Origin of the sequence: Micromonospora taraxaci, assembly GCF_007830095.1 — a bacterium.
Classification (GTDB): Bacteria; Actinomycetota; Actinomycetes; order Mycobacteriales; family Micromonosporaceae; genus Micromonospora; species Micromonospora taraxaci.
This window is the reverse complement of the sequence record NZ_VIWZ01000002.1, coordinates 56904-172246: the sequence shown is the minus strand read 5'-3', so window position 1 is coordinate 172246 and position 115343 is coordinate 56904. Positions and strand designations below refer to the sequence as shown.

Here is a 115343-nt window from a genome sequence, read left to right as displayed (position 1 = left end):
GGCCCGGTCGGCGTCGGTCACGGTCAGCGTCGGAGTGATGGTGGTTGCCGGTGCCCCGACCAGCGCCACCACCTCCAGGTAGCGGATCACCTCGTGCTGGTAGTAGACGTAGCGGAGCCACCGGTCCAGCGGCGGCGCGTCCTCGGCGCGTAGGCCGACTGTCACCCGGGCACCCAGACGACTCATCAGCGGGTTCGAGTTGGCGCCACCACCGTGGATCTGCACCGCCAGGTCGAACCCCTCACCGGAGGCAACGGCGACGAAGTCGTCCATCGACGACTCCGGCTCACCCGGGTCGGGCGTACGGATGCCGGGTGCCGGCGGCACCACCAGCACTCGGTCCACCGGGCCCGGCCGGTCGCGCCAGAGCTTCGCGTGCCACGGCGCGCCGAGCAACACGATCTCCGCCGAGGGGTACGCGGCGCGCAGCGCGTCCAGCGCCGGAAGGGCGAACACGAAGTCGCCCAGCGCGTTGGCGCGGAGCACGGCGATCCGCCGCACGTCGGGAAGGCGCTCGGCGGTCGGGCCGAGCACGGACGGGGTGACCACGCAGCCCGCTACTGCCGGTCGATCTCGCCGACGGTGTCCGGGCGGTGCAACTCCCGGTCCGCAGCGGGATCGGCAGGCATCGGCGTACCCGTGGAGAGGTCACCGGAGCGCGGGCCGGTGCGACCGACGGTGATGGTGCGCGGCGCGGGCCGGGTCGCCCGGGGCAACCGGACCCGGAGCAGGCCGTGGTCCATGACCGCGTCGATGGCGTCCGGGTCGACCCGGGACGGCAGGTTGACGCGGTACTCGAAGCCGCGGGTCTCGAACCCACCGGGGATGCCCTGGTCGGCGTTGACCTCCGCCTCGGATCGGGCCCGCACGCACAACTCGCGGTCGTCCAGCTCGACCGCCACCTCTTCCGGGGCCACGCCGGGCAGCCGGACGACGACCTCCCAGCCGTCCGAGGTCTCGGTCAGTTCGACGTCGGACGCGCCGGCCCGACCGCCGACCAGGCGGCTCAGCTCGGCGCGCAGCGACTGCAACTCGCCCATCGGGTCCCAGCCCTGCTGTCGGCCGCCTCGCCATCCCCGGCCGAAGCCGCCGGTCTGCTGCTCGCTCATCACACGTCTCCGATCCGCCGTGCGGCCGCGGGCGGCCGTAGTGAACTGGGCGCGTCCAGGTTGGCGTCGCGGTCGACGCCCACGCCGAGCCGGTCGACCAGCTCGCCGCCCAGCCAGGCGCTGATGCCGAGGATCGCCACAGCGACCACCTCGATGGCGATCAGCGCGCCGCCGGCAGCCCGCGAGTCCGCGTTGAGCCGGACCGCCCAGACGGCCGCGAAGAGCAGGATCACCGCGACGTTGGCGGCCGCGTGCAGCAGACCCACCCGCTTGGCGCGGGTGCCGGTCGGGATTGCCAGCAGGTCGAACGAGCCGGCCACCGCGGCGAGCAGACCGCCGATCAGACCGACGGTGATGTTCCAGTACGCGACCTCGGCGAGGAAGTCGGGACCGCCGACGGTGTCCACCACGTCGAACAGCACGGCTGTCACCAGCAGCGCGACCGGGAACATGACCAGCATCGGATGGACTGGGTGACCCAGCACCTTGAGTCGGCTTTCCATCTCCCGGCCTCCACTGGTCGGCATGCTGCGGACGGTTCGTGCGGCGGGTGTGTCGGCTGAGGCCGTACCCACGACAACCGGGCACAAACCTCGTGCTGGTCAGGGCGGCCTAGGCTGACGAACGGTGCTACCCGCCAACGGGTCAACGCCTGAGGGAGGAGCAACGTGACGGTGGAGATCACTTCCCACGAGGAGTTATGCGACCTGCTCGGTACGCCGAACGCACGGGCCGCCAACAAGGAACGCGCCCGCCTGCACGAACGGGACCGCGAATGGCTCGCCGTCTCACCGTTCTGCCTGGTGGCCACGGCCGGCGCGGACGGCAGCTGCGACGTCTCCCCCAAGGGCGACCCGGCGGGCTTCGCCCTGGTGCTGGACGACACGACCATCGCGCTGCCCGAGCGGCCGGGCAACAAGCGGGCCGACGGCTACCACAACATCATCGACAACCCGCACGTCGGGCTGCTCTTCATGATCCCCGGGCGGACCGACACGCTGCGGATCAACGGGCGTGCCCGCCTGGTCGGCGACGCGCCGTGGTTCGACGACATGGTGGTCAAGGGCCACCGGCCGGTGCTCGCCGTGGTGGTGGAGATCGAGCAGATCTTCTACCACTGCGCGAAGGCGTTCCTGCGGTCCGCGTTGTGGAAGCCGGACACCTGGCAGCCCGACCTGCTGCCGTCCCGCGCACGCCTGATCAAGGAGGTGGAGGCGCCGTCGGAGAGCCTCGAAGACCTGGAACGGCACTACGGCCCGGAGTACGCAAAGAAGATCTACGTCTGATCACCCGGCCAGGTCAGGCCGACCAACCGGCGGGGTTGCCGAACGACTCCCGGGAGATGCCTGAGCCGGTCTCCGGCCACGAACCGAACCGGTCGTTGTGCAGGTGGGCGAAGAAGTAACACATGCTTTCGCACTCGGCGTCCGGCAGGGCCATGGCGGGGTCGGCGCGCACCGTCTCGTAGTACGCCCGGCCGAGCGCGACGATGAAGCCGCGGCAGTAGAGGAAGCCGTCGTCCGACCCGTCGGTCACCTCGTGGATGTCCTCCCGATCGATGTCGTGAAGCTTGCGCTCCACCACACGGTCGAGGTCGGTCAACTCCGAACCGCTCAGCTCGGCGCACAGGTGCCCGAGCCGATCCAGGAACCGATCCAGCCAGTCGTCGATCGCGTAGGACGGGTCGTCATCGTCATCGTCATCGTCATCGTCGCCGTCGTCGCCGGCCGGGTCGCGTTCGACGAGGGCCTGCCGGAGCGCGGCAGGCTCCGCGCCCAACTCGGCCCATGCCGACTCGATGAGTGCCCACAGCCGGGCTTCGTCGGCGGGAGTGGGCAACGTGCCAGGGGCATCAGTGGTCACGGTCACCGATGGACCGTATCCACCACCACCGACGCTTTCAGGACCCCGAGTCGGCCGAGACCATCCACAGGTGACCGTCCGGATCGGCGAAGACTCCCGCGTACCCCCAGGGTTGTGCCGTCGGCTCGGTGACCACGTCGGCGCCGGCGGCGCGCGCCCGGTCGACGACAGCGTCCGCGTCGGCGGGTGTGGCGACGCCGAGGTTGAGCACGCACTCACTCTGCCCCTTCGGCGCGACCTCGTGTCGACCGATGACCCAGCCGAAACCCCCGGTCGGGACGAGCATCAGCCGCAACCCGTCGTTGACCACGAACTGCAACGGCTCCGGAATGCCGTCGTCGGCCACCTCGCCCACCGCGTCGAGACCGAGGCCGTCCGAGTAGAAGCGGTACGAGGTGGCCCGGTCGGCGATGGGCAGACTGACGATCACCGGCGCGAAGGTCATGGGCGGACGCCTCCGAGATGTAGAACGATCGCTGTCACAGGACGCGCCACTCTGGACGATGACCTGCCGAGCCACAATAAGCCGTGGCAGCGCGCACCGCCGCTCCTTCATGCTGTGCGGCACCAGCGCAGCAGGAAGGAGCACGCGCATGCGGAAGATCCCGACCCTGTTCCGACGCGACCCGGAGGACATGCGCCGGGTGACGTCAGATGTCCACCCGGACTGCCGGTGGGTGCTCGACGGCGAGGGAGTCGCCACCCGGAAGTACGACGGCACCTGCGTCATGTACGACGGCGAACGCTGGTGGGCCCGGCGTGAGGTCAAGCCGGGCAGGACCACGCCGCCGGGGTACCAGCCGGTCATGACCGACGACGTGACCGGCAAGACCGTCGGCTGGGAGCCGATCGAGCAGTCCGCCTTCGCCACGTTCCACGCTGAGGCTCTCGGCGCGATCGTCGACCAGTTCAGCGGCCCACAGCCTGGCGCCACCTACGAACTGGTCGGGCCGAAGGTGAACGGCAACCCGGAGAAGGCCACCGGCCATCAGCTCGTCCGCCACGGCTTCTGCGCCCCCGGGGACGACGAGGAACTGCGCAGGGCACCGCTGGACCACGACGGGCTGCGTGAATGGCTGCTGGGCCACCCGGGCTGGGAGGGCGTGGTCTGGCACCACCCGGACGGCCGGATGGCGAAGCTCAAGCGTCGCGACTTCCCGGCGACCCTGCCAACCCCTCGCTGATCGGGCGGTGCCAGGCATGAGCGTCGACGCCGACTGGCTGTCCGACACCCGCGCGTCCTACGACACGGTAGCCGTCAGTTACGCGCACCTGGTGCGCGACCTCCTGGCGCAGTCACCGTACGAACGGGCGGCTCTGGCGTTGTTCGCCGAACTCGTCGACGCGGCCGGAGGCGGGTCGGTCGCCGACGTGGGCTGCGGAACCGGGCGCATCACCGCCCACCTGCACACGCTCGGCGTCGACGCCTTCGGGATCGACCTCTCACCCGGGATGATCGCGGTGGCCCGCCGTGATCATCCCGGCCTGAGGTTCGAGGTCGGCTCGATGACCGACCTCGACCTGGCCGACGGTTCGGTCGCCGGCCTGATCGCCTGGTACTCACTCATCCACATCCCGGACGACCAGCTCGGCGCGGTGCTCGCGCACTTCCGAAGGGTGGTGCGACCCGGTGGCCCGCTGCTGCTCGGCTTCCACGTGGGCGACGAGACGACCCGCAAGACGGAGGGCTACGGCGGCCATCCGATGACGGTCGACGTGCACCGCCGCCAGCCCGACCAGGTGGCGGCCCGGCTGCGGACGAGTGGCTTCCGGGTCGAGTCGCAGACGACCCTCACCTCGCCCGAGAGCAAGCTCGGAGGGATCATCTTCGGAAGGCGCGAACCCTGACCCGGGACGGGGCGCCTCGTGCAGCGCCGTCACGGTGCGCCCGCCGCGCCGCTCACTCGATGGCAGCGATCACTTATCGGCACTGGTCAACTATTGGCAGGGGTTTTCGGGGGTAAACGGGGGGCGACAACCAGGCGCGGAACGCACTCGCGCCAAGGACAGAAACGGTCACTCAACGCATCACCGAGAGGGTCGCAACAGCCAAGATCTCTAGTATTCCGGCAGGAGATCCGTTCGGACCTGCTGGAGCGGTGTGGCTTTGTGCGTAGGCATGGAGCAGCCACCGCTGAGTCTCGTGGTTGTATGGACCAAAGATACGGCGGTGGCTGCCGCCTACTGAGTAGACGCCCAGCGATGGTCTGGGCTGTTTGACGAGCCGATGGACGTGATCGGGTCGTGCTTCGGTCGGCCTGGCGGGTGCGGGACTTCATGGCCCGGCTGCTGGCGCCGTTGCCGACCAAGAACTGCTGGACGATCGATGGCCCCGGGGTAGATCAGGTGGGGCGCCCCCGGACCAACTCGTCGATGAGACGGACCTCTCGGCCGACCGCCAGCTCCCGCTCCGACCCGCCTTCGGCGGCGGTATCGATGCCGTGCACGACCGCGAGTTCCGCGCTCGACAGTGTGTCGCCGGGCCGGGCCTCCAGGAAGGACCGCAGGGTTTTGAGGTCCCACCAGCGCAGTCGCCGGTCCCGGAGCGAGTGGCCACCGAGCCGTCGCAGGATCGCCGCGCGCGTCTTGCTCCAGCCCTGGCCGCCATCGACGAACGTGTGCAGATCACCGTGCACATCACCGAAGTACACCATCTGCACCGAACGATTGAGGCTGGCCTCGCCCGGATCGTCGAGCAGCGCCATGTACTCGATCTCCGCGTCGTCGTCGCCGTGCAGGATCGCGCCGAGCGCCGCGGAGCGCCGGAGCAGCGGAGAACTCTCGGTGGTGAACGCCCGCACCAGCATCGGTGGCGCCTCGTCCACCGGGAGCCTACCGACGTAATAGATGATCTGCTCTCGTAGTCGTTCACTCCGGTCCGTGTCACGACCGGCACTATCGGCCTCCAGCTCGTCGTACCGAGCCGCGAGATTCTGCTGAATCACCGACACCCGAGCCGCGCCCAGATCCGTAAGGCCGCTTCGTACGAAACTGTTGACATCATCGCCGACGGTAACGGTCAACGCAGCGTCGATCGCCGGACCGCCGGCGAGGAACGCATCCAGGACGGACTGCGCGATCAGAAACTCACCGATGGTCTCGTGCCGGAATCCCCGGATGCTCTCGGATTCATCACCCCACCCGGCAGCGGTGTCCAGCAGCTCCGTGAAGGCGCTGTCCGTCCGCAGCGCCATCCACACATCGGCACCGATGCTCTCTTCCGGACGTGCCCGCTCCCCGCGATTGGTGTAGAACCAACGGGCCAGGGCAGTGTGCGATTTCTGGACCAGCGACGAGTCGATCCCCCCGGTCCCCCGGTGCCGTTCCCGGGTCAGCCACTCCCGGTAGAACATGGTGTAAAGGGCGTAGGGCTCACTGAGGCGGACGACATCGATGGCCGCGCCCGATGCGAGGAGATAAAGCAAAAGCGTGAGCCGCATCGGGTTGGAAGACATCTGTGCAGCACCCGGGACATCGTCGATGATGCTCTCGGCTCTGGCCGAGACCGACGGGTCGCTGATCCGCTGCGCGTATCCGCTCGCGAAGTCGAGGACGTCTTCTCTGGTCCACGACTTGACCTCCAACACCTCCCGCGGCATGCCCAGGGTGCGCTTCAGGATGTCGCTCTGGCGGTCGAAGAAGTCGGTCCGGGCTGCGAAGAATATGGTCGCGCCCGCGGCTGCGAGCTGGCCCAGGTGGCTACTCACCGTCTCCACCAAACCTTCTCCGGCCTCGTCGAGCCCGTCCACCAACAGGGCCAACCGCGCCATCCGCCGCGAGCGGGTGGCCAGTTCGCTGGCACGCGCCGGCAGGTCGCGTGCGTGCACAAAGACGCGCTGGGACGGGAGGTCGCCGCCTCCGGAGAGCATCAGCGAACGCAGAGCCGTGGTCTTTCCGGCCCCGGCGACCCCTACGACAGCAAAGCACGCCGCCTCGGTGCGCGCCGACGTGAGCCAGTTCGACAGGCGAGCGTCGCTACCCGGATGCCGAAGCGGAGAGACGCTCGGGTCGATAATCATTTCGGGCCACACAAAGTCGAAGCTAGGGCCTCCGAACCCCAGCCAGGGGAGAATCGGGGCCGCGAGAACGTCCCGCCGTTCTGCTGCCGCCTGGCTTCGCTCCTCTGCCTCGGCGGCAGACCATCGAATGGCCGCGATGAGGTCGGGCATGATTTCCTCAAGGTCTCTACCCTCCCGAACATCCAGGTACTTGATGCGGCTGAGCAGCGTGGGCATGGCCGTCGTCTTGAGCAGCAGTGGCAGGAGAAGCCGATGATTGGCGGCCGGGTCACGCCAGACGGCGACGTCCGACTCCAACCGGCTCCATTCGGAAGCGAGCCACGCCGGAGTGACGACGGCGACCAGACAGCCAGAGCGGTCCAGAGCCTGCGAGATCGCCGCCGGGATCGACTCACCGACAGTGATCGCCGCTGGCGCGAAGAACACCCGGAGACGCCGGCGGCGGAACTTGCTGCGGCGGAGGGCGTCGTACAACCGATGGGCGAAATCACGGTCGGCATCGCTGTAGCTGACGAAGACGTCGTAGGGTGCGTCAGTTCTCGCCACGGTCACCGCTGGTCGAACGCTGGCTGTAACCCAACTCCCAGTACGGCTTGTTGCCGAGGTAGTCGCCCAGCCGGCGTTTGATCACCTCAGCGACCGCCGCAGCCGGAGTTATGCCGAGAGGATCGTACTTGTCGACGTCGCGTCGGTATTCGCTCATGTCGCCACGGTTCTCCTTCGCGTAGTACATCGCGGCGGCGATGATCTGCAATTCCTCGGCAGCCTCGACGAGCCTCGCCTCAATCGTCTCCAGCGCGTGCATCTCGTCCAGGAGCGGAAGAACGGACTCGGCGACGCCACCGAGAACATCCTTCACGGCCTGCCGCTCGGCTTCGCGCTTGAAATTCTTCACGTACGGCGAGGATCGCCGCGGCAGATCGGTAAGCCGCACCTCGCCGGTCTCGTGGAACAGCGCCATCGCGAGGACCTTGCCCATGTCCACGGGCTCGTCGATCTGTTGGGCGAGCAGGTAGGCGATCACCGCGGTCTCGTAGCAGTGGTCGGACACCGACTCCGGGTCTGGGACGCCGGCCATGACCCAGCCGATCCGCGGCAGTCTTGTCAGCGTGTGCATTTCTGCCATGCTCTCAAGCATCCGTTCCGGGTCCATCACATACCTTTCGATTATTCGAATCATGCGGTCAACAGGGCGTCGACGTTTCGGGCGGCCACCAGGGCCCGCCCGATGACCGGATGCGCGTCCGGCCCTTCGCGGCGCGCCAGGGCACGGACGACGGCATCCGCAAGGCGGCGGGCCGTCGCTTCGATATCGAGATCGAAGGGCGTCCGGAAATCCCTGCCCACTCTGGCGTGGCGGATCGCCGACAAGATGGCGTCACAGGTTTCATCCCGGAAGAGATTGGTGGCGGTTCTCAGCTCCTGCACCGACTCTCCCAGGGCGCCTGTGGCGCCGAAGCGCGACAGGCTCTTCGACGGGTAGTACAGCGGATGCAGCCGACGGTTCCACAACTGCACGGAGTCGTAGAGCCGCTGCACCTCCTGATCCGCGAACCGGTACGAGTGCATCAGCGTGTCCGGGTCGAACACCGGGTCGTGGAGGGCCACGTCCCGAGCGCGCTCGTACTTCCGCAACACGTCCAGGTAGTGCGAGGAGGTCTGTAACCGCAACTCACTGCTGATCCCGGAGGCGACCGACGCGAGATTGTGCTGACGCATGAACTGGAGGCTGTCCTCGATCTCGTCGAGTGTGCACAGCGGATCGAAGAGTATGACCCCGATCTCGACGCGGACGCCGAGAGAGCGCAGCAGTTCGGCCGCCGCGACCGCCTCATTCCGGGTGTGCCCCTTCGCGTACCGCTTCAACTGTGTTGGGGAACACGACTCGATGCCCAGGAAGACCTTCTGGAGCCCGGCACGCGCCAACGCCTCGACAAGGGCCTTTCGTCTGCCGGCCGCACCCGGCGTGTCCCTCCGCGAGAAGATCGAGTGGATGGTCGCGCTGGCATCGAAGCGGAACTGCGGGAGTGGCATTGCCAGCAGTTGGTAGACGAACTCCTCGGTCTGACCCAGATCACCGCCAAGGAAGTCCTCGTCTGCGATGGTGACCTCTCGGATACCGCGGGCGGCGAGTTCGGTGAGGTCCCGGGCAACCGCCTCTGCGGACTTCCGCCTGAACTCGAACCCGCGCCCGTGAACGTCGGTCAGACCCCGGAGGCAGAACGTGCACGCGGCCCAGGAACAACCGCGGCTGGTCTCCACGAAGATCTCGCCACCCAGCGCCGCGATCCGGTTCAGATGCAGACGGCTCGGCGGCGGTACGGCTTTCAGGTCGACAAGCCTTCGTGGTGTGGCTATGTCGACACCACGCACCCGATCTCTGTACCGCAGGCCAGCCACGCTCGACCAGTCCGAACGACCACTCACCCAGGCTCGCACCAGCTCGGGGAGCGCCTCGTCCGCCTCTCCGAGGATCACCACGGCGTCGCCGGCTATCTCGTTGATCAGCCGATCGCTCAGATAGGTGGCGAGCGGCCCACCAAAGACGACAAGCGCGTCGGGGCGTCGTACGGCAGCCCGCAGGTTCGCGTAGTTCTTCTGCAGAAATGAGAACGTCCCGTATTGCAGGCCAATCGCGAGGATGTCGGGTTGGAACTCGCTGACAACGTGTGCGAGCCGGCTCGCGTTCTCCTCGCCCCACTCGACCATATCCACGAGCGCGACCTGCAGCTCCGCTTCACCGAACGCCCCGCGCAGTGACCCCGCGATCGCGGAAAGCCCGTGGCTTTCGCCAATTGCCGGATAGCGCTCGGAATAGAGGGAGACAGCCATCAGCCGAACTGGGCCTACCGCCGACTCCTGCGCCGCGAAGCTGCGAGACACGGCCCTCCCGCCCCGGTCGCTCGTGTGGAGCCGACGGTACCGGGGAGTATGTCGCTTGTCAGTCCCCCGCGCCTCCAGCGAGGCGGATGTTGAACGGTGCGTGAGCGCGTGTGCAGGGAATACCGTACCGCGGACACCCGCGGCGGCCGTTCGACGCAAAAAACATGAATGACGGCCGCACAGGCGTCGCCGACAGTGGGCCGGCGGCCCTTCCTCCATTCCGACCATACGTCTACCGCTTCACGAGCAAGTTCGACCTCAAGGAGATACGGGAGTTCGGTGGGCGGCTCACCGCCCGGCCCCTCGATCACGACAGCCGCGTCTGACTCGGATGACCACGGACGAGCCCGTCGTGCCCGCCCGTGACCGTTGGGTGCCACGGTTACTGGCCCGTGGATGGCCCGGCACGCTCGGCTGTCGCCACTCTGCCCCCGTCTCCCGATAGGTGCCAGATCCTCGGCTCTCGGTCGGGGTCAAGGGTGGCCGTAGGCCATCGGCGTAGCCGACGCGAAGCGCCCTTGACGCCAGGCGAGAGGCGTGGAGAGTCGAGCACCGGGGACGAGACCCCGAACCAAACCGTGCTCGACGCAACCGCCGACAGCCGGCGCTCTGTGAAAGCGGCTCGGGGAAGCCGCTCAGTGCCTGTATCGGAGCCGGCCGGTCCCCGAGCTGTCAGGTCATGGCGCAGAAGTCCCGGCGGCGGTGACCTGGACGTGACAACCGCAGCCGGCGCCCGCCGGACCGGTGACTAGAGAATGAGGGCTATGCCCTTGACCGACTCCGTCCGTCGAATCGCCGCGGTCCTTGGGCGGCTTGCGCCGCCGTACGGGCCGCTGGAGCTGCCACCGCCGGTCTCGCTAGACGAGTCATTCGACGACATCGCCCCCGGTTACGCCGAGTTCCTCCGCCTCGCCGACGGGGCTACATGTGGAAGCAGGGGCGATATCCGCCTGTGGTCCGCAGCCTCCGTGCGCCAGACGCCATGGATGGCCGATGACCTGCCGGGCGGTGATGCGCGGTGGTGCGCTGTCGCAGACGTCCTGCAGAATCCCGTCCTCGTCGAGCGTGCGACAGGCGAGGTGTGGTGGTTCTCCGACCTGAACATCGTCTGGTACACCGACGCCGAGCTTGTCAGTTTCGCCAAGCTGGCTGACGACGTTGCCGGGTTCATCGACTACCTCATCCTCGGTCCTGGATACGTTCAGCACCTTTCGAGCGGGCGAGACGATCCGTGGCTTCAGGCGCTGTCAAGCAGCGAGGTAGGCCAGCACGGCTGACTCTGGCAGGCCTAGAGTCTGGCGATCATGGCACGTATGCGGGCAGGCGCAGCTTCCTCGCTCGTGTCCTGCCATTCGTCCATGCCTTGGATGCGGACCGCCAGGTGAAGGCACTCTAGGCATCGACGGAACTCACGGACCGGCGGAAGTTCGTCAGTTTCATCGGGGCCGGCAGCTGTGGCAGCCCAAAGGGACAGGGGTGCGCCGCAGGTCGGACACTGGTAAGTCGCGTGCGGACGCCGCTTCGGCCCGTGCCGTTCCACCTCGTTGTCCTTCCACTCACGGACGCACACTAGACCTCGCTCGTGACCTTCGGGATGCTCTGTTCTCCCGCAGCGTGGCCGGCCGGCCCGGCCGATGCCGGCCGGAGGTCGCCAGCAGGCAGGGGCCGAGCCGGCGCGGCCCGCTTGCGGGATGCGGGCTATTTGCGGACTGGCACGGCCGGCGGCGCTCTTGTCGACCTTGAGAAAAGGCGAAGCCCAGGCCGATGACCTGGGCTTCCATGCCGAGCCGCCTGACGGAATCGAACCGTCGACCTACGCATTACGAGTGCGTCGCTCTAGCCGACTGAGCTAAGGCGGCAACGATCAGCAAGTGTACGGCACCCCGACGCCGCCAGCCGAACGGGATACCCCCACACCGTCCGCGAGCACCAACCGGACATCAACCGCCATCTGGACGTTTACCGGACAGCGGATGATCAGGACCGGGACTACGCTGCGGCGGGTGAGCGACGAACGCGACCACCCCGGCCACCCGAACGACGCCACCGAACGCCCCGATCCGGTACCGGCCGAACGCGCCGCCCACCGGCCGAGCAGCACCGACCCGCTCGAGCTGGGCTTCACGCCCCGCAAGCCGGTGCCGTGGCTGGCACCGTTCCTGCTGATCAGCACCGGCATCCGTACGCTGCTGGCGGTGCTGTTCGGGGCGTACCTGGACAAGCGCGAGTTGCAGAACGCCTTCGACGACGGCGTCTTCCGCCAGGTCGGGCCGGACGGCGGGCTGTGGCTGGACTACGTGGCGGACCTGGGCGACGGCTTCAACGCCACCTACTCGGTGGCGTACCTGCTGGCGCAGCCCGAGCTGACGGTCGACGGGCACCGGCTACCCCGGGCGCAGACCCTGGTGATGGGTGGCGACCAGGTGTACCCGTCGGCGGCCTACGCCTCGTACGAGGACCGGTGCAAGGGCCCCTACCAGGCCGCCCTGCCCGTGCCGCCGCCCGAGAAGCCCACGCTCTTCGCGGTGCCGGGCAACCACGACTGGTACGACGGCCTGACCGCGTTCCTGCGGTTGTTCGTCCGCTCCCGGGACCGGAACTTCGCCGGGTGGGGCACCGGCCAGTCCCGGTCGTACTTCGCCGTGGAACTGCCGGCGGGCTGGTGGCTTCTCGGTGTGGACGACCAGTCCGGCTCGTACCTGGACGACCCGCAGTTGGCCTACTTCGACGAGGTGGCCCGGCGGCTCGGCCCGGAGTCCAAGGTGATCATCGCAGCGCCGGCTCCGACCTGGGTCAAGGCGGCCGACAGCCCGACGGCGTACGACTCGATCGACTACTTCATCCGGACGATCATCGATCCGACCGGGGCGCGGGTGCGGCTGCTGATCTCCGGCGACCTGCACCACTACGCCCGTTACTCCGGGCCGGACCGGCAGCTGATCACGTGCGGCGGAGGCGGCGCCTACCTCTACCCCACCCACAAACTGCCGGAGCGCATCGAGGTGCCGCCGCGGGACACCCTGGCTCGCCGGGCCAGCTCGACCCAGCCGTACGACCTGGTGGCCCGCTATCCGGACGCGGCCCGCTCCCGTCGCTACGGCTGGGGCATCTTCCCGAGGCTGCCGTTCCGCAATCCGGGCTTCACCACGCTGCTCGGCATCCTGCACACCCTGCTGATGCTGGCCATGGCGGGCGCGACGGCGAACTGGGCGGACAGCACGGATCAGCGGCTGTTCAGCGTCCCGCTGGTGTTGATGGTGCTCGTGACGGTGCTGGCGGCGATCCTCTTCGCCAAACCGCCGAGCGCGAGCGGCAAGCGGCACGTACGGCACGGGATTCTCGGCGTCAGCCACGGCGTGGCGCAGGTGGCCCTCGCGGCGGCCGGTACGTGGGCGTGGTTGGCCCTGCCGTTCTACGACTGGCCGTGGCCGCTGCCGGCGGTCGCCGCGGCGGTGCTCTACGGCCCGGTGATCGGGCTGGTGGCCAGCCAGTTGGTGGCCGCGTACCTGCTGGTGGCGGGCTCGTTCGGGGTGAACGTCAACGAACTCTTCGCCGGTCAGGGCATCGAGGACTCGAAGGTGTTCCTGCGGTTGCGCATCGACCCGGACGGCACGCTGACGATCTTCCCGATCGCTCTGGACCGGGTCTCCCGGGACTGGCAGGTGAACCCGGACCAGTCCCCCACCGCAAGCTGGCTGACCCCGAAGACCGACCTGACCCCCCGCCTAGCGGAACCCCCCACAGTCCTGCCCTGACCCCAACCCACCCGCAGAGCACAGTTGATCACGAAGTTATTGTCCCGACACGCCGGTCGGAGTGGCAATAACTTCATGATCAACGGGGAGGGAACGCGGGCGCGGCGGGCAGGCGCAGGCGGTGGGGGGTTAGGCCGGGTAGTGCTGGTCGTGGGCTTGGCGGGAGCCGCAGACGTCAGCGCGGGAGCACATGGAGCGGGAGCCGTCGGCGTCCAGGCGTACGGTCACCGCGTCTCTCGGGACGCTGTGCCCGACCACGCGACCGTCACCCTCGGGCGTGGAGACCCGACTGCCGACCGCCGGAGCCGTCTCTTGGAAGCGCTGGTACAGCGGATGTTCGTACTTGAGGCAGCACATCAGCCGGCCGCACGCGCCGGAGATGCGCAGCGGGTTCAGCGGAAGGTCCTGGTCCTTCGCCATCCGGATGGTCACCGGCTCGAAGTCGGTGAGGAAGGTGGCGCAGCACAGGTCCCGACCGCAGGAGCCGATGCCGCCCTGCACGCGCGCCGAGTCGCGGGCGGAGAGCTGACGCAGCTCGACACGGCAGTGCAGGGTGGCGCCCAGGTCGCGGACCAGGGAGCGGAAGTCCACCCGGTGCGGTGCGGTGAAGTAGACAGTGCTGCGCTCGCCGCCGCCCTCGGCGGAGCCGAGCACGTGGTCGACGGCAACCACCTTCATCGGCAGGCCGTGCGAGCGGATGAGCCGTTTGGCGGCCACCTTGGCCTCGGCCTTGCGGCGACGCAGTGCCTCGTCCCGCCGCAGGTCGTCGTCGGCGGCCAGCCCCAGTAACCGGGGGAAACCGTCGGTCTCCTCGGTCACCCACTGCGCGGCCCACACGCACTCCGCCACCTCGGGCCCGTCGTCGGTGGGCACCAGCACCTTGTCGCCGACCTGCGGGCGCAACTCACCGGGATCGAGATAGTAGAGGCGCCCGTACCGGTTGAAGCTGACCGCGCAGAGCATGCCCATCCCCCCACCCTACGACGCCTTCGTGTCGGAGAGCACCTCGGTCGATGACGCCCACTCGCATCCATGACCGTCGAATCGACCTATTGCCGGGCAGCCCGTCGTGCCGTTGCTCCTCGCCCGGACGGTTGAATCCGGGCCCGGGCAGGAGACAAGACCGCCCCGACAGCGTTGAGTGAAGGCATACCTGCGGGGGGTGCAGGGGGAAGACCACGGCGTCGCCGGGGAGCCGACTCAGGTCGGGCGCCCCTGAGCGACGCCGTGGTCTGTCCGGGACCTGTGCGGCGACGGCCGGAGGACCGGGAGCCGGCTACCAGCCGACCCGGGTGGGCTGGTCGTAGCGGGGTCGCCCCTCCATCGGCGGCCGCCACGTCGCCTCGGCGAGGCTCGGTGCCCACTGGCGCAGCAGCGTCTCCGCACCGTCGTACGCCACGCAGAGCACCGCCAGCACCCGTGCGGCGATCTCGGCCGCGTCGGCAACGCCGGGACCGATCGGCCCGGGCCTCGTCGACACACCGGTGGCGGTGGCGGCGACCACGGCTACCGCTTCCGCCGAGCGCAGCACGTCGGCCAGTGTCCGGGCCAGCGCGAGTCGGCTGCCCTCCACCCAGTCGGCGAGTGCGTCCGCGTAGCCGGCTGTGGATTCGAGCCGCCCGACCAGGCTGTCCGGCCCCTCGTCGAGGTGGTGCAGCAGTGCCGCCCGCTGCTGCCCGTACGCCGTGGCGGCCGGGCCGGACCAGAGCACCGCGTCGGTGAGTGCGGCGGAGACGTCGTCGTACCCCCGGACGAGCCGGCGCACCGCGTGCCCGGCGCCGGCGAGCGGCGCGGGGTGGAGGTCGAGGAAGCCGCGCACCGCGTCACCCGGCAGCACCTGCATCCGACGCAGCAGCGGCCAGACCCGGTGGCCCTCCGGGACTCCCGCGGCGATGAGGGAGTCCACCCGACGAAGCAGGTCGAGGCCGGGTTCGGCGAGCCGGTCGAGCGCGTCCATCACGGCTCTCCGGCGAGCCTGCGGCGGGCCGCCCGGTCGACGTCGGCATAGCGGTCGGCGGCCTCCCGCACCGCCGCGGCGGCGGTGGCCAGTCGACCGGCGGCGGCGCGCGCCTCGCGGGCCCGGTCGTCGGTGGCGGTGGTCCACTGCCGGTGCAACGCGCGACCGATCTCGCCCGGCCGACCCGGGGCATCGGCGCCGAACGCGGCCTGGGACGGATCGGTGGCGGTGACGGTGTGCGAGACGGCGGTGAGCGTGGCGCTCGCCTCGTCGAGTCGGGCGGAGAGCGCGCGCAGTGTGTCCATCTCAGGCTCCCGCGAGCGGTCGGTAGGCGGCGAACGTCTCGTTGTGCAGCTTTTCCCGGGCCCATTCGGCGGCGTCCGCCGCTGCGGTGACCGCAGCCTGCACGGAGCCGGCCACGTCCCGAGGGCTGCGGGTGTGCAGCGGCCCGAGGAACCGGACGTCGGTGATCCGCCCACCGGCGGTGACCACCACCTCGACCAGACCGTCCGGGGACCGGACGGTCACCTCGACGGTCGACACCGCCTGTCGAACTCGGCCTGTAGCGACTCGATGCGGCGGTAGCGCCGCACCGCCTCCTCGATCCAGGCTTCGTCGATCTCCCCCCGCGGCATCGGCCGACTCCTCCCGGGTGATCCCTCACTCAGCGTGCTCTCACCGTCACCACGGCACACGGACCGTACCGCACAGCAATCGGACCTGTCGATGCCTGTGGACAACGGTCGAAGGGGTGCGGGTCAGCCCTTCCAGAGGGCGAGCATCATCGCCTCGACCGCGATCCGCGGTTTCACGTTCGACTCGATGGCCGCCCGGCAGGCGAGCACGGCCTCCAGCCGGCGCAGCGCCCCTTCGGCGTCCCACTTCTGCGCGCCGGCACCGGCCAACGCGGCGGTGTCGGTGTGCACCGGGGCGACGGGCGCACGCAGCGCCATCGTGAGCGCGTCCCGGTAGAAGCCGGCCAGGTCGACGAGCGCACGGTCCAGCGCGTCCCGCTGGGCCCTGGTGGCCCGGGACTTCTGCCGCTTCTCCAACTCCTTGAGCTGACCGGCGGCACCCCGGATCGCGCCCGACGCGCCCCGGCCGGTGCCACCCGCGCCGAGCGCGGTCTCCAGCGCCGCCCGCTCGGCCGCGTCGGCCTCGGTGACCGACGCCTCGGCCTCCGCCTCGGCCGCCTCGATCAGCGCGGACGCCGCGTCGAACGCCGCGCCGACACCTGTCAACCGGCGCGGCACCGCGAGCACCGCCTCGCGCCGCTTGCGTGCCTCCGGGTCGCGGGCCAGGCGGCGGGCCCGACCCACGTGCCCCTGCGCGGCCGCCGCCGCCCACTGCGCCACGTCGGGCGCGACGCCGTCCCGGCGGACCAGCACCTCGGCCACCGCGGTGGCCGGCGGCTGCCGCAGGGGTACGACCCGACAGCGCGACCGGATGGTCACCGAGATGTCGTCCGGGTGGGTGGACGGGGCACAGAGCAGGAAGACCGTACGCGGCGGGGGTTCCTCGATCGCCTTGAGCAGCGCGTTGCCGGCGGCCTCGGTGAGCCGGTCGGCGTCCTCGATGACCACCACCTGCCAGCGCCCGCCGGAGGGGGTGCTGGCCGCGCGCAGCACCAGCGCGCGCATCTCGTTGACGCCGATGGACAGCCCTTCCGGCACCACCAGCCGGACGTCGGCGTGGGTGCCGCCCATCGTGGTGCGGCAGCCGGGGCACTCACCGCAGCCGGTGCCGTGCACGCACTGGAGAGCGGCGGCGAACGCCCGGGCGGCGACCGAGCGGCCGGAGCCGGGAGGGCCGGTGAAGATCCAGGCGTGCGTCATCCCGGCGGCCGGGTCCACCCCGCCGGCCGGGGCATCGCCGGTAAGCGCGGAGTCGGCGTCGCCGGCGGCGATCAACGCGGGCGCCCGGTCGACCGCGCCCGCGCGCAGCACGGCGGCCGCAGCGGCGGCGGCCCGGCGCAGTTCGGCCACCGCGTCGTCCTGACCGACCAGGTCGGCGAAGACGTCCGGCATCAGGTCTTGTGCTCCATCGTCACCAGCTCCGCGTCGGATAACTCGGGCTGCACCGAGGTGTCCGGGCCCTGCGCCGGCCGGGGGTGCACGATGCCGCCCGGGCTGCCGAGCATCTCCTCGACACGGCGGACCACCCGCCCGGTGATCTCGTCGGCCGGTCGGGACGCGTCGAGGACCAGGTAGCGCTTCGGGTCGGCGGCGGCGAGGTCGAGGAAGGCGTAGCGGACGCGCTCGTGGAAGGCGACCGACTCGGCCTCCAGCCGGTCGGTGCCGGCGTTGCGCGAGACGACCCGGGACAGGCCGGTGTGCGGTTCGACGTCCAGCAGCACCACCAGGTCGGGCTTGAGCCCACCGGTGGCCCAGGAGGAGAGCCAGGAGACCTCGTCGACGGGCAGCGTCCGGCCAGCACCCTGGTACGCCAGGGACGAGTCGACGTACCGGTCACTGATCACCACACCGCCCCGGACCAGCGCGGGCCGGACCACTGTGGCCACGTGGTGCGCGCGGTCGGCGGCGTAGAGCAGCGCCTCGGCCCGCGGCGAGGGGGCCTCGTCGCCGGAGGTGTCCAGCACCAGCGACCGGATCCGCTGACCGACAGCTGTCGCTCCCGGTTCCCGGGTGACCACCACGTCACGCCCCTGGCCGCGCAGCCGCTCGGCGAGCGCGGCGAGCTGGGTGGACTTGCCGGCGCCCTCGCCGCCCTCGAACACCACGAACAGCCCGGTGGAGACGAACGGCTCGGAGGGCATCAGCGGACGGCCCCGGATCGAGCCCCAGAGGTCGGCGAGGACGGGGACGCCCTTCTTGTCGTCCATCTGGCCGAACGCGCTGATCCCGGCGAAGATGCCGGCCGCACCGGCGGCGAGCAGCAGCAACCGGGTCGAGGAGATGGACACGCCCAGGTCGGCGATCTCCAGCTTGCGGGAGCCGCCGACGCCGACCAACACGCTGCTCAGCCCGATGGCCAGGATCAGCACCAGCCGGGTGCCGATCTGCACCACGGCGAAGACCCGGCCGCGCACCTCGTCGGCCACCTCGCCGCCCAGCAGCGTCGTGCCGGCCAGGAACGCCATCCCGGCACCGGCGCCGACCAGCACCGCGCCGACGATCGCCATGGACAGGTGGATGGCGAAGGCGAGGGTCATCACGGCGGCGCTGGCGAGCACGATGCTCATGCCGAACCAGCGACGCCTGGACATCTCCTTGACGATCATCGGGCCGAGCCCGATGCCGAGCGCCAGACCGACGAAGATGGCACCGAAGAGCAGTGAGAACGCGGCGTCGCCAGCGCCCAGCGAGTTGGCGAAGAACTTGGCCGTGCCGACCACGATGCCGCCACCGGCGAACGCGCCGAAGATGCCCAGGACCAGGCCACGGACGAGCGGGGTCTGGCCGATGTACTTCCAGCCCTCGGAGAACTGCCGGAACATGCTCTGCTCGGCACGTTCGGCCTCACCGCGTTGCGCGTCACTGATCTCCTTGATCCCGAACGCCACCACAAGTGCCGTGGCGAGCCGGGAGAAGGAGTTGATCCAGAGCGCAAGCTGGGCCGGCTCGGCCCAGGAGGGTAGGTCGCCACCGACGGCACCACGGACGCCACGGTCGAGCACGGCGAGGCCGATGGCGGCGGCGACCGGGGTGAGGCCGTACGTGGTGATCAGGGTGAGCTGGTTGGCCGCCTCCAGCCGGGCGCGCGGGATCAGGTTGGGGACCGCGGCCTCCTTGGCCGGGATCCAGAGCAGGGTGAGCGACTCGATCAGGAACGTGGCGATCAGCGCCCAGCCGACCACCAGGCCGCCTGCGGCGCCGGTGAGGGCGTAGAGCGGAATGGAGGCGAAGAGCACGAAGCGCAGCAGGTCACAGATGACCATCGTCCAGCGCCTGTCGAACCGGTCGGCGAAGACGCCGGCCACCGGGCCGAGCACCAGCGCGGGCAGCAGCCGGATCGCGGTGACTCCACCGAACGCGGCACCCTGGGCGGTGCTGCCCTGCACCTGTGAGGCGGCGAAGAGAGCGGTGGCCAGCAGGCCGAGCCAGTCGCCGAAGGAGGCCGCGCCGAGCACGATCCAGAGCCGGCGGAACGGCTGGATGCGCAGAACTGACCGGATGGCGGCATATCCGGACGGATCGACCTGACCGCCGCTGGGCTGATTGGCAGCGGCGTCGGACCGACCGCCGGAGCGCGACACGCCGGGCGACTCGCCGCTGTTCTGGCTTTCGATGGCCGTACCTCCACGTGCCGGCCCATCGCTGGGCGCCTCCGGTGGAACACTCTAGACCCGGTGGGGGGCCACCCCATCGGCGACATTCTCCTGCTCGCTGAGCCTAGGCCGCCGGAGCCACCGACCGCAGCCCGGACGTACGCGAGGGTATTTCGCATTCACCGTCGGACAGTTAGCGTGCACACGTGGCCATCGAAAGCGACAAACTTCGCGAGCGCCTTGATCGGGCGACCGCCCACCTCGACCCGCCCTACGCCGTGGTCGACCTCACCGCCTTCGACGCCAACTCGGCCGCCCTGGCCGAGTTGGCCGGCGGCAAACCGGTCCGCCTGGCCAGCAAGTCGGTGCGCAGCCGGGAGTTGATCAGTCGGGCCCTCTCCCGGCCCGGCTGGCAGGGCATCATGGCGTTCACAGTGCCGGAGGCGATCTGGCTGGTTCGTGCCGGTGTGAGCGACGACGTCCTGGTCGCGTACCCGAGCGCCGACCGGGCCGCGCTCGCCGAACTGGCCGCCGACCCGACCCTGGCCGCCGCGATCACCCTGATGATCGACGGCACCGGACAACTCGACCTGATCGACGCCGTCCGGGCCCCCGGGCAGCGCGCCGAGCTACGACTCTGCCTCGACCTGGACGCCTCCTGGCGGCCGATACGGGGGCGGGTGCACGTCGGCGTCCGCCGCTCACCGGTGCACAGCGCACGGGCGGCCGGCGCGCTCGCCGCCACCGTCGCCGGCCGCGCTGGCTTCCGGCTGGTCGGGCTCATGTCGTACGAAGCGCAGATCGCCGGCCTGGGCGACGCGCCGCCGGGGCAGACGCTGCTGGCCGGCGCGATCAGGCTGGCCCAGCGCGGGTCGTACCGCGAGTTGCTGGCCCGCCGAGGTGCGGCGGTGGCCGCGGTACGCGAGCACGCCGACCTGGAGTTCGTCAACGGCGGCGGCACCGGCAGCGTGGCCGCGACCAGCGCCGATCCCGCGGTAACCGAGATCACCGCGGGATCGGGTCTGTACGGGCCGACGCTGTTCGACGCGTACCGCGCCTGGCGCCCCACCCCGGCGGCCTTCTTCGCCTGCGCGGTGGTCCGCCGGCCGACGCCGGAGCTGGCGACGGTGCTCGGTGGCGGCTGGATCGCCTCCGGTCCGGCCGCCGACAGCCGGCTACCTCGGCCATGGCTGCCGGCCGGGCTCAAGCTGGTCGGCACCGAGGGTGCTGGTGAGGTGCAGACCCCGCTGTCCGGTGCGGCAGCGGCCACCCTGCGCGTCGGCGACCGGGTGTGGTTCCGGCACGCCAAGGCCGGCGAGTTGTGTGAACGGGTCAACGACCTGCACCTGGTCGAGGGGGACACGGTAGTGGCGAGCGTGCCCACCTACCGGGGGGAGGGGCAGGCGTTCCTCTGAGCCGACGCCCGCCCCCGGGCCACGAGCACGGATCAGGCGGGCTGGGCCTGCTGGCCGACAGCGGGCCGACCGCTGTCCTCGCCGTCGACCTGCCGATGCAGGTACTCCCGGATCAGCGCCTTCGCCTCGAGCAGCACCCGCTCGTCACCGTCGGACCTGCGCCGGAACGCGAGCTTGATCAGCGCGTCCGCCGCCTCGACCGCGATCTCCAGGACGAAGCGCAGCTTCGGTACGTCGGTGAGCCCGAAACGCTCGGTGAGCACCCGGGCCAGCTGGTCGGCGATCACGCCGTTGTTGTCCCGCTGCTCGTCGAGCAGGTGCAGGTCGACCACGTCACCGAAGTGCAGGGTACGGAAGCCGGGGACGGTGCGGTGCATGGTGATGTACTCGTCGATCCCGGCGTCGACGCCGTCCCACCAGTGGGTCATCTCGTCGGAGGCGAACCGCTCGTCGAGGCGCTGGAGGTAGGACTCCATCGTGCGCAGGGTCAACGCCTGCACGATCGCCCGCTTGTCCGGGAAGAACTGGTACACCGACCCGATCGCCACCTCGGCCCGCTCGGCGAGCAGGGTCGTGGTCAGCCCCTCGTACCCCACCTCGTCAACGAGTTCGGCGCAGGCATCCAACATGCGCTGTACCCGCGCGACACTTCGACCCTGCACCGGTACGCGGCGCAGCGGACCGGTCGTGGCGGCTGGTGTGGACACTCTGCGCCACCCCCCTTCGACGGATGAACATATCTCCACGTCACGAGTCCGTGACTACCGGTACAACGAGCGGATCGCAATTGCGGTATTTACCAGGTACAACGTTCCTGATATGAAGTCAGTTCATATTCATGAATGAGGAGCGCGCATGGTCGGCACCGCATCGCTCACCGCCGCATGGTCCAACTGGGCCGGCAACCAGCGTGGCAGCGCCACCGCGATCCTGCGCCCCGGCTCGCCGACCGACGTCACAGAAGCCGTCCGGGACGCCGTCGCCACCGGTGGTCGGATCCGCGTGACGGGCAGCGGCCACTCGTTCACCGCCGTCGCACTCGCCGACGACCGCCGGATGGAACTGTCCGAGCTGGACACCCCCGTCAGCGTCGACGTCGCCCGCCGGCTGGTCACCGTACCGGCGGGAATGACACTGCACACGCTCAACAGCCTGCTCGCCCGGCACGGCCTCGCGCTGCCCAACCTCGGCGACATCGACGCGCAGACCGTCGCCGGGGCGATCTCCACGGGCACCCACGGCACCGGCGCCGGCTACGGGTGCCTCTCCACCTTCGTCGAGGCGATCACACTGGTCACCGGCACCGGCGAGGTGCTGCACTGCTCAGCCGACGAGAATCCCGACGTCCTCACCGCCGCCCGGGTGTCGCTCGGCGCGATCGGCGTACTGGTCGAGGTGACCCTGCGCTGCGTGGACGCCTTCGTCCTGCACGCCCACGAACGCCCGGCCGAGATGGCGGATGTGCTCGGCGAGCTGCCCGCGCTGATCGGCCGCCACGACCACGTCGAGTTCTACTGGTTCCCGTACACCTCTCGGGTCCAGGTCAAGGCCAACGACCGGGTACCCGCCAACGACCGGCCGCTGTCCCGTTGGCGCGGCTGGCTGGACGACGACTTCCTGTCCAACCGGGTCTTCGCCGGGGCCTGCCGCCTCGGCCGGGCCGTGCCCGCCCTCGCGCCGGGGATCAGCGCGGTCTCCGCCCGTGCCCTCACCGAACGCCGGTACACCGGCCGCTCCGACCGGGTGTTCTGCACCCCGCGCCGGGTCCGCTTCATGGAGATGGAGTACGGCCTGCCCCGCGAAGCACTGCCCGAGGCGCTCGCGGCGCTCCGGCGGATCGTCGACGGACTGCCGTTCAAGGTGCTCTTCCCGGTCGAGGTGCGCTTCACCGCCGCCGACGACATCTGGCTCTCCCACGGCTACGGGCGGGACAACGCCTACATCGCCGTGCACCAGTACGTCGGCATGCCGTACGAGCCGTACTTCCGGGCCTTCGAGCAGGTGGCCGCCGGGCTGGGCGGCCGACCGCACTGGGGCAAGATGCACTACCGCGACGCCGCGTCGCTGGCCACGGCCTACCCCCGCTTCGCCGACTTCCAGGCCGTCCGCGATCGCCTGGACCCGAACCGCGTCTTCACCAACCCCCACCTGACCCACGTCCTCGGCGCGTAACGGGTTGCCCGGCTAGAGCGCGAGGTCGTCCAGGTTGAGGGCACCGGCCATGGCCTCGGCACCCCTGTCGTTCAGGTGCATGCCGTCGCCGCTGTCCAGCGCCGGGTGGATGTGGTCGAGGGCGTGCGGGTTCGCGACGGCCCGCGCCACGTCGAAGACGGCGTCGAAGGTGTCGGTGGTGCGGATCCACTCGTTCACCTCGCGTCGGGCGGCGAGGCCCTCCGGCGTGCTGATCTCGGGGCCGGCACCCGCGAACGGACCGATGGTGGCGGCGAGGATCTTCAGGCCGGCGCCGTGGGCGCGGTCGGCCAGCGCACGGAAACCGGCGACCAGGTCACCCGCGGTGACCGGGGGTTCACCCAGCATGCCGGGTAGACCCAGGTCGTTGATGCCGAAGTGGACCAGAACGTGGGTCACCGCCGGTATCGAGAGGACGTCGCGGTCGAAGCGTGCCAACCCGTGTTCGCCGACCGTGTCGCGCAGGAGCCGGTTGCCGGCGATGCCCTGGTTGACGACCCACCCGCGCTTCAACCGCCGGTTGAGGACGTCGACCGAGCGGCGGTTGGCGCTCGTCGTGGTGCCGACTCCTTCGAACCAGGAGTCACCGAAGGCCACGCCGACGGCGGTGTCAGGCGGGGCGAGCACGTCGACGCCCGAGATGTAGAACCGTGCTTCGACCTGCTCCGTCCACGCCGGTTGAGGAGTCGTGACCTGGTTGCCGTCGGCTATCCGGGTGAGTTCCGCAGGCTTGTGGGAGTGGGTGGCCAGGTCGGTCCGCTCCGGGAGGTAGAGGCTCACGACCAGGTCCGCGCCGGCGGCCACGGGAGTGCTGACCGGGTCCGTGACGGCCTCCCCGCCCGCCGGGATGACACGGCGCGCGGCACCGTCGAAGGTCAGTGCCACGGGCCGGTCACCGACCACGACCGTGGCGGCACCAATGGTCAACGGGGTACGCCCGTAGCGGTTCGTCAGGCGTACGCGGAAGGCATCCCCACCGCCGGCCAGGTGCAGCACCTGACGGACGGTCTGGTCGGCGAAGCTACGGGGTTCGCTGAACTGGAGCCGCTCGTACGGGCTGATCACGGCGGTGCGGAATCCGGCTGTCCAGATCATGGTCGTTCCGTTCTCCGGTCGTGCGACGCCGCGCGCATCAGGCACCCGTCGCTTCGGTTGTGGTGCCCTCCTCGACGCTGATCACCGACTCGATCAGGGAGAAGAAGGTCTGGATACCCGACCGGTCCGCGCCCCGGCGTCGCGATTCGGCGAAGTCTTCGGAGGAACCCCAGAAGACGATGTCGAGCCATTCGTCGGCCGACAACCGGACCAGTCGCGCTTCGAGGAAGCCTGCGCGGTCGGCCTCGAAGTCGCGCAGCATCGCCGGCCGTGCGGCCAGAAGAGCCTCGGCGCGCTCGGCGGGCACACGGAAACGGGTGATCTCGACGGTGGTCATCGTTCCTCAACTCTCGGTGCGGGGCTCTTCGCCGTTGACGCCCAGCATCAGCCTGAGCTGGGCCAGGAGGACTGTCCGGAAATCAGTGGGTGTCGGCGCGGGATGGTGCTGGACGCGGGAGACGATCAGACCGGCCAGAGCCGAGAGCAGGAGATCGGTCACCGCTTCGGCGTCGTGGGCCAACGTGAAGTCACCCCGGCTCACGCCCTCCCGCACGGCGGCCAGGAATGGTGCCCGGTAGCGGGCCCACACCTGGGCGCTGTGGTCGCGAAGCTCGTCGTCACGCATCGCGGCCCGCCAGAACTCGACGAGGATCTGCCGGGTGCTCTCCGAGTTGTGCAGACTCCGGTCCACGAGCGCGACGAGCCGTCGCCACGGATCGGCTTCGGCGGCGGACACCGCTCGCAGGGCGTCCACCTCCCGGTCGGTGAATACCTGCATCGCCTCGATGACCATGTCCTCGCGCGATCCGAAGTAGGTCTGCAAGGTGCTGATCGCGACGCCGCCGGCCGAGGACACGTCAGCGAAGCGGGTGTTCTCGTAGCCGCGTGTGGCGAGCACGTCGGCCACCGCGTCGAGGACTGCGGCCCGCTTCTCCCCGCCCGCACGCCTCTTCCGAATTGACGGCATGGACATACGGTACGGCGGTACCGGTGAAACAGCGAAAGTCTCCACGGCGACCGTGACACGGAACACCGGATGACGCAGATCTTGGACAGTTTCCGTCTCGGCGGAACGGAAACTGTCCAAGATCTACAGCGAACCAGGGTGGCGCCGACCTACTCGGTGCTGGTCGCAGCCTTACGCGGGGCGGCCTTCTTGGCCGGGGCCTTCTTGGCCGTCGTCGCCTTCGCGGTGGTGGTCTTCTTCGCGGCGGTCGACTTGCTGGCGGCGGCCGTCTTCTTCGTGGCCGCCGTCTTCTTCGCCGCGGTGGCCTTCTTCGCCGGGGCCTTCTTCGCCGCCGCCTTCTTCCGCGGCGCCGGACCCTTGGCCCGCTTCTCGGCGAGCATCTCGGAGGCTTCCTCGAGGGTCAGCGCCTCCGGCGTCTGCCCGCGTCGCAGCGACGCGTTGAACTCCCCGTCGGTAACGTACGGACCGAAGCGACCGTCCTTGATCACCAGCGGCTTCTCTGTCGCCGGGTCGACGCCCATCTCACGCAGCGGCGGCGCGGCGGCCCGCCGGCCACGGGTCTTCGGAGCGGCCAGCAGGGCCAGCGCCTCGTCCAGGCTGACCGTGAACATCTGCTCTTCGGACTCCAGCGAACGGAACTCCTCGCCCCGCTTGACGTACGGGCCGTAGCGACCGTTGTTGGCGAAGACCTCGACGCCGTCCGGCGCGACACCGATCAACCGGGGCAGGCTGAGCAGCTTGAGTGCCTGCTCCAGGGTCAGCGAGTCCGGTGTCTGCGTACGCAGCAGGGACGACTTGCGCTCGCCGCTGGACACGTACGGGCCGAACCGGCCGGACTTGAGCACGATCGGCTCCCCGGTGGCCGGGTCGTCGCCGAGCTTGCGCTCGCCGCCGCCGCCGAGGAACAGCTCGTGGACCTTCTCCGGGGTCAGCTCGTCCGGGGCGAGGCCCTCGGGGATCGGCGCCCGGTCGCCCTGGGCACCGCCCTCCTCACCCTCGGCGGCCGGTGCCGGCTGCTCGCCGCCGGGCAGTTCCCGTTGCAGGTACGGCCCGTACCGGCCGACCCGGACGACGACCTCACGGCCGTCGTCGTCGGTGAAGAGCGGGATGGAGTTGACGCTGCGGGCGTCGATGTCGCTGAGGTTCTCGGTGACCAGCTTCTTGAGCCCACCGGAGCGGGCGATGTCCTGGTCACCGGCACCGTTGGAGCTGCCGAAGTAGAACGCGGTGAGGAAGTCGACAGCGGCGTGGTCGCCGCCGGCGATCTCGTCGAGCTCGTTCTCCATCGAGGCGGTGAAGTCGTAGTCGATGAGGCGGGGGTAGTGCCGCTCCATCAACCCGATCACCGCGAAGGCCAGGAAGGTCGGGATCATCGCCTGGCCGCGCTTGGTGACGTACCCCCGGTCCTGGATCGTCTGCATGATCGACGCGTAGGTGGACGGGCGGCCGATGCCCAGCTCTTCCAGGGCCTTGACCAGCGACGCCTCCGTGTAGCGCGACGGCGGCTGGGTGTGGTGACCCTGCGCGGCCAACTGGTCGGCGGTCAGCGGCTGGTCCTTGACCAGGTTGGGCAGGCGGCGCTCGGCGTCCTCGGCCTCGGCGTTCTCGTCGTCACTGGACTCGACGTACGCGCGCAGGAAGCCCGGGTCGGTGATCGTCTTACCGGTCGCCCCGAAGTCGGCTTCCTCCTGGGAGGTGGAGACCGCCCGGATGCGCACCGAGACACTGGAACCGACAGCGTCGGTCATCTGCGAGGCGATCGTCCGCCGCCAGATCAGCTCGTAGAGCTTGAACTCCTCGGCCGACAACTCCTTGGCGACCTCGCCCGGGGTGCGGAAGTTGTCCCCCGCCGGGCGGATCGCCTCGTGCGCCTCCTGCGCGTTCTTCACCTTGCCGGTGTAGCGACGCGGCTCCGGCGGCACGCTGCGCTCGCCGTACAGCTCGACGATCTGCCGGCGGGCCGCCGAGATGGCGGTCTCCGACAGGTTCACCGAGTCGGTACGCATATAGGTGATGTAGCCGTTCTCGTACAGCCGCTGGGCGGTGCGCATCGTCTGCTGCGACGACAGGCGCAGCTTGCGGGCCGCCTCCTGCTGGAGGGTCGAGGTGATGAACGGCGCGTACGGGCGGCGACGGTAGGGCTTCTCCTCGACCCGGGTGACGGTGAACGGCCGCCCCTCCAGTCGGGCCGCCAGCCCACGAGCGCCGCCCTCGTCGAGGTGCACGACGCCCGCGCCGGGCTTCACCTTGCCGGTGGTCGGCTCGAAGTCCTTACCGGTGGCGATCCGGTCGCCGTTCAACGCGATCAGGGTGGCGTTGAAGGCGCGCGGGCCCTCGCCGGCGTCGGCCACGGCGAGGGTGGCCAGGATGTCCCAGTATTCGGCGGTGCGGAACGCCATCCGCTGCCGCTCCCGCTCGACCACGATGCGGGTCGCCACGGACTGCACCCGGCCGGCCGAGAGCTTCGGCATGACCTTCTTCCACAGCACCGGGGAGACCTCGTAGCCGTAGAGCCGGTCGAGGATCCGCCGTGCCTCCTGGGCGTCGACCAGGTCGCGGTCGATCTCCCGGGGGTTGGCGACGGCCGCCTGGATCGCCGGCTTGGTGATCTCGTGGAAGACCATCCGCTTGACCGGGACCTTGGGCTTGAGCGTCTCGACCAGGTGCCAGGCGATCGCCTCGCCCTCGCGGTCCTCATCCGTCGCCAGGAAGATCTCGTCGACCTCCTTGGCCAGCTTCACCAGCTTGCTGATCTGCTGCTTGCGGTCGGCGGAGACGACGTAGAGCGCGTGGAAGCCGTTGTCCACGTCCACCCCGAGCCGGGCCCAGGGCTCACCCTTGTACTTGGCCGGCACGTCGGCGGCGTTACGCGGCAGGTCGCGGACGTGACCGAAGCTGGCCTCCACGACGTACCCCGGGCCAAGGTAGCCCGAGATCGTCTTGGCCTTCGCCGGTGACTCGACGATGACCAGACGGGTGGTTCCAGCGTTGCTAGGCACGTCTCTCCCCGACCTCACTCCTGCTCGTGGCCTGCCGGCGCCCGGGCAGCGACCGCTTTCGACCCCGCCGTCGCACCGACGGTCCGGATGTCCAACGTAACGCGCCGCCCACGTTTCGGGTTTCGGGGGCGGTAAACCGCTTCGGCACTGCCGGACGGCGCCACCGTACACCGTGGGTAGGGCTCCGAGAGGGTCACCGTGACGATCCCGGGCCCTCAGGCAAGGTCCAACCCGCCCGTTCCCGCCCGGATTCCCCGGCCCAATGTCCAACACCAGACACCCGGCCGCCGCCCCGAACCGTGGTCGATCATGGACTTGTGGTGGGCGTTTTAGCCCTCAACGAGCAGTAGGTCCCCACCACAACTCCATGATCGACGCGTTGAGGGGGGTGCGGGGGTGGTTAGGGGCGCGTGGGGGGCCAGGCGGTGGGGGGCGCTGCGCGCGGTGGCGCGCCGACCAACTCGGCTAGCCGGGCCAACCGGCGGCGGCCGGTGATCCGGTACGCCGGGCCGCCCTCCCCCGGGCCGAGCAGCTTCCCCGCCAGCCCCGCCGCGGCGAGCGCGACGCCGATCGGCTCCCAGCACTCCTGCTCGTCGGCGCCCAGCCACAACAGGAAGCCATCGGGAGGCTCCGGCGTACCGGCGGCGGCGAGCCACAGCCGCAACCTCCGCCCGGTCAGGTGGAAGGTGGCCGGCGGGCGCTTCGTCGAACCGTGCAGCCAGGCGACCGCGAGCGGCTTCAGGACCCGGGTGTACGACGTACGGACGGCGTGCCGCTCGCCCTCGGTCGGCTCCCAGCTCGCCGCCAACCCCCGTGCCGCTAACTCGGCGACGAGCACGTGCACCCGCCACGCGGCGTCCACCTGCACCGAGAGACGGGCGGTACCACCCATCCGGACCACCTCGCCCGGCCCGGCGAGCAACCCGGCCAGGTCGGCGACCGCAGGTTCGGCTGCCTCAGCGCCGAAGAAGACAAGTTGCCGGCCGGCTTCGTCACCCTGGGAGGAAGGACCGTTGCGGGCCGGGCCGCCGCGCCGTCGTGCGGGTGTGGGCGCGTCCGCCTCGGGCGCGGGGAACAGCGCCGGGGGCGGTTCCGCCTTCGGAGTGTCACCGAACCCGCTCAGCGACACTCCGGCACCTCGTCGAAGGCCTGTTTCAACTCCTCGGAGTTGAGCTTGCTGGTGTCCAGCGCGCTGGCGTCGTACTCCTTGTTGAGGGTCTCCACCGCGGCCCGCACGCCGTCGTAGAAGACGGTCGGCTCGCCGGTGCCCAGCCCGTCGATGGTGTCCCGGGCGCGGCCGTAGGCGTCCCGCATCTTCCCCAGCGAGCTGCGGAAACCCGCCGAGATCGCCTCGCCGTTGTCGGTCTCCGGGATGCCCGCCTGCTCCACCTTGCGGCGTGCGGCCTCGCTGGCCTGCGCCGCCCCGCCGAAGAGCCGCACCAGGTTCTCCTTGGCCTGTGCCGGTGTGGTCTGCGCGGTCATCTGCTCGTCCGTGCTGCTGGTCAGCTTGCTGATCTCGGACCGCCACGGGGTGAGCGCACCGCAGACCGATGCCGCCCACGCACGTGGGCTGGGCCCGCCGCCGCAACCGGCGAGTACGACGACGATCGTGGCCAGGACCACCGTGAACCTTCCGGCGGCAGACGCCCGGCACGTACGCATGCGTTGCAGCGTACGGCCTTCGGCGAGGTGTGGCACCGGGCCGGACGGCCGGGGTCCCCGGTCGACGCGTACGTCGACCGGGGACCCCTCGCCCATGCCAGGTCAGGCGTTGACCGTCTCCGGCCGGTGGTCGGTGCTGCCCGCGCCGGTGTTGCCGTCGGCGTCGGAGTCGGACATCGCGATGCCCTTGCGCTTGCTGAACACCACCGACGCCACGATGATCAGCGTCGCCACCAAGGCGATGCCGATCCGCAGGCCGACGTTGCGGTCGTCGCCGACGCTCCAGGCCACCACGGCGGGTGCGATCAGCAGCGAGACCAGGTTCATCACCTTGATCAGCGGGTTGATCGCCGGGCCGGCGGTGTCCTTGAACGGGTCACCGACGGTGTCGCCGATGACCGTGGCGGCGTGCGACTCGGAGCCCTTGCCGCCGTACGCGCCGTCCTCGACCAGCTTCTTGGCGTTGTCCCAGGCCCCACCGGAGTTGGACAGGAACACCGCCATCAGCGTGCCGGCACCGATCGCACCGGCCAGGTACGCCGCGAGCGCGCCCGGCCCGAGGCCGAAGCCGACAGCGATCGGCGCCAGGATGGCGAGCAGACCGGGGGTCATCAGCTCGCGCTGCGCGTCCCGGGTGCAGATGTCGACGACCTTGCCGTACTCCGGGCGCTGGGTGCGGTCCATGATGCCGGGCAGCTCACGGAACTGCCGGCGGACCTCCATCACCACGGCACCGGCCGAGCGGGACACCGCGTTGATGGCCAGACCGGAGAAGAGGAAGACCACCGCCGCACCGATGATCAGGCCGACCAGGTTGCGCGGGTTCGCCACGTTCAGCGCGTTGAGGATCTCGTTGCCGACGTCGTTCACACCGGCGGTCGCGTACGCGCTGCTGAGCGTGTCGGTGTACGAGCCAAACAGCGCGGTCGCGGCGAGCACGGCCGTGGCGATCGCGATGCCCTTGGTGATCGCCTTGGTGGTGTTGCCGACCGCGTCCAGCTCGGTCAGCGTGCGCGCGCCGTGCTCGTCGATGTCACCGGACATCTCGGCGATGCCCTGGGCGTTGTCGGAGATCGGCCCGAAGGTGTCCATCGCCACGATCACGCCGACAGTGGTGAGCAGGCCGGTGCCGGCCAGCGCCACCGCGAACAGCGACAGCGTGATGGAGCTGCCGCCGAGCAGGAAGGCGCCGAAGACGCCTGCGCCGATGAGCAGCGCCGAGTAGACCGCCGACTCCAGGCCGATGCTGATGCCGGCCAGGATGACGGTGGCGGCGCCGGTCTGCGAGCTCTTGCCGATGTCCTGCACCGGTCGCCTGTTGGTCTCGGTGAAGTAGCCGGTCAACGCCTGGATCGCGGCGGCCAGCACGATACCGATCACGACCGCGCCGATGGCCACCAGTCGCGGGTTGCCGGGCGCGTCGGTCAGTCCACTGTCGAACTCGCCGAAGGTCGCCGGGAGGTACGCGTAGGCGGCGATCGCCACCAGCACCGCGGAGAGCACCGCCGACAGGTAGAAGGCACGGTTGATGGCGGTCAGACCACTGCGGTCGGACGCCCGCAGCCGGGTGATGAAGACGCCGACGATCGCGATCAGCACGCCGATGGTGGAGATGATCAGCGGGAAGACCAGGCCCTCCTCGCCGAACGCGGCCCGGCCGAGGATCAGCGCGGCGACAAGCGTCACCGCGTACGACTCGAACAGGTCGGCGGCCATGCCGGCGCAGTCACCGACGTTGTCGCCGACGTTGTCGGCGATGGTGGCGGCGTTGCGCGGGTCGTCCTCGGGGATGCCCTGCTCGACCTTTCCGACCAGGTCGGCGCCGACGTCGGCGGCCTTGGTGAAGATGCCGCCGCCGACCCGCATGAACATCGCGAGCAGCGCGGCACCGAAGCCGAAGCCTTCCAGCACGGTCGGCGCGTCACCCCGGTAGACGAGGACGACGAGCGCGGCGCCGAAGAGGCCGAGGCCGACGGTGAGGAAGCCGACGACACCACCGGTCCGGAACGCGATCTTCATGGCGGCCTCGCGGCCACCTTCGCGCTCTCTCGCGGCGGCGGCAACCCGCAGGTTGGCGCGGGTGGCCAACCACATGCCGGCACCACCGATGAACGCGCTGAACAGCGCGCCAACCACGAAGAACGCCGACCGGCCGATCTTCACTGCCAACTCACTGCCGTCGGTGTCGTGCACCGGCAGCAGGAAGAGCAGCACCACCGCGACGACCACGAAGATCGCCAGGGTACGGAACTGGCGGAGCAGGTAGGCCGAGGCGCCCTCCTGGACGGCCCCCGAGATCTCCTGCATTTTCTCGGTGCCCTTACCAGCGGCCAGCACCGTTTTCGTCAGGGCGGCAGCGAAACCGAGCGCCACCAGCGCGACAACCGCGGCGATGACGACGTAGGTGACATTGCTTCCGGTAAGGGAAAGCCCGCCGCCGTCGGCGGCCAAGGTCTCGGACATCTGTGTCCTCCTGTTACCGAACAATCGCGCCGGTGAGTGGAGACGCACTGACCGACGCCTGGATGCGGACTCGCAAGCGCGCGCCAACCCACCAGCGGACCAGCGATGAACACCCATACCCGCTGGCTGCGGGATGGGTCACTTGCTGACAACCCGGGTACTGTAGCCCTCCGCAGTGTTGGAGGTCACACCCAGGTGGCACCGTGTCGCGATGATCTTCGTCGCTGTGTTATGAAACGAAATCTGATATAGGGCCCGATCCATGCAAAGAAGGCCGCATCCCCAGCAGGGGACGCGGCCTACGCAGCGGAACTGGGTCAGCGGCCGACCGGCCACACCATCCGCACCTCGGTGCCGATGCCCTCGTCGACCGGGCGCACCTGAAGGTCCTCGACGAACCCGGCGAGCAGCGCGAAGCCGACGCCGGTGGTCAGCGCCTCGTCGGTGAGCGACTCGTTGGCCAGCTCGTCCGGCGGCAACGCGGTCAGACCGATGCCCGCCTCGATCGGCGCCCGGTCCACCACCCGCACCGCGTACGAGCCACCGTCGGACATCTCCACCAGCACCGGGTCGGCGAGGCCGTACTGCCGGTGCAGGGCCACCGCCCGGGTGCACGCCTCGCCGATGGCCAGGCGCACCTCGTCCAGCAGGTCCTCCCGGACCCCGGCACGCCGGGCGACGGCGACGCCGACCAACCGGGCGGTGCGCACGTGCACCGGGGCGGGCGAGAACGAGAGCTTGACTGTCGCCATCACGCGCCGGCGCCCGCCGGGTCGGCGCTGATCGCCGCGTCGACCGTCGGGTGCAGCGGGAACACCTGGTCCAGTGCGGTGATCCGGAAGATCTTGAGCAACGGCTCCTTGTCACAGACCAGCGCGAACGAACCGCCGGCCGACCGGAGCCGCTTGAGCGCGCCGACCAGCACGCCCAGCCCGGTGGAGTCGAGGAAGTCCACCCGACCGAGGTCGACCACCACGTGACGGGCGCCACCGTCGATCAACTCGAGGAGTCGTTCGCGGAGTCGGGGCGCGGTGTAGACGTCCACCTCACCACCGACCTCGAGCACCGTGTGCTCACCCACGGTGCGCGTCGCCAGCGACAGCTCCATCGGTCCTCCTCGCCAGAGCCGTAAACTCTCGTGGGCATCTAACCACTACCGCCGGCACGGCCTGCGAACGCCAGCGGAAGCTTCCCCTTACCCCGGTGTCCGACTTTTCATCTCCGAACACCAGTGCGAGAGTGCAGGGCGTGACCACCAACGACTTCAGCGCTGCGCGTCCCACGCCGCGCCACGACCTGGAGTCGTCGTCGCCGGCCACCGTATCCGCTGGTCACGGCCCGGGGCCAGCGCCGGCCGACCTGCTGCGCCGGCTACGCGCCCGAGGCGCCGGAGACCCGGTCACCCACGTGGAACGGGTGCCGGCACGCGCCGGGGTGCCCGCGCCCTGGCCGTCCTGGGCACCAGCGGAGCTCCGCGCCGCGTTCACCCGGCGTGGCGTGGTCGCGCCGTGGCAGCACCAGGCCCAGGCGGCCACCCTGGCGTACGAGGGCGACCATGTGGTGGTCGCCACCGGCACCGCATCCGGCAAGTCGCTGGCGTACCAGCTCCCGGCCCTGGCCACCCTGCTCGCCGACCCCCGGGCCACGGTGCTCTACCTGGCACCGACCAAGGCCCTCGCCGCCGACCAGCTGCGGGCCGTCGCCGCGCTGGAGCTGGAGGGGGTACGCCCCGCCTGCTACGACGGGGACACTCCGCGCGCCGAGCGGGAGTGGATCCGCCGGCACTCCCGGTTCGTGCTGACCAACCCGGACATGCTGCACCACGGCATCCTGCCGGGGCATGCCCAGTGGTCCGGTTTCCTTCGCCGACTCGCGTACGTGGTGATCGACGAATGCCACACCTACCGTGGGGTGTTCGGCTCGCACGTGGCGCACGTGCTGCGTCGGCTTCGCCGGCAGTGCGCCCGGTTCGGGGCCACCCCGGTCTTCGTGCTCGCCTCCGCGACCTCCGGTGACCCGGCCACCGCAGCCGGACGGCTGACCGGGCTGCCGGTGACGGCTGTCACCGAGGACGCGTCGCCGCGCGGCGGGGTGACCTTCGCACTCTGGGAGCCGCCGCTGCTTCCCCCCGACTCCGGCGCCGCTCCCCCCGACTCTTCCTCGGTGCCCGGCCAGGCAGCCGGCGACCACGACGACCTTCGGCAGGTCCGCCGGTCGGCGCTGCGCGAAACCGCGGACCTGCTCGCCGACACGGTCGCCGAGGGGGTACGCACACTCGCGTTCGTCCGCTCCCGCAAGGGTGCCGAGGTCGTGGCGGCCAACGCCCGTCGGTCGCTGGACGACGCGGTCCCGGGGCTCGGTGGCCGGGTGGCCGCCTACCGGGGTGGCTACCTGCGCGAGGAGCGGCGTGAGCTGGAACGGGCGCTGCTGCACGGTGACCTGCTCGGCCTGGCCTCCACCAACGCACTTGAGTTGGGCGTGGACCTGGTCGGGTTGGACGCGGTGCTGATCTGCGGCTACCCGGGCACCCGGGCGTCGCTGTGGCAGCAGGCGGGCCGCGCCGGGCGTTCCGGGCAGGAGGCCCTCGCGGTACTGGTAGCCCGGGACGACCCACTGGACACCTACCTGGTGCACCACCCGGAGGCGATCTTCGGGGCGCCGGTAGAGGCGACGGTCCTCGACCCGGCCAACCGGTACGTGCTGGCACCACAGCTCGCCTGCGCCGCTGTCGAGGCCCCGCTCACCCCAGCCGACCTGGTGCTCTTCGGGGACGGGGCGAAGGAGGCAGTTGACGAGCTGGTGGCGGCCGGCGCGCTACGGCAGCGGCCCACCGGCTGGTACTGGCGGCACCGGGAACGCCCCGAGGTGGACCTACGCGGCGAGGGCGGCGCACCGATCGCCGTGGTGGAGTCGTCGACCGGGCGGCTGCTGGGCACGGTCGACGGCGGCTCCTCGCACTTCCTGCTGCACCCCGGCGCGGTCTACCTGCACCAGGGCGTCTCGTACGTGGTGGACGAGCTGGACCTGGCCGACGGCTGCGCGTTGGTGCACGTCGAGGAGCCGGACTGGTCCACCCACGCACGCGACGTCACCGACCTGTCGGTCGTGTCGGTGCGCTCGTACGTGGACGCCGGACCGGTCGGCATGTTCCTCGGCGAGGTGGACGTGACCAGTCAGGTCGTGTCGTACCAGCGGCGGCGGATCGCCACCGGCGAAGTGATCGACACCCGGCCGCTCGACCTGCCCGCCCGGGAACTGCGCACGGTGGCGGTCTGGTTCACCCTCTCACCGCAGTCGTTGGCTCTTGCCGGAGTCCAGTCGGCCGACGTACCGGGTGCGCTGCACGCCGCCGAACACGCCGCGATCGGCCTGCTACCGCTGATGGCGACCTGCGACAGGTGGGACATCGGCGGGCTCTCCACCGCCGTGCACGCGGACACCGAGGCACCGACCGTCTTCGTCTACGACGGGCACCCGGGTGGCGCCGGGTTCGCCGAGCGGGCGTACGGAACGGCGTCGGCGTGGCTGCGGGCGACACGGGACGCGATCGCGGAATGCGGTTGCGAGACCGGCTGCCCGTCCTGCGTACAGTCACCGAAGTGCGGAAACGGCAACAATCCGCTCTCCAAACCGGACGCGATCCGGGTGCTCGACGTGGTGTTGGCGAACCTGCCCGAGTAGCCGGTTGCATGAATCGGCTCGGCACTGGGCACAATGACATGGGAGCGCTTCCATCGATGTCCATGCTGTTGATTTCCCCGTGCCCGAGGAGAAGCCGTGGCCGACACGATTGCCGAAACCGTCGACCTGCTCTACACCATCGACCAGGACCATCTCACCCTCGACCAGCAGATCGCGCTCGGGTCGGCGATGGCCGCCCTGGCTCAGGCGGAACGGCTGGAGCTGATCAACGAGCGGCTGCGGGTGATCCACCAGGTCCTCAACACCTGGGCGGTGCGCGCCGCGACCACCCCTGACGGCCGCTGAGACTCCCCGGCTCCCCGACACGGGCAGCGGGGTGCCGGGTAGCTCATCGACCGCCCGACATCCGGTGTTCGTCGATGGCGGGGAGCGCGACGTTTGTCGAGCTGTGCGAGACTCCGGCGCACAGTCCCCCTGAGGAGATCAGATGCAGCTCGACAACTTGCAAGGTCAGCACCAGTTCCACGTTCGCCAGCGACTGCGCATGATGGTCAACCAGTACGAGGTCCGGGCCGTCGCCGCGGACGGCACCGAGGGTGAGCTGCTGGCGTTCGCGCAGCAGAAGCGCCTCGCCTTCAAGGAGCAGGTGACGATCTACACCGACGACTCCAAGCAGCAGCCCCTGCTCGGCTTCAAGGCTCGCCAGCGCCTCGACCTCGGCGCCACGTACGACGTCACCGACGCCGCCGGCAACCCGATCGGGCTGTTCCGCAAGGACTTCGCCCAGTCGTTGCTCCGTTCCACCTGGCACGTCGAGCAGGCCGGCCTTCCGCAGGTGACCGGCCAGGAGCGCAGCATGCCGGTGGCACTGCTGCGCCGCTTCGTCGACTCGCTGTCCTGGTTGCCGTACCACTTCGACTTCACCGCCGGCGGCCAGCCGGTCTTCACCGTGGTCAAGAAGTGGGGCCTGCGCGACAAGTACGTCGTCGAGGTGCAGAACCCCCAGATCGACCGCCGTCTGGTCATCGCGATGGCCGTCGCCCTCGACGCGCTCCAGGCCCGCTGACCGACCGGGCCTCACATCTCTCGGGCTGCTGGCCGGGGCACGGCCCCTGCCCCTGATCCCCGGCCAGCGGGCCCGCGCGGCGGCACGCCCCCCGAACGCCCCGGTGTCCCGCGCACCCACCGCCCCTGTCGCTGGCGCTGGCGTTCCCTCAATCGGCGGCCGTCACGGGCTCGGTCACCGGTTGGGGTCGGGCGGGGTAGCACCCCCCTTTAGAGCTGATGTCGTAAACGCATCGCGCCTGATGTCGTATGCGGTTCAGCTCCAAAGCGGTACCCAAGCTGATCGGGGCCCGAGTGCACGGGCGGAGTTGCCCCGGCGGCTTCCGCAGCAGCACTGCCTGCGCGTTCAGGCGCGTACCGGGCCGGCTCGGGCCGTCGATGTGGCGACCCGGGTCAGTCCGGGAAGTGGTGTGAACGCCACCTCGACGGTCACCAGCACATCGAGCCCGTCGAGGTGACAGCCGACCATCCGGCCAGCATTGCGGGCGACGATGTCGGCAGCGGACGCGCAGGCCGCCACATCCCCGTCGAGCGCCATGGCGGCTCCGGCCAGCGCGCCGAGATCGGCTGCCACCATCGCCCGCTGATCGGCCATTCCGGCGACGGCGATGGCAGCGCCGAACGTCCCGAACAGCACGAGGACCAACCCCATCGCCAGCAGCAGGACAGTCGCACCGCCCCGCTGCCCGTCCTGGCTGCCCTGGTCGACCCGCTCGGTGTCGGCTCCACGCCCGACGCGGACTGACCTGCACATTACGAGTGCCCTTCGGCGACGCCTGGTTCCACGGCGGCGACGGCGGTCGCGACGACGGTGATCCGTGGTAGCCGACCGCCCAGCGTGCGGACGGGCGCGCGCACCGTCGCCCGCACCCGGCCGCCGTCGACGGACACCGACACCTCCGCCGCTGGCGGTGCCGCGCGCCCCGCCGCAGCGCTGCCGTCCTCACCGCGGGCGGCGGCCAACGCAGCCTCCCGGGCCGCGTGGAGGCAGCTCGCCTGTGCGCTGACGGCGTTGACCGAGGTCAGGCCAGCCAGCAGGAGCAGGAGAAGCGCCGGCAGGCCGGCCGCCAGTTCGGCGGTGAACGACCCTCGGTCCCCGCGAGCGGCCGATTGAACGGTTCCCCACCCGCCGCGGCCAGCCCGCCCCGAGGTGCCAGGCCGTGGACGGCGGCCGGCCTGCCGGCGCCTGCTCACTTCAGTGCCCGGTCGATGACTGCGGTCAACGCCGACTGGACGTTGCCGGAGGTCAGCACCTTCAACAGGATGCCGGCGAAGGCGACCGCCGCGAGCGTGCCGACCGCGTACTCGGCCGTGTTCATCCCGGCGTCCCCGCGCAGGCGGGCGAGCATTTTGCGCATGACTGTTTCCTTTCTCGTTGTGGTCAGAGCACGTCGCCGAGGACAGCGACGATCACCGGCACCAGGCCGGCGAGAATGAACGCCGGCAGGAAGCAGAGCCCCAGCGGCAGGACGATGAGCACCCCTGCCCGGCGTGCGGACGCCTCGGCGGCGGTGGCCCGGTCGGCACGCAGGTCGTCGGCGAGCCGGGTCATCGCCCCGGCCAGGGCAGCACCGCTGTTGGCCGAACGCAACGCCGCTGCCGTCATGCGGTCCGCACCGGGTATTCCGTCCAACGCGGACCACGCCTCCGCCGGGCCACCGCCGAGCAGGAGCGTGCGGCCGACACGGGACAGGCGACCGGCGAGCGGCCCGTCCAGCGTCTCGGCTACGGCCAGAATCGAGCGGTCGACCGGGGCACCCGCGCGCATTGCCGCAGCGAGAAGATCAGCAGCGAGCGGCAGGTCGGCCGCCTCCTGGAGCCGCCGCTTGCGGGCACTAGGGGACTCGATCCGCCGCAGGAGACGATCCAGCAGGAATGCGGTCGGGACCCCGCCCAGCAACCCGAACCAGCCACCGACGACGACTGCCACGGCAAGCCCACCCAGCGCTGCCGCGAGTCGGATCGTGTCCGGCCGCAGCATCGAGGATGCGCTGCGCTTGCCAGTCGAGCTGCGTCGACTCGCTGTGCCGCGTTGGCTCGTCGGGCTCCTGGGCGTCATCCGGTCCGCCCCGGTGTCGCGCTCAGTCGTTCTGCCCAGAGAAGGCCCACGACCTGCAGGGCGACGGCGAGAACCGCACAGGCCCCACCGACCCTGCTGTGCAGGAGCACCGCCACCGGGTCGACGCCGATGCCGTACCCGAGCCCGATCCCTCCGACCGGCAGCGCCGCCAGTAACCAGGCCGTGGCTCGGGCGCCGGCCGCCTGTGCCGCTGCGGCGGCCAGACCTCGGTCGGTCGCCCGAGCGTCCGCCTCGATCCGCTCGACGAGCTCCGCGAGCGGAGCGCCGGTCCGGTCCGCCAGTCGTACCGCTGCTGAAATCAGCTGACGCAGCCGGTCCGGCCCGTCGGCGGCGACGTCGAGCACGTGTGGGACTGGCAGGCCGGCCCGGAGGTCCGCCGCGAGGCCGCAGAGTTGGTCCAGCCCGCGTCGTCGGACCTGTTCGGTGCTTCGGTTCGTTCGCCAACGCAGCGCGGCACGTACTGCCAACGTGCCGTAGCTGGCCAACGCGACCGCGGTCACCGGGCCACCGACCACGGCGCCGACGCCACCGCCCAGGAGGCCGGCCAACGGCAACACACGTGCCGTCGGCCGCATGGTCCGCGCTCCCGCGATGACGCTCGGCCCGCTGATCATCGTGTCGGCCATCCGCTGGTCACCGGGCTCAACATCGCCGCTCCCCTCGGCCCCGGGCGAGCTGAACAAGGCGCTCCGGGAGCCCGCTGCCACGTCTTGCCGCTCGACGGATGACGCTGGGCCCTCGACGTCGACCACGTCTACGGCGTCGATCGCAATGGCTGCCACCGTCGCGCCGCCCCCACGTCCTGCGTCTGAGGTCGTGGCCTCCGGTCGGGGGGTGCCGGCTGGCCGCCGAGGGTCCCGGCGGGTCGGCGGACGTGTCGGGCCCGCCGGACCAGTCGACCTCACGGACCCGCCCGGTCCGGCCGGCCCGCCCAGCTCCCCGGGCCAGCCTGGTCTCCCGGTGGCATCCCGGGCCGGCCAGCCGAGGGCTGCCGATGTCACGCTGGGCTGTGGCTGGTAGGCGATGCCGACCGGACGGCCCACGGTCGGCGAGTCGCCAGCTCCGTCCGGTGTACGACCGAGTTCCCGGATCCACTCCACCAGTGCCTCGTCCGGGTCGGCCCCGGCCTTCCCGCGTCCCGTCTCCAACACGCGACGTCGGCGGGCTCGGACGCTCTGCACCGGCCACGCCACCAGGGCAGCGGCCACCAGGAGCAGCGCCGCCACCACCAGCGCCCCGCTGGTCATGCCGGGCCTGCCGATCCGGGCCACGGCTCGCTGAGGATCGGCGGCACCGCCACCCCGCGCTCCCGCAGCAGCGCCCCGAGCGCGCGGGCGGCCAACCCGAGGCCGCTGCCACGCACCCAGGCGGGCACCACGGTCACCAGGCGCTCAGGCCCCTCCGGCAGCAGCAGGCAGACCGACTCCAGGACACGCCCCCGGTCGCCTCGTCGCACCTGAAACAGCACCTGCAGGGCAGCAGTGACCTGGGCGTGCAGCGCGGCGCGGGGCAGGCCGCCCAGCATGCCCAGGGCCTCCAACCGGGCCGGCACGTCGGACGGGGTGTTGGCGTGCAGCGTGCCCGCGCCTCCGTCGTGGCCGGTGTTGAGGGCACCCAGCAGGTCGACCACCTCACCACCCCGGCACTCCCCGACCACCAGGCGGTCCGGCCGCATCCGCAGGGCCTGCCGGACCAGGTCGCCCAGGCCGACGACACCCGATCCCTCCACATTGGCGGTACGCGCCTGGAGCCCCACCACGTGCGGATGACCTGGCCGCAGCTCGGCGGCGTCCTCCACCAGCACGATGCGCTCGGTGGCGGGCACCATGCCCAGCAGCGTGTTGAGCAGCGTCGTCTTACCGGACCCCGTCCCACCTGTCACCAGGTACGCCAGTCGGGCAGCGACGACGGCGGCGAGCAGCGGTGCCACAGGTCGAGGCACCGTCCCCTGACGTACCAGCTCGTCGAGGGTGAACGGTCGGTGCCGAAAGGTCCGCAGGGACAGGTACGGACCTTCGGTCGCCACCGGCGGCAGCACGGCGTGCAGCCGAGTGCCGTCGGGAAGCCGCGCATCCGCGTACGGAGATCCGTCGTCCAGCCTCCGGCCGGCGCTGGCAATCAACCGCTGCGCCAGCCGGCGTACGTCCTCGACCGAGCCCACCGGCACCGCGACCTGTTGCAGCCCCGAACCACGGTCGACCCACACCCGCGTCCCGTTGACCAGGACGTCGGTCACCTCCGGGTCGGCGAGCAGCGGAGCCAGCGGCCCGGCGCCCACGAGGTCGTCGCGCACCCGGTCGGCGATCCGCAGCACTGCGGTGTCGCCGAGTACCGCGGCGTTGGGCTCGGCCCGTACCGCGGACACGATCGCCGCCGGCGTCACGGGAGTGGTGGCGGCGGCGATGCGCTGTCGTACGCGGGCGGCGAGGTTGCCGTCCTCCGGCCGGCCGGTCATGCCGCACCTGCCGACGGCACGCCGGTGAGGTCGGCGACGATCCGTTGGCAGAGTGCGGCAAGAGGTCCTTTGCCCGCGGCAGCGGGTGCCTCACCTCGTTCCAGCCCTCGGCACAGCCCCGGCTCGGGACGCAGCGTGCCCGCCAGTGGAAGACCAAGAGCCCGTGCGACCTCGGCCGCGCGTAGCCGACCGGGGGCGGGCCCGCGCACCACCACCGAGAGCGCCGCGCAGTGCGGGGCGGCGGCGGCCACTACTCGCGCCGCCGCAGCGGTGGCCCGCAGCTCGGCCGGGACGACGACGAACGCCTGGTCGGTCGACTGCAACGCCACCACTGCCGCGTCGTCCAACTGTCGAGGCAGGTCGACCACAACGAAGTCCCGCCCGCGCCGGGCGGCGTCCACTGTCGCCGCCATCGCCGCCGCCGGCAGGGCCAGCATCTCGCCGCGATCCCAGGAGAGCACCACCAGGTCACCTCGACTGGGCAGGGCCTGCACCAGCGCCGGGGCGTCCACCCGCCCGTCCGCGCCGGTGAGCGACGGCCACCGCAGCCCTTCCAACTGTTCCCAGCCCAGCACGAGGTCGAGGCCACCACCGAGGGGATCGGCGTCGACCAGCAGAGTGCGTAACCGGGCCCGCGCGGCGGTCACGGCCAGGCCACCGGCCAGGACGCTCGCACCGGCACCGCCCCGACCGCCGAAGACCGCGACGACCCGGGCCCCCACGCCGTCCGGACCGTCCGAGCCCTGTTCGGCGAACCGGTCCACCAGCCACGATTCCGCGGCGGGCAGCATGGCGACGTACTCGGCCCCTATCAGCTCGGCGATCTGCCAATCGGGGTCGAGCTGACCGGCCCGACCGACCAGCACCAGCCGGGGTCGCTGCGGCAACCGGGCACGCAGACATGCCTGCGCCTGGTCGATGCCGAGCATCACCAGCGGCGCGGGAACCCATCGGGTACGCGCGGCCGCCGGGTCGCGGGCGAGTTCCACCTCGGTCCCGCCTGCGGCGGCGAGCCGGAGCACGTCATCGAGCAGATCGTCGTCGCCGGTGATGACCAGCGGAAGCCGGCGGATCGGCGGGACGGAGGTACGGGATGGCATCGCGGCCTCCAGCGGTCGGGCTCTGGTATGCCGCCGACCCTGCTCGGAATCCGCCCCACGAACCTCCCCGACCGTGTCGCTTGTGGACAACCGGGCGGGCTGTGGACAACACCCATGACAGCAATTGATCTGCTACGGGTGCGCACGTTTGTGCAGCTGAAGCGGTTGTCGACATCGACAGCGGGACCGCTCCCGAAAGAGCGGTCCCGGAAATCGCCAGCCCTGCCTTCGGCGGTCAGCCGAGCCGATCGGTCCAGGCAGTTTCGAGGATCACCTGGTACGAGCTGATCCGCACCGGCGACATCGTCAGCCGTTCGTTGGCGAGCAACTCACCTGTCGTGGAATCGAAGACCAGGAGAGACTGCGCGTCGTGTTCGCGGTCGTCGAAGGTGACGGCAACCCCGCCCCGGCCGGCGCGGTCGGTGACCTCCCCGCGCCAGCGGAAGCCGGGCACGTCGGCGAGGACGCGCAGGATCTCCGCCCGGGTGGCGCGTGGCACGACGTATCGCCCATAGAGGGTTGCGACCTCCTTGCTCGCGGCCCCGGCGCCGTACTTGACCTTCAGCAGCTCACGCAGCTCGATCGGGTCAGCCGACGGAGGCGTGAGCTCCCGGGGCGGGAGCGGGATGACGGACGGAGCGGGGGTCACGCCGACCGCCGGGCCCAGACCGGGTCTGCGCTGCCAGTAGTCCCGAGACTCCGGGTCGGGGTACTGCGGCTCCAGGTGGACGATGGTCTGCTGCCCGGTGCCGTCGGCGGCCCGCCAGATCTTCCTCTCGTCGGCAAAGGCCACGTGGTGGCGGCCGTCGGCGGACGTCATCACCGGGTCGCCCCACACCTTGGTGTGGTGGTACATGTAACGCCCGCCGCGGCCGTCGTACCCCGCATTCTTGATCTTGTCGGCGAGCGCGCGCAGCCGCGGGCCTGCCGCCGGCGGATCCGCGTCGAACTGGTACGCCACCGGCACGAGTACCAAACCCGCTGCCGCCGCCGGTCCCCCCGGAGTGTCCGGTGCGTCCCCGCCGAGCGGCTGGAGCACCGCCACGGCACCGACCGCGACCGCCAGCGTCCCGGCCGTCAGGACCAGCCGGCGGGTCGGGCGTACGCGCCGACGCCCGGCCACCAGCTCGGTAGCACCGGCGCGGTCGATCAGCTCGCGCGCCGAGACCAGCGGTGGCCCGACGTTGGCGTTCCGGGCCGGGTCGGCGGGGCCGAGAAGAGTACGGGTTCGCTCTGCTCCGAACATCACAGATCCTCTCGAATGGTCACCAACACCGGACGACGCCGGGACTGAGCGGGCCGGTCCGACATCGCCTCGACGAGACGTCGGCGGGCGCGGTGCAGGCGCACCGCAGCGGTTGCCCGGGTACAGCCCAGGACCTTGGCTGCCTCGGACACCGTCAACTCCTCCCAACCGACCAACCGGAGGATCTCCTGGTCGATCTCACCGAGGGTGGCCAGGGCGGCCCGGAGGTCGGCGACCCCGACGGTGGTGTCCGCACCGGACGAACCGCCCAGCCGAGCCAGCTCGACGTCGCTGATCGGCAGGAGGTCCGGGGCGGTACGTCGCGTCCGCCACTGGTTGGCCAGGAGGCACCGGGCCACCCCGTACAGCCAGGGCAGGCTGCGGTCGGGCACCTCGACGCGACGACGCCAGGCGACGACGAAGACCTCCTGTGCCAGTTCCGCCGCGGCGTCCCCGTCGGCGAGCCGGCGCAGGCCGTATCGGACGATGTGCGCGTACTCGGCGGCGTAGAGGCTGGTGAACCAGCCCTCGTCGCGCCCTGCTGGTGGACCCACCCGAACCCCCACTGCCTCGGCGTCTCTCACAGTGACTTGTGTCGCAGAGGGCCCGAGGATTACCGCGTTGCCGATGACCAGTGGTCGAGTGGTCAGCCGACCTCGCGGACCAGGCGGTACAGGTCGTGGCGGACGGTCGGCCAGTCATCGCCAACCGCGTGTCGAGCGGCACTCACCGCGTCGAGCGCTGCCAACCCACTGCCCGTCGCCGAGTGCAGGGCGTGGACGGCGGAGGAAAAATCGTGCACGTCGGCGCCCTGCACCTTGAGGCGGTGGATGATCCTCGAACGGGCTTCCTCGTCCAGGGTCACGCCCCGCTCGACGGCGTCCACCACCTGCTGCACGAGCTCGCCGTCGCTGAACCTGAACCGCGTGGTGACCGCCCGCACGGCAAGCGTCAGCGCCGAACGCCGCACCTGCTCCGACGAGGCGCGCAGCCGCGCGTCGAGGTCGGGCTCGTAGTGGCCGAAGTTCGAGGGCGGCCTCGGATCAGGCGGGATCGAGCCGAGCCGTACCGTCACCCATGGTCCGGCCTGCGGATCGGCGCCCTCGTCGCCGACCCACTCGGCGGGCAGCCGTACGCCGGTCCGCCGCTCGACGAACGCCATCGCCGCGGCAGTCACCTGGCCGGTGCCGCGCGCCGCGCGCACGTCGGCCAGGTCGTCGTCGAACGCCGCCGGGTCATCGCCGTACCGTCGGTCGGGATCGTTCATGTCCATCCAGGCGAGCACCTTGCCGTACACCGCGTAGGTGAGGCCGCCATTGCCGTTGATGGTCCAGTCGACCGTGTGAACCCGCAGGCCGTCGCTGGCCCAACGCAGCACCTCAGGTCGGCTCAGCGCACAGCCGTTGTCCTGGAACACCACCACGTTCGGGCCAATCTGCGCCAGGTCGGCGAGCTCGCCCGACTGGCTGTCACCCGGCTCCACACGCCTGGCCCGAAGGCGCTCGATGACGCCGTCGACGGTGGCCTCGGCACTCGCCGGCTGCACCACGGCCCAGCTCAACCCTTCGGCGAGCCAATCCCGATCGGCCAGGAAGTCGTCGTAGTAACGCACCATGTCCGACACCATCCGAACACGCTACGACGATCGCGGCTCCCTCTGGGTCCCCCGGAGCTAGCGGGCCGGTGTCCGGTCCGTCAGCCGGGGCAGACCAAGAACGCTGGTGGTCTGAGAATCAGCAGAAGGTCCCGGACGGCTGGTCGGCGTTGTCCGATGGCGTCGGCGGGCGGGTTCGGCTGTACGACAGGCCGACGCGCTCTGATGCGGAGCGACTCTAGGCTGACGCCCATGTCGTGGAGCATGCAGTGATCGACCTGGACAAGCGCGATCATCAGCCGACGGAGTCGAATACCACTGCCCATGACGACCCCGTACCCAAACAAAAAATGGTTCTGGGGCTCGTCGCCGTCTTCGTCGTCGGCGTTCTGCTCGGCGGCTTCGCTGTCCAACGGCGAGCGTCGCACGAGGAGCGGGAGCGGAACTCGATGGTCGCGCTCGTGGCCTTCCCTCAATCGGCCAGTTTGGGAAGCTCGAACTTGCAAACGGTCACCCTGGACGGAGGCAGCGGTGCCGCCCAGATCAAAATGACCGGGCATTTGATGGTGATCAACGCCGGCCCCGCGCCGATCATCGTTAGACGGGTTGCCGTGGAAAGGTCGGGCATGGTGTCAGCCAGCACTGGGGCACCCCGACTGTCACCCCTTGGCGGCACCGGTGAGCTCGTGGTCGAGCTGTTGTTCGAGTGCTCGGTCGCGTTTTTCCAGGAGCCGCTGCCCCTGGGTTTCGAGGTCGAGACCGAGGACAAGCACGTTCGAGAAATCAGCTACCCGGTCACCCTCGCAGGAAGCGACTGGCAGCGCATCGCCCCGACCAATTGCAAGCATGCATAGGCGCCGCGGCTCCGAACCCGGCGAGATATACGACGACGACCCGGTGGACGAGCAGCCCGTCTTTACCGACCCGTGGTGGGACCTACGCCGAGGTGGCCCAACCGAACATCAACAACGTGAATCACTGCACGCCGAACTTCTGACCGAGGTGGCCGCCGGGCATCCCCTACACGACCGGACCGTCCGAGTCATCGGCAGGTCCACAGCATCAGACGACATCGTCGTGGAGTTGGCCTCTGGTGGCTGGGCCCAGGTGCACCTCACCTGGAAGTGCTCGCCCGAGAGACCACCCTGGCCCAGCGTCACCTTCTACGGCACGGTCGAGGCCCTCGAAGAGGACATCCACGAGCCAGACTGGTGAGGACACCGAAGATCATCTGGCCGGGATACAGGACGAAATTTCCGCACGCCGTTGCGTCACGGACGGACGGGATCCCGATCTCGGCGGCAGCCGGTGTCCGGTTTCAAGACGTGCGTAAAGACTCGACGCAGACGGAGGCGTCCTGTGAGCTGCGGCGGAGTAGCGCTCCCAGAAAGGGACGACCCCCGTCGGGGGGAGACGGGGGTCGTCGAAGGTTCGGCTCCGGGGGGGTCGAGCCGAACCACTCAGCGGTCACGGGGGGTGCAACCGCCGAGCGTCTGCCTGTTGTCGGGTATGTGAAAGCTCGTCGTACGGACAAGTTTGCCTGAGCGCGCCCGTCACGTCGAGTGGTGCTTGCTCCACTCACCGCGAAAATCTCCTCGCAGAGTGTGAGCGCGATCACGCGGAGCGGAGATGGTGGTGCCTGCCCGCAGGTGTGAGGGGTGGCCTGACCCCGGGCACCCGCCGACGATAGACCATCCGGCTAGACTTTCGCGCCGTGGGCCGAAGTGCCGCTTTCTTCGATCTGGACAAGACCGTCATCGCCAAGTCGAGCGCCCTGGCGTTTGGTCGGCCGTTCTACCGGGACGGCTTGATCACCCGGCGTGACGTGGTCAAGTCGGCGTACGCGCAGCTGATGTTCCGGCTGGGCGGCACCGACGAGCAGACCATGGCCCGAACACGGGACTACCTGGCTGCGCTTTGCAAGGGCTGGCAGGTGGAGCAGGTCCGCCAGATCGTCGCGGAGACACTCCACGAGCTGATCAACCCTTACGTGTACGCCGAGGCAGCCGTCCTGATCGCGGAGCACCAGGCGGCGGGGCGGGACGTGGTGCTGGTGTCGGCGTCGGGCGAGGAGATGGTCCGGCCGATCGGCGAGTTGCTCGGGGTCACCGACGTGATCGCCACCCGGATGACGGTCCGCGACGGCCGGTACAGCGGTGAGGTCGAGTTCTACGCGGCCGGCCCGAGCAAGGTCGAGGCGGTCAGCGAGCTGGCGGCAGCCCGGGACTACGACCTGGCCGACTCGTACGCCTACTCCGATTCGTACAGCGACCGTCCCCTGCTGGAGTGCGTCGGCCACCCGAGTGTGGTCAACCCGGACCGGCAGTTGCGCAAGCTGGCTTCGGAGAACGCGTGGCCGGTGCTGGAGTTCCGGCACCCGATCCCGCTGGGCCGCCGCCTGCGGGAGCGACCCGCGGTGCCGGTGGCCGCGGCGGCGCTCGGCGTCGGCGTGGGCGTGGCCATCGGCATCGCCTGGTACGGCCGGCACCGTCGCACTCGCGCGGCCACCACCGCCTGACGAGGCCCGCCCAGCCGCGCACGATCACCGTCACTGCCTGACAAAGCCCGCCCGGTGGTGCGTGCGTCGCTACCCAGGCTCCTCGGCAGCACTCCCCGCAACGTCGAGTGTCATCTATCCGATACAACGCGTCGCCCCCGCTCGTACACGGGATTGAGCGAGCGCTCAAGTAGTCGTACCCTCGTTTTGAGCGAACGCTCAAGACGGGGGAGATCGCATGACTGTTGACGACGAGCCGACACAACGCACGGTCAGTGCACGCTGGATCCTGGCCGGCCTGATCACGCTCCTCGGGGCGGTCCTCTTCGTCGGGGTGGTCAACCAGGGCCGCGCGGACAGCGCGATGCTCTTCGTGGCGCTTCCGGTGCTGCTGGCCGCCGGCCTCACGCTCGCACCTCACCGAACAGCCCACGGCCAGGTCTTCGCGGCCACGACGATCGCCCTGTTGCTGGCTGCGGTGGCACTGCACGAGGGCGCGATCTGCGTCCTCCTGGCCGCGCCGTTGGTCTACGCGGTGGCACACGGCACCACCGCGCTGATCCGCGTCCTGCGGGACGCCAACCGCCCGTACGTCATGGTGGCCGTGCCTCTGCTGCTCCTGCCCGGCCTGGAGGGCAGCGGCATCGCTCCCCGGGTCGCCCCGGAACAGACGGTCGAGGTGACCCGGGTCGTCGGGCTTCCGGTGGACCGGGTGGCCGAGCGTCTCGCCACCGGCCCCCGCCCGACCGCTGTCCAATCGGTGCCGCTGCGGCTCCTGGGCGTGCCCACACCCGGGCAGGTCACCGGCGACGGGCTCGACGTCGGCGACAGGTGGATGTTCGGCTACCACGGCAGCGCGCACGGGCCGGGCGGCCACCTGCTCGCCGAGGTGGAGAGCGCCGCCCCGGGGCAGGTCGGTTTCCGTTTCGTCGAGGACAGCTCCATCACCGCGCGCTGGTTCACCTGGCGGCACGCGCAGCTGAGCTGGCGGGCTGTCGACAGCGGGCACACCGAGGTCCGGGTCCGGGTCGACTACACGCGGGGCCTGGACCCGTCCTGGTACTTCGGCCCGCTGCAGCAGGTGCTGCTCGGCGCCGGGGTCGGGCACCTTCTCGACATGCTGGCGTTGGAGTGACCGTCGCCCGCTGGCTGAGCCTGGCACTGCCGCTGGCCGCCGTGCTGGCCGTCGGCGCTCGGGAGCGGGACCGGTCGGTCCGGGCCGCGGGGCTGCTGGCGTTCCTGACCGCCGGGATCGGCATCGCCGCGCTGCACGAGGTCGCTCGCCTGGCCGGCTGGTACGCCTTCGCTCCGGCCGACGGCGCGTACCGGGGGATGCCGGTCGACCTGTGGATCGGCTGGGCGGCCCTCTGGGGCCCGCTGCCGGTGCTGCTGCGCCGGGTGCTGCCGCTGCCGATCGCGCTGGGTCTGCTGCTCTGGGTCGACGCGGTGGCGATGCCGGCGCTGCACCCGCTGGTCAGCCTCGGACCGCACTGGCTCGTCGGGGAGGTGGTAGGCCTGCTCGTGGTGGCGCTGCCTGCCCAACTGCTCGGGCGGTTCAGCGCCGACCGCCGGCACCTGGGCGCGCGGACGTCACTTCAGGTGGGAGTCTTCGCCGCCCTGCTGCTCTGGTTCGTCCCCAGCCTGGCCTTCGAGGTGGGCTACGGGTCGTGGGCCGGGCTGACCGAGCTGGACCGCACCGGGATGCTCGTCGTCGCGCAGCTGGCCCTGCTGGTGGCCGCGCCTGCCCTGGCCGCCGTCGCGGAGTTCGCCGTGCGGGGTGGCGGCACGCCGTACCCGTGGGATCCGCCGCGTCGTCTGGTCACCACCGGCCCGTACGCGTACCTGGCCAACCCGATGCAGCTCGCCGCCGTGGTGCTGCTGCTGTTCACCGCAGCGGTCACCCGGAGCGTCGCAGTGGTTCTGGCGGCGGTGTCGGCGACGGCGTTCGGCGCGGCGGTGGCCGGGCCACACGAGCACCATGACCTGCGGACGCGGTACGGCGACTCCTGGCGGTCCTACCGGCGGCAGGTACGCGACTGGTGGCCCCGCTGGCGGCCGTACCCCTCCGAGCCGTCGGCGGTGCTCTGGCTGGACGACGACTGCGGGCCGTGCGCGGCCCTCTGGCGGATGTTGGCCCGGCGGCACCCGGTCGGCTTGCGGATCCGGCCGGCCCGGGAGCACGAGCACGTGCTGTGGCGGGCGGAGTACGTGGGCGGCGACGGTCACACGGAACGGGGGGTGGCCGCCGTCGCCCGCGGACTCGAACATGTCCACCTCGGTTGGGCGTTCGTCGGTTGGACGCTACGACTGCCCGGGGCCACCTGGCTGGCCCAGCTGGTGACCGATGCGATGATCGCAGCGCCGCATCCGGCCCGCCCGAGAGGAGAGCCATGTCCGACACCAAGCAGCGTCTCCTCGACGGCGCCATCGCCGCCATCCGCGAGCACGGCATCGCCGGTGTGTCCGCCCGGACCATCGGCGCCGCAGCCGGAGTGAACCAGGCCCTGGTCTTCTACCACTTCGGCACGGTGGACGACCTGCTCACGGCGGCCTGCCGGGCCAGCACAGCGGAGCGGGTCGAGCGATGGTCGGAGCGGTTGGCCTCGGCCGGGTCGCTGCGCGAACTACTCGCGGTCGGGCGGGAACTGCACGAGGAGGAACGCCAGCTCGGCAACGTCACCTTCCTGGCCCAGATGCTGGCGGGGGCACAGGCGGACCAACGCCTGGCCGCCCCCACCGCCGGCGCGCTCCAGCTGTGGGTGGACGAGATCGAGATGGTCCTGCGGAGGCTGCTCGCCGGCTCTCCGTTCGCCGAGGTCGCCGACGTGCCCGGCCTGGCCCGCGCGGTCTCCGCCGCGTTCATCGGGCTGGAACTCTACGACGGGGTGGACCCGGCGGGCGCCGACCAGGCGATGGCGGCGCTCGACCAGCTCGCGCTCCTCATGGAGATCGTCGACGATCTCGGGCCGATCGCCCGCCGGGCACTGCAAGCGAAGGTCAGCCGGGCGACGCGGCGGGACTGATCGCCGCTCAGGCGGCGGCGAGGACCTCGTCGCCGATGGCGGTGAGCTGGTCGGCGCCCACCTCGACGGCCGCCATGTAGTGGCGTAGCCAGGAGCGCAGCCCGTCCGGGGTGCCGGTGGCGAACGCCCCCGCCGAGCCGACGTACTCGGGCTCCCGCTCGCGATGCCCGACGTCGACGGCGAGCAGGCCACGCGGGTCGAGGCCGCTGGCGAGCAGAACCAGCCGGGCGGCGCCCCGGGCCACCACACCGGACGGCCCGGCGAACGGGCGCAGGTTCAACAACTCCCCGTGTACGACGGCGGCGAGCACCAGTGGGGAGACCTTCGTTCCGCCGGCGACCAGCCCGGCCAGCCCGTCCAGCCGGGTGGCGACCACGGGGTCGGCCACCGGGCGGCCCAGTTCGGCTTCCGGCACCAGATCCCGGGCGGCGAGGACGTGCAGCTTCGCGAGAGCCTGCCGGGGTGCCTTGGGCCAGAGTTCGCTCAGGCCGGGTAGCGCTCCGGCGACCCGCAGCGCCCCCTGGAGCACCGGGTCGGTGACGGTGCCGGCGCGGACCGCCTCCCGTTCGTGCACGGCCCCTTCGAGGGCGGCGCTGGCCACCGCGGAGCGGAGGCTGACCTCGGCCGCGACCTGGCCACCGTGTCGGCGCAGCGCGCGGTGTCCGAGCGCCTGGTCGAACCGCGCGCGGGCCTGCTCGACGGCGGCGGCGATGTCGGCGAGCGCGAGCAGCGGGGCGAGCGGGTCGGTGGTCACCCCGTCACGCTAGCGACCCGTCCCGGCCCGGCGAGCCACACCCGGCCGCAACGCGAGCCGCGCCACCCGCGCCAGCCCGTCTGCGCGGCTCTCGCCCTTCCCGGCGCGCGCCCCCCAGATCCACTCGGCCCGGCCCACCGGCCCACCGCGTCATGGTCAACACGGCATCGCCGATGTTGCGGTGTCCTAGCGTCGCGATACCCCGATATCGGCGAACTCGTGTCGATCATGGGCATACCCACCGCATGCGGCGTGTGACCGCGCCGGCCAGGCCCACCCCGTGCCGGGATGTGACCGCACGGGCGGGCTGCGGGCGGGGTGGGACCGCGCGGGCGGGCTGCGGGCGGGACGCGTCCCGCCGTCGGGCGCGTGGCGAGGGCCGCTCGGCGCGACGAGCCGGGCAGCCCTCGCTGGCCGAGGGCCCGCCGACTACCCTCGTGGCCAGCGAGACCCAGGTCACCCGAGCGACGAGGAGTCACGGCATGAGCGAGGCATTGGCAAATCTGCTGAACGAGACGCGCCAGTTCCCCCCGCCGGCCGAACTCGCCGCGCACGCCAACGTCACCATCGACGCGTACGCCGAGGCGGAGGCCGACCGGCTCGCCTTCTGGGCGAAGCAGGCGGATCGCCTGGCCTGGTCGAAGAAGTGGGACGAGGTTCTCGACTGGTCGAACCCGCCGTTCGCGAAGTGGTTCGTGGGTGGCCAGCTCAACGTGGCGTACAACTGTCTCGACCGGCACGTCGAGGCCGGGCTCGGCGACAAGGTCGCCATCCACTGGGAGGGCGAGCCGGGCGACACCCGCACCATCACGTACGCCGAGCTGCACGAGTTGACCTGCCGGGCGGCGAACGCGCTCACCGACCTGGGGGTCACCGCCGGCGACCGGGTGGCCATCTACCTGCCGATGATCCCGGAGGCGGCGGTGGCGATGCTGGCGTGCGCCCGGGTCGGCGCCGCGCACAGCGTGGTCTTCGGTGGCTTCTCGGCCGACTCGCTGAGCAACCGGATCCAGGACGCCAGCGCCAAGGTGGTCATCACCGCGGACGGTGGTTACCGGCGGGGCAAGCCGTCGGCGCTGAAGCCGACTGTGGACGAGGCCGTCGCGAGCTGTCCGTCGGTGGAGCACGTGCTGGTCGTCCGCCGGACCGGCGAGGACGTGGCGTGGTCGGACAAGGACCACTGGTGGCACGAGACGGTGGAGACCGCGTCGGCCGAGCACACCGCGCAGCCGTTCGACTCCGAGCACCCGCTGTTCATCCTCTACACGAGCGGCACCACGGCCCGGCCGAAGGGCATCCTGCACACCACCGGGGGTTACCTCACGCAGGCGTCGTACACGACGCACGCGGTCTTCGACCTGAAGCCGGAGACGGACGTCTACTGGTGCACCGCGGACATCGGCTGGGTCACCGGGCACTCCTACATCGTCTACGGCCCGCTCTCCAACGGCGCGACCCAGGTGATGTACGAGGGCACCCCGGACACCCCGCACAAGGGTCGGTTCTGGGAGATCGTCGACAAGTACAAGGTGAGCATCCTGTACACCGCTCCCACCCTGATCCGAACGATGATGAAGTGGGGCGAGGACATCCCGGCCGGCTTCGACCTGTCGTCGTTGCGCCTGCTGGGCAGCGTCGGTGAGCCGATCAACCCGGAGGCGTGGATCTGGTACAGGCAGCACGTCGGTCGGGGTGAGCTGCCGGTCGTGGACACCTGGTGGCAGACCGAGACGGGCGCCATCATGATCTCCCCGCTGCCGGGGGTCACCGCGGCGAAGCCGGGTTCGGCGATGACCCCGCTGCCGGGCATCGTGGCCGACGTGGTGGACGACCAGGGCCAGTCGGTGCCGAACGGTGGTGGCGGCTACCTGGTGCTGCGTGAGCCGTGGCCGTCGATGCTGCGCACCATCTGGGGTGACGACGACCGGTTCATCGAGACGTACTGGTCGCGGTTCCAGGGCATGTACTTCGCCGGGGACGGGGCGAAGAAGGACGACGACGGGCACATCTGGCTGCTCGGCCGGGTGGACGACGTGATGCTGGTGTCCGGGCACAACATCTCGACGACCGAGGTGGAGTCGGCGTTGGTGTCGCACCCGTCGGTGGCCGAGGCGGCGGTCGTCGGCGCGACCGACCCGACGACCGGTCAGGCGATCGTCGCGTTCGCCATTCCGCGCGGCAGCACGGACATCAGTGGCGACGCGGGTGAGCAGCTCATCGCGGACCTGCGCAACCACGTGTCGAAGACGCTCGGGCCGATCGCCAAGCCGCGCCAGATCATGCTGGTGCCGGAGCTGCCGAAGACCCGCTCCGGCAAGATCATGCGCCGGTTGCTGCGGGACGTGGCGGAGAACCGGTCGCTGGGCGACGTGACGACGTTGCAGGACTCCTCGGTGATGGACCTGATCTCCTCCGGGATGAGCGGCGCGAAGTCCGACGAGGACTGACGAGTAGACGTACCCCTGCGGTGGGTGGCGGTCCGGACGGACCGTCACCCACCGTTGTCTTTTGTGGAGGTACGACCAGCAGCGCTCCCACCGAACGGGTAACGCATCGATCACGATCCTGTCGTACGGCTTGTTCGTCATTTAGTTTCACGCTCGTCGGCCGGTCTCGACGCGCCCCGGCGCACGGGTCCCACCGACGTCCTCTGCCCGAGAAACGGAGTGGCATGAACAGAAACTCCCGTCCGGGGTCGCGCCGACGACTACTCGTCGCGTTGCCCGTCATCGCCCTCGCGGCCACGTCACTGACCGTGACCGGCAGCGCGGCCGCCCAGTCGTCGTCCCCCACCCCCAGGGCGGTGATCGGGGCCGACGAGCACTACATCAACTACGCCGAGCCCGAGGTGCAGCCGGACACCAACGGTCGTGAGGTCAAGGGCAAGGGCGGCGTCTACACCCCTGCTGCCGAGTCGGCGCGTGCGTTCGACCAGAAGCACGCCCGGGGCAACCCGGTGGCGGCCCGGCAGTTGGCCAAGGCCGAAGCCCAGTCGCTCAAGACTGGCCAGAACCCCCGCAAGTTCAAGAAGGCGCCGACCACACAGACGGCGAAGCTGCTGACGCTGCTTGTCGAGTTCAACGACAAGGCCAACGACGACTTCACCGGCGTGATGGTGCCGAAGACGGTGTTCGAGGACCGGACCTGCGTCCCCGGCACCGTCCAGAACGGCCCGAAGCACAACAAGATCCCGGACCCGGCGCGACTGCCGCACGAGGACAACAACTCGATGTGGGTGCCGGACTTCTCGCCGCAGCACTACAACAAGATGCTCTACAGCAAGAAGGGCATCACCGAGCGGGTCCGCACCGACCTGAAGGGCCCGGACGGCAAGAAGGGCATCGACCTGTCCGGTCGCACGATGCACAACATGTACCTGGAGATGTCCAAGAACGCGTACACGGTGGACGGGCAGGCCAGCCCGTGGATCACCGTGCCGCACTCGGAGGGCTGGTACGCCGCCAACCGCTGCTTCCAGGACGAGACGGGCGCCTGGGTCCCCGGCCGTGAGCAGTCGATGAACGGCCACCCGGACAACCCGGCCGGCGCGGGCCGCCTGGCGACCGACGCCATCGACGCGCTCGTCGCGAAGGACCCGACCTTCCCGTGGGCCGACTACGACATCGAGGACCAGGCCGACCGCGACGGTGACGGCAACCTCTTCGAGCCAGACGGCGTGATCGACCACCTCGTGCTGGTGCACGCCGGTCAGGGCAAGTCGCGCGGCGGCGGCGCCGAGGGCGTGTACGCCGTCTGGGCGCACTCCTCCACGGTTGCCGGCGGCTACACCATCCCGGGCACCAACATCAAGGCGTCGAACTACATCGTGCAGCCGGAGGACGCCGGTGTCGGTGTCTTCGCCCACGAGTTCGGTCACGACCTGGGCCTGCCGGACCTCTACGACACGTCCGGCAACGCCGACTCCGATGTGGACTTCTGGGACCTGATGGCCTCGGGCTCGCACTCGGGTGAGATCTTCCAGGCGCTGCCGACGCACATGGGTATCTGGGACAAGTGGGTGCTCGGTTGGGCCGACCCGCTGACCATCCGTCCCGGCTCGAACCCCCGCGAGGTCAAGCTCGGCCAGACGTCGCGTACCCCGATCGACTCCGAGGACGGCATCAAGGTCGACCTGCCGGACAAGGTGACGACGCTGGCCACGCCGCACAGCGGCACGAAGATGTGGCACAGCAACAACGACCAGGAGTGGGCCGACGTCAAGCTGAGCCGCTCGGTCGACGTGCCGGCGGCGGCCGACTCGAAGTTCTGGATGTGGAACAACTACATCATCGAGGAGGACTGGGACTACGGCTTCGTCGAGCTCTCGACGGACGGCGGTACGACCTGGACCGAGCAGAAGGTGTACGACGAGTCCGGCACCGTGGTCACCACCCCGGACGGCTACGCCGACCCGAACGGCCGGATGAACGACTTCGGTGGCAAGAAGTACGGCCTGACCGGCAGCACCGACGGCTGGCGGCACGACTACGTCGACCTGTCGGCGTACGCCGGCACGACGGTCCAGGTGCGGCTGCGCCTGGCCACCGACGAGGCGTTCGAGGAGCGCAACTGGTTCGTCGACGACTTCTCGGTCACCGGCGGCGGCGCCACCACCTGGAGTGACGACGTCGAGGGCGGCGCCAACGGCTGGACGGCCACCGGCGGCACCTTCGTCGACACCACCGGTGGCGGCTGGAAGGTCTCCAGCGGCACCGAGGTGCACGCCCAGTACTACCTGGCGGAGTGGCGCAACTTCGACGGCTTCGACAAGGGCCTCCAGTACGCCTACGACACCATCTACTCGCACGAGGCGTGGAAGGTCGACCGGATCTCCTACAACGCCCCGGGCATGCTGGTCTGGTACCGGGACACCGCGCTCGGCGACGTCAACCACGTCACCGGGCAGATGACCGCCCTGCCCAGCTACGGCGCGAAGGGCGGGTTGCTCATCGTCGACTCGCACTTCGACCCGCTGCGCCGCACCGGCGAGGCGGCCGTGAAGGACCCGTCGGTGACGGACAACCTGCCGAGCCGTCCGCAGTCGTCGAACGCGGCGTTCTCGCTGAACCGGACGTACCCCTTCACGGAGTGCCTGGAGGCGGCGGACGAGCCGTACAGCGCGTACTGCACGAAGTTCAAGGGGTTGCCGCCGGTGAAGTCGTTCACCGACGCCAAGGGCTGGTACCCGGGCATCGAGATGCGCGACGGTGCCGCGTACGCCCGGGACAACGACGCGTCGGTGGTCCTGCCGTCGCGTGGCAACGCGCCGTACACCACCCGGGTCACCAACCCGGACGGCAGCCCGGCGCCGGAGTTCTACGGCGTCACCCTGGGCGGCGGGGCGATCGTGCTGGGCACCGGTAACCCGGGCGACCAGGGCGTGAACTACGGCGTCTCGCTCACCATCAAGAAGGCGGCGAACGACAACTCGTCGGCCCAGATCTTCGTCACCCCGGCGAAGAAGTAACGGTTTTCCAGTTCGACAACTGACTGTGGGGCCGGTGACGGAGACGTCACCGGCCCCACTGTCGTACATCGATCAAATTGATCGAAATGGGTCGCTGTATACGGGACCGGGCCAATCATCGCTGGTCAGCGTGGCTGATGAAGCCCTGGTGTGTGACGGTGAAAAGCATTCCCAACAAAATCTTGCAACAAATCGACGCGTCCGTCTTCCCACCCGTCCCAGCAGTGTCTATGTTCACCATTGGTCCCACTAGTGGGATCGATCTCCCACCGGCCCGTACCCCCGTTGGGCCGGTTCCCTCACACCGGAGGTACCACGTGCGCAAAGTCGCAGTGGGTCTGCTCGGGCTTTCACTGACGGCGACAGGCCTGGCGTTCGGCCCGTCCGCCTCGGCGGCCCCGCAGCCCAAACTGCCGGCAGCAGCACCGGCCGCTGCCGAACCACAGGCGCTGAAGGATGAGCTCCCCGACAAGCTCGAGGAGAAGCGCCGCGCGCTGCGTCAGCAGGGTCTCGCCGACGTGCTGACCGGTCGCAGCAAGCCGATCGAGCGCAACGGAAGCACGGTTGTCAAGGTCGGCGAGGTCGGCAAGGCGGGCACCAACGCCCGCGCCCGCACCGCCGGCGGCGGCCAGGAGACCAGGGATCAGTACGTCGAGCTCAAGCGTGAGCGGACCGACAAGATCTTCGTGATCCTGGCCGAGTTCGGTGACGAGCGGCACCCGTCCTACCCGGACAAGGACATGAACCCGGACATCGCCGGACCGGCGACGTTCGACGGCCCGCTGCACAACAAGATCCCCGAGCCCAACCGGGCAGTGGACAACTCCACCATCTGGCAGCCGGACTTCAGCCCGGAGCACTTCCGCCAGCTGTACTTCGGCACCAACCCGGGCGACGAGTCGCTCAAGCAGTACTACGAGGCGCAGTCCTCGGGTCGCTACACCGTCGAGGGTGAGGTGACCGACTGGGTCAAGGTCCGGTACAACGAGGCCCGCTACGGTCGCTCCGACGACCCGAAGGCCGACGACGACCCGACCGGCGACCCCGCCGTCTGCGGCGACAACGTCTGCTCGAACACCTGGGCGCTGATCCGCGACGCCGCCAACCAGTGGGTCGCCGACCAGAAGGCCAAGGGCCGGACGGACGCGCAGATCGCCGCCGAGATGAAGTCCTTCGACCAGTGGGACCGCTTCGACTACGACGGTGACGGCGACTTCAACGAGTCGGACGGCTACATCGACCACTTCCAGATCGTCCACTCCGGCGGCGACCAGGCCGACGGTGACCCGCAGCAGGGTGAGGACGCGATCTGGAGCCACCGCTGGTCGGCCTTCAACAGCTCGCCCGTGGGCCCGCCGAACTTCCCGATCGGCGGCACCCAGATCGGCAACACCGGCGTCTGGATCCGCGACTACACGATCCAGCCGGAAAACGGCGGTCGTAGCGTCTTCTACCACGAGTACGGCCACGACCTCGGTCTGCCGGACGACTACGGCCCCGCCGACAACAGCAACGAGCACTGGACCCTGATGGCCCAGAGCCGGCTCGGTGCCAAGAACGACGTCGGCATCGGCGACCGGGGCGGCGACCTCGGCGCCTGGAACAAGTTCCAGCTCGGCTGGCTCGACTACGAGGTCGTCGTGGCGGGGCAGAAGCAGACCCTGGAGCTCGGCCCGCAGGAGTACAACTCCAAGAAGGCGCAGGCCGTCGTGGTGGTGCTGCCCAAGAGGGAGTACACCTTCAACTACGGCGCACCGTTCGAGGGCTCGAAGCAGTACTTCTCCGGTAACAAGGACAACCTCGACGGCACCATGACGAGGACGTTCGATCTGACCGGCAAGTCCGCGGCGGCGCTGTCACTCAAGGGCAAGTACGCCATCGAAGCGGGCTACGACTACCTCTACTTCGAGGCGTCGACGGACGGCGGCCAGACCTGGACCGACCTGGACGGCACTGTCAACGGCCAGCCGATCGGCGTCGACGGTGCCGGTCGCCCGGCCCTCGCCGGCACCAGCAACGGCGCGTGGGCGGACATCAACATCCCGCTGACCTCGGTCGCCGGCAAGACGGCGCAGGTTCGCCTGCACTACGTCACCGACGGCGGTGTGTCCGAGGGCGGCTTCTTCGGTGACGCGATCACCGTGACCGCCGACGGCCAGACCGTGCTCAGCGACGGTGCCGAGACCGACGCGGGTTGGGCGCTCGACGAGTGGGAGGTCGTCGGTGCCACCTACACCGACGAGTTCGACAACTTCTACATCGCCGGCAACCGGTCGTACGTCTCGTACGACAAGTACCTGAAGACCGGCCCGTACTTCTTCGGCTACGCGAACACCCGCCCGGACTGGGTGGACCACTACGCGTACCAGGAGGGCCTGCTCATCTCGTACTGGAACACCCGCTGGGAGGACAACAACACCGCCCCGGCCTCGCCGACCAACCCGGGTGGTCACCCGGGTGAGGGTCGCAACCTGTACATCGACGCGCACCCGCGCCCGATCTACAACCTGACCGGTGCCCCGTGGCGCGCCCGCGTCCAGATGTACGACGCGCCGTTCAGCCTGAACAAGGCCGACTCGTTCACCCTGCACCTCAACAGCCAGCCGCAGTACATCCGTGGCCAGGCTGCCGAGCCGCTGTTCGACGACACCAAGAAGTACTTCTACGAGGAGCTGCCGAACCACGGCGTCAAGCTCCCCGCCACCGGTGTCAAGATCAAGGTTCTGGAGCAGGACGGCACCTCGATGAAGATCCGGATCAGCTGACCACTGGTCAACCAGCACCAAGCGACGCCCGGGCAGGCCACCTGCCCGGGCGTCGCCCTTTGTCCGGCCGAGGCCCCTGGCACCGCTCCGGGTCAACCCGGGCTTTCCCCTGTTCAAAGCGACCACCGGGGTCGTCGGCGGTAGCCGGGTCCTAGGCTGTCTGCCATGACCGACCAGCGCGGCGGAGCCGTCGACGAGTCCTGTGTCCTCACCGAAGGGCCGTGGACGCACCGCTTCGTCGGCGCCAACGGCACCCGATTCCACGTGGTCGAGGCCGGCACCGGGCCGATGGTGCTCTTCCTGCACGGCTTCCCGGAGCACTGGTGGGCATGGCACCAGATGCTGCCGGCCGTCGCCGACGCCGGGTTCCGGGCGGTCGCCGTCGACCTGCGCGGTTACGGTGCCAGCGACAAACCACCCCGGGGGTACGACGGCTACACCCTCGCCGCCGACATCGCCGGACTGATCCGTGCACTCGGCGAACGGTCGGCGACGATCGTCGGCAGTGGCCTCGGCGGCATGGTGGCCTGGACGGTGGCCTCGTTCCACCCGTCGCTGGTCCGTCGGCTCGTGGTGCTGGGTGCGCCGCACCCGCTGCGACTGCGCGCCGCCATCTTCGCCGACCCGCGTGGGCAGTTCGCCGCGTCCACACCGGCGTTGAAGTTCCAGCTGCCCCGATACGAACACGTGCTGACCCGGGACGGCGCGGCGGGCGTCGCGGAGATCCTGCGCCGCTGGGGCGGGCCGCGCTGGGTGGCGGGGCCGGAATTCGCGGAGTACGCCGAGCGGTGCCGGGAGGCGATGCGCATCCCGCAGGCCGCGTTCTGCGCCCTGGAGGGCTATCGGTGGGCGTTCCGTTCGCTGTTGCGGCTGCACGGCTACCGGTTCGTCCGCCTGATGCAGAAGCCGCTGTCCACCCCGACCCTGCAACTGCACGGTGCGCTGGATGTCGCCTCGCTGCCGCGTACCGCCCTGGGCTCCGGCCGCTACGTCGTCGCGCCCTACGAGTGGCGGCTGCTCGACGGGGTGGGGCACTTCCCGCATCTGGAAACGCCCGATCTGGTGCTCGGCGAGATCCTGCGGTGGGCCAAGAGCTGACCGGTCAGACCCGCTGCTCCCGTAGGTCGGTGACCTCGGCGGCCGGCGCCCACCCCTGGTAGACGCCGAAGTCGAAGACCTCCAGCCGCATCGCCTCCGCCACCGGCCAGCGACCACCCGTGTATTCCACCCGCAGCCAGGCGTCGTGCTCGCCGAGCACGATGAACGGCTGCCCCTGCCAGGTGCACGTGGTCCGGACGTACGCCAGGTCCTCGATCTCACTCGCCGGCAGCACCCGGACGTACCGGCCCGCGCGGACCTCGTCGAAGCCCTCGCCCGGCTCCGGCTGGTAGAGGCGGATGTTGTCACCGTCCGGGCTGGCCTGGTATTCCCGGCCCTGCCAACGGGCCACGTAACCGTCGCGCTTCACGCCTCACCGACCCGTCGCCAGACCACCGTGTCGGTGTCGAGTTCCGCCACCACCCGCTCGGTGCCGTCCGCGCCGATCCGCCACAGCTGCGCGCCGTGCGGGAGGCGTGCGCTGTCCACCTTGAACTCCGCCACCACGTCGCTGCTCTCGCCCGGGGCGAAACCGTTGCCCCGGAACGGGGGACGCTCGATGACCCAGCCCTCCATGGCTCGCATCGCCGGCTCGTTCTGACCGCCGTACGGGATCCGGTAGAGGCTCGGCCGGTGCGCCGGCCAGCGCAGTACGTAAATCTCCTCGGCGTCCCGGGAGAACGGCGAGCCGGGGTAGCTGAGGCCGAGCGCGTCGTGCACCTGCGCAGGCGTGGTCAGGTGCGCCAACTCACCGGCCCGGTGCACGAAGCCGGAGACCCGGTCGTACCCCCGGTCGAGGTAGTAGGCGAGCTGAGAGGGCGCGATCGCCTTCTGCATGACAGTCGGTCGCGTCGGGTCGACCGCCGCCGGGGCGTACCGGGGGCGGGTAGTGGGCTCCGCCGCGACCGGGGCTTCTTCCGGATCGACCTCCAGGTCGTCACCGAGCCCCACCTCGGCGGCCCAGTTGGCCAACGCGACGATCTGCTCCCCGGGCAGCTTGGCACCGACAGGGGTGCCCGGGTTGACAGCGAACGACCAGTCCTCGTCCGGCCAACGCCGGATCAGTTGGGCGAACTTCACCCGGACCGTGTCGACGTCACCCTCGAAGTGGTCGGCGAGACGCTCCGGGGACGTGTAGACCACCACGTACGTCTCGCCGTCGAGTTGCGCCGTACGCCAGACGAAGCCCGCATCCCCGGGGCGGCTTCCGCGCAGCGACTCCGGTGCCGCCGGCAGCAGGACCCGGGCCAGCAGCAGGGTGGACAGGAACGTGTCGGTGCTGCCGGAGCCGGCGGCGCCGAGCAGGTCCTCCTCGACCGTGTTGGCCGGGTCGAAGTCGGCCGCCGCCGGATCGTCGGCCGGCGGGCCCTGCCCATCGCCGTCTCCGGTGCGGCTCTCGCCACCGACGGGCAGATCGGTGCTCGGCACGCCGACCGACGAGCTGCCGAGGTCGGACGGACCGCCACCGAGCGGGCTGTCGACGCGGTCGGCTGTGGTCTCCGTCGGAACTGTGGGACGCGCAACGGACGGGCTCGACACCGGCTGAGTCGGGCTGAACGACGACGGGCCGAACATGCTCGGCTCGGAGGACGCCGAGCCGAACGGCGGCGGGGCGGCGTCGGCAGGGTTGCGGGGCCATTGGGCGGCGTGGGCCGGACCGCTGGTCTCGACCGGGGCGGTGAGATCGCGGGACTCGATGATCGTGCCCTCGATGACGATGGGCGTGAAGCCGCGGCGCGGCGCAGGCGGGCCGGACACCGGCTCGGCAGCCGACGTCGACAACTCCTCCACAGGCGGGTACGGGCTCGGCCGGTCGCGGAAAATCGCCTGGGTCTCCTCCGCCGGAGGGCTGGGCCGCTCCGACCCCCGGGTCAGCGGCGGCTCGCCGGTCATCCGGAAGGCGCGGGTGGGCTCCTCGGCCAGCAGGTCGGGCCGGCGCGGAGGCAGCGGCTGGGTGACCTCCTCGGCGGGTGCCGGTGCGCGTACCTCTCGGGGTGCGCCGAGGTCGGCCACCGGCTGCCGGAATGGCCGGGTGGCATCCGGATCGCCCATCGGGAAGGCCCGGGTGGCGGTCTCGTCGGCCGGAGCGTCGGCCGGGCGGCGGCGTGGGAAGGGTTGACTGCCGCGCCCGAATCGCGTCGGCGGGGCAGCCCGGTCACCTGGACGGCCTCCGCTCGTGCTCGGGTCGGGTCCGCGATCCCGGGTGGTGCTGGGTTCGAAGAAGGAGCGACGGGCGGCGGCCTGCGGCCCACCGTTGCCGTTACCCCCGAGCGGACCATCGTCGCCCGGCCGGTCCGCCGCGGGCCAGCCCGCGCCGGGCCTCGGCTGGTCGGCACCGGCGTGGTCGGCGGGCGTCAACGGTGCGAACCGGGACGGCCGACCGGTACGGGGCAGGGCGCTCGGTCGGGGCGGCTCGGTCGGTGGGCGCTGACCGGCGGGCAGGTCCTCCGCGCCGCTTCGGCGCGACGGCTCGGCGGGGGTGGGCGTGCGGGACGCCGGGCCCGGCACCGAGGGGGCACCCACCCGGGCCTGCGCGTCCCACGCGGGCCCGCGAGGAGGAACCGGGGCAGGCGGGACCGGGGCGAGCGGAACGGGGGGAGGCGGAACCGGGGCAGGGGGAACGGGGGCGGGCGGAACCGGCGGCGGAGTCGAAGCGAGCACTGTCGCGTCCGAGCCGAACGACGACGCACCAGTCGCCGACTGTCGACCAGCGGCCGGCGTCGCGTCCCGACCGGAAGGCCCGGTCCGGGTGCGCGCGAGGGTCTCCGCCCGTTCCAGGCGGGCGCGGGCACCCATGGCACGGCCGGGCAGACGAACGTCGCCCCGAGAGAGTTGAGCAACAAACCAGGCCGGCAGGTAACCCTCGACCGGCAGGCCAGGGTTGACGGCCAGCCACCACTCCTGATTGGGCCAGCCGACCGCGAGGTCCGCGAAGGGGACGCGCCGGTTGCTGCCCGGATGCTCACCGAGGCATGCCCGCAGTGCGGCGGCGGAGGTGAAGGCCAGGACGTGCGTCCGACCGCCGGTGGTCCAGGTGCCCCAGCCAGCGGGTGGTTGGCCGGGTTGCGTCGGGGCGGAGACCGGCAACAGCAGGTCGGTGCGGGACAGAAGCCGGAAGTAGAGCTCCTGGTCGTTGGCGTGCAGCGCGTCGCGCATCGCCACCTCGGCCTCCGTGGCCGGCTCCCATTCGGTCACGGCCACCTCCCCTTCCGAGAACAGGCCACAGGTATCGCGTACAACCTACAAGGTGGTATCAAGATCACAATGGCTGGCCGTCGGCGGTCTGCCGGGGCGTGGGTGAGGCGATAACATCCCGTCCCGGAGCCGACACGATACGGAGGCCGTCGATGTCTCGATCGATCACGCGCCCGGTCGTCGCAGGTCTGGCAGCCGGCCTCCTGACCGTACCGGCACTCCCGACCGTCGCCGCCACCTCCGGGCTGCGCGTGGTGCCGGCCTGCACGACCTCCCTCACCACGGCCCGGCCGGTCACCGCCGCACCCTGGCCACAGCGGCGGTACGACCCGACCCGGCTGGCGCCCCTGGCCACCGGCGCCGGAGTGACCGTGGCGGTGGTCGACTCCGGGGTGGATCGGGCGCACCCCCAACTGGCCGAGCGGGTGCTGACCGGCACCGACCTGCTCGACCTCGGCGGGGACGGCAGTCGGGACTGCGCCGGGCACGGCACCGGTGTGGCGAGCATCATCGCGGCGGCACCCCGCCCCGGAGTCGCCTTCCACGGCCTCGCACCTGATGCCCGGATCCTGCCGGTGCGGGTGAGTGAACAGCAGGTGGTGCAGGGTCGGGAGTCGGGGCGTACGGTCACCGCCGACGAGTTCGCCCGGGCGATCCGCTGGGCCGTCGACCACGACGCCGACGTGATCAACCTGTCCGTGGTGTTGTACGCGGACGACCCGGAGGTGCGCTCGGCGGTGCGGTACGCGGTCGACCGGGACGTGGTGCTGGTGGCCGCCGCCGGCAACCTGCACGACAGTGGCGACCCGCAACCCTTCCCCGCCGGCTACGACGGGGTGATCGGCGTGGGGGCGATCGGGGCGGACGGGGTGCGGGCCACCTTCTCCCAGACCGGCCCGTACGTCGACCTGGTGGCGCCCGGCAGCGAGGTGCTGACCGCCGCACCCGGCGCCGGCCACCACCAGGTCGAGGGCACCAGTTACGCGGCGCCCTTCGTGGCCGCCACCGCCGCGCTGCTGCGCGGGTATCGGCCGGAGCTGACCGCTGCCCAGGTGGCCGAGCGGATCATCGCCACCGCCGACCCGGCTCCGGGAGTCGGCCAGGGCGGCGGGTACGGCGCCGGTGTGCTGAACCCTTACCGGGCGGTCACCGAGACCGGCGGCAGCCGTGCGGCCGGCCCGCGGCAGGTCACCGCGCTCGCCGACGACCGAGCCGACCCGGCGACGCTCGCCCGCCAGGCCCGGCGGGAGTCGGCACGGGACCGGGCCCTGCTGGTGGGCGTGGTGGTCGGCATGACGGCGGCCACCGTGGTGCTGCTCGCCCTGGTGCTGCCCCGCGGCGCCCGTCGACGCTGGCGTCCGGCCGGCGAGGCCTGACCCGGTCATCCCAGCGCCCGCACCCGGCTCGGTCAGCTCACTGCCCTGGCCGCTGCGGCGCAGCGGCCGGGGCACCGACCTGGACATGGTCAGCGCTCCCGGCTCACCGCGCTCACTGGAACAGCCCGGTGTTCTTCTTCTCGGTGTCCAGATAGTCGGAGGCGGAGTCGCCCACCGCCACCTTGATGTCCCGCAGCATCGCCTGGAGGTCCTGCGAGGCGGACCGCCACCGCGACTGCCGCTGCTCGTAGGCCTGGCGGGCCTCGCCCGTCCAGCTCGCCACCAGCGGAGCGGCGTCGCGTTCGAGTTGACCGAGCTGCGAGTCGAGCCTGTTCAACGCTTTCTGGATGTCCGCGCCGGCCTGCTGAAGCGCGGCGAAGTTGACGACCAGCACACCTTGGTCCATCGGATTTCCTCCCCGGGCGGGATCAGAGCGGCAGTTGGATGCCGCCGCGGTTGGTGCCGGCTACCCGGCTGGCGGCCTCGTCGTCGGAGACGTCGTACTGCCGGCCGGCGGTGCGGATCGCGCCGGCGGTCTCCCGCAGCGCCCGGTGCAGCGCCGCCTGGTCCTGGGACCACTGCTGCTTGACCTGCTCGAACGATCGACCACCGGCGCCACGCCAGGCCTGCTGCAACACCTCCAACTCGGCCAGCAGGCCGGTCAGCATGGATTGCAACGACTGGTCCACCTGCTCGAACTTCGCGGCTGTCTGCTGCATCACCGCGGCTTCTGCCTGCGTCTGGGACACCCGGACGTCACCTCGTCTCTCCGCTCGCACCTGGCTCTCGACGCGCCCACTCTGGGGGCGCGTCGGCCGCTCGGCCCGGCCGTCGAGCACTGAGACACGGGTCAGCGACGAACTTCGTGGCTGACGGTAGCGACCTCGTAGCAGTTCTGCTACCCCCTGCGGCTCCCCTGTGGACAACTACGGCAGCCATCGGTCACTTACGATGTGCTGCAGCCACGTCGCGGCGCGTGACGGCCGGTCGGCCGCCGGCCCGACACGGTCCCCACAGGTCGAGGAGGCGCCGTGCCGGCGATCACCACCGGAGGACCGCACCGGGCGACACCGGCCCGGTCCGGGCCGACGACCGTGCCACCGACGGTCGACCCGCCCACCGACCGCGGGCCGAGCCTCGCCGATCAGCAGGCACCACCTCGCCGGTCGCCGTTCGCGCGGGGCACCGATGTCCGAGTGCGGGCCGGTCAACTGGTCACCGCGCAGGTCGCGGCGGCGCTCGTTCTCACCGCCCTTGGCCGACCGGCACCGGTCACCGCGGCGGCGACGCTCGTCGCCGTGCTGCTGGTGGCGGTGGCCGTGGTCCGGATCCGGGGCCGGTGGCTCTTCGAGTGGCTGGGCACGGCCGCCGAGCACCTGACCCGTCGCCGGGAGTTGCCCGGGCCGGCCGGCGCGGCCGAGCTGCTCGAACTGGTCGCTCCGGGCACCGTCGTCCAGTCCACCGAGCTGACCGGTGGGCCTGCGGCGGTGCTGGAGGACACCGTGGGCATGGTGGTGCTGCTGGAGCTCGGCGACCCCGGCGACCTGATCGGCGACGCGTCCCGGGCCGTCCCCGCGCCGTCCGCGTTGCTGCCACCGGCCGGGCCGGATGTTCCCCCGCTGCGGGTCCAACTGCTGCTCACCGGGGCGCCGGCACCGGTGCCGGCGGCGGCCGGCACGGTCGGCACGTCGTACCGGCAGCTCACCGACGGGCGGCTCGCCGGTCGGGAACGGGCGGTGGTGGCGGTGCGGGTGCTGCGGGTGGACGGCTGGACCGGAGAGGATCTGCGCCGGGTGCTCGCCGGCACGGTACGCCGGATCGTCCGCCGGCTCGGGCCGCTGACCGCACGGCCGCTGGGCGTGCCCGCGGCGCTGCGCGTGCTGGGCGAGTTGGCCCACCACGACGGGCATCCGGTACGGGAGTCCTGGCTCGCGCTTCGGTCCGGCACCCTGCACCAGGCCACCTTCCGGCTGGCCCGCTGGCCCGACGGCGCAGGTGGACGGCGACTGGTGCCCCGGCTGCTCGCGCTACCGGTGACAGCGACGACCGTGTCGATCTCCACAGGCCCGACCCCGGCCGCTTCCGCCCTCGGTGTGCCGACCGAGCTGACCGTACGCCTGGCCGCCGGCACGGCGACCGAGCTGGCCGCAGCAGCCGAGGCGTTGACGCGCCTGGTGGCCGACCTGGGAGGGGAGCTGCGGCGGCTCGACGGCGCGCACCTGAGCGGGCTCGGCGCGACACTGCCGTTGGCGCTGACGACCAACGAAACGCCTGCCCGCCCCCCGTTGGACGACTGGGAGCTCACAGTGGGCGACGCGGGAATGATGGTGGGCACGAACCGGCACGGCGGAGCCGTCACCGTACGACTGTTCCGGCCGGAGAGCACAAGGGTGTTGCTGGTCGGCGGGGTGCGCGCGGCCCAGTTGGTGGCCCTGCGCGCCCTGGCCCTCGGTGCGCTGGTGGTGGTGCAGACGTCCCGGCCGCGCGCCTGGGAACCGTTCGTCCGGGGTGTGGGTGCGCCGGGCGGGACGATCCCGTTGATCCCGCCCGGTCGACCGGTGGCCGAGGGGGTGGGCAGCGCGCTGCGCCCGTTGTTGCTGGTCGTCGACGCGGGGCCGGTGCTGGCCGACGCCGAGCCGCGCCCGCCGTGGCGGGCCACACTGGTGGTACGCGACGAGTTGACTCCGGCGGACGTGGACACGTTGAGCCGCGCCGACCTGGCGTTGCTGCAACCGCTGAACGCCGCCGAGGCCGCCCTGGCCGACACCGCGCTGGGGCTCGGTGGGTCGGCCGAGTGGTTGACCCGGATCCGGGACGACATGGTGGCCGTGGTCAATCGCAGGGCGCTGCGCTGGGCGCTGCTCTCCCCCACTCCGATCGAGTCGCAACTGATCGGGCGACCGGCGCGCGGTTGATCCAGCGGGATGGTCAACTGCCGGGTTACGTAGGTGCGTGGTCCGTGGCACGATCCCCGCCATGGGTTTTCTGAAGGGTCTGCTGATTCGGCTGGCCAGCACAGCGCTGGCTTTCTGGCTGGCCACACTCCTCATTCCAGGCATCTCTCTGGAGTCGACCTCGGCTGTCGAGACGGTGACCACGCTGCTCCTGGTGGCGGTGATCTTCGGCGTGGTCAACGCGGTTCTCCAGCCGATCATCAAGACGGTCGGCTGCGGCTTCTACCTGCTGACCCTGGGTCTCATCGCGCTGGTGGTGAACGGGCTGCTGTTCCTGCTCACCAGTTGGATCGCCGACCAGGCCGGGCTGCCGTTCGATGTGGACGGTTTCTGGCCGGCCGCCGTTCTCGGCGCCCTCTTCGTGAGCATCGTGACCTGGATCCTGGGCGCCGTCCTCGACCGGGACTGACCACCGACCAGATCGGCCCGCCCTGGTTTCCCGCCGGGGCGGGCCGCTGACCACCTTTCGGGAATTGGCCGCCGTGGGTGCCCACCTCGGCGGTTAGCGTCACGTGGTGTTCTCACTGACCCGCGCCGACGGCCACCTGATCAGCACCGACCCCGCCCGGCTCGATCTGGAGCTGGTGCACCACTGGTTGTCGACAGACGCGTACTGGGCACTCGGGCGGGACCGGGCCGTCACCGACCGGGCGTTCGCCGGCTCGCTGCCGTTCGGCGTCTACCGGCCCGAGGACGGCCGCCAGGTGGCGGTGGCCCGGGTGGTCACCGACGGCGCCACCTTCGCCTGGCTCTGCGACGTGTACGTCGACAGGGCCACCCGGGGTCGCGGGCTGGGTGGGTGGTTGGTCGGAGCAGCCCGTGACCACCTGGCCGAGCTGGGCGTACTCCGGATCCTGTTGATCACGAACGACGCACACCAGGTGTACGCGAGGGAGGGCTTCACGCCGTTGGACGTCCCGGAGCGGTGGATGATCCTCGACCGCCGTCCGCCGGTGACCCCGGTCACCGGAAAGGAACAAAGCGGCGGTACGCCCCTTACGGTGGAGGCGTGACGCCTCTCCGCCTGGGATACCTCTACGGCCTCGGCGCGTACCTGCTCTGGGGTTTCTTCCCGCTCTACCTCAAGCTGCTGCGGCCCGCCGGCCCGCTGGAGATCCTGGCCCACCGGGTCGTCTGGTCGGTGGTGTTCGTGGCGCTGCTGCTGGGCGCGCTGCGCAATGTCGGCTTCCTGCGGGCGCTGCTGCGCCGCCCCTGGGCGATGGCCGGAATGGTCGCCGCCGCCGCGCTGATCGCTGTCAACTGGGGCACCTACATCTACGGGGTCAACTCCGGTCGGGTGGTGGAGACCGCGCTGGGCTACTTCATCAACCCGCTGGTCGTGGTGCTGCTCGGTGTGACGGTGCTGCGGGAGCGGCTACGCCCGGCGCAGTGGGTGGCGCTGGGGATCGGCGCGTCGGCGGTCGTGGTGCTCACCGTCGACTACGGCCGGCTGCCCTGGCTGGCGTTGACCCTGGCGTTCAGCTTCGCCGGCTACGGGCTGGTCAAGAAGCGGCTGGGGCTGCCACCGGCGGAAGGACTCTTCGTCGAGTCCGCGGTGCTGGCGCTGCCGGCGCTGGGTTACCTCGCCTGGCTGACCGCGAGGGCCGACTCGACCTTCGGGCACGTCTCGGCCGGGCACACCGCGCTGCTGGTGTTGGCAGGAGCGGCCACGGCGATCCCGCTGCTGATGTTCGCCGGGGCGGCCAACCGGCTGCCGCTGAGCAGCCTCGGCATGGTCCAGTACCTGGCGCCGATCCTGCAGCTCGGCTGCGGTGTGCTGATCTTCCACGAGCCGATGCCGCCGGCCCGCCTCGCCGGCTTCGGGCTGGTCTGGCTGGCCCTGATCGTCTTCACCACCGACGCTGTCCGGACCTCCCGCAGAACCCGGTCCCGCCAACCCGAACCCTCCGTCGATCATGGAGTGGTGGTGCCCGCCCGGCCCTAGTTCGGGCGATTTGGCACCCACCACAACTCCATGATCGACGCGGCCGGGCCGGGGGCCGGCGGGACTACGGGACGGCGTAGGTGAGCAGGGGGGTGCCGTCGGCTTTCTGCAGCTCCACGCTGGCCAGCTCGGCGTCGGTGAACCTCGTGTTGCCGGTGAAGCTGAGGTCGTCACCGGGGGCCGCGAGCCAGGAGCCGATCTGCTCGGTGGCGCCGTTCGGGCCGTGCGCCACCAGCCGGAACGGGTACGCCTTGCCGTAGCTCGTCCGCGCGTCGTACCCGCACCGCATGGTCACCCGTGTGCCCCACTTGGTGCCGACCAGACCGATGTCGGCGTGCACCGGCCCGGCGGCGGCCACCGGCCGCATCGCGACCATCGACACCTGTGGGCCAGGAGTGCCCTGCGCCTTCGGCGGCGGGGTGACCGGTCGGGGCAGCACCACTGCCGTACCGACACCCACGACCAGGGCCAGCCCGGCGGCGGCCAGGGTGGTCAGCGCGTACCGTCGCCGGTCCGCGGAGCGTTGCCGACGCCGGCGACGCCGGGCCTCGTCGAGCAGCGCGGGCACCCGGGGCGGGGCCGGCGGGGGCAGGATCTGCTCCAGTCCCGCCGGGTCGAGGCGCCCGAGCAGCCCGGGCAGCACGGCGATCTCGGCGACCGACTCCCGGCAGGAGGCGCAGCCGGACAGGTGCCGTTCGTACGCCGCCCGTTCGGCGGGGGCCAGGGCACCCAGCACGTACGCGCCGTCGTCGTACGCGAACTCGCACCGGGTCATCCCGTCACCCCCATCTCGGCCAGGACCAAACGTAGAGACCGCAACGCGTAGTGGGTGCGGGACTTCACGGTCCCCGGCGGTACGCCCAGGCGGGACGCCGCCTCGGCCACCGACCGCCCCTGGTAGAAGCATTCGACGAGCACTTCCCGGTGGGTCGGGCTGAGTCGGTTCAGCGCCTCGGCGACGGTCCACGCCTCCACCGCCCGCTCCGCCTCGTCGATCACCTCCGGCGGCTCGGGAAGGTCGTCGGTGAACACCTCGCCCACCCGGGTGGACCGTCGCCGCCAGGCGTCGATGGCCAGGTTGCGGGCAGTGGTGAACAGCCACGACCGCACCGAGCCGCGTTTCGGGTCGAGGGACTCCGGGTGTCGCCAGGCCCGCAGCAGCGTTTCCTGCACCAGGTCCTCGGCGCGCTGCCGGTCCCCGTTGACCAGCCGCAGGGCATGGGCGTACAGCGCCTCCGCGTGCTCGTCGTGCAGCGCGCGCAGCAGTTGGGCGTCGTGGTCGCTGATGGCGGTCTCCTCGCTTCCTGCGCGCGTCCGGCGGTGCGTCCGCCCGTGAATACGTGCGGTCACGCCGAACGGTTCAGCCCGAGGTCAGGCGGTTGCCGCCCGGAGAGGTGTTCATGCCTGGTTCACATCGCGGCCGACGAGCGCTCACCACGTCCTCCTAGCGTCCGGCGGGTACGCCGCCTGTCGTGCCACCGACTCCCTGGAGGCTTCCCCCATGAGCGACCGCCCCCGGCTGCTCCCCCTGTTGACCGGCAACCGCCATGGCACCCGTGACGCCATGACCTGTCTGTACCGGTGCGGAAACGCCTGCGACCACCCGGTCCCGAACACCTCCGACAACGCGTACTTCGGTGACGTGGTGAACGCGGAGGTCTCGCGGCGCGGCGTGGTCCGGGCCGGCGCTGTCGGCGCCCTGGTTCTCGGGTTCGGCGGCGCGGCGGCCGGCGCGCTCGCCGGCGCGGCGCCCGCCCTGGCTGCCCCCACCACCCCGGACGTCCCGGAAGCCTTCGGCTTCGGCCGTCCCAGCACCGGTGTCGGCAACGGCGCGCTGACCTTCAAGCCGATCCCGCCGAACAAGCTGGACACCCTCGTCGTGCCGAACGGCTACGACCACGCTGTCGTGATCAAGTGGGGTGACCCGGTGCTGCCGGGCGCGCCCGAGTTCAACCTGCACCACCAGACGGCCGCGGCGCAGTCCAAGCAGTTCGGTTACAACAACGACTTCGTAGGCGTGCTGCCGCTGGACAAGCAGGGCAAGCGGGCGCTGCTCGTGGTCAACCACGAGTACACCAACGAGGATCTGATGTTCCCGGGCTTCCCCGGCCTGGACGGGCTCTCCGTGGAGCAGTTGCGCACCGCCATGGCCGCGCACGGCATGTCGGTGGTGGAGTTGGAGCGGGTCGCGGGCACCGGGCAGTGGAAGCCGGTCGGCAAGGGCCCCCGCGCGTACAACCGGCGGGTCACCGCGTTGAGCACCAAGTTCGACCTGACCGGGCCGGCCGCCGGCTCCGCCTGGCTGAAGACCGCCGCCGACCCCAAGGGTCGTACTGTCGTCGGCACCCTGAACAACTGCGCCGGCGGCGTGACCCCGTGGGGCACCGTGCTCTCCGGTGAGGAGAACTTCAACCAGTACTTCGTGGGCGCCGACGCCGCCCCGGCCGAGCTGAAGCCGAAGCTGGACCGCTACGGCATCAGCACCGCCAGCCGCTACCCCAGCGGCAGTCGCAAGTGGGAGCGCGCCGACGAGCGCTTCGACCTGGCGAAGCACCCCAACGAGGCGCACCGGTTCGGCTGGATCGTCGAGATCGACCCGTTCGACCCGGAGAGCCGCCCGCGCAAGCACACCGCGATGGGCCGGTTCAAGCACGAGGGCGCGAACGTGATCGTCGCCAAGGACGGCCACGTGGTCGCGTACATGGGTGACGACGAGCGGTTCGACTACCTCTACAAGTTCGTCTCGGACCAGAAGTTCATGAAGGGCAACTCCTGGGCTGCGCGCAAGCACAACCTGACCCTGCTGGAGTCCGGCACGCTCTACGTGGCGCAGCTCGACCAGACCAGCGCGGCCGAGATCGACGGCTCGGGCAAGCTGCCCACCGACGGCGCGTTCAACGGCCGGGGTCGCTGGATCAAGCTGGTCAGCGGCAACCGGTCGTTCGTCGACGGGATGACCGCAGCGGACGTGCTCACCTTCACCCGGCTCGCCGGTGACAAGGTCGGCGCGACCAAGATGGACCGGCCCGAGGACGTCGAGCCGAGCCTGCTCACCGGCAAGGTGTACGTGGCGCTGACCAACAACACCAACCGTGGGGTCGGCAGCAACCCGAAGCCGGACGAGGCCAACCCGCGCAACGCCAACAAGCACGGGCAGATCCTGGAGTTGGTGGAGGACCGCGGCGACAACACCTCGGAGACCTTCGCCTGGTCGTTGCCGATCGTCTGTGGCGACCCGGCCGACGCGTCGACGTTCTTCGCGGGGTACGACAAGACCAAGGTCTCCCCGATCTCCTGCCCGGACAACGTCGCCTTCGACGCCACCGGCAACCTGTGGATCTCCACCGACGGCAACGCTCTGGGCAGCAACGACGGCCTGTTCGCCACGGCCGTCGAGGGTCCGGAGCGGGGGCACCTGAAGCAGTTCCTGACCGTGCCGCTCGGCGCGGAGACCTGCGGTCCGTTCATCACCGGTGACAACCGTTCGGTGTTCGTCGCGGTGCAGCACCCCGGTGAGATCACCGGTGCCTCGGTGGAGAACCCGGCCTCGAACTGGCCGGACGGCGACTACGCCAAGCCGGGCGTGGTGGTCACCTGGCGCCTGGACGGCGGCCCGGTCGGCAGCTGACGTTGCTCAGGCGGTCCGGGGCTGGACCGCCCCCGGAGGCCCTCTCCCAGCCGGGGAGAGGGCCTCTGGCGTTGCGGGTCAGTTGTCGGACGCGATGCCGTCGGCGACGCTGCGGGCCACGGTGAGCAGCTTGGCGCGGACCACCCGGGCGGAGGTCATCATCTCGCTGGCCGGCAACGCGCACGCCAGCACGACGCGGCGTTCCATGTCCTTGTCAGGCGCGACGAGCACCGCCGCGCAGGCCACCCCCTGGCGGAACTGCCCCATCTCCAGCTGCATGCCGCGCCGGTCGCCGGCGGCCAGGTCGGCCTCGAACGTCTCGGTGGTGGTCAGCGTGGCGGTGGTGAACGGGCGCATGCCGTACTCGCGCAGGTAGCGGTGGCGCTGGTCGACGCTGAGGGTGGCGAGCAGTGCCTTGCCGAGGGCTGTCGCGTGCGCCCCCTCGTCGAAGCCGGGGACCAGGTCCTCCAGGTAGGGCGAGCGGTGCCCCTCGGCGACCGCTGTGAGGGCCACCTGACCGCCGACGAAGCGGCCGAGGTAGTGGCTGTAGCCGGTGTCCAGGGCGGCCCGCCGCAGGGTCTCACCGACCGCTGGCGGGCCCCGGAACGCGGTTACCAGCTCCCGGTACCGGTCGGCCACCTCCAACCCCACGATGTACGTGCCGTCCTCGCGACGGATCACGTAGCCCTCGTAGGCGAGTGTGCGGACCAGGTGGTAGGTGGTGGCCACGGTCAGCTCGCACCGTCGGGCGATCTGCTTGACGGTCAGGCCCTTGGGGGCGCGACCGACCGACTCCAGCACCCGCAGTGCTCGGGACACACTGCGGATCAGGTCCGAAGGTTCTGCCAAGGGGTCGCGCACAACCACCTCCGCCGCCGGGGACTTACACCATATGAAAAACAGGCCCGGTGCGAAATGCCTGTTCGGGTCGAGGATGCCAGATCACCATCCACAGCTCGTGGCCCGACCGTCACGGCGAGTGGTCTGAGACGGATTCACGTAGGTTTGCCGGACGATGACCAACAACGCCATCACCCACGAGCCGACCGCCGCCCGATCCCACCCGATCCGGGCCAGCGCCGGCGCAGTCGCCACCACAGTGGCCTGCGTACTGCCCGTGTTCCTGCTCGGTGGTCTCGCTGTGCAGATGGGCAGCGACCTCGACTTCTCCCCGGCTGGCCTCGGTCTGGCCGTATCCGTCTACTTCGGCGTCAGCGCGCTGGCGTCGGTGCCCTCCGGCCGCCTGGTGGAGCGGTACGGCCCGGCCCGGGTGGCCCGCTGCGGCATCGTGCTGGCCGCCGTGTCGATGCTGGCCGTGGCGGCACTCGCCCGGTCGTACCCGGTGCTGGTCGGGTTGCTGGCCCTCAGCGCCGCCGCGAACGCCCTCGGCCAGCTGGCCAGCAACACGGCGCTGGCCCAGCACGTGCCGGCTCGACGGCAGGGGCTGTCGTTCGGTGTGAAGCAGGCCGCCATCCCGATCTCGACCCTGCTGGCCGGCGCGGCGGTGCCCGTCATCGCGCTCACGGTCGGCTGGCGGTGGGCGTTCGTGGCGGCGGCGGTGGCCGCGATGACGACGCTGCCCGCCGTACCCCGGGAAATACCCGGTCCGCCGCGAAGGGCCGGCGCGACGCGCGCCGGCCGCGCGACGGCGGCGCTGGTGGTTGTCGGCGCGGCAGCGACGTTGGCAGCGGTGGCAGCCAACGCGCTGGGCACCTTCCTGGTGGACTCCGCCGCAGCCCGGGGCATGTCGCCGGGCCTGGCCGGCCTGACGCTGACGTTGGGCAGCGCGGTCTGCGTCGCGGCCCGGGTGGGTGCCGGCTGGCTGGCCGATCGCCGCGCCACCGGCCACGTCGCCCTCATCGCCGCGATGCTCGTCGTCGGCGCGGTCGGGCTGGGCCTACTGGCGCTGACCGGCCCGGTGCCGCTGGTGGTCGGCGTGGTGTTCGGCTTCGGTCTGGGTTGGGCGTGGCCCGGCCTGATGACCTTCGCGGTGGTCCGGCTCCACCCACAGTCACCGGCCGCCGCCACCTCGATCACCCAGACCGGGGTGTACGCGGGCGGTTGTCTCGGCCCGCTGAGTCTGGGCCCGCTCGCCGCCCACCTCGGTTACCCGGCCATGTGGACCACCGCAGCGGCGTCCATGCTGCTGGCAGCCGTCCTCATGCTCGGCGGCGGCCGCCTGCTGGGCCGTGCCGCCGCCGCTGGGAGCCGGGGCGAAGGTCAGCTGGTGCGGTCGGCGATGTAGTCGCAGAGCGATTCGAGCGCGTGCCGCGACGGGCCCTCCGGAAGGGGGGCCAGGCGGGCGCGGGCGTCCTCGGCGTAACTGCGCACGGTCTCCCGGGCGCGCTTGAGCGCCGGGCTCTCCCGGAGCAGCCCCAACGCCTCGGCGTGCAGCGCGTCGTCGGTCAGCGGGCCGGTCGCGAGGATCTCCCGCAGACGCACCGAGGCGGCGTCCGAGTCGTCCGACGCGCGCGCGTAGAGCACCGGCAGCGTCGGGACACCCTCGCGCAGGTCCGTGCCGGGCGTCTTGCCCGACTGCACCGACTCGGAGGCGATGTCGAGCAGGTCGTCGGTGAGCTGGAAGGCGACGCCGATCGTCTCGCCGTAACCAGCGAGGGCCTCCACGTGCTCCGGGGCGGCGCCACCGAACATGCCGCCGAACCGGATCGACGTGGCGATCAGCGAACCCGTCTTGTCGGCGATCACGTTCAGGTAGTGGGTCACCGGGTCGTCGTCCGCGCGCGGCCCCACGGTCTCCGCGATCTGGCCGTGCACCAGCCGGGCGAAGGTGCGCGCCTGCAACCGGACCGCCTCCGGGCCCAGGTCGGCGGCGATGTCCGCCGCGCGGGCGAAGAGGTAGTCACCGACCAGGATGGCGAGCGAGTTGGTCCAACGGGAGTTCGCGCTCGCCGCGCCCCGGCGGACGACAGCCTCGTCCATCACGTCGTCGTGGTAGAGGGTGGCCAGGTGGGTGAGCTCCATCACCACGGCGGCCGGGACCACCTGCGGACCGGTGGGGTCACCGAACTGTGCGCCGAGCGCCACCAGAAGCGGTCGGAACCGCTTCCCACCTGCCTCGAGAAGGTGCCGGGCGGCCTCGGTGACGAACGGGTCCGCGCTGGACACACTGGCCCGCAACTCGACCTCGACCGTGTCCAGAACCGCCAGCACCGACGCCTCGACCCGCGGATCGGCAAGGTTGAGGCCGATCGCGCCGAACTGACTCGTGCTCGCCCGACCCCGCCGACCGCCGGAGCCGGAGGCACCTGAACGCTCACCCGCCGGATTCACCACGCTATCAACCATGCCACACCCGTTCGACCTGCTCCGGCCCGGGGATACGCACCGGGGGCCGGCACGTGAACACGCGCCGACCCCCGGTGATCGATCTTTCCGTCATCGAACGAATTCGGCGGCTCCCGTGGCCAGATCGAGCAGCGGCGCCGGCGCGACACCCAGCACCAGAGTGGCCAGCACACCGATCATCAGCGCTGCGGCGGTGAGCCCGCCGGGCACCGTGACGGTCGGGGTGGACTCACCCGGCTCGGAGAGCCACATCATCACCACGACCCGCAGGTACGGGAACGCCAGCACCATGCTGGTCAGCACACCGGCGATCACCAGCCAGGCCTGACCACCGTCGAGCGCCGGCCCGAAGATGGCGAACTTGCTGGTGAAACCGCTGGTCAGTGGGATACCGGCGAAGGCCAGCAGGATGAAGGTGAACAGCGCGGCGAAGAACGGCGACCGCCGACCCAACCCGGCCCAGCGGGACAGGTGGGTCGCCTCCCCGTCGGAGTCCCGCACCAGGGTCACCACAGCGAACGCGGCCAGCACCGAGAAGCCGTACGCGACCAGGTAGAACATCGTGCCGGAGAGCCCGTCGCGGCTCGGCGCCAGCACACCGACCAGCAGGTAGCCGGCGTTGGCGATCGAGGAGTACGCGAGCAGCCTCTTGATGTCGGTCTGGGTGACCGCGAGTACCGCGCCGACCAGCATGGTCAGCACCGCCACCGCGCCGAGGACCGGGGTGAAGTCCCAGCTGGCGTCCGCGAACGCGACGTGGAAGACCCGCAGCAGGGCACCGAACGCGGCGACCTTGGTGCAGGCCGCCATGAAGCCGGTGACCGGGGTCGGCGCACCCTGGTAGACGTCCGGGGTCCAGACGTGGAACGGTGCCGCCGCCGCCTTGAAGAGCAGGCCGATCGAGAGCAACGCCATGCCGGCGAAGAGAAGCACCGGGCTGGCCGGGGACTCGCCCACCGCCGCGTCGATCGTGGCGAAGTCGACGCCGGCCGACCGGCCCGGGACGCCGGACGTGAAGCCGTAGATCAGCGCCACCCCGAACAAGAAGAACGCGGAGGCGTACGCGCCGAGCAGGAAGTACTTCATCGCCGCCTCCTGGCTCAGCAGCCGCCGGCGACGGGCCAGCGCGCAGAGCAGGTAGAGCGGCAGGGAGAAGACCTCCAGCGCGATGAACATGGTCAGCAGGTCGTTCGCCGCCACGAAGATCAGCATGCCGCCGATCGCGAACGTGGTCAGCGGGTAGACCTCGGTGAGGCCGTTGCGCCCCTCGGCCTGCCGCCGGTCGTCGGCCGACTCGGCGGTCACCGCGGCCTGGGCGACGAACGCCCCGCCCCGCTCGACCGAGCGGTCACCGATCAGCAGCAGCGCCATCGCGGCCAGCACCAGGATCGCGCCCTGCAGGAACAGCGTCGGTCCGTCGATCGCGAGGGCCCGGCCGGCGGTGATGATCCGCTCGTCGGCGTTGAAGACCACCATGGTCAGCGCCGCGAGCACGGCCAGCAGCGCCACCGTCAGCTGCACCACGTGCCGCCAGCGCCGGGGCACGAGAGCCTCGACCAGCACGCCGAGCAACGCGGTGCCCAGCATGATCAGGATCGGGGAGAGCGCCGCGTAGTCGATCGACGGCAGTTTCAACTCGGTCACTTTGCCGCCTCCTGGACGGTGCCGACCGACGGGGCCGGGTCGGTTCTGCCGATGTCGTCCATGGTCGCCTGGACGGCCGGGTTGATCACGTCAGTGACCGGCTTGGGGAAGAAGCCGAGCAGCACGATCAGTGCGATCAGTGGGGCGACCACGACCTTCTCGCGCAGGTTGAGGTCCCGGCGCATTCCATCCACCTCGGTCAGCGCCGGGTTGAGGGTGCCCTGGGTGGTGCGCTGCACCATCCACAGCACGTACGCGGCGGCCAGGATGATGCCGAGCGTGGCGATGATCGCGACCGGCTTGTTCACCGTGAAGGTGCCGATCAGCACCAGGAACTCGGAGATGAACGGCGCCGTGCCCGGCAGCGCGAGCGAGGCGAGACCGGCGAAGAAGAGCACCCCGGCGAGCACCGGGACCAGCTTGCCGGCACCACCGAAGTCGCTGATCAACGCCGAACCACGCCGGGAGATCAGCATGCCCACCACCAGGAACAGCAGGCCGGTGGCCAACCCGTGGTTGAGCATGTAGAGCACCGCGCCGGTGCCGGCCTGGGTGGTGAAGGCGAAGATGCCCACGCCGATGAAGCCGAAGTGCGCGATCGAGGTGTACGACACCAGCCGCTTGAGGTCGTTCTGGCCGACCGCCAGCAGCGCGGCGTAGACGATGCCGATCACGCCCAGCGCCAGCGCCCACGGCGCGAACCACTTCGACGCCTCCGGGAAGAGCGGGAGGCAGTAGCGCAGGATGCCGAACGTGCCGACCTTGTCCAGCACACCGACGAGCAGCGCCGCGGCACCCGCAGGGGCCGCGCCACCGGCGTCCGGCAGCCAGGTGTGGAACGGGAAGAACGGCGCCTTGATCGCGAACGCGAGGAAGAAGCCGAGGAACAGCCACCGCTCGGTGCCGGTGCTGATGTCGACCTGCGACAGCGCCTGCCAGTCGAAGGTCTTGCCGCCGACCACCCACAGGCCGATCACGGCGGCCAGCATGAACAGACCGCCGACGAGCGAGTAGAGGAAGAACTTCACCGCCGCGTACTGCCGCTGGTGGCCGCCGTAGCTGCCGATGAGGAAGTACATCGGGACGAGCATGACCTCGAAGAACACGTAGAACAGGAAGACGTCGGCGGCCGCGAAGACACCGATCATCGTGCACTCGAGGACCAGCAGCAGCGCGAAGTAGACAGGCACCGACCGCTTCGACGACTCGGCGTCGTGCCAGGACGCCAGGATCACCAGCGGCACCAGCACCGCGATCAGCATCAGCATCACCAGCGCGATGCCGTCGGCCGCGAAGGTGAAGCTGACACCCCAGTTCGGGATCCACGAGTACGACTCGCGGAACTGGAAGCGGTCACCGCCGGTCTTGAAGCTGACCCACATCACCACCGAGAGCACCAGCACGAGCAGCGACCAGGCGAACGCCACCTGCTTGGCCAGCTCCGGCCGGTGGCGCGGCAGGAAGGCCACCACCAGGGCGCCCACCAGCGGCGCCACGGTGAGCACCGAGAGGAACGGGAAGTTGGACATTATGCGGCCTTACCTCCGTCGTCACTGCGTGGTCCGCCGGCGGGGGCGGCCGGAAAGAGGTCGATCACGCCAACCACCCGGCCTGCACCGCCAGGAACGCCGCCATCACCAGCAGCGCACCGGCCAGGATCGAGGTGGCGTACGAGCGGACGAAGCCGGTCTGCATCCGCCGGAGGCGACCCGAACCACCGCCGACCGCGGCGGCGAGCCCGTTGACGAGCCCGTCGATGCCCCGGTTGTCGAGGTATACCAGCGCCCGGGTGAGGAAGATGCCCGGCTTCTCGAAGACCGCCTCGTTGAAGGCGTCGGTGTAGAGGTTGCGCCGGGCGGCGGTGACCAGCACGCCGGCCGGCTGCGGCGCGGTGGCCGTACCGGCCCGGAACAGGAACCAGGCCAGGCCGGCGCCGAGCACGGTGACCAGCAGCGACAGGATCGTGATCACCGTGTGGGAGAGCACGCCGTGGGCCTCACCGGCGGCCTCCTCGCCGAGCACCGGCGACAGCCAGGAGGCGACCCCGTCGTTCCAGGCCATCAGGCCACCGGCCACCACCGAACCGGCAGCCAGCAGGATCAGCGGGATGGTCATCAGCTTGGGCGACTCGTGCGGGTGCTCGATGTCCTCGGTCCAGCGCTTCGGGCCGTGGAACGTGAGCACGAACAGCCGCGTCATGTAGAACGCGGTCAGCCCGGCGCCGAGCAGTGCCGCGCCGCCGAAGAGCCAGGCGGTCCAGTCCTCCCGCTCGAAGGCGCTCGCGATGATCGGCTCCTTGGAGAAGTAGCCGGAGAGCGGCGGGAGGCCGATGATGGCCAGCCAGCCCATCATGAAGGTCAACCAGGTGATCTTCATGTGCTTCGAGAGGCCACCGAAGCGGCGGATGTCGACCTGGTCCTTCATGCCGTGCATCACCGAGCCGGCGCCCAGGAACATGTTGGCCTTGAAGAAGCCGTGCGCCAGCAGGTGGATGATCGCCAGCGCGTACGCGCCACCGCCCAGGCCGACGCCGACGAACATGTAGCCGATCTGGCTCACCGTCGACCAGGCGAGCACCCGCTTGATGTCGTCCTTGGCCGCGCCGATGATGCAGCCGATCAGCAGGGTGAGCGCACCGACACTGACCACGACGACCTGGAGGGTCGAGTTCGCGGAGAAGATCGGGTTGGACCGGGCGATCAGGTAGACGCCCGCGGTGACCATGGTGGCCGCGTGGATGAGCGCCGACACCGGAGTCGGGCCCTCCATCGCGTCCGGCAACCAGGCCTGGAGCGGGAACTGGCCCGACTTGCCGGCCGCGCCGAGCAGCAGCAGCAGACCGAGGACCAGCACCGTCGCGCCGGTCAGCGAGCCGACACCGTTGAACACCTCGTCGTACTGGGTGGTGCCCAGGGTGGCGAACATGATGAAGATGCCGATGGCCAGGCCGGCGTCGCCGACCCGGTTCATCAGGAACGCCTTCTTACCGGCGGTGGCCGCGCTCGGCCGCTCGGTCCAGAAGGAGATCAGCAGGTACGACGCCAGGCCGACGCCCTCCCAGCCGAAGTACAGCATCACGTAGTTGTTGCCGAGCACCAGCAGCAGCATCGCCGCGACGAACAGGTTGAAGTACGCGAAGAACCGGCGACGGCCCGCGTCGTGCGCCATGTACTCCACCGCGTACAGGTGGATCAGGAAGCCCACCCCGGTGATCAGCAGCACGAAGACCGCGGCCAGCGGGTCGAACAGCAGGCCGAAGTCGACGCGCAGGTCACCGACAGCGATGAAGTCCCAGAGGCTCAGCTCGACCGACTTGTTCTCCAGGCCACGCAGCTGGAAGAAGAAGCTCAGGCCGAGCACGAACGCGGCGCCGATGGCGGCGACGCCCAACCAGTGCCCCCAGCGGTCGGCCCGGCGGCCGAGCAGCAGCAGGACGGCCGCGCTCAGCAGCGGGATCGCCACCAGCAGCCAGACGCCCCCGAGCAGCCCCGTGGTCTGGGCGTATTCCACAGTCTCTTCCACCGGTGGACCCCTCAGTACTTCAGCAGGTTGGCGTCGTCGACGCTCGCCGAGCGTCGCGTCCGGAAGATGGACATGATGATCGCGAGCCCGACCACGACCTCGGCCGCCGCCACCACCATCACGAAGAACGCCATGATCTGGCCGTTGAGGTCACCGTTGATCCGACTGAAGGTGACCAGCGTCAGGTTGGCCGCGTTGAGCATCAGCTCCACGCACATGAACAGCACGATCGCGTTGCGCCGGATCAGCACCCCGGCGGCGCCGATGGTGAACAGCACCGCGGCGAGGACGAGGTAGTAGTTCGGCTCGACCGAGAGAAAACTGCCCATTACCGGGCCTGCCTTTCGTTCGCGACTGCGGGGCTCCGCTTCGCTGCACTCCTCGCGCTCACCGGTCCGTCCCCTTCAGCGAGGTCTCCTCGGCGGTCAGCTCGCGCTGCGGAAGGATCGCCGGGGTGCTCCGGTCGGTCAGGCGGCCGTCGGGCAGCCGGGCCGGGGTGGCCACCGAGGAGGAGGTCGCGAAGACACCGGGACCGGGCTTCGGACCGGGGTAGTTGCCCGGGGCGAAGCGCGCCCGCATGGTCGACACCTGGTCGACCTTGTCCTGCTTACGCCGCTCCACGTGGGCCAGCACCATCGCGCCGACCGCCGCGGTGATCAGCAGCGCCGAGGTCAGCTCGAACGCGAAGACGTACTTGGTGAACAGCAGCCGGGCGATGCCCTGCACGTTGCCCTCGGCGTTGGCCTGGTCCAAGCCGACCGCGGTGGTCCTGTCCAGCGCCTGGTAGACGCCGGTGCCGACCAGGCCGGCGAAGCCCACACCGAGCACGATCGCGGCGACCCGCTGACCGCGTAGCGTCTCGATCAGCGAGTCCGTGGAGTCCCGACCGACGAGCATCAGGACGAACAGGAACAGCATCATGATCGCGCCGGTGTAGACGATGATCTGCACCATGCCGATGAACGGGCCGGCCTGGAGCACGTAGAACACGCCCAGACAGAGCATGGTCAGCACCAGCCACAGCGCCGAGTGCACGGCGTTGCGCGCGGCCACCATCCCGATCCCGCCGACCAGCGCGAGCGGGGCGAGGATCCAGAAGGTGACCGCCTCGCCGCCGGAGACCGAGCCCGCCGCGGCGAGCACCGTAGACGTGGTCATGCCTTCTCTCCCTTGCCGGCCGCCACGCGCTGGGCGGCCTGCTCGGCACCCGGGAACGTCACGCCGGGGTGTTCCTCGACCTGGTAGCGGCCGGGGCCCATCGGGGACGTCTCGGCACCGGCGGACGTGCCCGGGTTGTCCAGCGCGCCGACGTAGTAGTCCTTCTCGCTGTCACCAAGCCGCATCGGGTGCGGCGGCTGCTCCATGCCCTCGAGCAGCGGAGCGAGCAACTGCTCCTTGGTGAAGATGAGGTCCTGCCGGTTGTCCCGGGCCAGCTCGTACTCGTTGCTCATCGTCAGCGACCGGGTCGGGCAGGCCTCGATGCACAGCCCGCAGAAGATGCACCGGGCGTAGTTGATCTGGTAGATGCTGGCGTACCGCTCACCCGGCGAGAAGCGCTGCTCGTCGGTGTTGTCGCCACCCTCGACGTAGATGGCGTCCGCCGGGCAGGCCCAGGCGCACAGCTCGCAGCCGATGCACTTCTCCAGGCCGTCCGGGTGCCGGTTGAGGATGTGCCGCCCGTGGTAGCGCGGCGCCGACACCGGCGGCTTGAACGGGTAGTCGGTGGTGACGACCTTCCTGAACATGTGCGAGAAGGTGACACCGAATCCCTTGAACGTTCCGGTGATCGAGCCCACGTCACACCTCCCTGGAGTCCGAGCCGGCGACGATGTTGGCCGGCTCCCGCTCGGCGACCACGCGCGTGATACGCGGGCTCGGTGGTACCTGTAGATCCATCGGCGGCAGCGGGAAGCTGCCGTACGGCCGGTTGTCGACCTGTTCCTGGGTCGTCGGTTTCGGCTGCGGCTTGCGGCTGGGCCAGAAGAGCGTGGCGATCAGCAGGATGCCGGCCGGGATGCTGACGGCGATGACCTTGCCGCGCGTGTCCCAGTCCTCGATGGAGCGCAGGCCCGACAGGACCAGGATCCAGACCAGGTTGATCGGCAGCAGCACCTTCCACCCGAGGCGCATGAACTGGTCGTAGCGCAGCCGGGGCAGCGTGCCGCGCAGCCACACGAACACGAAGACCAGCGCGATCACCTTGCCGAAGAACCAGAGCATCGGCCACCAACCGGAGTTGGCGCCCTCCCAGAGGGTGATCGGCCAGGGTGCCCGCCAACCGCCGAGGAACAGCGTGGTGGTGACCGCGGACATGGTCACCATCGCGACGTACTCGCTGAGCATGAAGAGCGCGAACTTCAGCGAGCTGTATTCCGTCATGAAGCCGGCGACCAGCTCGGACTCGGCCTCAGGGAGGTCGAACGGCGCCCGGTTGGTCTCGCCGACCGTGGCGATGAAGAAGATGATGAAGCTGGGCAGTAGCAGGATCGCGTACCAGCCCGGTGCGGGGATCTCGGTGCCGAAGATGGTCAGCCGGGTGGCGTCGCCCTGGGCGGCGACGATCCCGCTGGTGCTCATCGTGCCGGCGGTCATGAAGACCGCCACGATGGAGAGCCCCATGGCGACCTCGTAGGAGATCATCTGGGCGCTCGACCGCAGACCACCGAGGAGCGGGTACGTCGAGCCGGAGGCCCAACCGCCCAGCACGATGCCGTAGACGCCCATCGACGAGCAGGCGAGCAGCAGCAGCACCGCCACCGGCACATCGGTGACCTGCAACGGCGTCTGGTGACCGAAGATGCTCACCATCGGGCCGAACGGGATCACCGACAGGGCGGTGACCGCGCAGATCACCGAGATCGTCGGAGCGAAGAAGTAGACGACCTTGTCGGCCGCCTTCGGGAGGATGTCCTCCTTGAAGGCCATCTTCAGACCGTCGGCGAGCGTCTGGAGCAGGCCGAACGGGCCGACCTGGTTGGGGCCGGGCCGCACCTGCATGTAGCCCACGACGCGCCGCTCGAACCAGACACCGAGCAGGGTCGCCAGCAGACCGAATGCGAACGCAAAGACGATCTTGCCGAGGACCAGCCACCACGGATCCCGGCCGAAGTCGGCCAGCGTCGGGTCCTGGGCGAGGAGGACTCTCACTGTGCCCACCTTTCGTTCGCGACTGCGGGGCTCACTCGCTGCGCTCGTTCACTCCTCGCGCTCACTGGTTACCCCCAGCGTTGAGGAGCGGACCCGGGAGACCGGTCTCGTCGGCCGCCAGACGCCCGGCCGGAACGGCCGCGCTCGGTGCGGGGACGGAGATCCGGACGACCGCGCCGGACGTCGCCCCGAGGCTGCGCCGCACTGTCGAACCGGGTGAGTTGGTCGGCAACCAGACCACGCCGTCCGGCATCTCGGTGAGCTCGGCCGGCAGGGTCAGCGCGCCCCGGTCGGTGCCGACAGTGACCGCGTCGCCGTCGACCACACCGAGCGCCTCGGCGGTGCCCTTGCCCAGCCGGACGACCGGCGGGCGGGCGGTGCCGGCGAGGTGCTCGTCGCCGTCGGTCAGGGTGCCCAGGTCGACCAGCTGGTGCCAGGTCGCCAGCACGGCCTCCCCGGCGCCCGGGTGCGGCACTCGGCCCGGCGCCACCGACGGGGCGGCCGGCCGGGACGTCCGGGTCGCCGGCAGCGAGCCCAGCTCACGGCGGATGCTCGGCACGTCGGCCGTGCCCAGCCGCACGTCGAGCAGCGCGGCCAGGGCGTCGAGCACCCGGCCGTCGGTCATCGCGGCGGTGTTCAGCACCGCCTCGAACGGACGCAGCCGGCCCTCCCAGTCGAGGAAGCTGCCGGACTTCTCGACCACCGGGGCGACCGGCAGCACCACGTTCGCCCGTCGGGTGACCGCGCTGGCACGCAGCTCCAGACTGACCAGGAACGGCACCGCGTCCAGGGCGGCGTCGGCCAGCCGGGGGTCGGCCAGGTCAGCCGGGTCGACACCACCGACGACCAGGGCGCCGAGCTGCCCGTTGGCGGCAGCGTTGAGGATGCCGTCGGTGTCCCGACCAGCCTGGCTCGGGATCACGCCGGCCGGGATGTCCCACGCCTCACCCAGCTCGGCCCGCGCGGCCGGCTCGGTCACCAGGCGTCCACCGGGGAGCAGGTTGGGCAGGCAGCCCGCGTCGACAGCGCCGCGGTCACCCGCGCGCCGCGGCACCCACACCAGCTTCGCTCCGGTACGCCGGGCCACGTCCGCAGCCGCGGAGAGCCCACCCGGCACACTGGCCAGCCGCTCACCCACGATCAGGATCGCGCCCGGCGCGCTCAGCGCCTCGGCGACAGTGGCGTGCTCGGCGAGCACGCTGGCCTCCTCGCCCGGCACCACCCGGGCCAGCTTGGCACCGAGCTTCTCCAAGCCGCGGGTCGCGAACGGCGCCAACGCGTACACCGTCAGGGTCTTCTTCAGGTACGCCTTGCGCAGTCGCAGGAAGAGGATGGGGCACTCCTCCTCCGGCTCCAGGCCGACCAGCACCACCGCCGGCGCGTTCTCCACGTCGGTGTAGGTCACGTCGGTGACGCCGGCGACCGAGCTGGCCAGGAAGTCGGCCTCCTCGCGGGAGACCGGTCGGGCCCGGAAGTCGATGTCGTTGGTGTTCAGCGCGACCCGGGCGAACTTCGCGTACGCGTAGGCGTCCTCGACGGTCAGCCGGCCGCCGGTGAGCACCGCCGTGCCCTGTCCGCTCTCCCGAGCGGTGTGCAGCCCTTCGGCGGCCACGGTGAGCGCCTCACTCCAGGACGCCTCCCGCAGCTCACCGGTGCGCTCGTCACGGACCAGCGGGGTGGTCAACCGGTCGGTGGCGCGGGTGTACTGGAAGCCCCAGCGGCCCTTGTCGCAGTTCCACTCCTCGTTGACCTCCGGCTCGTCGCCGGCCAGCCGGCGCAGCACCTTGCCGCGCCGCCAGTCGGTGCGCTGCCCGCAGCCGGCCGAGCAGTGCTCGCAGACGCTCGGGCTGGACACCAGGTCGAACGGGCGGGCCCGGAAGCGGTACTGGGCACCGGTCAGCGCACCCACCGGGCAGATCTGCACGGTGTTGCCGGAGAAGTAGGAGTTGAACGGGACGTCACCGGCGTCGCCTTCCTCGCCGTACGCGTCGTCCCGGTAGATGTTGATCTCCTCGGCGGACGACCGGCCCATCAGGTCGATGAACTTGTCGCCGGCGATCTCCTCGGAGAACCGGGTGCACCGCTGGCAGAGCACGCAACGCTCGCGGTCCAGCAGCACCTGGCTGCTGATCGCCATCGGCTTCTCGTACTCCCGCTTGTGCTCGTGGAAGCGCGAGTCGGTGCGGCCGGTGGACATGGCCTGGTTCTGGAGCGGGCACTCACCGCCCTTGTCACACATCGGGCAGTCCAGCGGGTGGTTGAGCAGCAGCAGCTCCATCACCCCCTCCTGCGCCTTCTTGGCCACCGGCGAGGTGATCTGGGTACGCACGACCATGCCGTCGGCGACGGCCTGGGTGCAGGAGGCCACCGGCTTGCGCTGGCCCTCCACCTCGACCAGGCACTGCCGGCACGCGCCGGCCGGGGCCAGCAGCGGGTGGTCGCAGAACCGGGGGATCTCGGTACCCATCTGCTCGGCGACCCGGATCAGCAGCGTCCCCTTGGGGGCGGTGACCTCGACGCCGTCGATGGTGAGGGTGACCATGTCGGTCTGCTTGGCTACGTCCGTCATCAGTGAGCTCCAACCAGCTGCTTGTCGGAGAGCTTCGGCGCGGTCCGTCCCTCGATGTAGTCGAGGTAGTCCTGCTTGAAGTACTGCAGCGACGAGGTCACCGAACTGGTCGCGCCGTCACCCAGGCCGCAGAACGAACGGCCGAGGATGTTGTCGCAGGTGTCCAGAAGGGTTTCCAGGTCCTCGTGGGTGCCCTGACCGGCGAGGATCCGCCGGTAGACCCGGACCATCCAGTAGTTGCCCTCGCGGCACGGGGTGCACTTGCCGCACGACTCGTGGTGGTAGAACTCCAGCCACCGGTACGTCGCGTAGACCGGGCAGTCCTGGTCGGAGAAGATCTGCGTGGCGGTGGTGCCGAGGATCGAGCCGGCCGCCGCCACCCCCTCGAAGTCCAGGGGCACGTCCAGGTGCTCGGCGGCGAGCAGCGGCGTGGACGAGCCGCCCGGGGTCCAGAACCGCAGGTTGTGGCCGGGCCGCATGCCGCCCGCCAACTCCAGCAGCTCGCGCAGGGTGACACCCATCGAGCACTCGTACTGGCCCGGGTTGGCCACCCGGCCGGACAGCGAGTAGATCATCGGCCCGGAGGACTTCTCGGTGCCCATGCTCTTCCACCAGTCGGCACCGCCGAGCACGATCGGCGGCACGCTGGCGATGGTGCCGACGTTGTTCACCACCGTCGGGCTCGCGTACAGGCCGTGGGTCGCCGGGAACGGCGGGCGCAGCCGGGGCTGACCCCGGAACCCCTCCAGGGAGTCCAGCAGCGCCGTCTCCTCGCCGCAGATGTACGCCCCGGCGCCGGAGTGCACCACCAGCTCCAGGTCGTAGCCGCTGCGCAGAATGTTGCGGCCGAGGTAGCCCTTGTCGTACGCCTCCTGGACCGCGTTGCGCAGCCGACGCGCGGCGTGCACCGCCTCGCCCCGGATGTAGATGTAGGCGCGGCTGGCCCGGATCGCGTACGACGCGATGATCACGCCCTCGACCAGCGCGTGCGGGTCGTGGGTCATGAGCGGCAGGTCCTTGCAGGTGCCCGGCTCGCCCTCATCGGCGTTGACCACCAGGTAGTGCGGCTTTCCGTCGCCCTGCGGGATGAAGCCCCACTTGAGACCGGTCGGGAAGCCCGCGCCACCCCGGCCCCGCAACCCCGAGTCCTTGATCAGCTGGATCAGGTCGTCCGGGTGTGCCTTGAGTGCCTTGCGTAGTGCGGCGTAACCGTCGAGCTGCTCGTACGTGCCGATGCGCCAGGCGTCCGGCGACAGCCAGCGCTTGGTCAGCACCGGCGTCAGCTTGGCCAGCGTCTCCGGGCGGGGAGTGGTCACTTCTGGGCCCCCGTTTCGCTCGCGTCCGCCGGTCCGGCGCCGTCGGCGTCAGTGCCAGCCTTCGCTTCGGTGAGGTTGCGCTCCTGCGCCCCGGCCTCGTCGCCGGCGGGCTTACCGTCGCCGGCCGGCGCGTTGGCGGCCACGCCGGCGGCCTCGGCCGACCGCGCGTCACCAGCCGCCGGCGCGGTGCCGGTGCCGTCCGTCGGGACCTTCGTGCCAGGGGCGTCCGGCGCTGCCGTGCTCGCGTCCGGCTGCCGGGTCTCGGCGGTACGCACCTGCGGCGACTTGTCGTCCGGTGCCTTCACGTCCGGTGCGGTGCTGCCGGTGGCGGCCTCGGGCTTCACCGGCTCGGCGACCCCGGCCGCTCCCGTCGGGGCGGACGCGCCGTCGCCACCCTTGACCGGGGCCGTGGTGGCCTCGACGGGCGCCGGCTTGGCGGCCTCCGCCTTCGCCTTCGCCTCGGCGGCGGCCTTGTCCGCCTCCGCCTTGCTGCGGATCGGGGTGTTCGGGTCGAAGCCCGGCACCGAGACGCCGTGCTGCTGCGCCAGCCGCAACCCGCGCAGGGTGGGCTCGCCCGGTCCGCCGTCGGCGACCGCGCCGTCACGCTCGTCGGCGAAGCCGGCGAGCTGCACAGCCATTTCCTTGAGGGTGCAGAGCCGGGCGCCGCGGGTCGGCATCGGCCGCCCGCCCGCCCGCAGCTCGTCCACGACACCGACCGCTGTGGACGCGTCCACGCCGTCGAAGAAGTCGTAGTTGACGGTCATCACCGGGCCGTAGTCGCACGCCGCCAGGCACTCGGCGTGCTCCAGCGTGATCGTGCCGTCGGCGGTCGTCTCGTCGTGCCCCACGCCCAGGTGCTCGGAGAGGGTGTCGTAGACCTCCTGGCCACCGAGCACGTTGCACATGGTGTTGGTGCAGACGCTGACCAGGAAGTCACCGGTCGGCTTGCGCTTGTACATCGTGTAGAAGGTGGCCACCGCGCCGACCTGGGCCTTGTTCAGCCCCAACACCTCGGCGCAGAAGGCGACCCCGGCCGGCGAGACGTACCCCTCTTCGGCCTGCACCAGGTGCAGCAGGGGCAGCAGCGCCGAGCGGGACCGGTCCGCCGGGTAACGGGCGATGATCTCGCGCGCCCGCTCCCGGGTCTCGTCAGTGAAAGTCGTCGTCATCGGTCACACCCACCCATCACCGGGTCCAACGAGGCGCCGCCGGCGATCACGTCGGCGATCAGGCCGCCCTCGGCCATCGCCGGGAGGGCCTGGAGGTTGACGAAGCTGGGCTCCCGGTAGTGCACCCGGTACGGCCGGGTGCCACCGTCGGACACCGCGTGCACGCCCAGCTCGCCGCGGGGTGCCTCGATGGCGACGTACACCTGGCCGGGCGGAACCCGGAAGCCCTCGGTCACCAGCTTGAAGTGGTGGATCAGCGACTCCATCGACTGACCCATGATCTTCGCGACGTGCTCCAGGGAGTTGCCCATGCCGTCCACGCCGATGGCCAACTGCGCCGGCCAGGCAATCTTGCGGTCGGCGACCATCACCGGGCCCGGACGGAGCCGGTCCAGGGCCTGCTCGACCAGCTTCATCGACTCCCGGATCTCGGCGAGCCGGACCTGGTAGCGGCCCCACACGTCGCCGTCGGGGTGGGTCGGCACGTCGAACTCGTACGTCTCGTAGCCGCAGTACGGCATGGTCTTGCGCAGGTCCCAGGCGAGGCCGGCGGAGCGCAGCACCGGGCCGGTGATGCCGAGCGCCACACAGCCGGTCACGTCCAGCACCGCGACGTTCTTCGTCCGCTCGGTCCAGATCGGCTGGCCGGAGAGCAGGTCCTCGTACTCCTTGAGCTTCTTCGGCATCATCTTGAGGAACTCGCGGATCTTGCGGACCGCGTCGTCCGGCACGTCCTGCGCGACCCCACCCGGCCGGACGTACGCGTGGTTCATGCGCAGACCGGTGATGGTCTCGAAGATGTCGAGGATGTACTCCCGCTCGCGGAAGCCGTACAGCATGATCGAGATCGCGCCCAGCTCCATGCCGGTGGTGGCCAGCCAGACCAGGTGCGACGAGATCCGGTTGAGCTCCATCATCAGCACGCGGATGGTGGTGGCCCGCTCGGTGATGTCGTCGGTGATGCCCAGCAGCTTCTCGACCGCGAGGGCGTACGCCGTCTCGTTGAAGATCGGGGCGAGGTAGTCCATCCGGGTCACGAACGTCGAGCCCTGAACCCAGTTGCGGTATTCGAGGTTCTTCTCGATGCCGGTGTGCAGGTAGCCGACGACGGATCGGGCCTCGCGGACCGTCTCGCCCTCCAGCTCCAGGATCAGCCGCAGCACCCCGTGCGTGGACGGGTGCTGCGGACCCATGTTGACGACGATCCGCTCGTCGTTGATCGGGTCGGTGCCCGAGACGATCGTGTCCCAGTCCCCACCGGTGACGGTGAAGACCCGACCCTCGTCGGTCTCGTGCTCGCTGGCGTAGTTCGACGTCGTCACTGGTACGACCTCCGCTCGTTCGGCGGCTGGATCTCCGCACCCTTGTACTCGACGGGCACGCCGCCGAGCGGGTAGTCCTTGCGCTGCGGGTGACCCTCCCAGTCGTCCGGCATGAGGATCCGGGTCAGGTTGGGGTGGCCGTCGAAGACGATGCCGAACATGTCGTACGCCTCCCGCTCCTGCCAGTCAGCGGTCGGGTAGACGGCGGTCACGCTGGGCAGGTGCGGCGCCTCGACGGAGACCGCGGCCTCCAGCCGGACCCGCCGCCGGTACGTCATCGAGGTGAGCAGGTAGACCACGTGCAGCCGACGCTCGTCCGCGCCCAGGTAGTCCACGCCGGACACCGACGAGCACAGCTCGAACCGCAGGGCCAGGTCGTCCCGCATCACCTGGCAGACCTCGGCGATCCGCTCCGGGCGTACGTGCAGGGTCAGCTCACCCCGGTCGACAACGACCTTCTCGATCGCGTCGCCGAAGGCCGGGTACGCCTCCTCCAACGCGTCGCGGACCTCGTCGAAGTAGCCCCCGTACGGCCGGGACGCCTCCTCGATGGGCTGGCGCTGGCGGACCAGGCCGCCGTAGCCGGACACGTCGCCGGTGCCCTGGTTGCCGAACATGCCGCGCCCCGCCGGACTGGCCGGCGGGTACTCGGCCGGGGCGGTGCTGCTGGCGCCGACCGGCGTGACCGGTACCGGCACCCCGCCGTCGTTGGGCTTGTCCGTGGGTGACGTCATTTCGGGCCTACCTGCGGGTGGAGGTGGTTCTGAGCGTTCATCCAGTTCTCGATCCGCAGCTGCTCCTCGCGTCCCTCGCGGACCGCCCTGGTCCACTCGGCACGCCGGGCCTTGTCGTTGCGGTACGAGGAGGGCATGGAGCCGTAGGGCACGACGGGGACGTCGCCGCGCTCCTGGCGGGCCGCCAGCATCTTGCGGCCGTTCGGGCCCAGCGGCTCATACATGATCTTCTCGCGGAGCTTGAGGATCGCGTCGATGAGCATCTCCGGCCGCGGCGGGCAGCCGGGCAGGTACATGTCGACCGGCACCACGTGGTCGACGCCCTGCACGATCGCGTAGTTGTTGAACATGCCGCCACTGCTCGCGCAGACGCCCATGGAGAGCACCCAGCGCGGCTCGGCCATCTGGTCGTAGATCTGGCGCAGCACCGGGGCCATCTTCTGACTCACCCGGCCGGCGACGATCATCAGGTCGGCCTGCCGGGGCGACGCCCGGAAGACCTCCATGCCCCAGCGGCCCATGTCGTAGTGCGGACCACCGGCGGCCATCATCTCGATGGCGCAGCAGGCCAGGCCGAAGGTCGCGCCCCACACGGACGACTTCCGGGACCAGTTGACCAGCTTCTCCACCGAGGTGAGCAGGACGCCGGCGGGAAGCTTCTCCTCGATGCCCATCTGACGTTCCTTCCTCAGTCCCAGTCCAGGCCGCCGCGCCGCCACACGTAGGCGTACGCAACGAAGACCGCGACGATGAACAGGACCATCTCCACGAAGCCGAAGATCGGCAGAGCGTCGAACGAGACCGCCCAGGGGTAGAGGAAGATGATCTCGATGTCGAAGACGATGAAGAGCATCGCCGTCAGGTAGAACTTGATCGGGAACCGGCCGCCGCCGACCGGCTGCGGGCTGGGCTCGATGCCGCACTCGTAAGCCTCGAGTTTGGCCTTGTTGTATCGACGGGGACCGGCGAAGCGGGCGGCGCCGACGGAAAACAGCGAGAACGCCGCGGCGAGGGCGAACAGCCCGATGATCGGTGCGTAAGGCGAGAGCGACATCGTTTTCTCCTGCTCGTCCTTCCCTGCCCTCGGTGCTTGACGAAAATCACACTATTCACGTCCCTCGCAGTGGCAGTCGGCGGGGGTCGATCTTTGTCGGCGTCGGGGCCGTGACCAGCACCGATGCCGTCCTACTTACACAGCCGGCGCGGCCTTCGTCATCGCGTTGATGACCCGGTCCATCGCATCCCCACCACGGGGATCGGTCAGGTTGGCCAACAGCTTGAGCACGAAACGCATCAGCGTCGGGTGCGGCATGCCGTGTTTGGTGGCGATGCGCATGATCTCCGGGCGGCCGATCAGTTTCACGAAGATGCCGCCCAGCCGGTAGTAGCCGCCGAGCCGTGCCTTCAGCTCGTTCGGGTACGCCATCAGCGCCCGTTCCCGCTCCGGACCGGCCGGCCGCGCGAGAGCCTGGACCACGACCTCCGCCGCCAGCTCGCCGGACTCCATCGCGTACGCGATGCCCTCGCCGTTGAACGGGTTGACCATGCCGCCCGAGTCACCGACCAGCAGCACGCCACGGGTGTAGTGCGGGACCCGGTTGAAGCCCATCGGCAGCGCGGCACCCAGGATCGGGCCGTCGGCGTTGGCCTCGTCGGTCATCCCCCAGTCTTCGGGGGTGTTGGCGAGCCAGTCGGTGAGCAGCCGGCGGTAGTTGGTCTTGCCGAACGCGGAGGACGAGTTGAGCACGCCGAGGCCGACGTTGACCCGACCGTCACCGAGGCCGAAGATCCAGCCGTAGCCGGGCAGCAGGTTGTCGCCGCTGTCCTTGCTGCGCAGCTCCAACCAGGATTCGAGGTAGTTGTCCTCGTGCTTGGCCGGCGAGCGGTAGTAGCGGCGGACGGCCACGCCGATCGGCCGGTCCTCCCGCTTGGCCAGCCCGAGCGCGAGCGGGAAGCGGCCGGAGACCCCGTCCGCCGCGACGACCAGCGGGGCGTGGAAGGTGGCGGGCTCCTTGCCCGGGCCGACCTCCGCCTCGACGCCGGTGACGCGGCCGTCACCGTCGAGCACCGGGCCCAGCACGTTGACGTTGGTACGCAGTTTGGCGCCGGCAGCCACCGCCCGCTGGGCGAGCAGGTCGTCGAAGTCCAGCCTCGTACGCACCAGGCCGTAGTTGGGGAAGCTGGCGAGCTCCGGCCAGTCCAGTTCGAGGCGTACGCCGCCACCGATGACACGCAGACCGCGGTTGTGCAGCCAGCCCGCCTCGGGCGAGGTGTCCACACCCATCCTGATGAGCTGGCGCACGGCGCGCGGGGTCAACCCGTCGCCGCAGACCTTCTCGCGCGGGAACTCGGTCTTCTCCAGCAACAGCACCCGTACGCCGTGCCGGGCCAGGTGGTACGCAGTCGCTGACCCACCGGGACCGGCGCCCACGACGATGACATCGGCATCGTGTTCCACCGCGGTCATTCGCGCCTCCTCCCGCACGCTCGTGAAATGCTTCACAAGCCAGACGGGACGAGTGTATGACCGGCGTCATACCAGCGCAGGATCAGGGGTACCTAACTCGCCGATGTGACAGTCCACGACCGTCCACAGCAGGCAGGTGTCAGGCCGGACTGGGGGCGTCCAGCCCCGCATCGACCCGGATGGTCTCCGGCAGATGCTCACGGAGCGCTCCACCCGCTGCCCGGTCGAGTGCCGCCAACACCTCGGCGACCACCTGCCGGACCTCCACCGGATCGGCGCCGGCCAACGCACGTAACTGCGCGATGAGTTCCGCCGCGTCGTCGTCGGTGGCGGCCACCGGGTCCGCCGGGTCTGCTCCGGTCATACGATCCAGCGTACGGGGCAAAGTGGACTATAGACTGATATTCACGGAACCTGAATAATGTCCGTACCGTTCCGTACGGTGCCAGCCGCTACTCGCGGATGCCCCGGTGCAGAGCCACCACGCCACCGGTCAGGTTGCGCCACGCCACCCGTCCCCACCCGGCCGAGGCGACCCGCCCGGCCAGTGCGGCCTGGTCCGGCCAGGCCCGGACCGACTCGGCGAGGTAGACGTACGCCTCGGGGTTGCTCGACACCGCACGGGCGACCGCCGGCAGCGACCGCATCAGGTACGACAGGTAGACGGTCCGGAAGACGGGGTTGACCGGGGTGCTGAACTCGCACACCGTCAGCCGCCCACCCGGCCGGGTCACCCGCGCCAACTCCCGCAGGGCCGCGTCGGTGTCGTTGACGTTGCGCAACGCGAAGGAGATGGTCACCGCGTCGAAGCTGGCATCGGCGAACGGCAGTCGCAGCGCGTCTCCGGCCAGCAGCGGCACCTCGGGGCGGGACCGCTTGCCGGCGTACAGCATGCCCAGCGACAGGTCGACCCCGACCGCGTACGCCCCCGACTGGGCCAGCTCACGGGTTGAGACGCCGGTGCCGGCGCCCACGTCCAGCACGCGCTCGCCCGGACGCAACCCGAGCGCCGCCCGGGTGGACCGGCGCCAGGAGCGGTCCTGACCCAGGGAGATCACCGTGTTGGTCAGGTCGTAGCGCTCGGCCACACCGTCGAACATCGCGGCGACCTCGTGCGGCTGCTTGTCCAGGCTGGCTCGCTGGCCCTGCGGATTACGGCTCACCCCACCACTCTGCCAGCCGTCCATCGACCGACGCTCGGAGGGTGGCGTGGCCCGCGCCGGGCATGCGAAAGGGCGGGGTGGTCGCCACCCCGCCCTCGCGTCGTGCCCGCCTGCCGCCGCTCTCACCCATGCGGCCTGGAAGCGGATTCGTCAGTCGGTCGACTTCTCGTCGCCGGGGGCGACCAGGACGACCTTGCGCCGGCGGGAGAGCACCAGCAGGGCGCCGCCCGCGAGCAGGATGAGCACACCGATGCCACCGATCAGGCCGGCCTGCACACCGGTCACCGGCAACCCACCGCCGCCGCCGGCAGCCGGCGAGGTGGTGGTGCCCGGGGTGGACGTACCGGACGGAGTGGACGTGCCGGTCGGCGTCGCCGTGGGCGTGGGAGTGGCGGTCGGCGTGGGAGTCGCGGTCGGCGTCGGCGTCGGCGAGGCGGTCAGGTCCACGAACGCCTCGAAGGTGGTGTGGTTGTCCATCACGTCGACCTCGGTGAACGCCTTGCGCTGCGCCTGGCTCGCCACCTCCGGCTCCTCCTCGGGCTGCCCAGCGGCACCGTCCAGCCCGTACGCGAAGAGGTCACCCTCGTGCAGCACCGGCTCGGTCACGTCGTCGCCGACTGTCACCCGGACGTCGGAGGTGTAGTACTCCCCCGGCTCGACGACCGCACCGGCGTCCTCACAGAACAGCTGCTGCTTGCCCTGGAACACCTGCTCGAGGCAGCCCTCCGGCTTCTGCGCGAAGGTGACGCCCACCGGCAGGGTCAGGCCGTAGAAGATGCCCGTCGCCTTCTGACTGCCGTCGTTGTAGACCGCCCAGTCCAGTGGCACCGTCTCGCCGCGCCGTACCGGACGGAGGTTGGGATCGTCGCCCTTGACGCCGTTCACCACCACGTTGGCCTGGACGTCCTGCACCCAACTGGTCAGGTCGTAGCCGGGCTTGGCGACGGTGATGGCGTGCTCGACCTTGTTGTCGCCGCGCTTGGGGTCGACGGTGGTCGACTTGATGGTGACCACCAGCGTGCCGGCGTCGCCACGACCACCGGTGGAGAACAGCGGGATGCCGAATTCCTCGCTGGTGCCGGCCGGCAGATCGCCGAGCGCGCAGGTGAACGTCTTGCCCTTCACCTGGCAACCGTCGGGCACCACGAAGCCGATCTTGTTCTTCTTCAACTGGCTGACGTTGGCGGTGTAGCTGACGCCCTTGGCGGCAACCGTGCTCCGGCTGTTGTCGACCCGGAACTTGAACGGCTTGGCCTTGGCCTGCGTGACGCCCTTGGCCAGCTCGTAGCTGAGCGGCACCAGGGCCAGGTCGGCCTGGCCGGCGGCCTGCGCGGGGGCGGCCACGGTGGACAGGCCACCGGCCGCGAGCAGAGCCACGACACCGGCGCGGGCCAGGGCCGAGCGGTGGAACGCTGTCATCAGTCCCCCGGGGGTAGGGAAGAAGGAGTTGCGGAACGAGCGGACGGTATCGGAGGCCGATCTCCCACGCCAGCGGGCGCACCCGATTTCATCCGTCCGGCCCGACCTGCGCAGACGGTACGGGCGGGATGGTCACCCATCCCGCCCGTACCGCCGTGCGTTATATGAACGACCCGCAACGGGCCGATGGAGGACGAACTCACGACGAGGACCGCCGGACCATCCGCCACCAGCACGATCACACCGATCTCGGCAACCGACGGTGGCAATGGATACGAGCGGCGACGCTAGCCGTCGGCGATCATCTCCACCAGCCCCACGCCGGGCAGCCTGACGAAGCGGCGACGGGGACCACCCGTACCGCCGGGGCGTTCCGGCGGGAGCATGAGCGGTGGTCAGCCGAACGGCCGGGCGTCGAGAGGCGTCAGTTGACCTCGACCAGCGGCAGGGACTTGCCCGCGCCGCCGCCGGGCAGCGCGATCGAGGAGAAGTGCGAGACCACCCGCTCGTCGGTCGGGTCGTCGGCGGGCGTCTGGTGCACGGCGAGCCGGTTGTAGAGGGTGTCCCGTTGCGCGGGGATCCGGTCCGCCGAGCGGATCATGCCGATCAGCTCGTGCAGGTTGGAACGGTGCCGCGCACCGGCGGAGGAGATGACGTTCTCCTCCAGCATGATCGAGCCGAGGTCGTCCACGCCCATGTGCAACGCGAGCTGGCCGACGTCCTTGCCGGTGGTCAGCCAGGACGCCTGCAGGTGCGGAACGGTCTCGAAGAAGAGCCGGGCCACCGCGACCAGCCGCAGGTATTCCAGCGTGGTCGCCTGGGTGCGGCCCTTGAGGTGGTTGTTCTCCGGCTGGTACGTCCACGGGATGAAGGACCGGAAACCGAGGGTGCGGTCCTGCACGTCCCGGATCATGCGCAGGTGCTCGATCCGCTCGGCGTGCGTCTCGCCGGTGCCCATCATCATGGTGGCGGTCGACTCGATGCCCTGCCGGTGGGCCAGCTCCATGACCTCCAGCCAGCGCTCGCCCGACTCCTTGAGCGGCGCGATGGCCTTCCGCGGCCGCTCGGGCAGCATCTCCGCACCGGCGCCGGCGATCGAGTCCAGGCCGGCGGTCTTGATCCGGGCGATGGCCTCGTCCAGGCTCACCCCGGACACCTTCGCCATGTGCAGGATCTCGCTCGGGCCGATCGAGTGGATGACCAACTGCGGGTAGGCCTGCTTGACCGAGGAGAACAGCTCCTCGTAGTACTCCACGCCGTAGTCCGGGTGGTGCCCGCCCTGGAGCATCACCTGGGTCGCGCCCAGCTCGACCGCCTCGCCGCACCGGCGCAGGATCTCCTCGGTCGGGTGGGTCCACCCTTCCTTGTGCTTGGGCGCGCGGTAGAACGCGCAGAACTTGCACGCCGTCACGCAGACGTTCGTGTAGTTGATGTTGCGGTCGATCAGGTAGGTGACGACGTTGTCCGGGTAGCGCCGCCGGCGCACCGCGTCCGCCGCCTCGCCCAACGCGTGGAAGGGCGCCTCGGTGTAGAGCAGCAACGCCTCCTCGGGCGTGATCCGCCCGCCGTCCGCACCGCGCTGCAGGATGTCGTCGATCTCCCGGCTCACCGTCACAGTCCGAGCCTACGTCGCCTCACCCGACTCGACCGCCTGGCCCCGTCGAGGTGCGGCACGTCCCACAGCCGCAGCCGGTCAGCTCTCGCGCACCTCGATGCGTATGTCGTAGGTGTCCCGCAGCTCGGCGGCGAGCACCGGGCCCGCCCATGCCGGCACGTACGCCTCCCACCACGGCATCTCACGTCGCGCCGGTATTCGCTGCTCGGAGAGCACCGCCCGGAACCGCTCGTCCGCCGCCGCGACCCGCTCCCGGACCCACCCCATCTGCGGAAAGCCGGACAACCGTTCATCGGTCAGCATCCTGTCGATGGTGTGCCGGATGCTGAGGTCGAACCAGTACTCGTCGAGGTTGTCGTCGTAGCCCTCCTCGCAGAACCCGACGACCTGTTCCCACCCCTCCACGAGGCCGGTCGGTCGCCGGCCCCCGGTCACCTCCGCGAACCGTTCCACGAACTGCCGGTCGTCGGTCATGCGTCGTAGTCGACAGTGAGCTTGTCGGTGGTCGGGCTGGACTGGCAGGTCAGCACGTAGCCGGCGGCCAGCTCGTCCGGCTCCAGCGCGTAGTTGCGGGCCATCGTGACCGCGCCGTCCACGACCTTCGCCTTGCAGGTCGAGCAGACGCCACCCTTGCAGGCGTACGGCAGCTCCCCGCGCACCTTGAGCGCGGCGTCCAGCACCCGCTCCTCGCGACCCATCGTGAAACTGGACGACCGACCGTCCAGCACGATTGTCACCTCGGCTCCGGCGCCGGCCTGGTCGACGGGACGGCGGACCGGCTCCGGCGGGGCGTCGACATGGAACAGCTCGGTATGCACCGCCGACTCGGGCAGCCCTCGACCGGTCAACACGTCCCGGACGTCGACCACCATGCCGTACGGGCCGCAGAGGAACCACTCCTCGATCAGGTCGCCCGGCACGATGCTGCCGAGCAACCGACCCAACCGCTCCGCGTCGATCCGACCGGAAAGCAGCGGAGACTCGCCCTGCTCCCGGGACAGCACGTGCACCAGGTGCAGCCGGGTGGGATAGCGGTCCTTCAGGTCGGCCAGCTCCTCGGCGAACATCACGGTGTTCGCCGTGCGGTTGCCGTACACCAGTGTGAAGGTGCTGGCCGGCTCGACGGCCAGGGCGGTCGCGACCAGCCCGAGCACCGGCGTGATGCCGGAGCCGGCGACGACCGCGCCGTAGTGCCGCACCCGGTCCGGCGCGAACGCCGTGGTGAACGTGCCCAGCGGCGGCAGCACCTCGACAGTGTCGCCACTGCGCAGCGCGCCGCAGGCGAACGCCGAGAACGCCCCGCCGGGAACCTCCCGCACCCCGATCCGCAACCGGCCGCGCCGGGCCAGGTCGTCGGGGGTCGAGCAGATCGAGTACGACCGGCGCACGTCCGTGCCGTCCTCGGCCACGCGACGGACGGTGAGGTGCTGGCCCGCGCGGAACGCGAAGATCTCCCGCAATTCCTCGGGTACGGCGAAGGTCACCGCGACCGAGTCGTCGGTGAGCCGGTCGACAGCGGCGACCGACAACGGGTGAAAGACCGGCCGCCGGCGGACCGGGCGGGTGATGGTGACAGTCACAGCGCCTTCAGGTGGTCGAAGGGTTCGGAGCAGGAGCGGCACCGCCACAGCGCCTTGCACGCGGTGGAGCCGAACCGGCTGACCTGCTCGGTCTCCGGTGACCCGCACTGCGGGCAGCGGACCGCGAGGGTCAGCGCCACGACGCCGGCGGCCGGCGTCACCGGGGCCGGGGGTGCGATCCCGGCGGCGGCGAGCTTCGCCCGCCCCTCAGCGGAGATCCAGTCGGTGCTCCACGGTGGGCTGAAGACGGTACGGATCTCGGCCTCCGGGTGACCCGCGACCGCGAGCGCACGGCGGATGTCAGCCCGGATGACGTCCATCGCCGGGCAGCCGGTGTAGGTCGGGGTGATGGTGACGGTGACCCGACCAGTGGCCGGATCCTCCTCGACGGCCCGCAGGATGCCCAGCTCGTCGATGGTGATGACCCGGATCTCCGGGTCCACCACACTCGCCGCTGCCGTCCTCGCGTCGGTGCCGGCCTGCGTGGTGATGCTTCGCGACGGCGCGCTCACCGAGCCGTCTTCGTTCGCGGCTGCGGGGCTCCGCTGCGCTGCACTCCTCGCGCTCACCACGTCGCCCCGGGATGGGCGCGGTGCAGCACCTGCATCTCGGCGAGCAGGTAGGCCAGGTGCTCGGTGTGCACACCGGTTCGTCCACCGCCCGGCGCCCAGCGACTCTCCGGCCGGGTGAGCGTCGCCTCGGCCAGGACCACACCGACGGTCTCGTCGAACGCCGGCCGCAGTGTGGCCGGGTCGACCGGCGCCGCCGGGTCCGCGACGAACAGCTCATGGGTGTACGGCCACACCTGGTCGACCGCCGCCTGCATCCGACGGTGCGACTCCTCGGTGCCGTCGCCGAGCCGCTTCACCCACAGCGCGCCGTGGTCCAGGTGGTACGCCGACTCCTTGCGCGCCTTCGCGCCGATCGCGGCCAGCCGCTCGTCCGCGCAGTCGACCAGCGCGGTGTACAGCGGCAACTGGTACGCCGCCAGGAAGAACAGTTTCGCCATCGTCACCGCGAAGTCGCCGTTGGGCAGCTCGACCAGCAGCGCGTTGCGGAACTCACGGTCGTCGCGCAGGTACGCCAGGGCGTCCTCGTCACGGCCGGCGCCCTCCAACTCACCCGCGTACGACAACAGCAGTCGGGCCGCGCCGAGCTGGTCGAGGGCGATGTTGGCCAGCGCGATGTCCTCTTCCATCTCCGGCGCGCGGGTGGTCCACTCGGCCAACCGCTGCGCCGCGATCAACGCGTCGTCGGCGAGCGCGACTGTGAAGTCGAACGGCTTGCCGCTCACGCCGTCGCCTCGCTGCGCTCGGCGGCGGCGCGAAGCGCCCCGCTGCTGAGCCGGCTGGTTCGCTCGCTCCGCTCGCTCACAGGTGAGCCACCCCGTCCGGCACCTCGTAGAAGGTGGGGTGGCGGTAGACCTTGTCGGCGGCCGGGTCGAAGAAGGCGTCCTTCTCGTCCGGGCTGGACGCGGTGATCGCGCTGGCCGGCACCACCCAGATCGAGACACCCTCCTGGCGGCGGGTGTAGAGGTCCCGGGCGTTACGCAGGGCCAGCTCGGCGTCGGGGGCGTGCAGGCTGCCGACGTGGGTGTGCGACAGCCCGCGTCGGGCCCGCACGAAGACCTCCCAGAGAGGGGTGTGTTGCGTCATGCTGCGACCGTCTCCTTCTGTCCCGCCCGCTTCGCGGCGTACGCCGCGGCGGCCTCGCGTACCCATGCGCCGTCGGCGTGCGCGGCCCGGCGGTGGGCGATCCGTTCCCGGTTGCACGGCCCGTCGCCGGAGATGACCCGCATCAGCTCGTCGTAGTCCGGCTGGGTGTAGTCGTACGCCTGCCGTTCCTCGTTCCAGCGCAGGTCCGCGTCGGGGATGCGGAGCCCGAGGATCTCGGCCTGCTGGACGCACATGTCGACGAAACGCTGCCGCAGGTCGTCGTTGGAGAAGCGCTTGATCTTCCAGGCCATCGACTGGGCGGAGTGGGTGGAGTCGCCGTCCGGCGGGCCGAACATGGCCAGCGACGGGTACCACCAGCGGTCCACCGCTTCCTGGGCCATCGCCTGCTGCCCCGGGGTGCCGTGCGCCAGGGTGTGCAGGATCTCGTAGCCCTGCCGCTGGTGGAAGGACTCCTCCTTGCAGACCCGGATCATCGCGCGGGCGTACGGGCCGTACGAGCAGCGGCACAGCGGCACCTGGTTGACGATCGCCGCGCCGTCCACCAGCCACCCGATCGCGCCCACGTCGGCCCAGCTCAGAGTGGGGTAGTTGAAGATCGAACTGTATTTCTGCTTACCGTCGAGAAGTAGCCGGACCAACTCGTCGCGGCTGATGCCGAGGGTCTCGGCGGCGGCGTAGAGGTAGAGGCCGTGGCCCGCCTCGTCCTGCACCTTGGCCAGCAGGATGGCCTTGCGCTTGAGCGACGGGGCGCGGCTGATCCAGTTGCCCTCCGGCTGCATTCCGATGATCTCGGAGTGGGCGTGCTGGGCGATCTGCCGGATCAACGTCCGCCGGTACGCGTCGGGCATCCAGTCCCGGGGCTCGATCTTCTGCTCCGCGCCGACGACGTCGGCGAAGTACGAGGCGAGGTCGTCGTCGGGCGTGGGGCCGCCGCGTCGACCACGCGCTGCCGCCGCGCGCAGCTCGGCCTCGGCGGCCTCGACCTCGCCCAGCAGGCCGCTGCCGGGCCCCTCGTCCGGGGTGGCGTCCGGGGCGGAGAAGTCGTTGCCATACATGAGGCTAAGTGTTACAGCTTGCACCACGATGCGCCAGGGGGTGTAACAGGAATACGAGGGTCCCATCCGTAACGGAATGAGCGCTTTACGTCACCTCGGCCTGCTGAACGCGCAGTGACTTAGGCCACGGAACAAAGATGAATCCCCGCAATAGGCGCATAGCGGTCCCATATCCCGCCTTTATCGCAGGTTGCCTAGTGTCGAGGTCTGGCGGGTCCGGCAACCGGACGTAGACTTTCGCCGTCACACCGATCGGCTTCAGACGATTGCCGCGAACGACAGAGGCCACCTCCCCCGGCCTCGGTGATCAGCCGATCCCCAGACAACAGCCGGTCCCCCCGGCCCTGACACCTGGAGCTCACCCACTCATGCGATCTCGCGTGACCATGGTGCTCGCCATAACGGCGGTCCTGCTCGGCGGCGTCCTCCTGGTCCCCGCCGCGTACGCCCGGCTCTCCGACGGCGACAGCAGCGGAGGCGGAGGCGGCGCCGCCTCGACCGTCGCTGCGCCCGCGCCCGCCCCACCGCCGCCGCCCACGCTGGCGGCCGGCCCGGTGTCGGTGAGCTTCAAGGGCGAATTCTTCTCGTGGGCGCTGCTCGACCGGAAGACCGGCAAGATCTCCGGATCGTCGAACATGAGCGCGACCAGCTCCACCGAATCGATGATCAAGGCGTGGATCGTCTCCGACTACCTGCGCCAGCTCAAGGACCGGGAGCCGCCGGCCGCGCTGAAGCAGGCGGCCAGCCTCGCCATCATCGACAGCAACGACGGCGCGGCCAACAAGGTCCACGCCGCGGCGGGCGGATCGTACAAACCGTCGAAGAGCAGCACCCCCGACCCCGTGATCCAGCGAGCGATCAAGATCTGCGGCCTGACCGACACCAAGCGCGGCAACGTCGAGCCCTACACCGGCTACTGGAGCTACACCCGGATGTCGCCGCGCGACGCTGTCCGGCTCGGCGACTGCATTGCCGACGGCAAGGCCGCCGGCCCGAAGTGGACCACGTGGGTGCTGGATCAGATGAGCAAGGTCCGCGGCACCACCGCCAAGAAGGACCAGCAGCCCAGCTACGGCGGTGGCCGCTGGGGGATCATCGACGGCCTACCCAAGTCGATCACCGCACAGGGCCCGGTCAGCATCAAGAACGGTTGGACGCCGATCAACGGCGACGGAAACTGGCACGTCAACTGCCTGGCCGTCAACGACAAGTGGAGCCTCGCGGTGATGCTGCGTTACCCGATCAGGAGCGGTCTGGACTACGGGGCGAAGGTCTGCGCGAGCGTGGCCACCCAGTTGGTCACCCCGCAGCCCGGTGCCGCGCTCAAGGTGCCGCAGCAGCCTGTCGGGAAGCTCTGATGGCCGGCAATCGTCGGTCCGGTCGGCGCCAGGGCGCTGACGCGTCCCCGCTTCGGCTGGTCGCGATCGCGGTCATCCTGATCGGGTTGGTACTGGTCTCCCTGCGGCTGCTGCCCGGGTCGCCGTTCGAGTCCGCCGCCGCCGCCAAGTGGGGCGACGCCGGCACGTCGACCAGCGACCGGTCCACGGGTTCGGCCACCGACCGCAGCGCCCGCCAGCCGGCCCCACCCTCACCGAGCCCCAGCCCCTCGCTGGAGCCGCTGCCGTTCGTGGCCAAGAACCTCGACCTGGACATCCAGGGTTGGTATTCCTGGAGCGTGCTGGACCGCCGGACCGGGCAGATCATCGGTTCCAAGAACATGGGCGAGACCAGCACGACCGCCTCGTTGATCAAGTCTTGGATCGTCGCCGACTACCTGCGACGTACGGCCGACGCCGGGCAGACGCCGAGCGACGCGAAGCTCGCCGACGCGACGCGGATCATCCGCGACAGCGACAACACCCGGGCCGAGCAGTTCTACAACCAGGTCGGCCGGGACGCCTCGATCAAGCGACTGATCTCCATGTGCAAGCTGACCGACAGCAGCGTCGCCCCCGACAAGGGCTGGTCCCGGACGGCACTCTCCCCCCGGGACACCGCCCGACTGGGCAACTGCATAGCCACCGGCACCGCCGCCGGGCCGAAGTGGACCAAGTGGCTGCTCAACGAGATGAAGCTGGTGCGCGGCGCCGGTGACTTCGGCATCCGCAAGGCCTTCCCGGCCGCCGAGCAGAAGCAGATCGCCATCAAGAACGGGTGGATCGACCGGACCAAGGAGCAGGAGATGCACATCAATTGCCTGGCCATCGGCGACACCTGGACGATGGGCGTGATGGTCAGGTACCCGATCGACCTGGGCTACGACTACGGCATGAAGAACTGCGAGAAGATCACCGAGGCGTTGCTGCGCCCCGGCGTCTGAGCCGCGCTTCCCGTCGCGCCGCCCGACCAGACTGCTGGTCGGGCGGTTCGCGTCCCGGTCCCTCGCGCCCGCGGCCCCGGCTTGTCGGTCAGCCGGCGAAGAACTCCGGGCCGCCGTCCGGTAGCGCCGGGGCCTCGCCGATCGCGGTGGCCCGCCGGGCCCACTCGCGCAGGCCGGCGACCTGGCGTTCACCGAGGGAGAAGTCCAGGGCCCGGAAGTACGTGGCCAGCGTCGCCGCGTCGAACGTCTCCCAGCGGGCCGCCGCTTCGGCGACCTGGTCCAACTCGGCCAGGCAGAGATCCCGAGAACGCAGGAACGCCTCGTGCACCTCCTTGACCATGCCCGGGTGGGCGGAGGCGAAGTCGCGGCGGACCGCCCAGACCGCGAAGACCATCGGCAGCCCGGTCCAGTCGCGCCACGCCTGCCCGAGGTCGGTGACGGTGAGGCCCCGCTGCGGCGCCTCGTAGTACGCCCGCAGCGCCACGTCCCCGATCAGCACTGCGGCGTCGGCCTCCAGCAGCATCTGGGTCAGGTCCGGCGGGCAGCGGAAGTAGTCGGGTCGGACGCCGTACTGCTCGGCGAGCAGCAGCTGCGCCGTCATCACCCCGGTCCGCGAGGTCGAGCCGAGCGCCACCCGGGCGCCGTCCAGCTCGCCCAGGGGTCGGGTGGAGACCATGTTGACCGAGAGCACCGGCCCGTCACTGCCCACCGCAAGATCCGGCAGGAGCAGCAGCTCGTCGGCGTGCTTCAGGTACTCCAGCAGCGTGATCGGGCCGATGTCGAGGTCACCGGCGACCAGTGCCGCGCTCAGCCGGTCCGGCGAATCCTTGTGCAGGTCGACGTCGAGCAGGGCACCGGAGCGCATCAGACCCCAGTAGATCGGCAGGCAGTTCAGGAACTGGATGTGCCCGACCCGCGGGCGTGCGATGCGCTCAGCCATGACCCGACCGTATCCCCGGCCTCGGGTTCCGGCTCGGCGGGCCGGCTCGGAGTGGCCAACCCCGCACTGCGGTGTCGGCCGTCGGCCTCGCCCGACGACGGCCGGCGTACCGCGCGGGCGACGACCGGCACGAAGGCCACCACCACCAGGAGACCGGCCAGGCCCGCTCCGGCGATCAGTGGGCGGGGCGAAACAGCCGTGAGCAGCACACCGCCGACCAGATAGCCGGCCATCGAGCCGCCCTGCACCGCAGCGCCGTAGCTGGCGTACGCCCGACCGCGCATCGCCTCCGGCACCCGGCGGGTGATGAGTAGGTTGGCGAAGACGTTCTCGCCGCCGTTCGCCGCGCCGGCCACCAGCCAGAGCGGCACCAGCAGGCCAGCCGTGGGCACCCCTGCGGCGAGCAGCACCAGCAGGCTGCACACGGCCAGGCTCGCCAACACCCCACGGATGAGAGCCGCGTCGTCGTCGAACCGGCTGGCGAGTCGTGCGGCGAGCCAACTGCCGGGCAGCATGCCGGCCATCCAGGCCGCGCCCACCAGGCCGTAGGTGGTCGCCGAACCATGCAGCGTCTCCCGGATGAAGAAGACCTCGATCACGTTAATGCCGCCGATCGCCGCGATCACCACCGCGGTGCTCACCACCATGACCAGCATCAGCGGATCACGGCGCAGCCGCCAGCCCAGGTCCGTACCCCGGTGGTCTTCTCCGCGCGCGGACCCCGGCGCTGCGGCGGCGGGTTGGCGGCCGCCACGCCGGGTCTTTAGCAGCAGGCCCGCGACCACCAGCGCCAGGTAGGTCACGGCATCGAGAAGCAGGGGTACGCGAGTGCCGAACTGCCCCACCAGCAGGCCGGCCAGCACCGGCCCGCCGAGCGCGCCGATGGAGACGGCGTTCTGACTGATCGCACTGGCCCGTGGCAGGTCAGCGGGGCGGACCATCGCCGGCAACAGCGCGGCCAGGCAGGGCTGGGTCACCGCGAGCCCGCAGGCGAGCAGCGCGACGAGCCCCACGACCACTATCGGATGCTCGGCGACGGCGAGCAGCGTGCAGATCACCGCCTGCGCCAGGCCGACGGTCACCAGCAGGGCGCGGCTGTCCACCCGGTCGACGAGCCGACCGGTGAGCGGGGCGAGCACCACCAGAGGCAGTGTGGCCGCGAGCAGGAGCCCCGAGACGGCAAGTCCTCCCGCACCGGCACCCTGCAACGCCAGCGCGAGCGCGGTGGCGGCGAGGAAGTCTCCGCAGATCGTGGTGCCCCGTGCGGTAGCGGCGAGCCAGACGTCCGGCCAGCGCGACGAACCAGTTGTGAAGGACATACTTCGAAAATAATCCTTCACAACTGGAACGCGCAAGGGGTGTTACGCCAGCGGCACCGTCCGGTACTGCACAGCGACCGAACGCGCCCCCGGCGGCGGGTCGGCCTGACGCCGCCGCGCCTGGTACGGCCGAAGCAGCGCCATGACCGCGTCGTTCAACCCGCTCAACTCCTCGGCGGTCAGCAGCAGCAACGTGTCGGTGAACAGCGCCGTGTCGTACCACTCCGCAGGCTCGTCCCCGGCGCGCCGCAACCAGTCCCGGGTCCGCTCCATGCCCCGGACCGCATGCGCCTCCACCAGCGCCTGCTCCGCCGCACGCGCCTCAGGCCCGGCATCACGACCGGCCTCCACCAACACACTCGAACTCGACACCCGCCACAGCCGTTCGCGCGCATCCCCACGGCTCGGCGCCTGCTCGACCAGACCGAACTTCGCCAACGCCCGCAGGTGATAACTGGTAGCGCTCGGCGACAGCCCGACGATCTCGGCGCACTCGGTGGCAGTCCCGCCGCTCTCGCGGCTGTTCAGGTACTCCATGATCGCGATCCGGGCCGGATGCGCCATCGCCCGCATCACCTGCGGGTCACTGATCGTCATCCGACGCGAATCGGGGCGGGCTTCGGTCATGACCCCATGATCCCGGCCGGCCTCCCGACCCGCCAACATCCCCGCTTCGACCAACCTCGGCCCCTTCGGCTGGCGCCCAGCTTCGCCAGAGGCCTGGGCTGCGTGCGCGGCGCGGACGGCGGACGGACAATGCATTAGCCCGGCATTGATCAACACGGATCGAAAGTGTCGTACGTACGTTCTATTCTGTTGTCATGTTGAGGGCGTTGGCGCAGGCAGGAGATGCCGTCGACGACTGCGCCCAAGCGTCACTGTGGGCGCTCTCCGACAGCGAGTTGGTCGCGTCTCTCGACGCGGCGCATGTGTTGGTCCAGCGGCTTGCCGCCGTCCAGCTCGGCCTGGTGCGTGAATTGGACAGCCGTGGCCTGGCAACCGCCCAGGGCGCCTCGTCCACCGCCATCTGGCTGCGGGAGCGACTCCGCCTCACCAGCCGTTCCGCCCGCCAACTGGTCCAGCTCGCCAGCACCATCGACGCCGCGCCACCGGCGGTGCGTGACGCGATGTTCAGCGGCGCGATGTCCGTCGAGCAGGGCCGGGTGGTGGCAGAAACCATCGCCACCCTTCCGCTGGAGGCCGGCCCGGAGGTGGCGGACAAGGCCACTCAACTGCTGGTCGACTGGGCCGACCGCTTCGATCCGACCGTCCTGAGCCGGCTCGGGGAGCGCGTCCTCACGCATGTCGCACCGGACCTGGCCGACCAGGCTGAGCTGGCCGCCCTCAAGCGGGCCACCGAGCGCGCCGAGGCCCGCCGGCACGTCACGCTCTCCGAACAGCAGAACGGGGAGGTACGCCTCAGCGGCAACCTCGACACCGAAACCGCGAGCCTGCTGCGGGAGGCGATCGATCCGCTCTGCGCTCCGGCCGGTGAGCACGACGACCGCAGCCCCGGTCAGCGGCGAGCCGACGCACTGGGCGAGGTCTGCCGGCTCGCGCTACGCACCGGCGAGCTGCCTGACAACGGTGGCGACCGGCCGCAGCTCGTGGTGACCGTCTCGTTGGACGAGTTGGTCAACGGCGTACGCGCCGGCGCCCTGGAGACCGGAGAGCCTCTCACCCCCGGCGCGATCCGGCGTCTCGCCTGTGACGCGGGCGTGCTGCCCGCGGTGCTGGGCGGCAACAGTCAGGTCCTGGACGTCGGACGCCAGCGTCGGCTCTTCAACGGCCCGTTGCGCCGCGCGCTGGTGCTGCGCGACGGCGGTTGCGCCTTCCCTGGCTGTGATCGGCCGTCCCGGTGGTGCGATGGTCACCACGTGCGGCACTGGGTCGACGGTGGCGAGACAGCACTGGGCAACGCTGTGCTGCTCTGCGGCTACCACCACCGGCTGGTTCATCGCGGAGACTGGACGATCCGCATGGCACCAGACGGCCGACCTGACTTCCTCCCGCCCAGCTGGCTCGACCCGCTGCGCACGCCACGACGCAACGTCTACCACCGGCGCTGCTGATACCGGCAAACATGCCACCGGGCACCGGGCACCGGGCACCGGGCACCGGGCACCGGGCACCGGGCACCGGGCACACTCCCCGATCCCCGACCCCCGACACCACCAGCACACCGGCGCGCCCATACCCCGCGCTCGCGCGCCCGTGCAGCCCTTGCCTCCGCGCCCATGCCGCCGCGCCCGCGCGGCCCCGCCCGCCCGCAGGCCCGCCCGAACCCGACCCACCCGCCCGTGCCCGCCCGTGTCCGCCCGTGTCCGTGCCCGCCCGCGCAGGCCCGTCCCCGCAGGCCCGCCAGCCGCCCGCCACAACCGCGCACGCGCAGCCCACCCGACGACCAGGCGCACCACCCACGCCACCGCACCCCGCACCGGGCACCGGGCACCGGGCACCCCGCACCCCGCACCCCGCACCCGGCGACACGCCATCTCGTATGGGTGGTCGTGTCGGTAATTCAGTGGAAGGAATCGCAGCGGGAGCGTAGGGTTGCAGGCCGCTTGACGGCCGAGGTGAGCTGCACCGGAACGGACGTCTTCGCGCCGGGAGGCCGGCCATCCGCCCCCGGACACGCGAGCGCGCAGCAGATGTGAACGATGGGACGTCAGCATGCCCGCACTTGACCTCGACACCCACCTCGACACGGATCTGTCCGCCGAACGCGCTCACCTCGCAACCTCGCGGGCAGCGCTACGCCGGATGCGGGAGCGGGCCGAGGCTCTCTTCGCCAGCGGCGACCAGGTTGCCGGCGATGCCTACGCGGCCGAGACGCTCGGCCGGACCCTGGCCCGCCGGGTGGCCGAACTGGCGGACGACCCCACCACACCACTCTTCTTCGGTCGCCTCGACTTCGCGGGAACGATGAGTCCCGAGGCCACCGACAGCGCCAGCGACACCACAGCTAGCCAGACAACCACCAGCACAACCGCCGTCGCCAGCTCAGCGGACGTCAGCACCAGCACCAGCACCAGCACCAGCACCAGCGGTGATCATGACGGTCGGCGGTACCACGTGGGGCGTCGGCACGTCACCGATGAGCGCGGCGAGCCGTTGGTGCTGGACTGGCGGGCGCCGGTCTCCCGGTCGTTCTACCGAGCCAGCGCGCGGGATCCGCAGGGGGTGGCGGTTCGGCGGCGGTTCGGGTTCAGCAACGGGGTGCTGACCAGCTTCGAGGATGAGCGGCTGGATCGGGGCGAGGAACTCGGTACGACCAGTCGGATCCTCACCGCCGAGATCGAGCGGCCGCGCGTCGGGCCGATGCGGGACATCGTCGCCACCATCCAGCCGGAGCAGGACGAGCTGGTTCGGGCCGACCTGGCCGACTCGATCTGTGTGCAGGGCGCGCCGGGCACCGGGAAGACGGCGGTCGGGCTGCACCGGGCCGCGTACCTGCTCTATCTGCACCGGGAGCGGCTGCGGCGGGCGGGAGTGCTGATCGTCGGGCCGAACCGGGCGTTCCTGTCGTACATCGCGGCGGTGCTGCCGGCGCTCGGCGAGGTCGAGGTCGAGCAGGCCACAGTGGAGGAGTTGATTTCGCGGGTGCCGGTGCGGGCGGTCGACGCGCCAGCGGTCGCCGCGCTGAAGCACGACGTACGCATGGCGAGCGTGCTGCAACGCGCGGTGCGGGCCCAGATCGGTACACCGACCGAGTCGATCACCGTGTCGGACGGTTCGTTCCGGTGGCGGATCGGGTTGGAGCCGTTGCACCGGATCGTCGAGGAGACCCGCGGGGAGGGGCTGCCGTACAGCACCGGCCGGGAACGGGTCCGGGCCCGGGTGGTGAGCCTGCTGCAACGGCAGGCCGAGGCCCGCCGGGCCGAGTCGCCGGGCGATGCCTGGTTGCGTCGGATGGGCCGTTGCCGACCGGTCACCGACTTCCTGGACGCCGTGTGGCCGGCGCTCACCCCGGAAGGCCTGGTGCACGGCCTGCTCTCCGACCCGGCACGACTTTCCGCCGCGGCGGACGGGCTGCTCGACGACGCCGAGCAGGCTCTGCTCCGGTGGGAGAAGCCGGCTCGGACCCCGAAGGCGACCCGCTGGACCGCCGCCGACACGGTGCTGATCGACGAGGCGACCGGGCTGCTCGAACGGCCCTCCGGGTTCGGGCACGTGGTGGTGGACGAGGCGCAGGACCTCTCTCCCATGCAGTGTCGGGCTATTGCCCGCCGCAGTGAGCACGGCTCGATCACCCTCCTCGGTGACCTCGCCCAGGGCACCGCACCGTGGGCGGCCACGGACTGGAAGGACTCCCTTGCCCATCTGGGCAAGCCGGACGCTGTGGTGGTCCCGTTGACGATCGGTTTCCGGGTGCCCGCCGCGGTGGTCGCGTTCGCGAACCTGCTTCTCCCGGCGCTCGCGGTGGACGTACCCGCCGCCGAGTCGCTGCGGCACGACGGCGGTCTGGACGTGCGTACCGTGACCGACCTGACCGCTGCGACGGTGGCGGAGGTGCGCGCGGCGCTCGACCACGACGGCTCGGTGGGTGTGATCGCGGCGGACGACGCTGTCGACGGGCTACGCGCGGCGCTGGCCGCTGCTGGTGTCGAGACCGCGACCGCCGACGACGTGGCGGCCGCGGAGCGGGTCACCGTGGTGCCCGCGACGCTGGTCAAGGGCCTGGAGTACGACCACGTGGTGGTGGTCGAGCCGGCCGCGATCGTCGCGGCCGAACCGCGCGGGTTGCACCGGCTGTACGTGGTGCTGACCCGGGCGGTGTCCCGGTTGGCGGTGCTGCACCACGAGCCGCTGCCCGCGCCGCTGTCGACCGCGCAGCAGTGAACAGCGCGCAGCACTGACCACTGTGCGGTTCTGACCACCGCGCAGCACTGAGCAGCACGCAACGCGGCACTAAACAGGCGGGCAGCACTGACCAGGCGGGCAACCGGTGCGGGCCGGTGCGCCGGGCGGGGATCAGCCGTCGGTGAGGGCTGCGGCGATGTCGCGCAACGGCTTGCCGGACTCGGCGATCGGCACGATGAACGCCAACCAGGACCCGTCGGCGAACCTGATCCGGAGTCGCTTGGGGTTGAGCCGGTGCCAGCCCACCCATGCGTTGGCCACGGCGGTACGCGGCGTGGACCAGACCACCCGGGTCTGGGCTGCCGCTCTCTCGTCGTCGGCCTGACTGGACCAGAGCTTCATCGGCCCGGAGGCGCACACCAGCAACCGTCGGTCGGTGACGGCGAGGATGGTGTCCTCGACAGTGGTCGCCGGGGGCACCGGGCGTCGGGAGTGTTGCAGGGTGGACGCGGCCGAACCCGCAGGCCCCCGACCGGCCACTCCGTAGAAGATGTGGTCGACGAGCCGGTCCCCCGCCGAGAAGGAGATCAGCGGCGAGATCACGTTGAGCAGCACGCTGGAGACGACACCACCACGACCGCTGCCGGACGACTCCGGGCTCTCGGGAGCTGGCATCTCTGCCGGCCGGGCGCCCTGGGCGATCTCGGTCTTCGCGATGGCGAGCACACGTTCGCCCGGCTCGACGAGCTGGCTCAATCGGTCCTGGTAGCTGTTGTCCGCCACGGGCTCAGTACCAATCCGGACGGTCGTCGGGCAGCTGGCTGCCGGCGGCGGGTCGACTGCTCGCGGCCGGTCGGCTGCCGCCGGGCGCGTCGGCCATCACCCCACCGCCGCCGGGTGCGTCGGCCATCACCCCACCGCCGCCGGGTGCGTCGGCCATCACCCCACCGCCGCCGGGTGCGTCGGCCATCACCTCACCGACCAGTTCGCGGACCCGGGCGGCGGCTGCCTCCTGGGCGCGCTTGGCGGCGGCGGTGAACTCCTCGGCCAGGGTGTACGAGTCGAGGCGCATCGCCCGGGCGTTCACCTCGGTCGAGACGATCGTGCCGTCCGCCGCAGCGGTGACCCGGACCAGGCCGGAGTCGCTCATGCCCTCGGCGCTGCTGTCTTCCAGCTCGGTCATCTTGCCGGCCAGCTCGCGCTGCCAGCTGTCCAGGTTGCGGGCCAACGCCTCGATGCGGTCCAGACCGGGAAAGGTCATGTCGGTCCCCTCAGGTCAGGATGGAGTCGAAGACATTCTGCACGCCCTTGGTGTAGGGGCCCAGATCCTCGCGGTACGTGCCGTCCACCAGGTAGTTGCGGTCCTTCGTTCCGTCGGAGATGTCGTGCATGCCGACGCCGGTGTCCAGAAGGGCGCCACCCAGGCCGGGGATGTTGACCGGAGACGCCTGGTTGATCAGGAACTTGCCCGGGAAGAGCGTCTTGAACTTCTCGATCTGGAACGCCCTGGCCTCGGCCGTCCATCCGGACTTGTTCCACGCCCGGTACGCCTTCTTCGCCTTGCGGATCTCCAGGACCGCGCGACGGTACTTCATGAGCAGCTCGGCGACCTTCTGCATCTTGGTGGCCAGCTTCGTCAGGATCTCGGCGAACCGAGCGACGATCTTGACCATTCTTCCGACGGTGGTAGCGAGCCGCGCCAGCACCCGGACCACAGTCGCCGCGAGGGAGATGCCGGCGCTCAGCGCCGCCGCCACCGCCGCGATGA

Annotated in this window: 103 protein-coding genes, 1 tRNA gene and 2 pseudogenes (2 of these 106 cut by a window edge); 31 read left to right on the top strand and 75 right to left on the bottom strand. The window is 70.6% G+C overall.

Going from position 1 to position 115343, the window contains the following annotated elements; all coding sequences use genetic code 11:
- The 3 genes in view from FHU34_RS29915 to FHU34_RS29905 are tightly spaced (at most 8 nt apart) and all read right to left on the bottom strand, a layout consistent with a single transcriptional unit that may run on beyond the window.
- A protein-coding gene (locus FHU34_RS29915) for a glycosyltransferase family 9 protein (protein ID WP_145785984.1) crosses the window boundary here: on the bottom strand, positions 1–549 show its 5' portion. 561 nt of this gene lie to the left of the window's left edge; the window shows 549 of its 1110 coding nt (coding positions 1–549); its start codon is at positions 547–549; the stop codon falls past the left edge of the window.
- A gap of 8 nt (positions 550–557) precedes the next feature.
- On the bottom strand, positions 558–1109 hold the full coding sequence (locus FHU34_RS29910) for an Hsp20/alpha crystallin family protein (RefSeq protein WP_145785983.1): 552 nt from the start codon (positions 1107–1109) through the stop codon (positions 558–560).
- Entirely contained in the window at positions 1109–1612 is a 504-nt protein-coding gene (locus FHU34_RS29905) for a DUF2231 domain-containing protein (protein ID WP_145786469.1), read from the bottom strand. Before FHU34_RS29905 ends, FHU34_RS29910 begins: the two co-directional genes overlap by 1 nt.
- A gap of 165 nt (positions 1613–1777) precedes the next feature.
- On the opposite strand from FHU34_RS29905, the gene FHU34_RS29900 reads away from it, so the two are divergent.
- The gene (locus FHU34_RS29900) at positions 1778–2395 is read left to right on the top strand and encodes a pyridoxamine 5'-phosphate oxidase family protein (RefSeq protein WP_145785982.1); all 618 of its coding nucleotides are present in this window, start codon (positions 1778–1780) and stop codon (positions 2393–2395) included.
- A 13-nt stretch (positions 2396–2408) separates the two neighbouring features.
- Here FHU34_RS29900 and FHU34_RS29895 read toward each other — a convergent pair whose 3' ends face one another.
- On the bottom strand, positions 2409–2978 hold the full coding sequence (locus FHU34_RS29895; RefSeq protein WP_244312052.1) for a DUF4240 domain-containing protein: 570 nt from the start codon (positions 2976–2978) through the stop codon (positions 2409–2411).
- 31 nt (positions 2979–3009) lie between these two features.
- Positions 3010–3417, bottom strand: a complete 408-nt coding sequence (locus tag FHU34_RS29890) for a VOC family protein (RefSeq protein ID WP_145785981.1) — start codon at positions 3415–3417, stop codon at positions 3010–3012.
- Between the two features lie 148 nt (positions 3418–3565).
- Between FHU34_RS29890 and FHU34_RS29885 the strand changes: the two genes are divergently transcribed.
- Positions 3566–4156: an RNA ligase 1 family protein gene (locus FHU34_RS29885; RefSeq protein ID WP_145785980.1), complete on the top strand. Its 591-nt coding sequence runs from the start codon at positions 3566–3568 to the stop codon at positions 4154–4156.
- Between the two features lie 16 nt (positions 4157–4172).
- Positions 4173–4820 carry a class I SAM-dependent DNA methyltransferase gene (locus FHU34_RS29880; RefSeq protein ID WP_145785979.1) on the top strand — a complete coding sequence of 216 codons (648 nt, stop codon included), beginning with the start codon at positions 4173–4175 and terminating at the stop codon, positions 4818–4820.
- 494 nt (positions 4821–5314) lie between these two features.
- Here FHU34_RS29880 and FHU34_RS29875 read toward each other — a convergent pair whose 3' ends face one another.
- The 3 genes from FHU34_RS29875 to FHU34_RS29865 are packed head-to-tail and all read right to left on the bottom strand — an operon-like array spanning position 5315 to position 9823.
- On the bottom strand, positions 5315–7543 hold the full coding sequence (locus FHU34_RS29875; protein WP_145785978.1) for a TIR domain-containing protein: 2229 nt from the start codon (positions 7541–7543) through the stop codon (positions 5315–5317).
- Positions 7524–8117 carry an HD domain-containing protein gene (locus FHU34_RS29870; protein ID WP_167524985.1) on the bottom strand — a complete coding sequence of 198 codons (594 nt, stop codon included), beginning with the start codon at positions 8115–8117 and terminating at the stop codon, positions 7524–7526. The genes FHU34_RS29875 and FHU34_RS29870 overlap by 20 nt, the downstream gene beginning before the upstream one ends.
- A gap of 50 nt (positions 8118–8167) precedes the next feature.
- Entirely contained in the window at positions 8168–9823 is a 1656-nt protein-coding gene (locus FHU34_RS29865; protein WP_167524984.1) for a B12-binding domain-containing radical SAM protein, read from the bottom strand.
- An 815-nt stretch (positions 9824–10638) separates the two neighbouring features.
- Here FHU34_RS29865 and FHU34_RS29860 point away from each other — a divergent pair.
- Positions 10639–11151, top strand: a complete 513-nt coding sequence (locus FHU34_RS29860; RefSeq protein ID WP_145785975.1) for a hypothetical protein — start codon at positions 10639–10641, stop codon at positions 11149–11151.
- A gap of 508 nt (positions 11152–11659) precedes the next feature.
- Here the strand turns inward: FHU34_RS29860 and FHU34_RS29855 are convergent.
- Positions 11660–11733 (bottom strand) — tRNA-Thr (locus FHU34_RS29855).
- A 12-nt stretch (positions 11734–11745) separates the two neighbouring features.
- Between FHU34_RS29855 and FHU34_RS29850 the strand changes: the two genes are divergently transcribed.
- On the top strand, positions 11746–13629 hold the full coding sequence (locus tag FHU34_RS29850) for a metallophosphoesterase family protein (RefSeq protein ID WP_425280592.1): 1884 nt from the start codon (positions 11746–11748) through the stop codon (positions 13627–13629).
- 129 nt (positions 13630–13758) lie between these two features.
- Here FHU34_RS29850 and FHU34_RS29845 read toward each other — a convergent pair whose 3' ends face one another.
- From FHU34_RS29845 to tmk, 6 genes and pseudogenes are all read right to left on the bottom strand, one after another.
- Positions 13759–14598: a PSP1 domain-containing protein gene (locus FHU34_RS29845; RefSeq protein ID WP_145785973.1), complete on the bottom strand. Its 840-nt coding sequence runs from the start codon at positions 14596–14598 to the stop codon at positions 13759–13761.
- Positions 14599–14905: 307 nt separating this feature from the next.
- The gene (locus tag FHU34_RS29840) at positions 14906–15586 is read right to left on the bottom strand and encodes a hypothetical protein (RefSeq protein ID WP_145785972.1); all 681 of its coding nucleotides are present in this window, start codon (positions 15584–15586) and stop codon (positions 14906–14908) included.
- Entirely contained in the window at positions 15586–15891 is a 306-nt protein-coding gene (locus FHU34_RS29835) for a hypothetical protein (protein ID WP_145785971.1), read from the bottom strand. Before FHU34_RS29835 ends, FHU34_RS29840 begins: the two co-directional genes overlap by 1 nt.
- A 1-nt stretch (position 15892) precedes the next feature.
- Positions 15893–16221, bottom strand: a pseudogene (locus FHU34_RS29830) (YbaB/EbfC family nucleoid-associated protein).
- A 123-nt stretch (positions 16222–16344) separates the two neighbouring features.
- Entirely contained in the window at positions 16345–17613 is a 1269-nt protein-coding gene (locus FHU34_RS29825) for a DNA polymerase III subunit delta' (protein ID WP_145785970.1), read from the bottom strand.
- On the bottom strand, positions 17613–19703 hold the full coding sequence (gene tmk / locus FHU34_RS29820; RefSeq protein WP_280116522.1) for a dTMP kinase: 2091 nt from the start codon (positions 19701–19703) through the stop codon (positions 17613–17615). Before tmk ends, FHU34_RS29825 begins: the two co-directional genes overlap by 1 nt.
- Positions 19704–20020: 317 nt before the next feature.
- On the opposite strand from tmk, the gene FHU34_RS29815 reads away from it, so the two are divergent.
- Positions 20021–21229 carry an amino acid deaminase/aldolase gene (locus FHU34_RS29815; RefSeq protein WP_145785969.1) on the top strand — a complete coding sequence of 403 codons (1209 nt, stop codon included), beginning with the start codon at positions 20021–20023 and terminating at the stop codon, positions 21227–21229.
- A gap of 32 nt (positions 21230–21261) precedes the next feature.
- Here FHU34_RS29815 and FHU34_RS29810 read toward each other — a convergent pair whose 3' ends face one another.
- Positions 21262–21858: a TetR/AcrR family transcriptional regulator gene (locus FHU34_RS29810; RefSeq protein ID WP_145786466.1), complete on the bottom strand. Its 597-nt coding sequence runs from the start codon at positions 21856–21858 to the stop codon at positions 21262–21264.
- Between the two features lie 226 nt (positions 21859–22084).
- Here FHU34_RS29810 and FHU34_RS29805 point away from each other — a divergent pair, with 226 nt between their 5' ends.
- Positions 22085–23401: a D-arabinono-1,4-lactone oxidase gene (locus FHU34_RS29805; protein ID WP_145785968.1), complete on the top strand. Its 1317-nt coding sequence runs from the start codon at positions 22085–22087 to the stop codon at positions 23399–23401.
- A 12-nt stretch (positions 23402–23413) separates the two neighbouring features.
- On the opposite strand, the gene FHU34_RS29800 is transcribed toward FHU34_RS29805, so the two are convergent.
- The 9 genes from FHU34_RS29800 to FHU34_RS29760 all read right to left on the bottom strand — a co-directional run bounded on the left by FHU34_RS29800 (position 23414) and on the right by FHU34_RS29760 (position 33713).
- Complete coding sequence (locus FHU34_RS29800; protein ID WP_145785967.1) at positions 23414–24514, bottom strand: GDSL-type esterase/lipase family protein; 1101 nt, start codon at positions 24512–24514, stop codon at positions 23414–23416.
- A 37-nt stretch (positions 24515–24551) separates the two neighbouring features.
- On the bottom strand, positions 24552–24851 hold the full coding sequence (locus FHU34_RS29795; RefSeq protein WP_145785966.1) for a hypothetical protein: 300 nt from the start codon (positions 24849–24851) through the stop codon (positions 24552–24554).
- Between the two features lie 6 nt (positions 24852–24857).
- Positions 24858–25481: a TetR/AcrR family transcriptional regulator gene (locus FHU34_RS29790; protein ID WP_208745221.1), complete on the bottom strand. Its 624-nt coding sequence runs from the start codon at positions 25479–25481 to the stop codon at positions 24858–24860.
- Between the two features lie 149 nt (positions 25482–25630).
- On the bottom strand, positions 25631–28480 hold the full coding sequence (gene topA, locus FHU34_RS29785) for a type I DNA topoisomerase (RefSeq protein WP_145785964.1): 2850 nt from the start codon (positions 28478–28480) through the stop codon (positions 25631–25633).
- Between the two features lie 400 nt (positions 28481–28880).
- The gene (locus FHU34_RS29780) at positions 28881–29609 is read right to left on the bottom strand and encodes a hypothetical protein (protein ID WP_145785963.1); all 729 of its coding nucleotides are present in this window, start codon (positions 29607–29609) and stop codon (positions 28881–28883) included.
- Entirely contained in the window at positions 29600–30142 is a 543-nt protein-coding gene (locus tag FHU34_RS29775; protein WP_145785962.1) for a nucleoside/nucleotide kinase family protein, read from the bottom strand. Before FHU34_RS29775 ends, FHU34_RS29780 begins: the two co-directional genes overlap by 10 nt.
- A gap of 102 nt (positions 30143–30244) precedes the next feature.
- Positions 30245–32605 carry a sodium-translocating pyrophosphatase gene (locus FHU34_RS29770; RefSeq protein ID WP_145785961.1) on the bottom strand — a complete coding sequence of 787 codons (2361 nt, stop codon included), beginning with the start codon at positions 32603–32605 and terminating at the stop codon, positions 30245–30247.
- A gap of 317 nt (positions 32606–32922) precedes the next feature.
- On the bottom strand, positions 32923–33360 hold the full coding sequence (locus FHU34_RS29765) for an ATP-binding protein (RefSeq protein WP_030334228.1): 438 nt from the start codon (positions 33358–33360) through the stop codon (positions 32923–32925).
- The gene (locus FHU34_RS29760) at positions 33357–33713 is read right to left on the bottom strand and encodes an STAS domain-containing protein (RefSeq protein ID WP_088986718.1); all 357 of its coding nucleotides are present in this window, start codon (positions 33711–33713) and stop codon (positions 33357–33359) included. The genes FHU34_RS29765 and FHU34_RS29760 overlap by 4 nt, the downstream gene beginning before the upstream one ends.
- Before the next feature lie 188 nt (positions 33714–33901).
- On the opposite strand from FHU34_RS29760, the gene FHU34_RS29755 reads away from it, so the two are divergent.
- From FHU34_RS29755 to FHU34_RS29745, 3 genes are all read left to right on the top strand, one after another.
- Positions 33902–36286, top strand: a complete 2385-nt coding sequence (locus FHU34_RS29755; protein WP_425280599.1) for a DEAD/DEAH box helicase — start codon at positions 33902–33904, stop codon at positions 36284–36286.
- A gap of 96 nt (positions 36287–36382) precedes the next feature.
- Positions 36383–36592: a hypothetical protein gene (locus FHU34_RS29750; protein WP_145785959.1), complete on the top strand. Its 210-nt coding sequence runs from the start codon at positions 36383–36385 to the stop codon at positions 36590–36592.
- 142 nt (positions 36593–36734) lie between these two features.
- The gene (locus FHU34_RS29745) at positions 36735–37313 is read left to right on the top strand and encodes an LURP-one-related family protein (RefSeq protein WP_145785958.1); all 579 of its coding nucleotides are present in this window, start codon (positions 36735–36737) and stop codon (positions 37311–37313) included.
- 345 nt (positions 37314–37658) lie between these two features.
- Here the strand turns inward: FHU34_RS29745 and FHU34_RS29740 are convergent, their stop codons facing one another.
- The 10 genes and pseudogenes from FHU34_RS29740 to FHU34_RS29695 all read right to left on the bottom strand — a co-directional run bounded on the left by FHU34_RS29740 (position 37659) and on the right by FHU34_RS29695 (position 45820).
- Positions 37659–38066, bottom strand: coding sequence for an Rv3654c family TadE-like protein (locus tag FHU34_RS29740; protein ID WP_145785957.1), 408 nt, complete (start codon positions 38064–38066; stop codon positions 37659–37661).
- Complete coding sequence (locus FHU34_RS29735; protein WP_167524996.1) at positions 38066–38383, bottom strand: TadE family type IV pilus minor pilin; 318 nt, start codon at positions 38381–38383, stop codon at positions 38066–38068. Before FHU34_RS29735 ends, FHU34_RS29740 begins: the two co-directional genes overlap by 1 nt.
- A gap of 119 nt (positions 38384–38502) precedes the next feature.
- Complete coding sequence (locus tag FHU34_RS29730; protein ID WP_088986723.1) at positions 38503–38670, bottom strand: DUF4244 domain-containing protein; 168 nt, start codon at positions 38668–38670, stop codon at positions 38503–38505.
- 23 nt (positions 38671–38693) lie between these two features.
- Entirely contained in the window at positions 38694–39371 is a 678-nt protein-coding gene (locus FHU34_RS29725) for a type II secretion system F family protein (RefSeq protein ID WP_145785955.1), read from the bottom strand.
- Positions 39368–40018, bottom strand: a pseudogene (locus FHU34_RS29720) (type II secretion system F family protein); the annotation flags it as partial. The gene FHU34_RS29725 and the pseudogene FHU34_RS29720, both read right to left, overlap by 4 nt.
- A 617-nt stretch (positions 40019–40635) precedes the next feature.
- Positions 40636–41847 carry a TadA family conjugal transfer-associated ATPase gene (locus FHU34_RS29715; RefSeq protein ID WP_145785954.1) on the bottom strand — a complete coding sequence of 404 codons (1212 nt, stop codon included), beginning with the start codon at positions 41845–41847 and terminating at the stop codon, positions 40636–40638.
- The gene (ssd, locus tag FHU34_RS29710) at positions 41844–42947 is read right to left on the bottom strand and encodes a septum site-determining protein Ssd (protein WP_145785953.1); all 1104 of its coding nucleotides are present in this window, start codon (positions 42945–42947) and stop codon (positions 41844–41846) included. The genes FHU34_RS29715 and ssd overlap by 4 nt, the downstream gene beginning before the upstream one ends.
- Before the next feature lie 235 nt (positions 42948–43182).
- The gene (locus FHU34_RS29705) at positions 43183–44193 is read right to left on the bottom strand and encodes a CU044_5270 family protein (protein ID WP_145785952.1); all 1011 of its coding nucleotides are present in this window, start codon (positions 44191–44193) and stop codon (positions 43183–43185) included.
- Entirely contained in the window at positions 44193–44747 is a 555-nt protein-coding gene (locus FHU34_RS29700; RefSeq protein WP_167524983.1) for an RNA polymerase sigma factor, read from the bottom strand. The genes FHU34_RS29705 and FHU34_RS29700 overlap by 1 nt, the downstream gene beginning before the upstream one ends.
- 92 nt (positions 44748–44839) lie before the next feature.
- Positions 44840–45820, bottom strand: a complete 981-nt coding sequence (locus tag FHU34_RS29695; RefSeq protein WP_145785951.1) for a DUF6461 domain-containing protein — start codon at positions 45818–45820, stop codon at positions 44840–44842.
- Between the two features lie 236 nt (positions 45821–46056).
- Between FHU34_RS29695 and FHU34_RS29690 the strand changes: the two genes are divergently transcribed.
- The 6 genes from FHU34_RS29690 to FHU34_RS29665 all read left to right on the top strand — a co-directional run bounded on the left by FHU34_RS29690 (position 46057) and on the right by FHU34_RS29665 (position 51307).
- The gene (locus FHU34_RS29690) at positions 46057–46641 is read left to right on the top strand and encodes a hypothetical protein (RefSeq protein ID WP_145785950.1); all 585 of its coding nucleotides are present in this window, start codon (positions 46057–46059) and stop codon (positions 46639–46641) included.
- Positions 46634–47002: a hypothetical protein gene (locus tag FHU34_RS29685; protein WP_244312049.1), complete on the top strand. Its 369-nt coding sequence runs from the start codon at positions 46634–46636 to the stop codon at positions 47000–47002. Before FHU34_RS29690 ends, FHU34_RS29685 begins: the two co-directional genes overlap by 8 nt.
- 499 nt (positions 47003–47501) lie before the next feature.
- Positions 47502–48305, top strand: coding sequence for an HAD family hydrolase (locus FHU34_RS29680; RefSeq protein ID WP_145785949.1), 804 nt, complete (start codon positions 47502–47504; stop codon positions 48303–48305).
- Between the two features lie 217 nt (positions 48306–48522).
- Complete coding sequence (locus tag FHU34_RS29675) at positions 48523–49419, top strand: hypothetical protein (RefSeq protein WP_145785948.1); 897 nt, start codon at positions 48523–48525, stop codon at positions 49417–49419.
- Entirely contained in the window at positions 49416–50780 is a 1365-nt protein-coding gene (locus FHU34_RS29670; RefSeq protein WP_145785947.1) for a methyltransferase, read from the top strand. Before FHU34_RS29675 ends, FHU34_RS29670 begins: the two co-directional genes overlap by 4 nt.
- Entirely contained in the window at positions 50675–51307 is a 633-nt protein-coding gene (locus tag FHU34_RS29665) for a TetR/AcrR family transcriptional regulator (RefSeq protein ID WP_145785946.1), read from the top strand. The genes FHU34_RS29670 and FHU34_RS29665 overlap by 106 nt, the downstream gene beginning before the upstream one ends.
- A 7-nt stretch (positions 51308–51314) precedes the next feature.
- Here FHU34_RS29665 and FHU34_RS29660 read toward each other — a convergent pair whose 3' ends face one another.
- On the bottom strand, positions 51315–52061 hold the full coding sequence (locus tag FHU34_RS29660; protein WP_145785945.1) for a Fic family protein: 747 nt from the start codon (positions 52059–52061) through the stop codon (positions 51315–51317).
- 482 nt (positions 52062–52543) lie between these two features.
- Between FHU34_RS29660 and acs the strand changes: the two genes are divergently transcribed.
- The 4 genes from acs (at position 52544) to FHU34_RS29640 (ending at position 61391) form a co-directional block, all read left to right on the top strand.
- Positions 52544–54508: an acetate--CoA ligase gene (gene acs, locus FHU34_RS29655; RefSeq protein WP_145785944.1), complete on the top strand. Its 1965-nt coding sequence runs from the start codon at positions 52544–52546 to the stop codon at positions 54506–54508.
- Positions 54509–54732: 224 nt separating this feature from the next.
- Positions 54733–57528 (top strand): immune inhibitor A domain-containing protein, encoded by a 2796-nt coding sequence (locus tag FHU34_RS29650; protein ID WP_145785943.1) that lies wholly within the window; start codon positions 54733–54735, stop codon positions 57526–57528.
- Positions 57529–57860: 332 nt separating this feature from the next.
- Entirely contained in the window at positions 57861–60293 is a 2433-nt protein-coding gene (locus FHU34_RS29645) for an immune inhibitor A domain-containing protein (protein ID WP_145786462.1), read from the top strand.
- A 165-nt stretch (positions 60294–60458) separates the two neighbouring features.
- A complete protein-coding gene (locus FHU34_RS29640; RefSeq protein WP_145785942.1) occupies positions 60459–61391 on the top strand; it encodes an alpha/beta fold hydrolase in 933 nt (310 codons plus the stop codon).
- Between the two features lie 4 nt (positions 61392–61395).
- On the opposite strand, the gene FHU34_RS29635 is transcribed toward FHU34_RS29640, so the two are convergent.
- Together FHU34_RS29635 and FHU34_RS29630 are read right to left on the bottom strand one after the other, a co-directional pair.
- On the bottom strand, positions 61396–61761 hold the full coding sequence (locus tag FHU34_RS29635; protein WP_145785941.1) for a hypothetical protein: 366 nt from the start codon (positions 61759–61761) through the stop codon (positions 61396–61398).
- Positions 61758–64586: an SseB family protein gene (locus FHU34_RS29630; RefSeq protein WP_145785940.1), complete on the bottom strand. Its 2829-nt coding sequence runs from the start codon at positions 64584–64586 to the stop codon at positions 61758–61760. Before FHU34_RS29630 ends, FHU34_RS29635 begins: the two co-directional genes overlap by 4 nt.
- 152 nt (positions 64587–64738) lie before the next feature.
- Between FHU34_RS29630 and mycP the strand changes: the two genes are divergently transcribed.
- Positions 64739–65962 (top strand): type VII secretion-associated serine protease mycosin, encoded by a 1224-nt coding sequence (mycP, locus tag FHU34_RS29625; protein WP_145785939.1) that lies wholly within the window; start codon positions 64739–64741, stop codon positions 65960–65962.
- Positions 65963–66074: 112 nt separating this feature from the next.
- Here the strand turns inward: mycP and FHU34_RS29620 are convergent, their stop codons facing one another.
- On the bottom strand, positions 66075–66368 hold the full coding sequence (locus tag FHU34_RS29620; RefSeq protein ID WP_145785938.1) for a WXG100 family type VII secretion target: 294 nt from the start codon (positions 66366–66368) through the stop codon (positions 66075–66077).
- A gap of 22 nt (positions 66369–66390) precedes the next feature.
- A complete protein-coding gene (locus FHU34_RS29615) occupies positions 66391–66711 on the bottom strand; it encodes a WXG100 family type VII secretion target (protein WP_088986744.1) in 321 nt (106 codons plus the stop codon).
- A 282-nt stretch (positions 66712–66993) separates the two neighbouring features.
- Between FHU34_RS29615 and eccE the strand changes: the two genes are divergently transcribed.
- The 4 genes from eccE to rarD all read left to right on the top strand — a co-directional run bounded on the left by eccE (position 66994) and on the right by rarD (position 70861).
- The gene (eccE, locus tag FHU34_RS29610; RefSeq protein WP_208745220.1) at positions 66994–68877 is read left to right on the top strand and encodes a type VII secretion protein EccE; all 1884 of its coding nucleotides are present in this window, start codon (positions 66994–66996) and stop codon (positions 68875–68877) included.
- A gap of 61 nt (positions 68878–68938) precedes the next feature.
- A complete protein-coding gene (locus tag FHU34_RS29605) occupies positions 68939–69325 on the top strand; it encodes a phage holin family protein (RefSeq protein WP_145785937.1) in 387 nt (128 codons plus the stop codon).
- Between the two features lie 106 nt (positions 69326–69431).
- Entirely contained in the window at positions 69432–69929 is a 498-nt protein-coding gene (locus FHU34_RS29600) for a GNAT family N-acetyltransferase (RefSeq protein WP_145785936.1), read from the top strand.
- Positions 69926–70861, top strand: coding sequence for an EamA family transporter RarD (gene rarD, locus FHU34_RS29595; protein WP_145785935.1), 936 nt, complete (start codon positions 69926–69928; stop codon positions 70859–70861). Before FHU34_RS29600 ends, rarD begins: the two co-directional genes overlap by 4 nt.
- 64 nt (positions 70862–70925) lie before the next feature.
- Here the strand turns inward: rarD and FHU34_RS29590 are convergent, their stop codons facing one another.
- Both FHU34_RS29590 and FHU34_RS29585 read right to left on the bottom strand, forming a co-directional pair.
- The gene (locus tag FHU34_RS29590) at positions 70926–71636 is read right to left on the bottom strand and encodes an anti-sigma factor family protein (protein WP_145785934.1); all 711 of its coding nucleotides are present in this window, start codon (positions 71634–71636) and stop codon (positions 70926–70928) included.
- Complete coding sequence (locus FHU34_RS29585) at positions 71633–72148, bottom strand: sigma-70 family RNA polymerase sigma factor (RefSeq protein ID WP_088986748.1); 516 nt, start codon at positions 72146–72148, stop codon at positions 71633–71635. Before FHU34_RS29585 ends, FHU34_RS29590 begins: the two co-directional genes overlap by 4 nt.
- 214 nt (positions 72149–72362) lie before the next feature.
- Here FHU34_RS29585 and FHU34_RS29580 point away from each other — a divergent pair, with 214 nt between their 5' ends.
- Positions 72363–74489 (top strand): PhoX family protein, encoded by a 2127-nt coding sequence (locus FHU34_RS29580; protein ID WP_145785933.1) that lies wholly within the window; start codon positions 72363–72365, stop codon positions 74487–74489.
- A 78-nt stretch (positions 74490–74567) separates the two neighbouring features.
- Here FHU34_RS29580 and FHU34_RS29575 read toward each other — a convergent pair whose 3' ends face one another.
- The gene (locus tag FHU34_RS29575; protein WP_145785932.1) at positions 74568–75350 is read right to left on the bottom strand and encodes an IclR family transcriptional regulator; all 783 of its coding nucleotides are present in this window, start codon (positions 75348–75350) and stop codon (positions 74568–74570) included.
- Positions 75351–75504: 154 nt separating this feature from the next.
- Between FHU34_RS29575 and FHU34_RS29570 the strand changes: the two genes are divergently transcribed.
- Positions 75505–76734 carry an MFS transporter gene (locus FHU34_RS29570; protein WP_145785931.1) on the top strand — a complete coding sequence of 410 codons (1230 nt, stop codon included), beginning with the start codon at positions 75505–75507 and terminating at the stop codon, positions 76732–76734.
- Here FHU34_RS29570 and FHU34_RS29565 read toward each other — a convergent pair.
- The 26 genes from FHU34_RS29565 to paaA form a co-directional block, all read right to left on the bottom strand.
- A complete protein-coding gene (locus tag FHU34_RS29565; protein ID WP_145785930.1) occupies positions 76710–77795 on the bottom strand; it encodes a polyprenyl synthetase family protein in 1086 nt (361 codons plus the stop codon). The two genes, FHU34_RS29570 and FHU34_RS29565, sit on opposite strands and share 25 nt — an antisense overlap.
- A gap of 90 nt (positions 77796–77885) precedes the next feature.
- Positions 77886–79439 (bottom strand): NADH-quinone oxidoreductase subunit NuoN, encoded by a 1554-nt coding sequence (gene nuoN / locus FHU34_RS29560; protein ID WP_145785929.1) that lies wholly within the window; start codon positions 79437–79439, stop codon positions 77886–77888.
- Positions 79436–80968: an NADH-quinone oxidoreductase subunit M gene (locus FHU34_RS29555; RefSeq protein ID WP_145785928.1), complete on the bottom strand. Its 1533-nt coding sequence runs from the start codon at positions 80966–80968 to the stop codon at positions 79436–79438. The genes nuoN and FHU34_RS29555 overlap by 4 nt, the downstream gene beginning before the upstream one ends.
- Before the next feature lie 64 nt (positions 80969–81032).
- Complete coding sequence (gene nuoL, locus FHU34_RS29550; RefSeq protein ID WP_145785927.1) at positions 81033–82961, bottom strand: NADH-quinone oxidoreductase subunit L; 1929 nt, start codon at positions 82959–82961, stop codon at positions 81033–81035.
- Between the two features lie 11 nt (positions 82962–82972).
- Complete coding sequence (gene nuoK, locus FHU34_RS29545) at positions 82973–83290, bottom strand: NADH-quinone oxidoreductase subunit NuoK (protein ID WP_145785926.1); 318 nt, start codon at positions 83288–83290, stop codon at positions 82973–82975.
- A gap of 58 nt (positions 83291–83348) precedes the next feature.
- A complete protein-coding gene (locus FHU34_RS29540) occupies positions 83349–84119 on the bottom strand; it encodes an NADH-quinone oxidoreductase subunit J (protein ID WP_145785925.1) in 771 nt (256 codons plus the stop codon).
- Complete coding sequence (nuoI, locus tag FHU34_RS29535) at positions 84116–84757, bottom strand: NADH-quinone oxidoreductase subunit NuoI (protein ID WP_088986758.1); 642 nt, start codon at positions 84755–84757, stop codon at positions 84116–84118. Before nuoI ends, FHU34_RS29540 begins: the two co-directional genes overlap by 4 nt.
- Position 84758: 1 nt before the next feature.
- Positions 84759–86108 carry an NADH-quinone oxidoreductase subunit NuoH gene (nuoH, locus tag FHU34_RS29530; RefSeq protein ID WP_425280591.1) on the bottom strand — a complete coding sequence of 450 codons (1350 nt, stop codon included), beginning with the start codon at positions 86106–86108 and terminating at the stop codon, positions 84759–84761.
- 61 nt (positions 86109–86169) lie between these two features.
- Complete coding sequence (locus FHU34_RS29525; RefSeq protein ID WP_145785923.1) at positions 86170–88677, bottom strand: NADH-quinone oxidoreductase subunit G; 2508 nt, start codon at positions 88675–88677, stop codon at positions 86170–86172.
- The gene (gene nuoF, locus FHU34_RS29520; protein ID WP_145785922.1) at positions 88677–89993 is read right to left on the bottom strand and encodes an NADH-quinone oxidoreductase subunit NuoF; all 1317 of its coding nucleotides are present in this window, start codon (positions 89991–89993) and stop codon (positions 88677–88679) included. The genes FHU34_RS29525 and nuoF overlap by 1 nt, the downstream gene beginning before the upstream one ends.
- Positions 89990–91162, bottom strand: a complete 1173-nt coding sequence (gene nuoE, locus FHU34_RS29515) for an NADH-quinone oxidoreductase subunit NuoE (protein WP_145785921.1) — start codon at positions 91160–91162, stop codon at positions 89990–89992. Before nuoE ends, nuoF begins: the two co-directional genes overlap by 4 nt.
- Entirely contained in the window at positions 91159–92484 is a 1326-nt protein-coding gene (locus FHU34_RS29510; protein WP_145785920.1) for an NADH-quinone oxidoreductase subunit D, read from the bottom strand. The genes nuoE and FHU34_RS29510 overlap by 4 nt, the downstream gene beginning before the upstream one ends.
- Positions 92481–93218: an NADH-quinone oxidoreductase subunit C gene (locus FHU34_RS29505; protein WP_145785919.1), complete on the bottom strand. Its 738-nt coding sequence runs from the start codon at positions 93216–93218 to the stop codon at positions 92481–92483. The genes FHU34_RS29510 and FHU34_RS29505 overlap by 4 nt, the downstream gene beginning before the upstream one ends.
- On the bottom strand, positions 93215–93892 hold the full coding sequence (locus FHU34_RS29500) for a NuoB/complex I 20 kDa subunit family protein (protein ID WP_145785918.1): 678 nt from the start codon (positions 93890–93892) through the stop codon (positions 93215–93217). The genes FHU34_RS29505 and FHU34_RS29500 overlap by 4 nt, the downstream gene beginning before the upstream one ends.
- Before the next feature lie 14 nt (positions 93893–93906).
- Positions 93907–94272 (bottom strand): NADH-quinone oxidoreductase subunit A, encoded by a 366-nt coding sequence (locus FHU34_RS29495; RefSeq protein WP_007454588.1) that lies wholly within the window; start codon positions 94270–94272, stop codon positions 93907–93909.
- 135 nt (positions 94273–94407) lie between these two features.
- Entirely contained in the window at positions 94408–95685 is a 1278-nt protein-coding gene (locus FHU34_RS29490) for a geranylgeranyl reductase family protein (protein ID WP_088986766.1), read from the bottom strand.
- A 139-nt stretch (positions 95686–95824) separates the two neighbouring features.
- Complete coding sequence (locus tag FHU34_RS29485) at positions 95825–96049, bottom strand: hypothetical protein (RefSeq protein ID WP_130406437.1); 225 nt, start codon at positions 96047–96049, stop codon at positions 95825–95827.
- A gap of 88 nt (positions 96050–96137) precedes the next feature.
- The gene (locus FHU34_RS29480) at positions 96138–96872 is read right to left on the bottom strand and encodes a demethylmenaquinone methyltransferase (protein ID WP_145785917.1); all 735 of its coding nucleotides are present in this window, start codon (positions 96870–96872) and stop codon (positions 96138–96140) included.
- A 126-nt stretch (positions 96873–96998) separates the two neighbouring features.
- Positions 96999–98267 carry a cell wall anchor protein gene (locus FHU34_RS29475; RefSeq protein ID WP_145785916.1) on the bottom strand — a complete coding sequence of 423 codons (1269 nt, stop codon included), beginning with the start codon at positions 98265–98267 and terminating at the stop codon, positions 96999–97001.
- A gap of 424 nt (positions 98268–98691) precedes the next feature.
- Complete coding sequence (gene mqnC / locus FHU34_RS29470; protein WP_145785915.1) at positions 98692–99882, bottom strand: cyclic dehypoxanthinyl futalosine synthase; 1191 nt, start codon at positions 99880–99882, stop codon at positions 98692–98694.
- Positions 99883–99960: 78 nt separating this feature from the next.
- A complete protein-coding gene (locus tag FHU34_RS29465) occupies positions 99961–100356 on the bottom strand; it encodes a hypothetical protein (protein ID WP_145785914.1) in 396 nt (131 codons plus the stop codon).
- Entirely contained in the window at positions 100353–101462 is a 1110-nt protein-coding gene (gene paaE / locus FHU34_RS29460) for a 1,2-phenylacetyl-CoA epoxidase subunit PaaE (protein ID WP_145785913.1), read from the bottom strand. The genes FHU34_RS29465 and paaE overlap by 4 nt, the downstream gene beginning before the upstream one ends.
- Positions 101459–101953 carry a 1,2-phenylacetyl-CoA epoxidase subunit PaaD gene (paaD, locus tag FHU34_RS29455; RefSeq protein ID WP_145786460.1) on the bottom strand — a complete coding sequence of 165 codons (495 nt, stop codon included), beginning with the start codon at positions 101951–101953 and terminating at the stop codon, positions 101459–101461. Before paaD ends, paaE begins: the two co-directional genes overlap by 4 nt.
- Positions 101954–102027: 74 nt before the next feature.
- Complete coding sequence (gene paaC, locus FHU34_RS29450) at positions 102028–102756, bottom strand: 1,2-phenylacetyl-CoA epoxidase subunit PaaC (protein ID WP_145785912.1); 729 nt, start codon at positions 102754–102756, stop codon at positions 102028–102030.
- A gap of 76 nt (positions 102757–102832) precedes the next feature.
- Complete coding sequence (paaB, locus tag FHU34_RS29445) at positions 102833–103117, bottom strand: 1,2-phenylacetyl-CoA epoxidase subunit PaaB (protein WP_145785911.1); 285 nt, start codon at positions 103115–103117, stop codon at positions 102833–102835.
- Positions 103114–104193, bottom strand: coding sequence for a 1,2-phenylacetyl-CoA epoxidase subunit PaaA (gene paaA, locus FHU34_RS29440; RefSeq protein WP_145785910.1), 1080 nt, complete (start codon positions 104191–104193; stop codon positions 103114–103116). Before paaA ends, paaB begins: the two co-directional genes overlap by 4 nt.
- A 368-nt stretch (positions 104194–104561) precedes the next feature.
- On the opposite strand from paaA, the gene FHU34_RS29435 reads away from it, so the two are divergent.
- Positions 104562–105551: a serine hydrolase gene (locus FHU34_RS29435; protein ID WP_145785909.1), complete on the top strand. Its 990-nt coding sequence runs from the start codon at positions 104562–104564 to the stop codon at positions 105549–105551.
- Positions 105551–106513: a serine hydrolase gene (locus tag FHU34_RS29430; protein ID WP_145785908.1), complete on the top strand. Its 963-nt coding sequence runs from the start codon at positions 105551–105553 to the stop codon at positions 106511–106513. The genes FHU34_RS29435 and FHU34_RS29430 overlap by 1 nt, the downstream gene beginning before the upstream one ends.
- Before the next feature lie 88 nt (positions 106514–106601).
- Here FHU34_RS29430 and FHU34_RS29425 read toward each other — a convergent pair whose 3' ends face one another.
- Genes FHU34_RS29425 through FHU34_RS29415 form a run of 3 tightly spaced genes read right to left on the bottom strand, consistent with a single transcriptional unit; the run spans position 106602 to position 109399 of the window.
- Positions 106602–107453 (bottom strand): menaquinone biosynthetic enzyme MqnA/MqnD family protein, encoded by an 852-nt coding sequence (locus tag FHU34_RS29425; protein WP_145785907.1) that lies wholly within the window; start codon positions 107451–107453, stop codon positions 106602–106604.
- Complete coding sequence (locus FHU34_RS29420) at positions 107405–108772, bottom strand: MFS transporter (protein WP_145785906.1); 1368 nt, start codon at positions 108770–108772, stop codon at positions 107405–107407. The genes FHU34_RS29425 and FHU34_RS29420 overlap by 49 nt, the downstream gene beginning before the upstream one ends.
- Positions 108773–108814: 42 nt before the next feature.
- On the bottom strand, positions 108815–109399 hold the full coding sequence (locus tag FHU34_RS29415) for an ArsR/SmtB family transcription factor (protein ID WP_145785905.1): 585 nt from the start codon (positions 109397–109399) through the stop codon (positions 108815–108817).
- A gap of 194 nt (positions 109400–109593) precedes the next feature.
- On the opposite strand from FHU34_RS29415, the gene FHU34_RS29410 reads away from it, so the two are divergent.
- Together FHU34_RS29410 and FHU34_RS29400 are read left to right on the top strand one after the other, a co-directional pair.
- A complete protein-coding gene (locus tag FHU34_RS29410) occupies positions 109594–110844 on the top strand; it encodes an HNH endonuclease signature motif containing protein (protein ID WP_145785904.1) in 1251 nt (416 codons plus the stop codon).
- 601 nt (positions 110845–111445) lie between these two features.
- Positions 111446–113614: a HelD family protein gene (locus tag FHU34_RS29400; RefSeq protein ID WP_244312048.1), complete on the top strand. Its 2169-nt coding sequence runs from the start codon at positions 111446–111448 to the stop codon at positions 113612–113614.
- Positions 113615–113746: 132 nt separating this feature from the next.
- On the opposite strand, the gene FHU34_RS29395 is transcribed toward FHU34_RS29400, so the two are convergent.
- The 3 genes in view from FHU34_RS29395 to FHU34_RS29385 are tightly spaced (at most 10 nt apart) and all read right to left on the bottom strand, a layout consistent with a single transcriptional unit that may run on beyond the window.
- Entirely contained in the window at positions 113747–114358 is a 612-nt protein-coding gene (locus FHU34_RS29395) for a hypothetical protein (RefSeq protein WP_145785903.1), read from the bottom strand.
- Positions 114359–114362: 4 nt separating this feature from the next.
- The gene (locus FHU34_RS29390; protein WP_145785902.1) at positions 114363–114836 is read right to left on the bottom strand and encodes a YbaB/EbfC family nucleoid-associated protein; all 474 of its coding nucleotides are present in this window, start codon (positions 114834–114836) and stop codon (positions 114363–114365) included.
- A 10-nt stretch (positions 114837–114846) separates the two neighbouring features.
- Positions 114847–115343 carry the 3' portion of a WXG100 family type VII secretion target gene (locus FHU34_RS29385; protein WP_145785901.1) on the bottom strand. It continues 430 nt past the right edge of the window, so the window shows 497 of its 927 coding nt (coding positions 431–927); the start codon falls outside the window, past its right edge — the gene reads right to left on this strand; the stop codon is at positions 114847–114849.

Excerpts from the sequence above, each read along its gene's own strand:
- FHU34_RS29910 (WP_145785983.1), bottom strand. The coding sequence starts at position 1,109 with ATGAGCGAGCAGCAGACCGGCGGCTTCGGCCGGGGATGGCGAGGCGGC.
- FHU34_RS29905 (WP_145786469.1), bottom strand. The coding sequence starts at position 1,612 with ATGGAAAGCCGACTCAAGGTGCTGGGTCACCCAGTCCATCCGATGCTG.
- FHU34_RS29890 (WP_145785981.1), bottom strand. The coding sequence starts at position 3,417 with ATGACCTTCGCGCCGGTGATCGTCAGTCTGCCCATCGCCGACCGGGCC.
- FHU34_RS29885 (WP_145785980.1), top strand. The coding sequence starts at position 3,566 with ATGCGGAAGATCCCGACCCTGTTCCGACGCGACCCGGAGGACATGCGC.
- FHU34_RS29880 (WP_145785979.1), top strand. The coding sequence starts at position 4,173 with ATGAGCGTCGACGCCGACTGGCTGTCCGACACCCGCGCGTCCTACGAC.
- FHU34_RS29870 (WP_167524985.1), bottom strand. The coding sequence starts at position 8,117 with ATGGCAGAAATGCACACGCTGACAAGACTGCCGCGGATCGGCTGGGTC.
- FHU34_RS29865 (WP_167524984.1), bottom strand. The coding sequence starts at position 9,823 with ATGGCTGTCTCCCTCTATTCCGAGCGCTATCCGGCAATTGGCGAAAGC.
- FHU34_RS29860 (WP_145785975.1), top strand. The coding sequence starts at position 10,639 with ATGCCCTTGACCGACTCCGTCCGTCGAATCGCCGCGGTCCTTGGGCGG.
- FHU34_RS29845 (WP_145785973.1), bottom strand. The coding sequence starts at position 14,598 with ATGGGCATGCTCTGCGCGGTCAGCTTCAACCGGTACGGGCGCCTCTAC.
- FHU34_RS29840 (WP_145785972.1), bottom strand. The coding sequence starts at position 15,586 with ATGGACGCGCTCGACCGGCTCGCCGAACCCGGCCTCGACCTGCTTCGT.
- FHU34_RS29835 (WP_145785971.1), bottom strand. The coding sequence starts at position 15,891 with ATGGACACACTGCGCGCGCTCTCCGCCCGACTCGACGAGGCGAGCGCC.
- FHU34_RS29825 (WP_145785970.1), bottom strand. The coding sequence starts at position 17,613 with ATGCCGGACGTCTTCGCCGACCTGGTCGGTCAGGACGACGCGGTGGCC.
- FHU34_RS29810 (WP_145786466.1), bottom strand. The coding sequence starts at position 21,858 with ATGTTGGATGCCTGCGCCGAACTCGTTGACGAGGTGGGGTACGAGGGG.
- FHU34_RS29805 (WP_145785968.1), top strand. The coding sequence starts at position 22,085 with ATGGTCGGCACCGCATCGCTCACCGCCGCATGGTCCAACTGGGCCGGC.
- FHU34_RS29800 (WP_145785967.1), bottom strand. The coding sequence starts at position 24,514 with ATGATCTGGACAGCCGGATTCCGCACCGCCGTGATCAGCCCGTACGAG.
- FHU34_RS29795 (WP_145785966.1), bottom strand. The coding sequence starts at position 24,851 with ATGACCACCGTCGAGATCACCCGTTTCCGTGTGCCCGCCGAGCGCGCC.
- FHU34_RS29790 (WP_208745221.1), bottom strand. The coding sequence starts at position 25,481 with ATGCCGTCAATTCGGAAGAGGCGTGCGGGCGGGGAGAAGCGGGCCGCA.
- FHU34_RS29775 (WP_145785962.1), bottom strand. The coding sequence starts at position 30,142 with ATGCGTACGTGCCGGGCGTCTGCCGCCGGAAGGTTCACGGTGGTCCTG.
- FHU34_RS29770 (WP_145785961.1), bottom strand. The coding sequence starts at position 32,605 with ATGTCCGAGACCTTGGCCGCCGACGGCGGCGGGCTTTCCCTTACCGGA.
- FHU34_RS29760 (WP_088986718.1), bottom strand. The coding sequence starts at position 33,713 with ATGGAGCTGTCGCTGGCGACGCGCACCGTGGGTGAGCACACGGTGCTC.
- FHU34_RS29745 (WP_145785958.1), top strand. The coding sequence starts at position 36,735 with ATGCAGCTCGACAACTTGCAAGGTCAGCACCAGTTCCACGTTCGCCAG.
- FHU34_RS29740 (WP_145785957.1), bottom strand. The coding sequence starts at position 38,066 with ATGTGCAGGTCAGTCCGCGTCGGGCGTGGAGCCGACACCGAGCGGGTC.
- FHU34_RS29730 (WP_088986723.1), bottom strand. The coding sequence starts at position 38,670 with ATGCGCAAAATGCTCGCCCGCCTGCGCGGGGACGCCGGGATGAACACG.
- FHU34_RS29725 (WP_145785955.1), bottom strand. The coding sequence starts at position 39,371 with ATGACGCCCAGGAGCCCGACGAGCCAACGCGGCACAGCGAGTCGACGC.
- FHU34_RS29715 (WP_145785954.1), bottom strand. The coding sequence starts at position 41,847 with ATGACCGGCCGGCCGGAGGACGGCAACCTCGCCGCCCGCGTACGACAG.
- ssd (WP_145785953.1), bottom strand. The coding sequence starts at position 42,947 with ATGCCATCCCGTACCTCCGTCCCGCCGATCCGCCGGCTTCCGCTGGTC.
- FHU34_RS29705 (WP_145785952.1), bottom strand. The coding sequence starts at position 44,193 with ATGTTCGGAGCAGAGCGAACCCGTACTCTTCTCGGCCCCGCCGACCCG.
- FHU34_RS29695 (WP_145785951.1), bottom strand. The coding sequence starts at position 45,820 with ATGGTGTCGGACATGGTGCGTTACTACGACGACTTCCTGGCCGATCGG.
- FHU34_RS29685 (WP_244312049.1), top strand. The coding sequence starts at position 46,634 with ATGCATAGGCGCCGCGGCTCCGAACCCGGCGAGATATACGACGACGAC.
- FHU34_RS29675 (WP_145785948.1), top strand. The coding sequence starts at position 48,523 with ATGACTGTTGACGACGAGCCGACACAACGCACGGTCAGTGCACGCTGG.
- FHU34_RS29665 (WP_145785946.1), top strand. The coding sequence starts at position 50,675 with ATGTCCGACACCAAGCAGCGTCTCCTCGACGGCGCCATCGCCGCCATC.
- acs (WP_145785944.1), top strand. The coding sequence starts at position 52,544 with ATGAGCGAGGCATTGGCAAATCTGCTGAACGAGACGCGCCAGTTCCCC.
- FHU34_RS29650 (WP_145785943.1), top strand. The coding sequence starts at position 54,733 with ATGAACAGAAACTCCCGTCCGGGGTCGCGCCGACGACTACTCGTCGCG.
- FHU34_RS29640 (WP_145785942.1), top strand. The coding sequence starts at position 60,459 with ATGACCGACCAGCGCGGCGGAGCCGTCGACGAGTCCTGTGTCCTCACC.
- mycP (WP_145785939.1), top strand. The coding sequence starts at position 64,739 with ATGTCTCGATCGATCACGCGCCCGGTCGTCGCAGGTCTGGCAGCCGGC.
- FHU34_RS29620 (WP_145785938.1), bottom strand. The coding sequence starts at position 66,368 with ATGGACCAAGGTGTGCTGGTCGTCAACTTCGCCGCGCTTCAGCAGGCC.
- FHU34_RS29605 (WP_145785937.1), top strand. The coding sequence starts at position 68,939 with ATGGGTTTTCTGAAGGGTCTGCTGATTCGGCTGGCCAGCACAGCGCTG.
- FHU34_RS29590 (WP_145785934.1), bottom strand. The coding sequence starts at position 71,636 with ATGACCCGGTGCGAGTTCGCGTACGACGACGGCGCGTACGTGCTGGGT.
- FHU34_RS29580 (WP_145785933.1), top strand. The coding sequence starts at position 72,363 with ATGAGCGACCGCCCCCGGCTGCTCCCCCTGTTGACCGGCAACCGCCAT.
- FHU34_RS29570 (WP_145785931.1), top strand. The coding sequence starts at position 75,505 with ATGACCAACAACGCCATCACCCACGAGCCGACCGCCGCCCGATCCCAC.
- FHU34_RS29565 (WP_145785930.1), bottom strand. The coding sequence starts at position 77,795 with ATGGTTGATAGCGTGGTGAATCCGGCGGGTGAGCGTTCAGGTGCCTCC.
- FHU34_RS29555 (WP_145785928.1), bottom strand. The coding sequence starts at position 80,968 with ATGTCCAACTTCCCGTTCCTCTCGGTGCTCACCGTGGCGCCGCTGGTG.
- nuoK (WP_145785926.1), bottom strand. The coding sequence starts at position 83,290 with ATGGGCAGTTTTCTCTCGGTCGAGCCGAACTACTACCTCGTCCTCGCC.
- FHU34_RS29540 (WP_145785925.1), bottom strand. The coding sequence starts at position 84,119 with ATGACCACGTCTACGGTGCTCGCCGCGGCGGGCTCGGTCTCCGGCGGC.
- FHU34_RS29525 (WP_145785923.1), bottom strand. The coding sequence starts at position 88,677 with ATGACGGACGTAGCCAAGCAGACCGACATGGTCACCCTCACCATCGAC.
- nuoE (WP_145785921.1), bottom strand. The coding sequence starts at position 91,162 with ATGACGACGACTTTCACTGACGAGACCCGGGAGCGGGCGCGCGAGATC.
- FHU34_RS29505 (WP_145785919.1), bottom strand. The coding sequence starts at position 93,218 with ATGACGTCACCCACGGACAAGCCCAACGACGGCGGGGTGCCGGTACCG.
- FHU34_RS29500 (WP_145785918.1), bottom strand. The coding sequence starts at position 93,892 with ATGGGCATCGAGGAGAAGCTTCCCGCCGGCGTCCTGCTCACCTCGGTG.
- FHU34_RS29495 (WP_007454588.1), bottom strand. The coding sequence starts at position 94,272 with ATGTCGCTCTCGCCTTACGCACCGATCATCGGGCTGTTCGCCCTCGCC.
- FHU34_RS29490 (WP_088986766.1), bottom strand. The coding sequence starts at position 95,685 with ATGACCGCGGTGGAACACGATGCCGATGTCATCGTCGTGGGCGCCGGT.
- FHU34_RS29485 (WP_130406437.1), bottom strand. The coding sequence starts at position 96,049 with ATGACCGGAGCAGACCCGGCGGACCCGGTGGCCGCCACCGACGACGAC.
- FHU34_RS29480 (WP_145785917.1), bottom strand. The coding sequence starts at position 96,872 with ATGGACGGCTGGCAGAGTGGTGGGGTGAGCCGTAATCCGCAGGGCCAG.
- FHU34_RS29475 (WP_145785916.1), bottom strand. The coding sequence starts at position 98,267 with ATGACAGCGTTCCACCGCTCGGCCCTGGCCCGCGCCGGTGTCGTGGCT.
- FHU34_RS29465 (WP_145785914.1), bottom strand. The coding sequence starts at position 100,356 with ATGACCGACGACCGGCAGTTCGTGGAACGGTTCGCGGAGGTGACCGGG.
- paaB (WP_145785911.1), bottom strand. The coding sequence starts at position 103,117 with ATGACGCAACACACCCCTCTCTGGGAGGTCTTCGTGCGGGCCCGACGC.
- paaA (WP_145785910.1), bottom strand. The coding sequence starts at position 104,193 with ATGTATGGCAACGACTTCTCCGCCCCGGACGCCACCCCGGACGAGGGG.
- FHU34_RS29435 (WP_145785909.1), top strand. The coding sequence starts at position 104,562 with ATGCGATCTCGCGTGACCATGGTGCTCGCCATAACGGCGGTCCTGCTC.
- FHU34_RS29430 (WP_145785908.1), top strand. The coding sequence starts at position 105,551 with ATGGCCGGCAATCGTCGGTCCGGTCGGCGCCAGGGCGCTGACGCGTCC.
- FHU34_RS29425 (WP_145785907.1), bottom strand. The coding sequence starts at position 107,453 with ATGGCTGAGCGCATCGCACGCCCGCGGGTCGGGCACATCCAGTTCCTG.
- FHU34_RS29420 (WP_145785906.1), bottom strand. The coding sequence starts at position 108,772 with ATGTCCTTCACAACTGGTTCGTCGCGCTGGCCGGACGTCTGGCTCGCC.
- FHU34_RS29415 (WP_145785905.1), bottom strand. The coding sequence starts at position 109,399 with ATGACCGAAGCCCGCCCCGATTCGCGTCGGATGACGATCAGTGACCCG.
- FHU34_RS29410 (WP_145785904.1), top strand. The coding sequence starts at position 109,594 with ATGTTGAGGGCGTTGGCGCAGGCAGGAGATGCCGTCGACGACTGCGCC.
- FHU34_RS29400 (WP_244312048.1), top strand. The coding sequence starts at position 111,446 with ATGCCCGCACTTGACCTCGACACCCACCTCGACACGGATCTGTCCGCC.
- FHU34_RS29390 (WP_145785902.1), bottom strand. The coding sequence starts at position 114,836 with ATGACCTTTCCCGGTCTGGACCGCATCGAGGCGTTGGCCCGCAACCTG.